Annotated in this window: 113 protein-coding genes and 9 pseudogenes (2 of these 122 cut by a window edge); 55 read left to right on the top strand and 67 right to left on the bottom strand. The window is 70.5% G+C overall.

Translation table 11 applies throughout. From position 1 onward, the window contains the following. From AD017_RS31910 to AD017_RS34080, 5 genes are all read left to right on the top strand, one after another. Positions 1 to 113 carry the 3' portion of a cytochrome C oxidase subunit IV family protein gene (locus AD017_RS31910; RefSeq protein WP_060577385.1) on the top strand. 163 nt of this gene lie to the left of the window's left edge, so the window shows 113 of its 276 coding nt (coding positions 164-276); the start codon falls outside the window, past its left edge; its stop codon occupies positions 111 to 113. 141 nt (positions 114 to 254) lie between these two features. Further along, positions 255 to 515: a transposase gene (locus AD017_RS36865; RefSeq protein ID WP_227012925.1), complete on the top strand. Its 261-nt coding sequence runs from the start codon at positions 255 to 257 to the stop codon at positions 513 to 515. Between the two features lie 94 nt (positions 516 to 609). Next, positions 610 to 861, top strand: a complete 252-nt coding sequence (locus AD017_RS36860; protein WP_227012926.1) for a hypothetical protein — start codon at positions 610 to 612, stop codon at positions 859 to 861. 114 nt (positions 862 to 975) lie between these two features. Beyond that, a complete protein-coding gene (locus AD017_RS36855) occupies positions 976 to 1254 on the top strand; it encodes a transposase (protein WP_060577383.1) in 279 nt (92 codons plus the stop codon). Between the two features lie 522 nt (positions 1255 to 1776). Then, a complete protein-coding gene (locus AD017_RS34080) occupies positions 1777 to 2199 on the top strand; it encodes a helix-turn-helix domain-containing protein (RefSeq protein WP_082538436.1) in 423 nt (140 codons plus the stop codon). A gap of 336 nt (positions 2200 to 2535) precedes the next feature. Here the strand turns inward: AD017_RS34080 and AD017_RS35715 are convergent, their stop codons facing one another. Beyond that, on the bottom strand, positions 2536 to 3156 hold the full coding sequence (locus tag AD017_RS35715) for a TetR/AcrR family transcriptional regulator (RefSeq protein ID WP_168172326.1): 621 nt from the start codon (positions 3154 to 3156) through the stop codon (positions 2536 to 2538). Between the two features lie 331 nt (positions 3157 to 3487). On the opposite strand from AD017_RS35715, the gene AD017_RS35710 reads away from it, so the two are divergent. From AD017_RS35710 to AD017_RS31875, 3 genes are all read left to right on the top strand, one after another. Continuing rightward, positions 3488 to 3637: a hypothetical protein gene (locus AD017_RS35710; RefSeq protein ID WP_168172327.1), complete on the top strand. Its 150-nt coding sequence runs from the start codon at positions 3488 to 3490 to the stop codon at positions 3635 to 3637. Between the two features lie 107 nt (positions 3638 to 3744). Next, entirely contained in the window at positions 3745 to 4254 is a 510-nt protein-coding gene (locus AD017_RS31880) for an ester cyclase (RefSeq protein WP_060577379.1), read from the top strand. 225 nt (positions 4255 to 4479) lie between these two features. Next, positions 4480 to 5571 (top strand): IS630 family transposase, encoded by a 1092-nt coding sequence (locus AD017_RS31875; RefSeq protein ID WP_060575005.1) that lies wholly within the window; start codon positions 4480 to 4482, stop codon positions 5569 to 5571. Here AD017_RS31875 and AD017_RS34070 read toward each other — a convergent pair. Together AD017_RS34070 and AD017_RS31865 are read right to left on the bottom strand one after the other, a co-directional pair. Continuing rightward, positions 5568 to 6465 (bottom strand): IS5 family transposase gene (locus AD017_RS34070; RefSeq protein ID WP_145984158.1). Its coding sequence is split into 2 segments (ribosomal slippage): positions 5568 to 6113 and positions 6115 to 6465, totalling 897 coding nucleotides; the frame shifts between segments, so codons are not numbered across the junction. The two genes, AD017_RS31875 and AD017_RS34070, sit on opposite strands and share 4 nt — an antisense overlap. A gap of 46 nt (positions 6466 to 6511) precedes the next feature. Then, the gene (locus tag AD017_RS31865) at positions 6512 to 7411 is read right to left on the bottom strand and encodes a CPBP family intramembrane glutamic endopeptidase (protein ID WP_227012927.1); all 900 of its coding nucleotides are present in this window, start codon (positions 7409 to 7411) and stop codon (positions 6512 to 6514) included. A 183-nt stretch (positions 7412 to 7594) separates the two neighbouring features. Here AD017_RS31865 and AD017_RS31860 point away from each other — a divergent pair, with 183 nt between their 5' ends. Both AD017_RS31860 and AD017_RS31855 read left to right on the top strand, forming a co-directional pair. Beyond that, complete coding sequence (locus AD017_RS31860) at positions 7595 to 8128, top strand: helix-turn-helix domain-containing protein (RefSeq protein ID WP_060577376.1); 534 nt, start codon at positions 7595 to 7597, stop codon at positions 8126 to 8128. A gap of 811 nt (positions 8129 to 8939) precedes the next feature. Beyond that, positions 8940 to 9227 (top strand): DUF1540 domain-containing protein, encoded by a 288-nt coding sequence (locus tag AD017_RS31855; RefSeq protein WP_029239296.1) that lies wholly within the window; start codon positions 8940 to 8942, stop codon positions 9225 to 9227. A gap of 389 nt (positions 9228 to 9616) precedes the next feature. On the opposite strand, the gene AD017_RS31850 is transcribed toward AD017_RS31855, so the two are convergent. Then, complete coding sequence (locus AD017_RS31850) at positions 9617 to 10213, bottom strand: hypothetical protein (protein WP_060577375.1); 597 nt, start codon at positions 10211 to 10213, stop codon at positions 9617 to 9619. A 2-nt stretch (positions 10214 to 10215) separates the two neighbouring features. Continuing rightward, positions 10216 to 10767 carry a hypothetical protein gene (locus tag AD017_RS37650; protein ID WP_369821711.1) on the bottom strand — a complete coding sequence of 184 codons (552 nt, stop codon included), beginning with the start codon at positions 10765 to 10767 and terminating at the stop codon, positions 10216 to 10218. Positions 10768 to 11065: 298 nt separating this feature from the next. On the opposite strand from AD017_RS37650, the gene AD017_RS31845 reads away from it, so the two are divergent. Continuing rightward, complete coding sequence (locus tag AD017_RS31845; protein WP_082538550.1) at positions 11066 to 12106, top strand: helix-turn-helix transcriptional regulator; 1041 nt, start codon at positions 11066 to 11068, stop codon at positions 12104 to 12106. Positions 12107 to 12757: 651 nt separating this feature from the next. Here the strand turns inward: AD017_RS31845 and AD017_RS34065 are convergent. From AD017_RS34065 to AD017_RS31805, 7 genes and pseudogenes are all read right to left on the bottom strand, one after another. Continuing rightward, complete coding sequence (locus AD017_RS34065; RefSeq protein ID WP_168172328.1) at positions 12758 to 13123, bottom strand: DUF3040 domain-containing protein; 366 nt, start codon at positions 13121 to 13123, stop codon at positions 12758 to 12760. A gap of 17 nt (positions 13124 to 13140) precedes the next feature. Beyond that, a complete protein-coding gene (locus AD017_RS31835; protein ID WP_060577372.1) occupies positions 13141 to 13413 on the bottom strand; it encodes a GlsB/YeaQ/YmgE family stress response membrane protein in 273 nt (90 codons plus the stop codon). 460 nt (positions 13414 to 13873) lie between these two features. Beyond that, entirely contained in the window at positions 13874 to 14209 is a 336-nt protein-coding gene (locus AD017_RS31830; RefSeq protein ID WP_145984159.1) for a PASTA domain-containing protein, read from the bottom strand. Between the two features lie 2662 nt (positions 14210 to 16871). After that, on the bottom strand, positions 16872 to 17441 hold the full coding sequence (locus tag AD017_RS35705; protein WP_060577496.1) for a GNAT family N-acetyltransferase: 570 nt from the start codon (positions 17439 to 17441) through the stop codon (positions 16872 to 16874). 42 nt (positions 17442 to 17483) lie between these two features. Further along, a pseudogene (locus AD017_RS35700) lies at positions 17484 to 17912 on the bottom strand (hypothetical protein); the annotation flags it as partial. A 15-nt stretch (positions 17913 to 17927) separates the two neighbouring features. After that, positions 17928 to 18214: pseudogene (locus tag AD017_RS36850) on the bottom strand (MmgE/PrpD family protein); the annotation flags it as partial. 600 nt (positions 18215 to 18814) lie between these two features. Beyond that, entirely contained in the window at positions 18815 to 19522 is a 708-nt protein-coding gene (locus AD017_RS31805; RefSeq protein WP_060577367.1) for a MerR family transcriptional regulator, read from the bottom strand. Between the two features lie 306 nt (positions 19523 to 19828). On the opposite strand from AD017_RS31805, the gene AD017_RS31800 reads away from it, so the two are divergent. Then, on the top strand, positions 19829 to 20947 hold the full coding sequence (locus AD017_RS31800) for a DUF418 domain-containing protein (protein ID WP_060577366.1): 1119 nt from the start codon (positions 19829 to 19831) through the stop codon (positions 20945 to 20947). A 185-nt stretch (positions 20948 to 21132) separates the two neighbouring features. Beyond that, positions 21133 to 22236 carry a serine hydrolase gene (locus tag AD017_RS31795; RefSeq protein WP_060633843.1) on the top strand — a complete coding sequence of 368 codons (1104 nt, stop codon included), beginning with the start codon at positions 21133 to 21135 and terminating at the stop codon, positions 22234 to 22236. On the opposite strand, the gene AD017_RS34050 is transcribed toward AD017_RS31795, so the two are convergent. Next, the gene (locus tag AD017_RS34050) at positions 22173 to 22865 is read right to left on the bottom strand and encodes a transposase (protein ID WP_255358512.1); all 693 of its coding nucleotides are present in this window, start codon (positions 22863 to 22865) and stop codon (positions 22173 to 22175) included. The two genes, AD017_RS31795 and AD017_RS34050, sit on opposite strands and share 64 nt — an antisense overlap. A gap of 110 nt (positions 22866 to 22975) precedes the next feature. On the opposite strand from AD017_RS34050, the gene AD017_RS36845 reads away from it, so the two are divergent. Together AD017_RS36845 and AD017_RS31785 are read left to right on the top strand one after the other, a co-directional pair. Next, positions 22976 to 23197: an AsnC family transcriptional regulator gene (locus tag AD017_RS36845; protein ID WP_227012930.1), complete on the top strand. Its 222-nt coding sequence runs from the start codon at positions 22976 to 22978 to the stop codon at positions 23195 to 23197. Positions 23198 to 23226: 29 nt separating this feature from the next. Then, positions 23227 to 23517, top strand: a complete 291-nt coding sequence (locus tag AD017_RS31785; RefSeq protein WP_145984160.1) for an Lrp/AsnC ligand binding domain-containing protein — start codon at positions 23227 to 23229, stop codon at positions 23515 to 23517. A gap of 230 nt (positions 23518 to 23747) precedes the next feature. Here the strand turns inward: AD017_RS31785 and AD017_RS31780 are convergent, their stop codons facing one another. After that, entirely contained in the window at positions 23748 to 24533 is a 786-nt protein-coding gene (locus AD017_RS31780) for a MerR family transcriptional regulator (RefSeq protein WP_082538444.1), read from the bottom strand. 57 nt (positions 24534 to 24590) lie between these two features. On the opposite strand from AD017_RS31780, the gene AD017_RS31775 reads away from it, so the two are divergent. Further along, complete coding sequence (locus AD017_RS31775; protein WP_227013389.1) at positions 24591 to 25637, top strand: CPBP family intramembrane glutamic endopeptidase; 1047 nt, start codon at positions 24591 to 24593, stop codon at positions 25635 to 25637. A 225-nt stretch (positions 25638 to 25862) separates the two neighbouring features. Here the strand turns inward: AD017_RS31775 and AD017_RS31770 are convergent, their stop codons facing one another. Both AD017_RS31770 and AD017_RS31765 read right to left on the bottom strand, forming a co-directional pair. Beyond that, the gene (locus tag AD017_RS31770) at positions 25863 to 26327 is read right to left on the bottom strand and encodes a hypothetical protein (RefSeq protein WP_060577362.1); all 465 of its coding nucleotides are present in this window, start codon (positions 26325 to 26327) and stop codon (positions 25863 to 25865) included. Between the two features lie 699 nt (positions 26328 to 27026). After that, complete coding sequence (locus tag AD017_RS31765) at positions 27027 to 27401, bottom strand: YciI family protein (RefSeq protein ID WP_060577361.1); 375 nt, start codon at positions 27399 to 27401, stop codon at positions 27027 to 27029. 324 nt (positions 27402 to 27725) lie between these two features. Between AD017_RS31765 and AD017_RS31760 the strand changes: the two genes are divergently transcribed. Continuing rightward, positions 27726 to 28613: an AfsR/SARP family transcriptional regulator gene (locus tag AD017_RS31760; protein ID WP_060577360.1), complete on the top strand. Its 888-nt coding sequence runs from the start codon at positions 27726 to 27728 to the stop codon at positions 28611 to 28613. Next, a complete protein-coding gene (locus AD017_RS31755; RefSeq protein WP_060577359.1) occupies positions 28547 to 30859 on the top strand; it encodes a tetratricopeptide repeat protein in 2313 nt (770 codons plus the stop codon). The genes AD017_RS31760 and AD017_RS31755 overlap by 67 nt, the downstream gene beginning before the upstream one ends. Positions 30860 to 31216: 357 nt before the next feature. On the opposite strand, the gene AD017_RS34965 is transcribed toward AD017_RS31755, so the two are convergent. The 3 genes from AD017_RS34965 to AD017_RS31735 form a co-directional block, all read right to left on the bottom strand. Further along, positions 31217 to 31711, bottom strand: a complete 495-nt coding sequence (locus AD017_RS34965) for a hypothetical protein (protein ID WP_145984161.1) — start codon at positions 31709 to 31711, stop codon at positions 31217 to 31219. Between the two features lie 180 nt (positions 31712 to 31891). Beyond that, positions 31892 to 32881, bottom strand: coding sequence for an ABC transporter substrate-binding protein (locus AD017_RS31745; RefSeq protein ID WP_082538447.1), 990 nt, complete (start codon positions 32879 to 32881; stop codon positions 31892 to 31894). 1307 nt (positions 32882 to 34188) lie between these two features. After that, positions 34189 to 34929: a VOC family protein gene (locus tag AD017_RS31735; RefSeq protein ID WP_060577355.1), complete on the bottom strand. Its 741-nt coding sequence runs from the start codon at positions 34927 to 34929 to the stop codon at positions 34189 to 34191. Positions 34930 to 36186: 1257 nt separating this feature from the next. On the opposite strand from AD017_RS31735, the gene AD017_RS34040 reads away from it, so the two are divergent. Further along, a complete protein-coding gene (locus tag AD017_RS34040; protein ID WP_082538448.1) occupies positions 36187 to 36672 on the top strand; it encodes a CBS domain-containing protein in 486 nt (161 codons plus the stop codon). Positions 36673 to 36860: 188 nt separating this feature from the next. Here AD017_RS34040 and AD017_RS31730 read toward each other — a convergent pair whose 3' ends face one another. The 3 genes and pseudogenes from AD017_RS31730 to AD017_RS34030 form a co-directional block, all read right to left on the bottom strand. Beyond that, entirely contained in the window at positions 36861 to 37235 is a 375-nt protein-coding gene (locus AD017_RS31730) for an anti-sigma regulatory factor (protein ID WP_168172330.1), read from the bottom strand. A 154-nt stretch (positions 37236 to 37389) separates the two neighbouring features. Continuing rightward, positions 37390 to 37731: pseudogene (locus AD017_RS36840) on the bottom strand (hypothetical protein). A 1657-nt stretch (positions 37732 to 39388) separates the two neighbouring features. Further along, the gene (locus tag AD017_RS34030) at positions 39389 to 39844 is read right to left on the bottom strand and encodes an Lsr2 family protein (protein WP_082538449.1); all 456 of its coding nucleotides are present in this window, start codon (positions 39842 to 39844) and stop codon (positions 39389 to 39391) included. A gap of 510 nt (positions 39845 to 40354) precedes the next feature. Here AD017_RS34030 and AD017_RS36835 point away from each other — a divergent pair. From AD017_RS36835 to mihF, 4 genes are all read left to right on the top strand, one after another. Beyond that, the gene (locus tag AD017_RS36835; protein WP_060577351.1) at positions 40355 to 40726 is read left to right on the top strand and encodes a MarR family winged helix-turn-helix transcriptional regulator; all 372 of its coding nucleotides are present in this window, start codon (positions 40355 to 40357) and stop codon (positions 40724 to 40726) included. Between the two features lie 436 nt (positions 40727 to 41162). Beyond that, positions 41163 to 41396 carry a hypothetical protein gene (locus tag AD017_RS37645; RefSeq protein ID WP_145984162.1) on the top strand — a complete coding sequence of 78 codons (234 nt, stop codon included), beginning with the start codon at positions 41163 to 41165 and terminating at the stop codon, positions 41394 to 41396. A gap of 102 nt (positions 41397 to 41498) precedes the next feature. Beyond that, positions 41499 to 42281 (top strand): ATP-binding protein, encoded by a 783-nt coding sequence (locus AD017_RS31710; RefSeq protein ID WP_227012933.1) that lies wholly within the window; start codon positions 41499 to 41501, stop codon positions 42279 to 42281. 613 nt (positions 42282 to 42894) lie between these two features. Next, positions 42895 to 43212: an integration host factor, actinobacterial type gene (gene mihF, locus AD017_RS34025; protein ID WP_060633845.1), complete on the top strand. Its 318-nt coding sequence runs from the start codon at positions 42895 to 42897 to the stop codon at positions 43210 to 43212. Positions 43213 to 43252: 40 nt separating this feature from the next. Here the strand turns inward: mihF and AD017_RS35690 are convergent, their stop codons facing one another. The 5 genes from AD017_RS35690 to AD017_RS31690 all read right to left on the bottom strand — a co-directional run bounded on the left by AD017_RS35690 (position 43253) and on the right by AD017_RS31690 (position 47450). Then, positions 43253 to 43417, bottom strand: coding sequence for a hypothetical protein (locus tag AD017_RS35690; RefSeq protein WP_168172331.1), 165 nt, complete (start codon positions 43415 to 43417; stop codon positions 43253 to 43255). A gap of 666 nt (positions 43418 to 44083) precedes the next feature. Further along, positions 44084 to 45421: an NADP-specific glutamate dehydrogenase gene (gene gdhA / locus AD017_RS31705; RefSeq protein ID WP_060577494.1), complete on the bottom strand. Its 1338-nt coding sequence runs from the start codon at positions 45419 to 45421 to the stop codon at positions 44084 to 44086. A gap of 341 nt (positions 45422 to 45762) precedes the next feature. Then, positions 45763 to 46056 (bottom strand): STAS domain-containing protein, encoded by a 294-nt coding sequence (locus AD017_RS34020; protein ID WP_168172332.1) that lies wholly within the window; start codon positions 46054 to 46056, stop codon positions 45763 to 45765. Between the two features lie 240 nt (positions 46057 to 46296). Continuing rightward, a complete protein-coding gene (locus AD017_RS31695; protein ID WP_060577349.1) occupies positions 46297 to 46899 on the bottom strand; it encodes an Asp23/Gls24 family envelope stress response protein in 603 nt (200 codons plus the stop codon). Then, on the bottom strand, positions 46896 to 47450 hold the full coding sequence (locus AD017_RS31690) for an RNA polymerase sigma factor (protein WP_060577348.1): 555 nt from the start codon (positions 47448 to 47450) through the stop codon (positions 46896 to 46898). The genes AD017_RS31695 and AD017_RS31690 overlap by 4 nt, the downstream gene beginning before the upstream one ends. Before the next feature lie 1112 nt (positions 47451 to 48562). Between AD017_RS31690 and AD017_RS36825 the strand changes: the two are divergent. Further along, a pseudogene (locus AD017_RS36825) lies at positions 48563 to 48705 on the top strand (leucine zipper domain-containing protein); the annotation flags it as partial. Here AD017_RS36825 and AD017_RS35685 read toward each other — a convergent pair. From AD017_RS35685 to AD017_RS31670, 3 genes and pseudogenes are all read right to left on the bottom strand, one after another. Beyond that, positions 48681 to 49064 carry a hypothetical protein gene (locus AD017_RS35685; RefSeq protein WP_060577346.1) on the bottom strand — a complete coding sequence of 128 codons (384 nt, stop codon included), beginning with the start codon at positions 49062 to 49064 and terminating at the stop codon, positions 48681 to 48683. The pseudogene AD017_RS36825 and the gene AD017_RS35685 overlap by 25 nt on opposite strands. Before the next feature lie 116 nt (positions 49065 to 49180). Beyond that, positions 49181 to 50583, bottom strand: a pseudogene (locus tag AD017_RS37640) (NAD(P)/FAD-dependent oxidoreductase). Positions 50584 to 50614: 31 nt separating this feature from the next. Then, a complete protein-coding gene (locus AD017_RS31670) occupies positions 50615 to 51247 on the bottom strand; it encodes a GPP34 family phosphoprotein (protein ID WP_168172333.1) in 633 nt (210 codons plus the stop codon). A 242-nt stretch (positions 51248 to 51489) separates the two neighbouring features. On the opposite strand from AD017_RS31670, the pseudogene AD017_RS36805 reads away from it, so the two are divergent. From AD017_RS36805 to AD017_RS36795, 5 genes and pseudogenes are all read left to right on the top strand, one after another. Then, positions 51490 to 51645: pseudogene (locus AD017_RS36805) on the top strand (GntR family transcriptional regulator); the annotation flags it as partial. Continuing rightward, positions 51635 to 51856, top strand: coding sequence for a DUF1345 domain-containing protein (locus tag AD017_RS37635; protein WP_369821712.1), 222 nt, complete (start codon positions 51635 to 51637; stop codon positions 51854 to 51856). The pseudogene AD017_RS36805 and the gene AD017_RS37635, both read left to right, overlap by 11 nt. A gap of 108 nt (positions 51857 to 51964) precedes the next feature. Further along, positions 51965 to 52192, top strand: coding sequence for a hypothetical protein (locus AD017_RS34940; RefSeq protein WP_060577344.1), 228 nt, complete (start codon positions 51965 to 51967; stop codon positions 52190 to 52192). A gap of 195 nt (positions 52193 to 52387) precedes the next feature. Next, positions 52388 to 52810 (top strand): annotated as a pseudogene (locus tag AD017_RS37630) (DUF418 domain-containing protein); the annotation flags it as partial. A gap of 14 nt (positions 52811 to 52824) precedes the next feature. Beyond that, a complete protein-coding gene (locus AD017_RS36795; protein ID WP_227012983.1) occupies positions 52825 to 53001 on the top strand; it encodes a hypothetical protein in 177 nt (58 codons plus the stop codon). Between the two features lie 295 nt (positions 53002 to 53296). Here the strand turns inward: AD017_RS36795 and AD017_RS31655 are convergent, their stop codons facing one another. The 4 genes from AD017_RS31655 to AD017_RS31635 all read right to left on the bottom strand — a co-directional run bounded on the left by AD017_RS31655 (position 53297) and on the right by AD017_RS31635 (position 55356). Continuing rightward, the gene (locus AD017_RS31655) at positions 53297 to 53527 is read right to left on the bottom strand and encodes a hypothetical protein (RefSeq protein WP_060577342.1); all 231 of its coding nucleotides are present in this window, start codon (positions 53525 to 53527) and stop codon (positions 53297 to 53299) included. 461 nt (positions 53528 to 53988) lie between these two features. Continuing rightward, entirely contained in the window at positions 53989 to 54480 is a 492-nt protein-coding gene (locus AD017_RS31645; protein ID WP_060577340.1) for a hypothetical protein, read from the bottom strand. A 53-nt stretch (positions 54481 to 54533) separates the two neighbouring features. After that, positions 54534 to 54758 (bottom strand): hypothetical protein, encoded by a 225-nt coding sequence (locus AD017_RS36790; RefSeq protein WP_060577339.1) that lies wholly within the window; start codon positions 54756 to 54758, stop codon positions 54534 to 54536. After that, positions 54739 to 55356: a class I SAM-dependent methyltransferase gene (locus tag AD017_RS31635; RefSeq protein ID WP_060577338.1), complete on the bottom strand. Its 618-nt coding sequence runs from the start codon at positions 55354 to 55356 to the stop codon at positions 54739 to 54741. The genes AD017_RS36790 and AD017_RS31635 overlap by 20 nt, the downstream gene beginning before the upstream one ends. Before the next feature lie 447 nt (positions 55357 to 55803). Here AD017_RS31635 and AD017_RS35680 point away from each other — a divergent pair, with 447 nt between their 5' ends. Then, positions 55804 to 56190, top strand: coding sequence for a hypothetical protein (locus AD017_RS35680; RefSeq protein ID WP_168172843.1), 387 nt, complete (start codon positions 55804 to 55806; stop codon positions 56188 to 56190). Between the two features lie 503 nt (positions 56191 to 56693). Here AD017_RS35680 and AD017_RS31625 read toward each other — a convergent pair. Next, positions 56694 to 56876, bottom strand: coding sequence for a hypothetical protein (locus AD017_RS31625; protein WP_060577336.1), 183 nt, complete (start codon positions 56874 to 56876; stop codon positions 56694 to 56696). Positions 56877 to 57018: 142 nt separating this feature from the next. Further along, positions 57019 to 57408 (bottom strand): hypothetical protein, encoded by a 390-nt coding sequence (locus tag AD017_RS31620; protein ID WP_060577335.1) that lies wholly within the window; start codon positions 57406 to 57408, stop codon positions 57019 to 57021. Positions 57409 to 57755: 347 nt separating this feature from the next. On the opposite strand from AD017_RS31620, the gene AD017_RS34930 reads away from it, so the two are divergent. Both AD017_RS34930 and AD017_RS31610 read left to right on the top strand, forming a co-directional pair. Next, a complete protein-coding gene (locus AD017_RS34930; RefSeq protein WP_145984165.1) occupies positions 57756 to 58070 on the top strand; it encodes a hypothetical protein in 315 nt (104 codons plus the stop codon). Beyond that, complete coding sequence (locus AD017_RS31610; protein WP_145984166.1) at positions 58067 to 58273, top strand: hypothetical protein; 207 nt, start codon at positions 58067 to 58069, stop codon at positions 58271 to 58273. The genes AD017_RS34930 and AD017_RS31610 overlap by 4 nt, the downstream gene beginning before the upstream one ends. A gap of 33 nt (positions 58274 to 58306) precedes the next feature. On the opposite strand, the gene AD017_RS31605 is transcribed toward AD017_RS31610, so the two are convergent. Together AD017_RS31605 and AD017_RS31600 are read right to left on the bottom strand one after the other, a co-directional pair. Beyond that, complete coding sequence (locus tag AD017_RS31605) at positions 58307 to 58729, bottom strand: hypothetical protein (protein WP_145986111.1); 423 nt, start codon at positions 58727 to 58729, stop codon at positions 58307 to 58309. A 220-nt stretch (positions 58730 to 58949) separates the two neighbouring features. Further along, a complete protein-coding gene (locus AD017_RS31600; protein ID WP_060577331.1) occupies positions 58950 to 59294 on the bottom strand; it encodes a hypothetical protein in 345 nt (114 codons plus the stop codon). 325 nt (positions 59295 to 59619) lie between these two features. Between AD017_RS31600 and AD017_RS37625 the strand changes: the two are divergent. The 3 genes and pseudogenes from AD017_RS37625 to AD017_RS31590 all read left to right on the top strand — a co-directional run. After that, positions 59620 to 59925 (top strand): annotated as a pseudogene (locus tag AD017_RS37625) (transposase); the annotation flags it as partial. Between the two features lie 88 nt (positions 59926 to 60013). Then, positions 60014 to 60445, top strand: coding sequence for a transposase (locus AD017_RS37620; RefSeq protein ID WP_168172851.1), 432 nt, complete (start codon positions 60014 to 60016; stop codon positions 60443 to 60445). 661 nt (positions 60446 to 61106) lie between these two features. Further along, entirely contained in the window at positions 61107 to 62024 is a 918-nt protein-coding gene (locus AD017_RS31590; RefSeq protein ID WP_060577330.1) for a diiron oxygenase, read from the top strand. Positions 62025 to 62458: 434 nt separating this feature from the next. On the opposite strand, the gene AD017_RS31585 is transcribed toward AD017_RS31590, so the two are convergent. Beyond that, entirely contained in the window at positions 62459 to 63337 is an 879-nt protein-coding gene (locus tag AD017_RS31585) for a hypothetical protein (protein WP_060577329.1), read from the bottom strand. Between the two features lie 15 nt (positions 63338 to 63352). Continuing rightward, positions 63353 to 63682, bottom strand: coding sequence for a helix-turn-helix transcriptional regulator (locus tag AD017_RS31580; RefSeq protein WP_060577328.1), 330 nt, complete (start codon positions 63680 to 63682; stop codon positions 63353 to 63355). Between the two features lie 371 nt (positions 63683 to 64053). Here AD017_RS31580 and AD017_RS31575 point away from each other — a divergent pair, with 371 nt between their 5' ends. Together AD017_RS31575 and AD017_RS35670 are read left to right on the top strand one after the other, a co-directional pair. Further along, on the top strand, positions 64054 to 64572 hold the full coding sequence (locus tag AD017_RS31575; protein WP_082538455.1) for a carbonic anhydrase: 519 nt from the start codon (positions 64054 to 64056) through the stop codon (positions 64570 to 64572). A gap of 757 nt (positions 64573 to 65329) precedes the next feature. Next, positions 65330 to 65500: a hypothetical protein gene (locus AD017_RS35670; protein WP_168172336.1), complete on the top strand. Its 171-nt coding sequence runs from the start codon at positions 65330 to 65332 to the stop codon at positions 65498 to 65500. Between the two features lie 58 nt (positions 65501 to 65558). Here AD017_RS35670 and AD017_RS31570 read toward each other — a convergent pair whose 3' ends face one another. From AD017_RS31570 to AD017_RS31505, 14 genes are all read right to left on the bottom strand, one after another. Next, on the bottom strand, positions 65559 to 65912 hold the full coding sequence (locus tag AD017_RS31570) for a ferredoxin family protein (protein WP_060577327.1): 354 nt from the start codon (positions 65910 to 65912) through the stop codon (positions 65559 to 65561). After that, on the bottom strand, positions 65909 to 67528 hold the full coding sequence (locus AD017_RS31565) for an FAD-dependent oxidoreductase (RefSeq protein ID WP_060577326.1): 1620 nt from the start codon (positions 67526 to 67528) through the stop codon (positions 65909 to 65911). Before AD017_RS31565 ends, AD017_RS31570 begins: the two co-directional genes overlap by 4 nt. 16 nt (positions 67529 to 67544) lie before the next feature. Further along, a complete protein-coding gene (locus tag AD017_RS31560; protein ID WP_227012939.1) occupies positions 67545 to 68765 on the bottom strand; it encodes an MFS transporter in 1221 nt (406 codons plus the stop codon). Between the two features lie 58 nt (positions 68766 to 68823). Next, positions 68824 to 70176 (bottom strand): LLM class flavin-dependent oxidoreductase, encoded by a 1353-nt coding sequence (locus AD017_RS31555; RefSeq protein WP_060577325.1) that lies wholly within the window; start codon positions 70174 to 70176, stop codon positions 68824 to 68826. After that, on the bottom strand, positions 70176 to 71054 hold the full coding sequence (locus AD017_RS31550; RefSeq protein ID WP_060577324.1) for an ABC transporter permease: 879 nt from the start codon (positions 71052 to 71054) through the stop codon (positions 70176 to 70178). The genes AD017_RS31555 and AD017_RS31550 overlap by 1 nt, the downstream gene beginning before the upstream one ends. Continuing rightward, on the bottom strand, positions 71051 to 71860 hold the full coding sequence (locus tag AD017_RS31545) for an ABC transporter ATP-binding protein (RefSeq protein ID WP_060577323.1): 810 nt from the start codon (positions 71858 to 71860) through the stop codon (positions 71051 to 71053). The genes AD017_RS31550 and AD017_RS31545 overlap by 4 nt, the downstream gene beginning before the upstream one ends. Beyond that, entirely contained in the window at positions 71860 to 72954 is a 1095-nt protein-coding gene (locus AD017_RS31540; protein ID WP_060577322.1) for an ABC transporter substrate-binding protein, read from the bottom strand. Before AD017_RS31540 ends, AD017_RS31545 begins: the two co-directional genes overlap by 1 nt. 132 nt (positions 72955 to 73086) lie before the next feature. Continuing rightward, on the bottom strand, positions 73087 to 74046 hold the full coding sequence (locus tag AD017_RS31535; RefSeq protein ID WP_060577321.1) for a TauD/TfdA family dioxygenase: 960 nt from the start codon (positions 74044 to 74046) through the stop codon (positions 73087 to 73089). A 308-nt stretch (positions 74047 to 74354) separates the two neighbouring features. Beyond that, a complete protein-coding gene (locus AD017_RS31530) occupies positions 74355 to 75623 on the bottom strand; it encodes an ROK family protein (protein WP_060577320.1) in 1269 nt (422 codons plus the stop codon). Between the two features lie 267 nt (positions 75624 to 75890). Beyond that, positions 75891 to 76736: an ABC transporter permease gene (locus tag AD017_RS31525; protein WP_082538457.1), complete on the bottom strand. Its 846-nt coding sequence runs from the start codon at positions 76734 to 76736 to the stop codon at positions 75891 to 75893. After that, the gene (locus AD017_RS31520; RefSeq protein ID WP_060577319.1) at positions 76733 to 77755 is read right to left on the bottom strand and encodes an aliphatic sulfonate ABC transporter substrate-binding protein; all 1023 of its coding nucleotides are present in this window, start codon (positions 77753 to 77755) and stop codon (positions 76733 to 76735) included. The genes AD017_RS31525 and AD017_RS31520 overlap by 4 nt, the downstream gene beginning before the upstream one ends. 17 nt (positions 77756 to 77772) lie before the next feature. Further along, complete coding sequence (locus AD017_RS31515) at positions 77773 to 78552, bottom strand: ABC transporter ATP-binding protein (protein WP_060577490.1); 780 nt, start codon at positions 78550 to 78552, stop codon at positions 77773 to 77775. A 237-nt stretch (positions 78553 to 78789) separates the two neighbouring features. Further along, on the bottom strand, positions 78790 to 79989 hold the full coding sequence (locus AD017_RS31510) for an acyl-CoA dehydrogenase family protein (protein WP_060577318.1): 1200 nt from the start codon (positions 79987 to 79989) through the stop codon (positions 78790 to 78792). Between the two features lie 171 nt (positions 79990 to 80160). Continuing rightward, on the bottom strand, positions 80161 to 81528 hold the full coding sequence (locus AD017_RS31505) for an NtaA/DmoA family FMN-dependent monooxygenase (RefSeq protein ID WP_060577317.1): 1368 nt from the start codon (positions 81526 to 81528) through the stop codon (positions 80161 to 80163). 615 nt (positions 81529 to 82143) lie between these two features. On the opposite strand from AD017_RS31505, the gene AD017_RS31500 reads away from it, so the two are divergent. The 3 genes from AD017_RS31500 to AD017_RS31490 are packed head-to-tail and all read left to right on the top strand — an operon-like array spanning position 82144 to position 84816. Next, positions 82144 to 82989, top strand: coding sequence for an ABC transporter permease (locus tag AD017_RS31500; RefSeq protein ID WP_060577316.1), 846 nt, complete (start codon positions 82144 to 82146; stop codon positions 82987 to 82989). Beyond that, entirely contained in the window at positions 82986 to 84026 is a 1041-nt protein-coding gene (locus AD017_RS31495; protein ID WP_060577315.1) for an ABC transporter substrate-binding protein, read from the top strand. Before AD017_RS31500 ends, AD017_RS31495 begins: the two co-directional genes overlap by 4 nt. Next, positions 84007 to 84816 (top strand): ABC transporter ATP-binding protein, encoded by an 810-nt coding sequence (locus tag AD017_RS31490; RefSeq protein ID WP_060577314.1) that lies wholly within the window; start codon positions 84007 to 84009, stop codon positions 84814 to 84816. The genes AD017_RS31495 and AD017_RS31490 overlap by 20 nt, the downstream gene beginning before the upstream one ends. 56 nt (positions 84817 to 84872) lie before the next feature. On the opposite strand, the gene AD017_RS31485 is transcribed toward AD017_RS31490, so the two are convergent. Next, positions 84873 to 85442 carry a TetR/AcrR family transcriptional regulator gene (locus AD017_RS31485; protein ID WP_145984169.1) on the bottom strand — a complete coding sequence of 190 codons (570 nt, stop codon included), beginning with the start codon at positions 85440 to 85442 and terminating at the stop codon, positions 84873 to 84875. Positions 85443 to 85501: 59 nt separating this feature from the next. Between AD017_RS31485 and AD017_RS37615 the strand changes: the two genes are divergently transcribed. From AD017_RS37615 to AD017_RS31445, 9 genes are all read left to right on the top strand, one after another. Then, the gene (locus AD017_RS37615; RefSeq protein ID WP_369821713.1) at positions 85502 to 85591 is read left to right on the top strand and encodes a putative leader peptide; all 90 of its coding nucleotides are present in this window, start codon (positions 85502 to 85504) and stop codon (positions 85589 to 85591) included. A gap of 180 nt (positions 85592 to 85771) precedes the next feature. Further along, positions 85772 to 86308, top strand: a complete 537-nt coding sequence (locus AD017_RS31480; protein ID WP_060577312.1) for a DUF4242 domain-containing protein — start codon at positions 85772 to 85774, stop codon at positions 86306 to 86308. Between the two features lie 5 nt (positions 86309 to 86313). After that, a complete protein-coding gene (locus AD017_RS31475) occupies positions 86314 to 87330 on the top strand; it encodes an acyl-CoA dehydrogenase family protein (RefSeq protein WP_145984170.1) in 1017 nt (338 codons plus the stop codon). Next, the gene (locus AD017_RS31470) at positions 87306 to 88025 is read left to right on the top strand and encodes an ABC transporter ATP-binding protein (protein ID WP_060577310.1); all 720 of its coding nucleotides are present in this window, start codon (positions 87306 to 87308) and stop codon (positions 88023 to 88025) included. Before AD017_RS31475 ends, AD017_RS31470 begins: the two co-directional genes overlap by 25 nt. Further along, a complete protein-coding gene (locus AD017_RS31465; RefSeq protein ID WP_060577309.1) occupies positions 88022 to 89191 on the top strand; it encodes an ABC transporter substrate-binding protein in 1170 nt (389 codons plus the stop codon). The genes AD017_RS31470 and AD017_RS31465 overlap by 4 nt, the downstream gene beginning before the upstream one ends. Next, the gene (locus tag AD017_RS31460) at positions 89188 to 89991 is read left to right on the top strand and encodes an ABC transporter permease (RefSeq protein ID WP_060577308.1); all 804 of its coding nucleotides are present in this window, start codon (positions 89188 to 89190) and stop codon (positions 89989 to 89991) included. Before AD017_RS31465 ends, AD017_RS31460 begins: the two co-directional genes overlap by 4 nt. A gap of 101 nt (positions 89992 to 90092) precedes the next feature. Continuing rightward, complete coding sequence (locus tag AD017_RS31455) at positions 90093 to 90866, top strand: hydroxyethylthiazole kinase (RefSeq protein ID WP_060577307.1); 774 nt, start codon at positions 90093 to 90095, stop codon at positions 90864 to 90866. A 12-nt stretch (positions 90867 to 90878) separates the two neighbouring features. After that, complete coding sequence (locus AD017_RS31450; RefSeq protein WP_060577306.1) at positions 90879 to 92198, top strand: LLM class flavin-dependent oxidoreductase; 1320 nt, start codon at positions 90879 to 90881, stop codon at positions 92196 to 92198. Next, positions 92195 to 93019, top strand: coding sequence for a sulfurtransferase (locus AD017_RS31445; RefSeq protein ID WP_060577305.1), 825 nt, complete (start codon positions 92195 to 92197; stop codon positions 93017 to 93019). Before AD017_RS31450 ends, AD017_RS31445 begins: the two co-directional genes overlap by 4 nt. Positions 93020 to 93043: 24 nt before the next feature. On the opposite strand, the gene AD017_RS31440 is transcribed toward AD017_RS31445, so the two are convergent. Then, the gene (locus tag AD017_RS31440) at positions 93044 to 93706 is read right to left on the bottom strand and encodes a GntR family transcriptional regulator (RefSeq protein WP_060577489.1); all 663 of its coding nucleotides are present in this window, start codon (positions 93704 to 93706) and stop codon (positions 93044 to 93046) included. A gap of 171 nt (positions 93707 to 93877) precedes the next feature. Between AD017_RS31440 and AD017_RS31435 the strand changes: the two are divergent. Continuing rightward, positions 93878 to 96162: pseudogene (locus AD017_RS31435) on the top strand (molybdopterin-dependent oxidoreductase). A gap of 8 nt (positions 96163 to 96170) precedes the next feature. Here AD017_RS31435 and AD017_RS31430 read toward each other — a convergent pair. The 10 genes from AD017_RS31430 to AD017_RS35665 form a co-directional block, all read right to left on the bottom strand. Next, entirely contained in the window at positions 96171 to 97850 is a 1680-nt protein-coding gene (locus AD017_RS31430; RefSeq protein WP_060577304.1) for an ABC transporter ATP-binding protein, read from the bottom strand. Continuing rightward, positions 97829 to 98692: an ABC transporter permease gene (locus AD017_RS31425; RefSeq protein ID WP_060577303.1), complete on the bottom strand. Its 864-nt coding sequence runs from the start codon at positions 98690 to 98692 to the stop codon at positions 97829 to 97831. The genes AD017_RS31430 and AD017_RS31425 overlap by 22 nt, the downstream gene beginning before the upstream one ends. Next, entirely contained in the window at positions 98689 to 99678 is a 990-nt protein-coding gene (locus AD017_RS31420) for an ABC transporter permease (protein ID WP_060577302.1), read from the bottom strand. Before AD017_RS31420 ends, AD017_RS31425 begins: the two co-directional genes overlap by 4 nt. Further along, positions 99675 to 101315 (bottom strand): ABC transporter substrate-binding protein, encoded by a 1641-nt coding sequence (locus AD017_RS31415; protein WP_060577301.1) that lies wholly within the window; start codon positions 101313 to 101315, stop codon positions 99675 to 99677. Before AD017_RS31415 ends, AD017_RS31420 begins: the two co-directional genes overlap by 4 nt. Continuing rightward, complete coding sequence (locus AD017_RS31410; RefSeq protein ID WP_060577300.1) at positions 101312 to 102496, bottom strand: acyl-CoA dehydrogenase family protein; 1185 nt, start codon at positions 102494 to 102496, stop codon at positions 101312 to 101314. Before AD017_RS31410 ends, AD017_RS31415 begins: the two co-directional genes overlap by 4 nt. After that, positions 102493 to 103701, bottom strand: coding sequence for an LLM class flavin-dependent oxidoreductase (locus tag AD017_RS31405; protein WP_060577299.1), 1209 nt, complete (start codon positions 103699 to 103701; stop codon positions 102493 to 102495). Before AD017_RS31405 ends, AD017_RS31410 begins: the two co-directional genes overlap by 4 nt. Positions 103702 to 103829: 128 nt before the next feature. Next, positions 103830 to 105176 (bottom strand): FAD-binding oxidoreductase, encoded by a 1347-nt coding sequence (locus AD017_RS31400; protein WP_227012940.1) that lies wholly within the window; start codon positions 105174 to 105176, stop codon positions 103830 to 103832. 260 nt (positions 105177 to 105436) lie between these two features. Further along, complete coding sequence (locus AD017_RS31395; RefSeq protein ID WP_082538459.1) at positions 105437 to 106294, bottom strand: sulfurtransferase; 858 nt, start codon at positions 106292 to 106294, stop codon at positions 105437 to 105439. Further along, positions 106291 to 107055: an alpha/beta hydrolase gene (locus AD017_RS31390; protein WP_060577298.1), complete on the bottom strand. Its 765-nt coding sequence runs from the start codon at positions 107053 to 107055 to the stop codon at positions 106291 to 106293. Before AD017_RS31390 ends, AD017_RS31395 begins: the two co-directional genes overlap by 4 nt. A 113-nt stretch (positions 107056 to 107168) precedes the next feature. Then, on the bottom strand, positions 107169 to 107306 hold the full coding sequence (locus tag AD017_RS35665) for a hypothetical protein (protein ID WP_168172850.1): 138 nt from the start codon (positions 107304 to 107306) through the stop codon (positions 107169 to 107171). Between the two features lie 87 nt (positions 107307 to 107393). Here AD017_RS35665 and AD017_RS31385 point away from each other — a divergent pair, with 87 nt between their 5' ends. After that, positions 107394 to 108260, top strand: a complete 867-nt coding sequence (locus tag AD017_RS31385) for a LysR substrate-binding domain-containing protein (RefSeq protein WP_060577297.1) — start codon at positions 107394 to 107396, stop codon at positions 108258 to 108260. A 13-nt stretch (positions 108261 to 108273) separates the two neighbouring features. Here AD017_RS31385 and AD017_RS31380 read toward each other — a convergent pair whose 3' ends face one another. Beyond that, positions 108274 to 108732, bottom strand: a complete 459-nt coding sequence (locus AD017_RS31380) for a pyridoxamine 5'-phosphate oxidase family protein (RefSeq protein WP_060577486.1) — start codon at positions 108730 to 108732, stop codon at positions 108274 to 108276. A gap of 573 nt (positions 108733 to 109305) precedes the next feature. Here AD017_RS31380 and AD017_RS31375 point away from each other — a divergent pair. From AD017_RS31375 to AD017_RS31360, 4 genes are all read left to right on the top strand, one after another. After that, positions 109306 to 109980: a GntR family transcriptional regulator gene (locus AD017_RS31375; protein WP_060577296.1), complete on the top strand. Its 675-nt coding sequence runs from the start codon at positions 109306 to 109308 to the stop codon at positions 109978 to 109980. A gap of 168 nt (positions 109981 to 110148) precedes the next feature. Further along, complete coding sequence (locus AD017_RS31370) at positions 110149 to 111468, top strand: MFS transporter (RefSeq protein WP_060577295.1); 1320 nt, start codon at positions 110149 to 110151, stop codon at positions 111466 to 111468. Positions 111469 to 111517: 49 nt separating this feature from the next. Then, positions 111518 to 112444 carry a 4-hydroxy-tetrahydrodipicolinate synthase gene (gene dapA, locus AD017_RS31365; protein ID WP_060577294.1) on the top strand — a complete coding sequence of 309 codons (927 nt, stop codon included), beginning with the start codon at positions 111518 to 111520 and terminating at the stop codon, positions 112442 to 112444. Next, positions 112441 to 112774 carry the start of a proline racemase family protein gene (locus tag AD017_RS31360; RefSeq protein WP_060577293.1) on the top strand. 668 nt of this gene lie beyond the right edge of the window, so 334 of the gene's 1002 nt are visible here — the first part of the coding sequence; the start codon lies at positions 112441 to 112443; its stop codon lies off the right edge, out of view. Before dapA ends, AD017_RS31360 begins: the two co-directional genes overlap by 4 nt.

The following is a 112774-nucleotide window of genomic DNA, read 5'->3' as shown; positions in this document are numbered from 1 at the left end:
TGGTAGGCCTAGATTTTATGGAGCTGCGGACTGCGCCACGGCTTCTGCGGCTGGCATTCGAGGGCTGGGTCGGGCTGTTTGCTGCGATGACGATCGCACTCGTCATCTTCTAATGCCGCAGTGCGCAGACTGGGACACGAGGAACTCTGGTGCTGGCGCACCGCACCGCCTGCTCGCCCAGGTCGCGGCGGGATGAGCTCGGTCGCGAGAAGTGGTCTGGGCTGGGCCAACACGCGGAGGTCCGCGGTCGGACGATGTTCCCGCTGGCGATGGTGGCCGGTCGCGAGGTGGATGTACTGGTCATCGACCTGGACGCGACCATCGTGATCGCCCACAGCGAGAAGGAACACGAGGCGCCGACGTTCGAGAAGGCCTTCGGCCATCATTCGATGCTGGCGTTTTGCGACAGCATCGGTGAGTTCCTCGTCGCTCAGCTCCGGCGGGGGCAACGCCGGCGCGAACACCGCCGCCGACCACATCACCGTTCTCGACGCCGCGCTCGCACAGGTTCCTGACCAGCATCGCCACGGCTGTCCGGTCCTGGTCCGCACCGATACCGCCGGATGTAGCGCGTTCCTCGGTCACCTTCGCCGCCTTCGTTCTGAGGCGGTGAGCTCCGAGTTCTCCGTCGGCTGGTCGATCACCGACCGCGAACGCGCCGTCATCATCGCTGTCCCGAAACGGGTCTGGGCCGTCGCCATCGACGCCGACGGCGGACATCGCGACGGCGCCGGACTGGCTGAGATCACCGGCCTGCTCCTGGCCACAGCACTTGCGAGCTTTCCGGCCGCGACGCGTGTGATCGTCCGCCGCGAACGCCCACACCCGGGCCGCACAACTGGATCTCATGGAAAACCGTGACGGCTGGCGCTACACCTGCCTCGCCACCGACACCCGCGCCGGGCAGCTGGCGTTCTTCGACGCCAGGCATCGTGCCCACGCCCCGGGGCGAGGACCGCATCCGCTGCGGCAAAGATGCGACTTTCCCAGCCGGTCGTTCTGCTCAATGTCGCCTGGTTGAGCGTGGGCATGCACGCGGTCGACCTGATCACTTGGACCCCAAGGCTGTTGCTGGACGGCCATCTCGCGAACGCCGAGCCCAACACCTTGCGCTACCGGTTGCTGCACATCGCCGCTCGGATCACCCGCGGACAGCGCCGGACCTGGATCCGGATCCAGCAGTCCTGGCCCTGGGCAATCGACCTCGCGGTCGCGTTTACGCGCCTGCACGCACTTCCCATCCCTGACGGCTGACGCCGCCCCTCGACCCTGCGATCAGGTGGAGCACCCGACAGAACTGCAGGCCGGATAGATTCCCCTGCCCGCAGTGAAGGATGGGCGATGGCCCAACGGGCGCTTTACCTGCGCGGCAGTTCCGTGTTCGCGGCGCGCTCGCCACGCGGGTCGACCCTGCGATGGACGGTTCCCTGGGAGGCTGCGATCGTCGGCACCGCGCCTTAACGCTGGGTGTCCTCGGAGCGGGGACTCCCGTGCGAGAGCAGGTGAGGTGGCACGGCGAGCCGGGTCATCCAGCGTCGGTGCGGGTCACCAGTCAGGTCGTGTGTCGGGTGAGAGGTCATCTCAGACCACCTCCTGACCGTAGCTGCAGCATCCTCCAGCCCCCGGCGCTCGAGACAATAATCCGGTCACGGCTGTAGTATTGTCCTGTCGGAACGATCAACTTGCCTACTCGCGCGGCTATGGAATCCTGGCCGGAGCCGGGTGGGAGCGCATCCGCGAGCGATAGCAGGGGCTCAGCAGAGGGAGGGCGGTCGCATGAGCCTGGACCGGCTTGATGATCCCGACTATCCATCCGTTGCAATGGGCCAGGCGGCGCACGTGCTCGACGTCGAGCCGACCTTCCTCCGCAGCCTCGACAGCGCCGGTGTGGTGAATCCTGGACGGTCTGCCGGCGGGCACCGCCGCTACTCTCGCCACCAGCTCAAACACGCTGCGCGGCTCCGGGTGCTCCTCGATGACGGGCACCCTCTGGAAACGGCGTCGTGGATCGATCAGCTCCGCACCGCGCTGGCAGAAAGCGAGTCCCGGCTCACCGACGCCAATGCCGAGGTCGATCGCCTCAAACGTGAGCTTCTGGCCCACAACAGTCCGCCTGCGCTCGATCCGACTGGCGCCGCTCCGCCGTCGATTGGCGTCGCGACCCCCCATCCGAACCGACAACTCGGGTGCAACCCATGACGACTATAACGTCGCTCCCGCCCACTGCAGAGGGAGCAGAGGGTGACTGGGAAACGATTGGACCTCAAGAGGAGGCCATCCGCCGCCTCACAGAGGAGAACCTTCCGCGTATCTCGACGGGCCAACTCGCCCGAGACGACATCGTCGATGTTGTCGAGCAGAGCTGGGTCGATCTGCAGCGGGCGGGCGCCCCGCCGGCGACCCTTCCCGAACTCCTGGAGCGCCTGGCTCAGGCGCGATTGGACTACACCTGATCCGTGCTCGTTGCCGCGGGCTACGAGCGACTGTCTGGCTGTTGTGTCGAGAGCTCGGTCGTGCCGCCCGTCGCCCGGAACGTCAGCCGGGCACGTGAGCGGCTGACGGAGTGGGTCCGCTCAGCAGCTCCCGCACGGCGGCGGTGCAATCGTCCGGGGGGCGGTCGGGGCGTCCCCTGCCTCCGGCACCCTCGTTCATCGCTCCGAACAACAGGTCTCGCACGAGTCGAGGATCCGGTCCAGCGGCAATCGCGCCTGCCCGCTGCGCGTTCTCGACCAGCTCGGTCCAGCGCGCCCCATACTGCTGCTTGAGCGAGCGGTACACCGCGACCGAGCCGCCCAAGTCGTGCTCCGGCATCGCGAGCACGACGGCGGCGTAGTCGCTGAGCTCCACCAGCGCGTCGAGGTGCGCGCGGACGGCGGCCCACAAGCGGGGCCCGGGGTCCGCGTCGGCGAGCGGAGCGAGCGCATCCTCGAGGTGACGCAGCGACTCGCGCAAGCCTTCCTCCAGCACAGTCGCGATGAGCTCGTCCTTCGAGCCGAAATGGAAGTAGACGCTGCCGGTCTGCAGGCCGGCAGCCTTGGCGATCCCACTGAGGCTGACCCCGGCCGGCCCGTTGGTGGCCAGGTGCGCAGCCGCCGCGTCGAGCAACCGGCGGCGGGTGCGATCTCCCTTGGACGGACGGTCCGGTGCCGCTGACATGGGCCCATTCTCGCCTGGCCGCTGCGGAGCGGAAGCACCCGCGCCCAGGCGCCAACGGATGCACCGATTCCTGCCGCGCCAGTACGGTTCCCGCACAATGTCGAGGCCAGGCTGCCCATGTGAAACAGCGACATGGTGAGGAGGCCCACCTCGCCACCGGAGCCCCACCTCGGGCCGATGTCCTGGGGCATCCGCAGATTGGTGTGATCGACCACCATCACACGCCCTCGGGTGCCCGGTGGCGCCACTGGCGTATAGATCCAGGGCGGATGTCATCGGGGGACTCCGTGCCCGGGTCCTCGGCGGGCTTCCGCGAGCCCGAGGGGCGGCCGTGGCCGCCGCCGAGGTCTCCGGCCGTCGGCTTCTGGCCGGCATCCTGGTCGACCTGCCGTACGGCTCCTACCACGTCGTAGCGGCTCTCGCCTCGGCAAGGACGGCTCCGGTCGCTCCCGCGCCGTTCCTCGAGCACGGCTCGGGCTGAACAGCATCGCTCGGTCCTGTCGATGAGACGCCGACCCACCGGCTCCGGTGAGTCAATATTATGCTAGCTTAAAATCAGACGGTCGTTAGATTGTATGAAAGGACGTCATGTCGAACAACTCGCCCTCCGCCGACGACGCCCCCGTCATGGATGCTGGGCCGCTGGACCCAGACCGTGCCTTGCTCTGGTATCAGAGCTGGGTCGACGCCTGGAACAGCCATGACCCGGAACGGGTCCGGCCACTCGTCACCGACGACTTCCGGCTGGAGACCCCGACCACCCGGAACTCTGGCTGGGAGATCACCGGCCCCGGGTCGGCTGCTGACTACATGCGGTACGTGCTTACCGCCTACCCGGACCTGACCTGGGAGCGCACCGGGCCCCCGCTGCTCGCCCCCGACTCCGCGCGCGCCGCGTTCAGCTGGCGCGGAGCCGGCCACTTCTCCGGCACGCTCACGCCGCCGGGGATTCCGGGGACCGGGCTGCCGTTCGAGTTCACGGGGCTCGAGGTCTTCGACTTCCGCGGGGGACGAGCCTGCCACCTCTACGCCAGCTACGACCTGATGGGGCTGCTGCGCCAGACCGGCGTGCACCGGAGCCGGTCGGAACGACCGTGATGCATCTCCCATCGCACGTCCTACAACACGGACTTCGTGACCACGCAGGCGACGACTCTCACCCCCTCACTGCACGGGCCGCTCCGAGGCAACGACTCCGAACAGCTCAGGCATCACCGGTCGGCCCGCCGTCGACGGGCTCGGTCGCCCCGAACTTCGTGCTCCGCCGGCACCGCAACTAGTGTCATGAGTCGCGAGTTCGCGACATATTTGTAAGGTGGTCTGGTGGCACGGACCGGACGACCCAAGGCCGAGCTGATCCTGTCCGACGATGAGCGGTCAGCGTTGGAGGAATGGATTCGCCGCGGGTCGACTCCGCAGGCGTGGGCGCTGCGGTGTCGGATCATCCTGGCGTGCGCTTCGGGCGCGACGAACAAGGAAGTCGCGGCGCAGACGGGGTCGGCTGCGCACACGGTGGGCCGGTGGCGTGCCCGGTTCGTTGCTCACCGGATCGCCGGGCTGGGGGACCTGCCCCGTCCGGGCGGTCCGCGCACGGTCACCGACGCTCAGGTCGCCGAGGTGATCACCACGACGTTGGAGTCCAAACCGGCTGATGCGACGCACTGGTCGACCCGCGGGATGGCCGAGCATTCGGGGTTGTCCCAATCGACGATCTCGCGGATCTGGCGCACCTTCGGGTTGGCCCCGCACCGAGCCGAGACGTTCAAGCTGTCCACCGATCCGTACTTCATCGAGAAACTCCACGACGTCGTCGGTCTCTACCTTGACCCGCCCGAGCGGGCGCTGGTGTTCTGCGTGGACGAGAAATCCCAGATCCAGGCCTTGAACCGGTCCCAACCAGTGCTGCCGATGATGCCCGGCATCCCGCAGCGACTGACCCACGACTACGTGCGGGCAGGAACCACGACGTTGTTCGCCGCGCTCGAGGTCACGACCGGGAAGGTGATCGGGTCGCTGCATCGCCGCCATCGCGCGAGCGAGTTCCGCACGTTCTTGACCAGGCTCGACCGCGAGGTCCCCGCCGAGCTGGACGTGCACCTGGTGCTGGACAACTACGCCACCCACAAGACCCCGGCTATCAAGACCTGGCTGGTGGCTCACCCGAGGTTCCACCTGCATTTCACCCCGACCGGATCGTCGTGGCTCAACCTGGTCGAGCGTTGGTTCGCCGAGCTGACCACCAAGAAGATCCGCCGCGGCGTGCACACCTCGGTCCCCGCCCTCGAAGCCGACATCCGCGACTGGATCGCCGGCTGGAACAACAACCCCAAGCCCTTCGCGTGGACCAAGACCGCGGACGAGATTCTCGAACGACTCACCCGATATCTGAAGCGAATCCCTGACTCAGGACACTAGAGTGTGTCTCCTAAAGCGCGGAGCCAGGTGACGATCCCCTTCAGCACGGCCCCGCGGCGGAAGGTCAGGGCGAGCTTGTCGTATCTGGTGGCGAGTCCCCGCCACTGTTTGACGTGGCAGAAGCCGCGCTCGACGACATTGCGGTTGCGGTAGTCGCCACGGTCGAACGCGGGTGGGCGGCCACCGCGCGAACCACGCCGACGCCGGTGTCCTTGCTGGTCAGCGGGCTCGGGGATGACCGCGATGATCCGCCGCGCGCGCAGATGCCGGCGGATCGCGCGTGAGGAGTAGGCCTTGTCCGCGCGCAGCCGATCAGGTCGGGTTCGGGGACGCCCCAGACCCGGTCGGGCGACGCTCAGGTGCGCCATCAGGTGCGGGAACATCGGCGAGTCCCCGCCCTGGCCCGGTCCGAGCAGGACCACAAGGGGCCGGCCGTGTCCGTCGACGAGCTGGTGGATCTTGCTCGGCAGCCCGCCGCGGGACCGACCCAAGGCGTGATCGGGCGGCTCGACGCGCAGATTCGTGTAGTTCGATCCTGCCCCCTGTGTCGCGTTTGAGGGTGGCGGCGTGCTGGTGGGCCCGAACGATTGTGGAGTCGATGCTGACCGCCCAGTCCACGATCCCGGTCGAGTCCGCATCAGCCAGCAGAGCTGCGAGAACGTGGTCCCAGGTGCCGTCTCCGGCATAGCGGCGGTGCCGTTTCCACAACGTCTGCCACGGCCCAAATCCGGCCGGGACATCACGCCAGGCAAGCCCGCACCGATAGCGGTAGATGATCCCTTCCACGACCCGGCGCGAGTCGCGGAAGGGGCGCCCTCGCCGCCCGTCCGACGAGGGCAGAAGCGGAGCCAGACGGGCCCACTGGGCGTCAGTCAGGACAGCGGTGCGCGACACCGATCAAGCATCACGCACCCAGACCAAACCGTTTGGGAGGCACGCCCTAGATCGAGGCGGTGGTCTTCTTCGTCGGGATCGCGCCGGTGTTCATGGGGCGGATCCGGAACAGGGCGAGGCCGACCGCGGCGAGTAGTACCCATCCGACAAGGCCGGTGATGCCGACGATGGCGAGGTTCGGCGGTGCGGCGGCGTCGCCGAGTAGGACGATCAGGCCGGCCGTTGCGTTCAGCGTCGCGTGTGCCAGGACTGGTGGCCACACACTGCCCGAGTACAGCCGCAGCCATCCCACCAGTACGCCGAGTAGGAGGCACGCCCCTACGAACAGGGCTGCTGCTCCGGCGCCGAGCTCGGGGTAGTTGTAGCCCAGCAGGGTCAGCGGTGCGTGCCAGACACCCCAGATCAGGCCGGACCACAGAAGCGCGGGCCACAGGCCTCGCTGCAGGAGGCGAGGCAGTAGCCACCCGCGCCATCCCCATTCCTCGCCGAGAACGGGCACGATGTTGATCAACGGTGCGACCACGACGGCGAGCAACACCTGCGTCGTCACCGCTGCTGCGGCCTGCGAATCGGACATCTCTGCCCCGGCGCTACCGAGCTGCTCACGAAAGAGGGACAGTCCGGAGAGGTCAAGGCGTAGTGCGCCGAGGGCCACGCTCGCAGCGCCTGCGAGGGCAACGAGTAGCGCTGTCGCCCCCCATGCTCCGAGCGCGAGCGCGATGGTGCGGCCCGTGTGCGGTGTGGCGGACAGGCCGGTGCGGCGCACCCATTCCCGGACGCCGACGTCACGGTAGTGCACGAGCCAGACGAGCAGCACGGCCAGGGTCGGCGTGGTCATCACGGCTACTGCGGTCACCGTGAACTTTGGTGATGCGAGTCCGCCGTCGAACCAGAGGGGGATGGCGATGAGCCACGCGAGCCCGATGGCGCCGACGGTGAACGTCACGATGTCGCCGGTGCGTGCCTCGGGGTTTCCGGTCGTATGCGCGTCTCGGCGCACAGCGGGAGGGGAGCCGGTCATCGCCTGGCCGCCGTCGTCTGGCCGTGCACTATCGCAGTCATGGCAGATTCCTTCGCTAGCCGGTTATATTCTCACTATGAGAACGTGGCCGGATGCTAACAAGGGGGGATGGGAGTGTCCAGCGAGTCCGGCGTGGCAGAGGTCGTGTTGCATCCGGTCCGGCTGCGGGTCGTCCAGGCGGTCAGCGGCCGCGAGCTCACCACCGCACAGCTGAAGGAGCTCTTGCCCGACGTCGCTCAGGCGACGCTGTATCGACAGATCGCGGTGCTGGTGGAGGGGGGCTTCTTGGCCGTGGTGGGGCAGCGTCCGATACGCGGCACTGTCGAGCGCACCTACGGGCTCGGCGAGCGGATGTCGCACGTTGGCCGGGAGGAACTCAGCGCCATGGCCGACGCACAGCTGCGGGTCGCCTTTCTCACGTTCCTTGGCAGCCTCGGCGAGATCTTCGACCGCCTGCTCAGCTCTACCGATGCCGATCGGCGCGAGTTCCTCGGATTCGGGACTGGCCATATTTATCTCGACGAGGACGACCTTGCGCCGCTGCAACGTGGGTTCGACGAGCTGATCGCGCAGTACCGCAGGGACGCTCCCGGGAAGCGCAGGGTCGCTCTGTCGACGGTCCTGCTGTGGGACAACGAGTGATCGGGTCCTCCCAGCCGAAGTGAGCCGACAGCCGGCAGGGCGCGGCGGTCGACGAGCAGGGAGGCCACTCGCCGGACGGCTATCGCTGACCTGGTCTGCGGCGCCGAGGCTGGCGGCGGCCGCCTGACGGCCCGACTCCGCTGGTGGCCGTCGACAGTTCGTGCGCGATGCGCCGGAGTGCTCTGCAGACCCGCGGGTGTGGCCCGTCCCGACCCACCGCTCACAGAGTCCAGCCAACGTTCCTGCCGGACGGGCACCGGTCTGCTCACGTGGTAGGTGTCGCTACCGCGTCGACCAGCGTCTACCGGACGGCGCCCACCCCGTCGTAGATCAACGGGCTTGCGACGACGCAGCACGGCATCGGGGAGAGCGGATGCACCTACGGCCTCGAGAGCTTCTGCCAACTACCTGCGTGACCGGAACCTCGGTGTCCCCGCCGTCGTTGCCGATGTGATGGGTCCGCTCGGCGGCGGTCCATCGGCCGCGTCCCTGTCCTTCCCCCGCGGGGCGGGGGCGCGGCCACCTCGGCGCAACGTCTGCCACGCCGGCCTATATCGGCAAGCCGGGCAGATGAGCCACCGCGATCTTTAGATGCCGCAGCGCGGTCGGAGATCCCAGCCTGATGCGACCGTCCTCTCTTGAGCTGGGTGGATCGCACGACCAGTTATCGATCCTGTGATGCACGTCACAGTAGTGTCAGTGTCTGTCGGTGTTCGCCCTGCTCGGGCGGCTTGTGAGGTCTACCGCACCGCGGGTCAGGCGAGCCTGCGTTGGCTGGTGCGCCGCAGGCGACACCGCCACGCTGCGCCCCATGACCACCGCTCAGGACATGCCCCAGGTGCAGCAGTGTTCCGCGACCAGCTGTTCCTACAACTCCGACTCGCACTGCGGCGCGGGAGCGATCACGATCTCCGGCGACCACGCCCACTGCGGCACCTTCGTCGAGATCTCGTTCCGCGGCGGCAACGGCAACGGCCTCGTCGGCGCGTGCCACCGCTCGGACTGCCGCTACAACGAGAAGCTCGAGTGCACCGCCTCGTCGGTGAACATCGGCCAGGGCGCCGACGCCGCCGACTGCCTGACCTACGAGGCCAGGTAGGTCAGCTCCTCCGCACGCACCTCGCCACGCTTCGTCGACTCGCATGGGGTGAACAACTCGCTGCGGGGTATTGCATCAAGTGTTGATTCTTTGCTGCTCGGTGACTAGCTGTGTGCTACGACCGACAGGCTGGTCATGGGTGAGGTTCCGGTCGGTGATGTGGCCGCGGAGCTCGGGGTCAGCGAGCGCCAGCTTTTGTCCTTGGAGAAGCATCGCTGGCTTGATCAGGTGACCTCGAATAGGTCACCTGGGTGCCCCGAATTGCCGTCTCGGTTGGCGGGTTTCGTCGAGGTCGTCGAGGTCAGTTGGCGAGCACGTCGTGAGTCCCCGGACGGGCTGGGTGGGCGGTGAAAGTGCCCTTGGATCGGTCTCGACGAGCAGGCGTCTGGTCAGTCCGTACGGGCCCGGGTGCGCGAGTCGCGCGGAGCGGTTGCCTCGGTCAGCACGGCAAGCCCAAGGGTGGCGAGGATCAGGTTCCACAATCCCAGGACCGACCAGAGCCCCGTGTCAGTCGGGAATGCGATCGCCACCGGTAGGTAGACCACGAAGACGAAGGCCCCGACCGAGACCGGGATGAATCGCCGCCAGCCCGACCAGCGGTGCGTGCGTAGGACCGCCACGCCCGTCGCCAGCATGCCGGAGCCGATCACCACCGGGGCGATCGTGAAGAACGCCTCGCCTGATGCGGCGTCGAACGGCTCGACGAACTCGCCGCATATCAGCAGGAGCAAGCCCAGCATCGCAGCTCCGATCCCGGCGCGGCCCCACCAGGCGGGACCGGCGGCACCCAGCATGGCCATCCCGGCGAGGCCGACGAGCGCCGCCAGCTCGGTCAGGGCGCTTCGGGTGTTCGCCACGATGCTTACCTCGTAGGGCAGCGTCACGAGTTCGTATGCTGCGAAGAACGCGCCGAACAGGCCCCCGACGATGCCGACGATCCCGGCGACACGGGCTGGTTGGTTGTGGGACGTCGCGCTGTTGTCCATGACTACTCCGTCAGGTTGTGGATGTTCGCGCCGGTAGGCCCGGATCTGGGCTGAGGTTGACTCACTGTGGTGTGAGCGGCTTCTATGACGGGCCGAGCGACGGCCGTGGCTGCGCGATTGCGGTGGTCGTCGAGCCCGCTGGGCTCACCGAGTGATGGGAACCGAAGGGGCCATCGCCAGCTGGTGTGGTGACGAGCTCGCACAGCCGGGCTCCTGGAACGGCGCCCACGACGGCGGGCTGCGTTGATTTCGGCCCTGGCCGTCGTGACCCCTCTTATCATCGGGTGGCTGCCGGTCAACGCCCGGCGGTCACATCGACCGCGACAGCCACACCGGGAACGGCGAGGCGAGTGACACGAGCGTCGTGGGCGGGGGCGCCCCGGTTGCGGCCAGCCTTTCGCGGACGCGGCTCCGGCCCGGAGGGGCGCGTCGACCTCTACGGCGTAGACCGTCAGTCGCAGCACGTCGCGAAGGCGCATGCCCGCGTGGGCGAGGACGGTCTCTAGGTGGGAGGTCGCGAGTGCCACTTGAGCGATGACGTCGTCCTCGTGCATCGGTAGGCCGTGCTCGTCGACCGGGCCTCGCCCGGCGACGCTGAGGATCTGAGCGGGCGGTTAACTCTGTTCGGATTGCGGGGGTGAGGGTGCGCGTCATGAGCGCCACGGTCAGCCCGCGGTGACGCCCTGCCCACCCCCGGAAGCTGGGCGGCGGATATCCCAGATTCATGGGATACCGCCGGGGTACTTCTTGGCTGACACTGGTCGGGTGGAGGGCACCGCGGAGCGGGCGCGCGCCCAGATCGAGGCATTGGCCACCACCGGCCTCGACGTGGGCGTGTTCAGCACGGCCGTCATGGAGGCGCTGACCCGCGCAGTGCCGTTCTCGGCGGCCTGTTGGGCTCCTGTCGACCCGGCGAGCCGGTTAATCACCGGTGGGATGAAGTCGGACGGGATCGGTGACGATCACGACGAGGACTGGATCTTCCACGAGTACGAGGGCCCTGACCGGTTCAACTTCCAGACCCTGGCCGACCGGCCGGGTGGGGTCTCGACCGCCCTCACGGAGACCGGCGGAGACCTCGCACGGTCCGAACGCTTCACCGACCTCTACCAGCGGCACTGGGGTGACATCAGCGACGAGGTGCGGATCGAGCTGCGGGCAGGCGGCACGACCTGGGGGTACCTGGCGCTGTTCCGCGACGGTCGGTGCTCGGCGTTCACCCCGGCTGAGCAGGAGTACCTCAGCGGCGTACGCGCCACGCTCGCTGTCGGGCTGCGTGCAGGGATGCTGGTGTCCTCGGCGGTGGAGCTGCTGCCCGCGCGGGACGGACCTGTGGTGCTCGTGGTCGATGCCGCTGGGGAGATCGTCCAGGCCAGTATCGGTGCCGTGGAGGGGATGGCGGAGTTGGGTGGGGCACCGATCGGCCGCGGGCGGTTGCCGTTCGGGCTGCGCACGTTGGTCGCCGCCGCCCGCCAGTTCACGCTCGGTCGTTACCCGGTGCCGCCGAGGATGCGGATGCGTGACCGCAGCGGCCGCTGGATGGTGGCGCACGCATCGCCGCTGTTGTCCTGTGCCGGTATCGGGACCGATGTGGTGATCACGCTGGAGGAGGCCCGTCCGCCGGAGATCGTGCCGCTGGTCGTTGCTGCGTTCGGTCTGACCTCCCGGGAACAGGCGGTGCTGGCCCTCGTCTTGCGGGGTGTCGACACCGCCGAGATGACCCACACCCTGCATCTGTCGGGCTATACAGTGCAGGACCATCTCAAGTCGATCTTCACAAAGTCCGGGGTACGTAGCCGCCGCGAGCTGATCGCGAAGGTGTTCTATGACCAGTACGCGCCCCGGTTGGCTGCCGGGGCGGCGCTCGCACCCTCAGGCTGGTTCGCCGAGTAGCCCGGGCGCGCCCTGGTTGGTCGGTGCCGTGTACGGGTGCGGTCCGACAAGGTGACAGTCCGGGCCCGTGGGTTGTTCGGCCGTGTCGGGGTTGTCGGTAGGGCCCGACGAGCGGCCGGCGCTCGGCCGGGGCCTAGCGTCAGTTCTCCCGGTGTGCTGGTCACCGGGATGTTTGGCCGCGCCCGAACATGGATGGCTCCGACGGGGTAGCAGAACCTCCTATGCGCCATCCCGAGCCGGGATCGACAGACCACACTCAAGGCACCAGTGGCCAGTCGTAACGCGGGGTCAGACCATGCCCCGAGGCGGCACCGGTTCATCCTCACAGTCGCAACGTGAGGTGGGCGGTCACGGATGAGCCGATCGCCGACCTGCCACACGGGATTCGACTCGCCGCTACGAACCGCCGGGCCCGGCCTGGTGCACAACGTTGCCGGTCCGGCTCGGTCGGACCTTCGTGGCGGTGGTCTGTGGGTTCGGCTGGGGGTTGTGCGGATGCGAGTCGGTGGCTGGGGTCCGACCGTGTCCACGTCGTGGCCGATGGCTACTCCGGAGCTGCCGCCGCGGGCGTTGTTCTCCGCGGTCTGTTGATGGCAAGGGCGTGGCTGAGGTGGCGTCGCCACAGCTGGTCGGAGGTATGCGGCTCGGCGGTTAGGGGTTTCGTCTGGTGTCGTTCTCGGCGGCCATGGCGTTGTGCCAGGCGCAGGCCATCGCGAACGGGACGCTCAGCACCAGGGCGCACCAGAGCGCCACGGCGAGCCATGGCCAGGGGACGATCACGATCACGATCACACCGATCGCGATCGCCTGGAGCACCCGGTTCGTGACGTCCGGCGCGCGAGGGCTGCGCCCCGCGGTCGCAGCGGTCAGGGCCGCCATCGTCGTGTCCAGATCTGGATCCGAGCGGCGCAGCTCGCGTTCGAGCGCGGACAGGCTCCGTTCCTCGGAGTGGTTGAGCGGTACCGAGCGCGGGCGTGGTTCGGGATCCGGCTGAGACGGGGGCTGGGGTGTCACCATGGTTGCCCTGCTCTCGGTCAGGCGCGCGCTTTGACCCGGCGTCCGGCTACCAGCCGCCAGATGCTGAGCAGGACCAGCGCACCGACCAAGCCCAGGATCCATGTGCTCAGGTCGAAGAACGTGTTGAGTCCGGTGTTGAAGATGAGCCAGCCGACGTAGCCGCCGACCACGGCGCCGACGACTCCGATCAGAGTCGTGACGGTGATGCTGAGTGTCGTTCGTTCCGGCATGATCGTGCTGGCGAGGACGCCGACGACGAGTCCCAGCACAACCCAACCCAAGATGCCCATGACGTGCCCCCTTGTGGGTGCTGCGCCCTACGGGGCGCGTGGTCGAAGTCCCATGGTGGGTCGAGTGTGCCGTAGCAAGCGCCGAGGCGGAATCGGTAAAATCGTGTAAATCGGACAACAGCGTCTCTGTGGCGGGTCGATCCTCGCGGACGTGACGTGACGTGACGTGACAGCTGGCGGGCTTGGCTGCTCCCGCCTGCACGGGGGTACGGCGTCGGCCAGGGCGTCACTGGCCGAGCCGGCTCGCTTGCTGGCGAACGTGTCGGAGGGCGCGGCGTCGGTGTCGTCGCGGCGCGCAACGGCAGCCACCTTCGGCGCGGGTGCCTACTGGACTCGGCGCATGGCCGGAACCAGGTGCTTCGCCCTTGCTCGTCACCAAGGGCAGCTCTCGGTGACTGATGGTCCTCAGCCGAGGACCTCGCACTCCGCGGAGTCAACAGGCGAACTTGTCGCTGCTGGGCTACTTCGTTCCGCCGCCGAGCTGCGGTTCTGGCCCGGTCGGGACGAGATCGGGGCCACCGCCACCGCCGCTGTCGTCGTCAGGGCCGGGATCGTCAGGGCGACGAGCCCAGATTCCGATCCTGGTGCCGGTGGGCACCATGGCTCCGGCGGGTAGCTCCTGGCAGTACACGCGTTGCGGGGGAGCAGAGGCTCGATCCGCGGTCGTCGTCGTGGGCCCCGAGTCGCTGTGGTCCACGGCGAGCAGGCCAGCATCCAGGGCTACATCGTGGGCCTCGTCGACGCTCAGCTCCAGTAGCTCGGGAACCTGCACCACCGATCGTGTACTGCGGTCCATGCCGTATCAGGCTAGCGGTCGCTAGTTCGGCCTATAACACCGGCGGTTCCGACGAATGGTCATGCATCCTGCACCGGCGTGCCGAATCCGGCCGTCGCCGAGGCTGGCACTTCTGGCGGATCCAGGAGGTGGGCCGACTCATCCCGAACCTGGTGGGCGAGAGACGAGATCCTTGCTCGCCGATGATGTGCCTGTCTTGGCTGAGCGATCTTATGGGCTCTGCTCCCGGTGACCGTTGCCGCGACGGCCAGTCGTGCGCCGGCGGTGGCGAGAGGGGGCGCACGCAGAGTCCGCTGGATCTCGACTCATGTCTACCGGACTCCCGGATTCCAGAAAGCTACACTGGGGAATGTAGATATAGTTGGGGTTGCAGAAGTGCGCGGCCACACCGCGGGCTTCCGGCGGCAGGGTCCTGTGCGTGCCGGCTCGGGTCCGCCGACCGAGAGGGAGACGTTCCGAGGGGAGTAGACATGTTCGACCGCCTGCGACGACCGATGGGACGGGTACTGCAGGGGCTCTGGCTACGGCCGGGATGGTTGCAGCCGTGGTCGGCGCAGTGACGCTGCTCGGGTGGCTCGACGGCACTCACGACGTCGTCTGGACGGTGGCGGCGTTGCTTGCGCTGCCGCTAATGGCCGCCGGGACAGTGGTACACGATGACTGGTCTGCCCTCCGGACGAGGCGCTCCATCACCGGGTCGCGTCGCAGGGGGTCGACCTCTGAGGTGTCGGCGCCCGAGTCGGTTCAGCAGTCGGGGGTCACGGCAGAGCGATGACAGATGTGTCTGGTCGGCGGCCGACGCCATCGGTGGATGGCAGCGCGTAGGTTCCACCGGTACCGCTGTCCCGGTATACATCCCCGACCGGCGTGCCGCACAGCTCAGCGGGTCGTCCCGGGGCCGCGGCGCAGACGGTGGCCGGACGGCGTGCGCGTGTTGAGGGCTGGGTGAACCCCACTACAGGCCTTCTGGGTTGGGGCCGGCCGAACCACCGCTGCATACGAGGGCCTGTACGAGGGCGACCAGCGAAGGCACCCACCGGCCCCTGTCGACGGTTCAGCTACCCGAGCAGCCTCTCGTGCTCGACTGTGCTGAGACTGGGCCCGAGAGTCTGCGCCGGATGGTTCTATGCGATCGAGTCGACGTTCGATGCAGGAGTGCCGGTACCGTCATCCTCGGCAGGTTCCGGCTCCGTTGCAGTCGACGTTGAGCTCGTAGGCCTGGACACGTGACCAACTGGGACCGAGGCCGCGTTATGGACCCGCTTCCGGTGGTGCCCGGAGCGACACCACTCGGAAGGCGGGCTCCGACAACACTAGGCGCCCCCCAGCCGACCGGTCCACTCGAGGTCGGCGTGTCCGCGTCGCCCGTGACGGGCCCGCCACCGTGTCTCGTTTCTGTCAGCGCGAGGTCGCATCTAGGCTGGCCCACCGGGGCCGGTCACTCAACGCAGGCGGTCGTACTCCTTGGACGCCAGTGATGGACTATGGGAGTTGATCGAGCCGCTACTTCGGGTGACCAGGTGCGCGTGGCAGGCGTTGCCTGCGGAGTTTCCGCTGTGGCGGATGGTGTACCGGTCCCCGTCGGCCGGTGGCAGCGGCAGCGAGTCGCTGAGAACATCCTGCCGGCCGTTCCCGACCAGCTGTGCGCTGGCGAGGGCGGCTGTCCGGAGCCGAGTGCAGGGATCATCGATTCCTAGAGTGTGCGTGGTGCCGACACCATCGGCCAGGACTCGCGTGGCTACGACGCCAGAAGATCAGCGGCCGGAGAATGCTTTATCGTCACCGGACACCCTCGGACTGCTGCTCATCGAACGGACCGCGGCCTGACTGACCACGCAGCGTCGCCTGGCTCGCGACTATGGACGCCGTCCCACCACATCCGAGGCCGTGATCCGCTGGCCGTGATCAACACCGTCACCCGTCGACTTGCCCGAGGCGAACCGCCGGCGGACAGCAGAAGCGCACTTTCGCCCCGTCCTCCGATCTTCTCAAACCCGCTCTTAGGCCTTCCGCTCCGCAGGAGCGTGGTCGCGGGCTCCGCGGGTGTCTCAGGTGCCAACGCAGCGGGTCCGGCTGATGACCTGGCAGTGAGTCCGGTCCTGCGTGTCGGCCACGGGGCCGCTGCGCGGCAGCACCGGTTGAGCGCTGCCCAGCAGAACAAGTCGATGTCGATGCGTCGATGTCGCCAGCCAGTTCGTCGTTTTCGGCACGCTGGGCCGCATCATCGATTGGCGTCGCGGAGGCGTTGAGTCGTACTCAGGCGACACGGCCAGTGCCTCGTCCGATCAGGGTCATGGCCGGAGCGCGCGTCGCCTTCCGCGAGCCGGGGTCGTTTGCCTCGGCGCGCGTCGCGCACAGCCTCGAGATGAGGTCGACCCGGATATTGCCGGCATTGGGGGAGCTTCACCGGTGTCGGTTGAAGCCTGTCTCGCTCCGCAGGGGAAGCACCGACGAGGACCGCAGCCTTCGACGGGCACACCACCGTAATTCGCGTGCTTAACGGCGAAACGTGTACCGCGGTGCGCTCGGTGCTTGGATGTTCACGTCTCAAGGAAGCGCGTTGGCGGCCGCTGATCTCGTCGAGCTGCTTGTCGATATGGCTGCCGGGCAACCACGAGGCGGCCCGATGGTGTCACTGGCGAGTCGCGCAGCTGTGCCTTGCTCAGGTTTCGTCGGGGAGCACGACCATCGGGTCCACGGCCAGATCCCCGGGCCGTACCCGGTATACCTGCAGAGTGCGGTCGTAGTACTTGTCGGTCTCGCCGACCCAGTGCATACCCAGCCTGTGCGCAGTGGCGATCGCGGGGGAGTTGTCCGGACGCACCACTGCGAAGAGCTCGTCGACATCGTCGTGGGTGAACGCCCAGTCGATCAGCGCTGAGGTCGCTTCGGTGGCGTAGCCGTGACCCCACATATCGGGCCGCAGCTGGAATGCGACCTCCAGGTCGTCCTCGTAGTAGGGAGGCAACACTCGGATCGCCAGCCCTCCGACCACCGAGTCGAGGGCGTGGTGCTCGATCGCCCATCGGCCCCGCGGAGGGGTCGCGTTGACCTGCGCCTCAGCCCAGGCAGCCAACACCGACCGCATCGCGGCCGCATCGGTGATCCGCTCGGTCTCTGGGGTCAGCCAGCCCGTGACCTCGGCGACCCCATAGGTCAGCAACGCGGCATCGGCGTCGGAAGACGTCCACGGTCGGATCGACAGACGATCGGTCACCAGCGGAAAGGCCATCGGATCACCGTAGTACGGAGCCACCTGGTGCCCCGCGAACTTGGCGCGAATCGCTTCGGTCGGCAGTGGCCGCTGCGGTCCACCACGCGCACCGAGCACGGTGACGGCCACGTCCAGGTTCGCCGTACCGACATGCACAGCCATCGGCGCGGCAGCGCCGTGTCGGGATCGATCGGTGCGTAGCTCGACCCGCCCCATCAGGTCACGGGTCCGGGAGCACGTGCGCAGAGTGGTCACAGGCTGGAGGGTGACGCCTCCGGTCAGCGCGGCCGCAGCGAGGGCGAAGGGGATGCTCACCTGCGCAGCAACCGCCGAGCCGAGGTCGCGACCGCCGCACATGTCTGTGATCAACGCGCTGGTCTCGACCGTGACGGTTCGCAAGTCGTCGGCCCGCCAGTGGTGGGTCGCCATCAGGTCGAGCAGGCCGTCGACGGCTGCGTGTGCGGAGCGGCAGACGGCGTAGGGCTTGATGCCGGCGTTCTCGGCCTACCAGGTCTCGCCGAGATCGGCGGTCAGCGCCGCGACGTCGGCACCCGGCCCGCCGTAGAGCCCGACGTAGCCACCCCAGGCGGCTTCGAGGACGTCCGGAGCGCCGGTGAACCCCTGCTCGGCCAGCAGGGCGGCGCCGAGGCCGAGCTCGGCGGCCCGTCCGACGTTGAGTCTCTTGCTCATCGCTCGCTTCCCAGAAACGACCACGAGCCTCCGGCGTACCCGGCGGCCAGCCCGAGCGCGTGGGCGGCCCGATCGGCGTCCAGCCCGAGCATCGCTGCGGCGCCGGCTGCGGCGCCGAGCGGGCCGCAGACCCTGGTGGAGTGCCAACCCCGGCCGTTGACGGCGTCGTAGCGCCGAGCGTGGTCTGCGTGCGGCGTGCGACCTCGTAGCCGACGGTCACGGCATCGACGAGGTCGTCGGCAGTGGCTGCTGCCGGTCGCAGGCCGATGACGGCCGACACGAACACGGCGCCGGAATGGTCACGTCCACCGGTGTCGTCGAGCTCCTAGGCGTGGGCGGAGATGCCCGTTCACCCGGGTCGTGTCGAGGGCGGGCAGCGACGAGGCAGTTCCCCATACCGGCAGGCACTCCGACGCCCTCGGTGCCGGCCGGGTAGCCGAGCCCCCGGGCTGCCGCAGCGAGGGCTCGTTCGGTCTCCGGGGAAACGGCTCCGGCGATCCCCGCCTCGAGGGTGTCGAGCGGATGCAGCCGGATGTGCTGTCGGACCCGGTCCGGGACCCCTACCGCGCGCGGGCGGCCCGCGCACCCTGACGGCCCGCTGCGAGCGCACACCGATCGCGGCCCGGTTGATGACCCAGTTGTTGCGCGGCGGCCGCACGGCCACCACTGCGCTCGCCGAGCGCTGACCGTGCTGCGTCGATCTACTCGGTTTCGGCCTGCGCGAGTTCGTTCGCCCGGGCCAGAACCCTGATCTGGGCCGGGTGATAGTTCTCGGCGAAGGCCTGGGCGACCACCGCGTCCGCGGTGCGTTTCCCCCGCGGCGACACGGCACCCGGATCACGCAACCATGGGAACCTCGCTTGGTCCTCACGGACCGCCATAGCCACTCGCAGCGCCAGTGCCTCGATCCTTGCCTCGTCCGCGTCTTCCGGGAGCATCTCGAAATCCGCCTCGTACTCCTGGGGTTTCGCGGCGAGCGCACCCAGGTCGCCGAGTGGTTCGTCCTCCCACACCCGCGACATCACGGTGAGCAGAGCCCGGCCGCGTGGCCCCAGATCACCGGACACCGCTCCGAACACCGACGGGGTGTCCGGCGGCACCCGATGTTGCAGGATCACCGCCAGCTCGGCGCGGGCTCGTTGCAGTCGCTCGATCGTCGTGCTCAGCTCGTCGTGGACCGCATGGAGCTCCTCTTCCGGATGCGCCGCGGCGCGGATCGCCCTGACCGAGACCCCGAGCGCGCGCAGGCGCACGACCTGCACGAGCCGGACGAGGTGGGACGTCCGGTACTGCTTGTAGCCGTTCGGCTCGCGTTCGGGCTCGTCGAGTACCCCGGCCCGGTGGTAGTGGCGTACCGCCTGCACCGTCGTACCGGCGAGCTCCGCGAGCTCACGGGTGCTCCACGCCACGTCGTCGACTCCCCTCGGTCTCTATGGCGCGCCACCACGGGTGCGCGTCGAAACCAGTACAGACCATGCCGCCGGGGCACGGGCACGGTTCCGCCGATCGTGTCACCGGCGCCTTGACCCTGTCCCGACGGCATACCTTCCACTCCGGCCGCGGTCGACCACCAGCCACGGTCGCCGCGTGGCTCCCCGCCCGTTGGCGGGGAGCGCCCGCCGGACGCCACCGCGGCGACGGTCCGACGAGGAGGACGAGATGCCCGAGACACCGAACGGCGCAGGCGTGCCGGCGCGCCCCGTGGACAAGACGGCATGAGCACCGTCGCCGGTACACCGACCGCCCGGGCGGTCGCGCCCGACCTCGCCCGCGGCGCGATGCTGCTGATGATCGCGCTGGCGAACGTCCACCTTTACCTCTACGGCTCCGCCGGGCTGCGCGGATACCCGGCAGACCTGGGCCCGGTCGATCAGCTCGTGGCGGTGTTCCAACTGCTGTTCGTCGACGGGCGGGCCTACCCGCTGTTCGCGATGCTCGTCGGCTACGGCGCCGTCCAGTCCGCACGAGGGCGGGAACCGGGCCGTGGCGTGGGGATCCTGCGTCGCCGCGGGGCCTGGATGATCGCGATCGGTGCGCTGCACGGCGTGCTGCTGTTCTCCGCGGACATCGTCGGCGCCTACGGTCTGCTGCTGCTCTTGTCCGCCGGGATCCTGGTGCGCGGCTCCGAGCGCACCCTGCGAGCGATCGCGCTCGCCGGACTGCTGCTCACCGGTGCGGTCGGGGCCACCTCGGGCCTGTCTTCCGGCCCCGCCTGGCCCAGCATGACGGCGACCGACCCCGCGCTGGCGGTCGTACTGCACCTGGCCGAGTGGCTGGGAAGCACAGTCGTCTCGGTGCTCACCACGGTCGGGATGGTCGCCCTCGGTGCGCTCGCGGCCCGCCGCGGCATTCTCGACGAGCCCGGCCGGTACCGTCCGCTCCTGCGCCGGACCGCCGCCACCGGGATCGCCGTCGCGGCGGTGACCGGGCTGCCGCTCGCGCTCGCGGCCGCGGGATGGTGGCAGCCGGCGACCGGGTCCGCGCTGGTCGCCGGCGTGCTGCATCAGGCCGGCGGGCTCGCGGGTGGTATCGGGTTCGGGGCGCTGTTCGGGCTGCTCGCGACTCGTGTGGCCCCGCAGCCGTTGCTCGCCACCGGCCGTCGGTCGTTGTCGAACTACCTGGGCCAGTCCGTGGTCTTCTGTGGCCTGCTGCCCGCCTGGTCGCTCGGTCTGGGCACCGAGCTGACGGTCTGGCAGGCGTCGCTGCTCGGCGTCGCGACCTGGCTGCTCGGGATCGCTATCTCCACGGCCCTCGACCGGGCGGGGCGACGCGGACCCGCCGAGGTGGTGCTCCGCCGGCTTACCTACGGCGGGCGACCGGCGCGTACCGGCTGACCTCGACCGGGCCTCACTGGTGCACCGAACGAACGTCGTGCAGCCCGGACCACGGCACGGATCGGGCCAGGAGTGGCGAAAGTTCGACGACACGACCGGATTAATCTCAGCGATCTGTATGTGGCGGGCAGCCGCAATCATCCAGGAAGGAAAGGTAAATGATGGGGCGAGAAGATGATGCTGCTGTGCAGATCGAACTCGAGGAAGCGGGCCAGGCGTACGTCAGAGACCGGAAGGATCTGACACTCATGATCGGCTTGACCCGGAACGGACGCCGCTCGATCTTCGCTTTCCGTTCACCGGAGGCCCAGCACGTCGGGTTCCCGGACGAGCGGACGCTCTACGAGATCGGGTCGTTCTCGAAGATCTACACGACAGCACTGCTTTCGGTTCTCGTATCGTATGATGTGCTCTCGCTCACGGACACCATCGCCGATTACTTTCCGGACCTGCACCTCAGACCCGAGGTCGGCGAGATCACGGTGTTCGACCTCGCAACGCATACGTCCGGCCTGTCCGGGGACGGCGTGGTGCTCGCTCGCCTGATCAGCGACGCGGTGTCGACCGGGGATCCCGCGCGTTTCACGTACTACGCCGACTACACCAAGGCTCATCTCGACGAGGAGTTGGAGGCCGCGGAACTCGTCCGGCCTCGTGGTAGCGGTTGGGAGTATTCGCGTACCGGATTATCGGTGCTGGGTCACATCCTCGAAGTCGCATCGGGAGAGACCTTCGAATCGCTGCTGACGCGTCACCTCTGCGAACCTCTGGGGCTCGTCGACACCACGTACACACTCTCGCCAGACCAGGATTCCCGATTGGTTCGAGGCTACTACGACGACGGCACGCCGTCACCGAACTGGTATTGGGACATCATGCTTCCACAGGGGGGTATCCGGTCGACCATGGCCGACATGTTGACCTTCATCGAAGCCAATCTCGCACAAGACGCCGGCGAACTGACGGCGGCCCTGCGGTTCGCCCAGGAGACGGAGTTCGACTGGCCGGCGGGTTCTGCCCCGGAGAAGGCTCCGTACGGCAGCACGGCCGCGTTCCGGCAGGCCATCGGCTGGTGGAACCTGGACCAGGGCCACGGGCCGGTCAGTCAGCACGCTGGCGCGACGATGTCGTACCAATCCTTCGGGGCTCTGCATCGCGGGTCGGGGACCGGTCTGGTGGCGCTGACGTCGAGCGCGGAAAATCTTCAAGACGCTATGGAGTTCCCTCAGCTGGCACAACGACTCATCGATTCTGCCGTCGAGCAGGCCGGCGCCGATGGAACGGCCTGAATGGTAATGGAGATGCTCGTGACGAGTTCAGCCGGGAACCGACCTGTAGTGGTGGCAGGCGATACCCGGTGCGTAGCTGTCTCTAGTGCCTCGTCAGGCGACGTTCGGTGGGTAATCCGGCCTGCGGATCTTGGACTCGGGCGCGAAGTGTCGTTTCCGGGTGGCGTGTCGGTTGGCCCAGCGGACGTAGCCGGCGATCGCGGACTCCTGGGCGGCGTGGGAGGGTAGTCGCTGCCGTCGAGGGTGAAGTAGCGCAGCGCGGTGAACTCCGATTCGATCCAGTTCAGCCAGGACGCGTAGGTCGGTGTGAACACCAGCTCGACGTCGTGGTCGGCGCACCAGTCGGCGACGGTGACCTTGCGGTGCGGGGAGAAGTTGTCGCACACGACGTAGAGCCGTCCCCGGGGAAACCGGACCCGGAGCTGGCGCAGGAACGCGAGGAACTCCTGGCTGCGCTTGCAGTCCTTCAGCCGGTAGAACAGCTGGCCAGAGGCCAGGTCGAGTCCGGCGATCATGCGTCGGACCCCGCCGTAGCGGTTGTAGGTCGCCAGTAGCCGGGCCGGGTGGCCGCTGGGAAACCAGCCGCGGTCAGGTCGGGGTTGCAGGTTCAGCGGCCCGAACTCGTCCACCCACACGACGCGGCTGCCGTCGGGGGATCGTGCCGGCGGCGGAGCGGTCGTAGAGATCGAGGATCCGGTCCATCTTGGTCCGGAACTCGGGATCGCGGCTTCGGGTTGCCGTGTCATCGCCCTCCTCCGGCGACAGCCTCCCGAGCTCGTCCGCCTCGTCCCGGACGCCGACCATTGCGCAACGTCTTGACGACCTTGACCGGCGATTGTTGGACCTGTTGCAGCAGGACGGGCGCGCGTCGTTTCGCGCCATCGCCGATGACGTCGACGCAAGTGAGGGCATGGTGCGCCACCGGGTGAACCGGATGCTGGAATGCGATGTCGCCGGGTGACCGCGGTCCTACGCCGCAGCACTGACTCCGTGGGTATGGCGATGGGGCTCGCGCTCAGAATCTGTCGCGAGGCCACCACCGCGGCCGAGGGCCTGACCCGTATCGAGCGCGTCGACTTAGTCGCGATCGTCTCAGGACGCCACGATCTCCTGGTCACAACTTCGGCCGGATCGCTGGCCGAGCTCGCTGTGGTCGCCGATGCGATAGGGGCGGTACCGGGCGTCCGGCGAACCCGGGACTGGATCCACCTGCAAACCTTTCGCGAGGCCTACCGTCCCGGTGGCCTTGCCAGCCGATCTCTCGTAGACGGTAGCCGGTGAGCTGAACGCGTGATGCTCAGCCATCTCCGCACCTTGGTCCCAGGTCAGGGATCCGCGCAGCGACGTAAATGGGGGGCAGAGGGTGATGATCAGGCTGTCCCAAAAGCCGTCGGCAGTGCGCTCGCGAGGGTCGGGCATTTCGCGGCCCCTATCGTGGCTCCGAGGGCCAGCGTCATCAGAGGCTCACATTGATGAGACCTCACCCACCAGGACCACTCGTCGACAGCCCGTCACCTCGGAGGCGGCGCGGCGTCGGAGGGGGGCGCGGCGTTGGCCGGGGCGGCGTCGGATGGTGTTGTGTGATCCTTGCCCATCCAGAACAGTGCCGTCATCCGGCGCAGCACGTCGAGTTGTGCCGGGTTGTAGATCTCCTGCGAGACCTGCTCCACGGTGCGGTTGAAGCCTCGGGGATCGGACGAACCCAGCTCGAAGACCCCAGGGTGATGCGCACGCAGCGTCTCCAGGTGCGTGGCCATGCGCACGGCGAGGTCGTGCCGGGCAACTTCTCCGGCGTCGGCCGCAAGGCATTCGAAATCGTCGTCGACACGACTGCGCATATCCGACGCGACCAGGTCCGCGTAGACCCGACGTTCGTCGCGGTCGAGCAGCCTACCGAGAACCGATGTCAGAAGCCGGTCTGCGTCGGACATCGGCACGGCCGCGGTCACTGCGAACTCCGTCGGCAGATCCGTGGCGAGCTGTTGCTCCAGCATCGTCGTGACCTCGGCGCGTGCGCTGCTCAACCGGTCCATCTGGTCGACGAGCTCTGCGTCCAGGGCTCGCAACGCCTCCACAGGATGTGCGTCATCGCCCAGCTTCGCGATGGTGTGCAGACCGACACCGAGCTCGGCGAGCCGCTTGATCCGCAGCAGACGGATCAGGTGGGCCACGCCGTACTGCTTGTAGCCGTTGCTGCGGCGTTCCGGCTCGGGCAACAGCCCGATCTGGTGATAGTGGCGGACCGTGCGCGCGGTCGTACCCGCCAGCTCGGCGAGTTCCCTGGTACTCCACGCCATCCGGGCCCTCCTGCCGCTCCGCGCTTCCTGTGTCCCGTCTCTCCGCCGGCCGCGCCGGTGATCACCTCGCGGCCGCCAGGTCTTGAGTGTGACGCCACGTCAAGGTGTGCACTCGGTCGCGGCGAAGATGTTCGCGTCACCGACACCGGAGGAGTGGAGAGCAGCATGGTAGGTAACACCGCTGCATCGTGTGCGGTCAATCCCGCAGAGACCGGCACTGACCGCGCGGGCGATGCCCCGTACCACCGGGCCCTGGCCCACGACCGTCGGCGGGTGGGACGCGGCGTCGCCGCCATCGTGCTGGTGGTCGTCGGGCTGTTCGGGTTCGGATCGGTGATCACCTGGCTGGCGGCCCGGATCGACCTGTCGATGGGGCGGGTCAACCCGACTCTCGGCGGTGACGACGTCACGGTCCTGTTTCAGGCCGCCGGCGCGGCCTCGGTCGCGTTGCTCATCCCGTGGAGCATGCTCGTGCAGCGCTGGCTCTACGGGGTGCGGGGGCGGTCCCTGATCTCGGTCGTCTGCCGGTTCCGGTTCGACGAGTTCGGACGGGCGCTTCTGTTCGCCGGCCCGCTGTCGGTTCTCTGCATTGCCGTCGTCTCGCTCGTGACCCCGATCGAGCCCGCGCAGTTCAGCGCCGTGGATCTGGTCGGCCTCCTCGCCGTCACCCTGCTGCTGACCCCGCTGCAGGCAGCGGGGGAGGAATTCGGGTTCCGCGGTCTAGTCCTGCGTGTCGCGAGCAGCTGGAACCGGGACCCGCGCACCGCGTTGGTCGTTGGGGTGGTGGTGTCGGCGGCGTTGTTCGCCGCGATCCACTTCCAGGGCAACCCGTGGCTGAACATCCACTACCTGACCCTCGGTGTCGGCGCGGCGCTCATCACCTGGCGTACGGGCGGGCTCGAGACGGCTGTGGTCCTCCATGCTCTGAACAACACCATCAGCTTCACCTTCGCGCTGGTGCTGCACACCGATCTGCTCGGCGGTACGGGTGACCCGGTGCTGCTGCTTCTCGCCGTGCCCACAGTCGCCACGACGGCCGCGGTCTTCGTATCCACCCGTCAACACGGCCCCACGACCACGCCGGTTCGTTCGACCACGCCGTGAGGACGCTGGGACTCGGCCCGGCATCAGCCCCACGCCCGTCGTGTGCTGGCCGGAAGCGGCACAGCGTGACGTTCCAGGAGGAGGCACCGGAAAAGAGCAGGTCGACGTTGGTGTGGAACTGCGACGAGATCCCGCGTGCCTATGCCGTGCAGCTCGGTGGCGGCCCTGCCCGACCGGAGACTTCCCCGGGGTAGTGAGGTCTCGGCGTCGGGACGACCAGCTCGCTCAGGTCGAGTTGCGCTGGAGCCCGTCCACGACCGCGGCGGTGTTCACCGGTAGCTCGAACACCGACACCCGCATCGTCGTTCGACGCAGAAGCCGATGTATCCGCGCGGCCACTCCGGACGCGACATCGGTGAGATCCGAGGTGTGCAGGACTTCGAAACACACACTCGGCCAGCTCTCCACGATTCCACCGACGTGGGCTCTGTCGATGACCACCGTTCCGAAAGCCGTCCCCACGAACAAGCATGTCGACGTCGTCGCGATCCCGTGGAGACCGAGCACGAGTCGTAGGCAGAGGACCAGCGCGAGGGCGGTGAAGGTGAGCGTGGTGACGGCACCGACAAGAGCCAGCCCCGATATCGCACCCGGTGCCTCGTGCGCGAGCACATGTTCTTGCGTGGAGTGGGCGATGAGCACGACGCCGATCGCCGCGGCTGCGAGGTGTACCGCCGCCCAGGCGATCACGCGAGACCATGAGGCTCGGTGCACCAGCGCCCCCGACGGTACCGCTCCCCGTCGGCGTCGGCGTCGACGCTGAAGGCGGAAGGGAACCGATCGTCGGTCCGGCACCCTGCGCAGCATCACGACACCCAGCGCCAACGCCGCGAACGCGGCAGCACCAGCAGCAAATGCAGAGCACCGGATGCCACCAACAGCACTGCCGCACAGAGCACCGGGGGACTGATGATCGTCAACAGTGCCAGAGCGGTCGATTCAGACCACGGGTAGAACACGGACGCCTCCCACACCCGGTCCGCTCGTCGGTCCCGGTGGTGTCCTGGTCCATGCCGGGGTGGTAGAGCACCAGTCCGTACCAGCGACCAGACCCATGCCGACCCGACCGCCGGGAGGCACCTGGCCCGGTGCCGTTCTGCCCGCCGGTGAACGCCGTTCGACACCAACGGCCTTTGGTCGAGGGCGGTCCCCGGGCCGCCACGTCCTTTACCGCTGCGTCGCTTGTGTCGTCCACTGCTGTGTCGGTCACCGTTGCGACAGCCTGTCGCGGACGATCTCGGCGGGGCGGCGAGCAGTGCGGGCGCGTCTATGAAGCCGAGTCACCCGGAGATTCCAGCACTGCTCCGACGGCAATCGGTACGACGAGTAGCGGTCGACGGGGAGATGCCGTCGACGATGTGGATACGGTTGCGGGCGTGGTCCTTTGGGCTACTCGGGGTTGTCCTGGAGCGCACGGACCTCGATGCGGGAGCCAAGCGCGGTGGAGATCTGCTCGGCCCATCTCAGCGCCTTTTCCTCATCCGGTGCCTCGATGATCCAGAACCCGCCGACGTACTCGGCCGCGTCCACGAACGGCCCGCGCGTGCGCTTGGGCTCCGCACCGGTCGCGTCGACGGTGGTCGCAGTCGATGGGGGCTGCAACCCACCTGCGGTCACGAACGCCTGCGCCGCGTTCAAGTCGGCGTTGAAGCGGTCGACGGCGGCCATCATCGCCTCCATCTCGGCGGCGTCGAACTCCTGCATCGACTCCATCGTCGGCTCCTCGGCTGTGTTGTGCGGGATGGTGAGGAAGTACTGAGTCATGACACTGCTCGCTCTCTTGGCGACTGACGTTGGTGACTGACGTTGGTGACTGCTACTGGCGACGACAGCAGCCCCGGCCACGCGGGGCGGCGCTGCGAAGCGATCGCCCCTCCTGGCTGACGAGGGCGTCCCCACACCGGTCGCGGCCGCCCCCTCCTCGGCCGCGACCGGCTGGCCGCTCCTCAGAGCCGCTCCTCAGAGCCACTCGGGTGGGCCGGACACGATGGCGATCATCCGGCCCGAATGCTGCGTCGACCCTGCGCACACCTTGAATCTGCAGCTCAGGTTGGGTAGCAACGGTGCTGCTGCGACGAGCGAGAGGGCATGGACGTGGTGGAGTTCCGCGTGCTCGGTGACATCGAGGCCCGGTCCGGAACACAGCTGGTGGGCCTGGGGCACGCGCGCCAGCAACTGGTGCTGGTCGCGATGCTGGTCGAGGCCAACCGGACGGTCTCGACCGACCAGCTGATCAACAGAATCTGGGGGGCGCACCCGCCGAGGCGCAGCCGGGAGACCGTGTACAGCTACCTGTCCCGCATACGCCGGGTGTTCGCCGACTTTCCCGACGTCGCGATCCTTCGCAGACCCGGTGGTTACTCACTCGCCGTTGACCCGATGACTGTCGACCTGCACCAGTTCCGCGACCTGTCCGCCCGGGCCCGCGCGGACCACGACCAGCAACGCGCTCTGCAACACTTCGAACAGGCAGTGGGGCTGTGGCGTTCCGACGCGTTCACGGGCCTGGAATCAGAGTGGGTCGACGCACTGCGCGACGAGGTGGGACGTGAACGATTCTCCGTCGAGCTCGACCGTAACGACCTACTGCTGCGATGCGGCAGACATTCCGAGCTACTGCCCGAGCTGACCACTCGCACCGCTGCGCATCCGCTCGATGAGCGGCTCGCCGGCCAGCTCATGTTGACGCTCTACCGCTGCGGCAGGCAGGCAGAGGCACTACGCCACTTCCATGCGGTCCGGCAGAACCTGGTCGACGAACTCGGCGTCGAGCCGGGTCGGCGCCTGCAACAGCACTACCAGGACATTTCGCCGGAACCGCGGTCAGCCACGGCGAGCCCACACCACAACAACCAGCCCCGAGGGTGCCCCACCAGCTTCCGTCCGACGTCCCCGGATTCACTGGTCGGGTGGCCGAGCTCGCCCAGCTCGACCACCTTCTGTCGGAGACACCGACCAGCCCCCGGATCTCGGTGATCTCAGGGACCGCCGGTGTCGGCAAGACGGCATTGGCGCTGCACTGGGCCCACCGACACCGCGATCGCTTCCCCCACGGCCAGCTCCACATCAATCTGCGTGGCTACGACCCGGACGAACCGCTGGACGCCTCCGAGGCCCTCGGCGCGGTTCTCCGCGCCCTCGGCACGCCCGGCACGCAGATACCGGCCGAACTCGACGAGCTCGCGGCCACCTACCGGAGCCTGGTGGCCGGACGCCGACTCCTCGTGCTGCTGGACAACGCGATGTCGGCCGAACAGGTCCGCCCGCTACTTCCCGGCACACCCTCGACCGCGGTCTTGGTGACCAGCCGTGACTCGCTCGCCGGGCTGGTCGCTCGCAACGGCGCCCGCCGGCTCACAGTCGATCGCCTCCCGGTCGCCGACGCCGTCGTGTTGGTGCAGTCGCTGGTCGGTGTCCGGGCCGAGCAGAACCCCAGCTGGGCCACGGTCGTGGCCCAGCGCTGCGCCCGCTTGCCGCTGGCAGTGCGAGTCGCAGCGGAGCTGACAGCGGCCCGCCCCGCGACCCCTTTGGAGACACTCGTCGCCGAGCTGAACGACGAGCACCGTCGGCTGGAGGTCCTCGATGCTGCTGGCGACCCCCGCACCGCGGTGCGGGCGGTCTTCTCCTGGTCTTACCACCAGCTTCCCGGTGAGGCCGCACGAGCGTTTCGCCTGCTCGGTCTCCACCCCGGACCCGACCTAGAGCTCTACGGCACCGCCGCACTCGTCGACACCGACCTCGGCCCGGCCGACGCGGTGTTGGCGACCCTCGCCCGTGCGAACCTGATCCGCGAGATCGCGCCGAACAGATTCGAGATGCACGACCTGCTGCGGGCATACGCGATCGAGCGCTGCACCGACACCGACACCGAGAACGACCGGCGGCAGGCACAGACGAGGCTGCTCGACCACTACCTGCACAGCGCTGCGAGCGCGATGAACGTCCTGGCCCCGGCCCAGGCGCGACGGCGCCCGGGCGTGAACACAGCCACCACCCCCACCCCGCCGATGCATGACGCGACCACCGCGCGTACCTGGCTCGACGTTCAACGCGCCACCCTGGTCACCGTGTGCGCCCACGCCGCGACCCATGACTGGCCGGCCCACGCGACAGACCTGGCGGCTGTACTCGGCCGGTACTTCCAGCTCGGTGGGCACCACGCGGACGCTCTCGCCGTGCACACTCACGCGCGCCGCGCCGCAGCGCACAACGACGACCGACTCGGCGAGGCCCGCGCACTCGACAACCTGGGCCTGGCCCACCGAGCGCAGGACCGCTACCTGCAGGCGGCCGAACACCACCAACAAGCTGCCTCGTTGTTCCGCGCCGCCAAGAACCACAGCGGCGAAGCCGACGCGTTGATCAACCTGGGAGCGATCGCCTGGCAACGAGGCCAGTATGCCGATGCCGCCGCCGACCAAGTTCGGGCAGTGCAGCTGTTCCGGGACTGCGGGGACCGCAGCGGAGAGGCATGGGCGGTCTCGGCTCTCGGATTCCTGCGGCGTCGACAAGGGCGCTACCGGGAAGCCGTGGAGCACCATCGGCGGGGGCTCGCCCTGTTCGAAGGTCTCGATGACGGGGTAGGGGAGGCTTACACGCATGCCAGCCTGGGCCTGGCGCTGGCCCGCCTGGGACGACACGAACAGTCGATGGCACACCACCGTCGAAGCCTCGTTCTGTTCCGTGACAACCACGACCGAAGCGGTGAGGCCTACGGGCTGGGCAACCTGGGCCTGCTCCGGTGCGTGCAGGGCCACCTCACCGAGGCCGCCGGACACCATCGGCAGGCACTCGACCTTGCGCGCGAGATCGGCGACCGGGCAGCTGAGGCCTACAATCTCGATGACCTTGCGGTCGTCTACCGGAGGCAAGGGCACCTCGCTCTGGCCCTTGATTACCACCAGGACTCACTTGCGCTCTGCCGAGCCATCGGCGAGAGCCCAGGAGAGGCGAAGGTGCTCAACGGCCTGGGGGAGACCTACCACGCAAGTGGCCAACCCGCGTCCGCCCGGGAGAGGCACAGCGGTGCCCTGGAGCTCGCCGCCCGGATCGGGGACCGCTACGAACAGGCGCGCGCCTATCACGGTCTCGCCCGCTGCCTACGCGCCGTCCACGACGACGTCGCCGCCGAGCGCCACGCCCGCGACGCCCGCGCCCTGTCCGCCCAGTTCGATATCGCGTCCGACCTCGCCGCCCCCGGGACGGGGTCGGTCGGTGGGTAGCGGCCGGTCGTGTTCCTGGCGATGGTGCTGGCGCCCTCGCGGGTGCGGTCGTCCACGTCCCAGAATCACTGGTCGCTGCCGGGCGAGCTTCCCGGCTGTGTCGAAACGATCCGTTCGCACACAGATCAGGCGCCAGGCAGCCGTCCCGGCGCGACGGGGCACCGTCGCGATGACGACGCCGGGCAAGCGGCGGCGGCAGTAGCCACGCAAGTCAGGCACGAAGCGTACACGCCACAGCCGTGGCTGGCCGCGTGCGGCCGACTACGCTAGCTTGTCGCGGTCCTGCAGACGCCAGGGCAGGCCTGCTGCGGGCATCGTGGACCTTTCCGTGGCCCGATCGCGCAGCCGGAGGGTATTTCAGCCGATCGAAGCACGACACACCAGATCCTCGCTGTTTCGTGCACCCGGGACAGAACGGGCCTGCGCCACCTGAACTCCGGCGTCGTCGAGCAGCCTGCATCCGAGCTCGGTGGGCCAGTCGTCGGCATCGACAGTCGTATCGACCCGAACGGTGAGGGTGGTGCCCACAGGGCAGGCCACCACGTGCTGGACCGTCTCCCCGATCTGGACAACGACGGTCCGCCAGGACGACAGTTGTCCAGACATGACGGACGACAGCGGGGCGTCGGCCGCCGGTAAACATGCCCACCGCGTCGCCGGCTGCTCGCTCCTGCCAGTGATCGAACTGCTCGGTGAGGTCACCACCACGGTGTAGGTCGAGAAACCGCACCATGCTGCTCCGACGACGACAACAACTCCTGCCGCCAGAAGCGCAACACCAATCCTGACTTCCCTCACGCTCCCGTGAGCGACATATAGCGCCTCCGTGTTACTCCATCCAGCCCTGTTCACTCGAACGAGTCGTACGCGCGTGGTCCGGGTGCCCGTCTGTGCGTGCGGGGGCATGTCCATGCTGTGAGGCCGGTCGAGATACCGAGACACCGAGCGAAGCCGTTGACGGGCCAAGGTGGCCTGTATCGCCCGGGCGCGGCGCACGGGCTCAGATCGGTCCCGGCCCGGTCGTCGCCGCGCTCATCGGGTGCCCACCCCCGACATCAATGGTTCCAGCAAGCCCAGGACGGCCTCGGTGTTGGCAGGGTTCGGCTGGAACAGCAGCCCTGCCTGATCGAAAGTCAGAAAGTGCAGACGACCTGCGCGAGCCGGCGCTGATGCCGCGACGAGCGGCTGGCTGAGGAACGCAGTGCGATCGGAATCCGCGCCGACGCCGAGGAACACTATGTCGGCGCTGTCGAGTACCCCGAGATTCTCGGCGGCCACCTGCGTGGTGGCGGCCTGCTGCACCGGCAGTCCGGCGATCGGCGCAGGCAGCTCCAACCCGATGTCACCGAACAGTGCTGTCACCGGGCTGCCCGGAGAGACGACGAGGTAGGTCCCGCCCTGGACGTACTGACCGAACGCATACCGGGCGCCGTCGAGCTCCGGGTGTCGTGTGCGGAACTCCGCGAGCGTGGCCGACGAGCGGTCGATGAGCTGCTGTGCCTCGTCGTCGCGCCCGAGGGCGTGCCCGATGATTCGTACAAGCTCCTCGCCGGGGTCCTGCAACAGCTCCGTTCGATAGGAGACAGTCGGTGCGATCGCTGAGATCTCGGCATAGGCCGCGGAGAACGACGGCTGCGCAGTCGTCATCAGGATCAGATCGGGGCGCAGCCCCGCGATCGCCTCGAGGTTCGGGGTGATCGAGTCAAGTGTGCGGAGCTCGGGCCGGACCTGGGGTGACACTCCGGGCCAGGCGCCGTCCGGGCTGGACGGGTTGATCGTGGCGCCGACGATCGTGGCGCCGAGCGCGGTGGCGATCTGAGTGTCGGCAAGTCCGAGCACGACGACCCGCTGCGGCGCTGCCGGGATCGTCACGGTGCCCTGGCCGTGAGTCAGGGTCACCGGGAACGCACCGAGCTCTCCGGTCGGATCGGCAGGCATCTGCTGGGCGCCGGAACCACAGCCGGCCATCAGCCCGGCCGCTAGTGCGCCCAGAAGGCCGACAACAGCCTGTCGTCGTCGCATGGCCCCTCCTACTCATCGAGTAAGGTGAACCTTAGTCAACTATGAAGGGGGTTCACAATTGGCTGGGTGTACTGGCTGCGGTACCGATCGAGAACTCCCCAGAGGTAGAAACCGCGCGCTGTCCCCGCCCAGGCCATGACCGGTCAGCTGCGTCGGGGGAGTGGTGGCAGGTGGGCCACGCTGGCACGAGCCAGTGTTCGTCAGCATAGCCGTGGAGCCGTCTCGATCTTGCTTCCTCGGCGCCGATCCGGCCAACCCCGGACCGGAACCTGTCGACTGCGCGGGCCGATCCCATGCCGCCTCGGTGTCGATCCGGCCTCCCGTTACCTGCTCGAGTCCTGAGGCCCAGACGAACCCGTGCCTCCCGATCTGTTCGGCGCTCCGCGTCATCAACGGTGGGTCCCCGTGCACGAGAAGCAGATCTGCATGGTGTTCCGGGACGATACGGCCACGTCGGTCGAGATCGAAACGACCGGCCGGGGCTCGGCGGTTGCGGCTCCGATGTACAGGTTTCCGGACGGTGTCGATCTCGTCGACGGGCGTGGCAGACCCGGCTGCCTGGCTTCATCGACTGCCATGTGCATTCCTTCGCCCCAGACGGAGAGGCCCCTGTTTCGGTGTGACTACTGAACTGGACATGTTCACCTTCACTGAGCTACCGGGGCGGTATCGCGAACAACGGTCGTCGACCGCGCCGACACCGTTTGCCGACGTCTAGACCGCCAGCATCCTCGCGGCCGTGCCCGGTGGGAGCGGACTCAGTACGGCCCGGTACCCACGTTCGCCCGCGACGCCGATGCGCTGGAGGGTGGACGTCTTCGTCGCCGAGTGCCTGGAGCAGAACTCGGACTATCTGAAGATCATCGTCGAGATGGCGGCCTGTTCGGGGGCCCGGTGCCCACCCTGGGACCGGTGCAGGTCGCCACCTGGTCGCGGCGGCGCGACGCCGCCGAACCACCCACGTCGTCCACGCGGGATCCCGACGCGAAACCGAGACCGCCCTGGCGGCCGCCGGGGGCTGACTGGTCCATGTCCCGGGCGAGCCGATGCCGCCCGACCTGGCAGCGCGGGCAGGGGAAATGAGTCGTTCGTCGTCACCATCCTGCCGGGCTACGACATGGGCCGACGTGGGCCGACGTGGGCATGGTGTGTGTCGGCACGGGTACGGCGGACTGGTCTCGCGGCCCGAGTCGGACAGTGCCGGCCGACAGGGACGACGACGTCCCGCCGGGAAGTAGTGCCCCAGCGGGCGCCCCAGGCGGTTCGCTGGTCCGGCCCGGGCTCGGGGTTCTCTCCTGAGTCCCCGTCTACGTCTCTGGCACCACGGTCATGCCTGCGACCTCGATCGAACCGCTCGCGTGGTCGAGTCCGCGGACCTCGATCCCGTACAGGCCGGCGGGGGCGCCCTGCTCGAAGCGGACCTCGGCACCGGACAGGGCGACGGTCGAGCCATCCACCTCACTTCCGACGAGCTCCGCCAGATCACGTGCGTCCGTCTCCGGGGCGCCGCTGCGAACCAGGAGGGCGACAAGATCCGGGCGGTCCTCGGAGGTGATTACCTCGGCGGCGCGGTGCGCGGCACGCATCCTGGCGATCTCGGCGCGCGGAGGCTGGTAGCTGATGAAGAACGGGAAGTATGACGGCGCATCGCGGACGAAGGCCTCGACGAACCCGGCGTTGTGTTCCTCGAACCGCACCTCGATCTCGACCACGTCGCGGCCGGCCTCGCGAAGCCGGGCCGCCGTCGCCCGCACGTCCGGAACGTCGACGGCGAAGGTCACCAGACCTGAAGGGGGACGCGCCTCGATTGCTGCCTTGAGGATGTCGAGGCTCCCGGCGTACTTGGAGGCGGCGACAGCTTCCCAGTCATCGACCGTGGCCAGCTCGACATACCGCTCATCATCGACACTCCAGGCCGCGTTGCGGAACCCGGGCATTGTCAGCGCAGCTTGGGTCGGCAGGCCAGACTCGTCATACGAGGACCTCGCTGCATCCAGGTCGTGCACCCAATGGATGAGGTGATCGAACGCGGCTGACTGCTCCGGCATTGGTCCTCCACGGTGGCAAATGTCGTCTTAGGGTAACCTAACTCAACGACGTGGTTATCCCAAGGGCTCTGCTCCGCGGCGTCCTTGCCTACCCCACCCGTGGGGCAAATTCGATGGCTCGGTCGCGCATCTCGAGGGGGTGCCGGTGAAGGTGGTACGCCTTGCCCAGGGGGCTGCCCAGAGTCTGGTTGCTGGTGTCGGTGGGGAGTTGAGGGGGCGTGGGCGATCAACGGGACGTCTGGACCTCGACCGGGCTCAGCTGCCCGAGGCCCCAGACTGACCCATGGAGCCGAGCTGTCAGGGCTCCGCGGGTTCGGCGAGTTCTTGGCGCTGGTGGCAGTGCGCTCGGCGCTGCGGCGTGGGGCGATCAGGTTGTTGCGCATCAGCGTCCGTTGGGTTGCCGATCGTGACGGCGGGGCAGGCGGGTTCGGGGGAGTTCGTGGCCCAGTCGGAGTGGTTCCACCGGGGATGGTTACGGCGCGCCTCCCGCAGTCTCGGGCCCCAGCTTGCTCGTCGAGCTGCCACGATGGCGGCGCGGATGATGGGAACGGTCGGCCAGTCCGGCCAGGCCTTCAGTGCGGTAGCGGCGCCCAGGCAGGCTCTGTCTTGCGCGAGGCCCGTAGCGACGGCGAGTTCGACCGCCGGTGCTCCAGTCGAGACGGTTTCCATTATCGCCTGAAAAGCTGCTCCACGACGCTCAACTCCACGTGCGTCAGGCCCGGCTTCTCCGTACGCAGAAGTCTGCCAGGCCATGGCGAGGTCAGGACTGGGTTGATCAGAGATCACCTACAGTTTCTGCCGCACTGCACTAATCCTTTGCTGGGGAGCCCAGGACTCAGAACCCCCTGCAGCGGGCAGGACCTGCCCACAATCTAAATCTCTCGATCTGTGTGCGGAGATTGACCGACGTTTTACGATCCATTTCGACCCGCATGTGGCGAACCGGAGCCCTGCACTGCCGGTGCAATCTCCAGTGGAGGCCAGTGAGATGTCAGGTGCAATTGCGGCACTGGGCTTCGGGGCGCAGGTGAGTATCGGAGATGTCTGGCGAACCCGGGATGCCGCCAAACTGCGCAGAGACGCCTTCGGCGCCACCTGGTCGGCCACGCCTATAGGAGAAAGCAGGTCGAACGGCCTCGCCCTGAACGGGACCTCTGACGCCACACGACCTGGCTTTGGCCTCCACCTCGAACCCTCCGAACAGACCAAGCTCCGTTGTCGGCCGCTGCCAGTCGTTCGAAGGAGACGCCGGGACGGATGGAACCAGACGACCTCGACCCCACGCCGGAAGAACAACTTGCAACCGGCCAACGCAGCATCACCGACTCTTGCCGGCCCGACGCGCCGCCCGAGACGCTCGACCCTCGTCTCCGGCAACTCATGTCGACCCGGCTGGTTGCGATCACTCCGAACACGCCGATTCGAACTGCTCTGGATTTGATGCTCGTCCAGGGGACTCACCACCTGCCAGTGTTCGACGGCGTCAGATGCGTGGGTGTGGTAACAGAGTCTGATGTGCTGCGCGGGATCGCTGCACAGCATAGTCCGATCGGGCACGTGACCTTGACCGCCGAATCACCTCTGGTGCGAGCAATCGTGCTTCCCGAGTCAACACGACTAGTCGAGGCTGCAGCGGCGATGTCTGCAAAACGGCAGGACATGGTGTTGGTCGAGTCTGGCGGACGAGTACGCGGGATCGTCACCGCCACCGACATCGTACGCCACTACGCTACGAGGCATTAGATGTTGGTGGCCATTGGATCCGGTCCGGACAGACCTACCGATATCGGCGCGCTCTGGATCGACCTCGGCCAGGTTGGGGGCAAGCCATATGTCCGCCTGACAAGTCGGCTGTGGACCACATTCGTTCCACGAGCACTGAGTTTGTCGCTGCGAGGCAACAATTCGGAGAGCTGCTATCGAGTGTCGGATCATAAGCAGGCCCAGACCGTTTTGTCGGCATCCGAGTACCGAACTCCCCACGACGCCACGTGGTCGACTACGACCATCCCGTAGCCGTGCGAACCTGAGAAGCGAGAACGGTCGATGGTCGGGGCCGTCCCCGGGGCCCAGTCGTCGACCTCGACTCGGACCCGGCTGGTCGGAGCAACACTCATCCGTACCGCACGTACACCCCCTGCATGCTCGATCGCATTGGTCACGAGCTCGGTGACGACCAGCGCAGCATCAATGGCCAGATCCGGGTTCCGCACGCGCTGACGCAACCAGTGGCGGAGCCGCCGCAGAGCGGTCTGGTCGCAGCGGCCGAGGCACAACGATTCGGCAGTGAAGTCCAGATCGGTCACCATGGTCCTCCGTCTGAGTCGCCGACACCTTCAGCCAACTCCCTGACTGGATGTACCCACTGCATTTGTCGTTCACTCGTGGACACGCCGTGTGCGGGGGTCTGGTCGTGTGCGGTCCCGCGCCGACGCTGACGCTGCATCACGTGGATGGGGCTTACGGCCGAGTATCGTGGCTGGCAGCTCTGGCCCGCACGGCAAGGGGGGCTCCGGCCAGATCTTCTTCGTTACACAGCAACTTGAGCTCGTAGTACACCGCCTGCGGTGCGTCGTCATAGTCGAGATGGACCGCAAGCACGTTCACCGGTTCACCGAGCTACTCCTGAGTCTCACGCAGCCAGCGCGCAGCCCGTTCCAAGGCAGTCGCCAGGTCGTTGTCGCTGAACTGGACCGGGCGGAAAGGGATCTCCCCGACCCCATCGCGATGATCGCCGGGGCGGGGCAGCCCGCGAGCCAGTCCCGCCTCATCGAGGTCCAGGGCTTCCGGGTTTTCAGTCATCGCCCCAGCATCGCGTCTCCGCGGCCCGAGGTCGAACCGCCCCGGCCGAGGTCGAACCGTCCCGGTAGCACCGCCCGGCTGGCCGGTGCAGGCAGGTCTTGACACGGGATCGCGTGGTTAGCTAGTAGTAAATCTGCCGATGAGATGACGGTCGAGGCACGCCACAGGGACGGCGATCGGATCGAGACGAACGGGAGGGTGATCTATCAGAACAGCCCCCGAACTTCTGGATCAGTAAGTAAGCGACAGTCGCGAGATGCGGGGTCCGTCCGTCCGTACGGACCCCGCATCTCCCTCCAGCTCGAACGCTGCGCGGGTCGGCAGCAGCCGATGTTCAGCGGGTGTTCAGCGGGTTTCGTTTAGGCCCGTTCGCGACCGCCCGGTGTAGGCCACGTCGCCACCGGTCTGCGGGTGATACCCGGACGGTCCTTCCTGGTAGGCCGAGTCACTTGGGGCTCGCCGGGAGAAGGAGTTGGCGGTCGGGCGTCTCAAGTGCGGGTCAACCCGCCCGACGCCTGGTCGATGGAATGGATCAGGGAGATCCCTGATGTGTCCGGTTGTGGGAGCGGGGCATGCTCAACCTCGTGCCGACCTCGCCCTTCAGCCACTTCGACAACACTCGACACACCAACTGGAAGATCATCGGAGTTGCCGGCCCCGACGACCCCCAGACCGTCCTCGAAGTGGAGATCTACCAAGCAACCCAACGGAGAGCCCGGCGCTGGTACTCGCCCCTGCAGAGGTACCCCAGTTCATCGCAGGGCTGGTTGCCACGGTGATGCCCGGGGATCTCACCGCCGAAGAAACGCCGGAACACTGACGCGCGTCGATTGACTTCCCGCCGGTAGGCGATGGCAGCGCGCAACGGGTCATCGACGTCTGAGCGGGCCGGCTGTATCGATCCCTCATCGATCACCAGCTGCGCGTCATCGACGTGAGATGCGTGCTTCGTGTGGCGCCAGAGACCGTGTCCCGTCGTGCGATATGAGCCCGAAGGGAGGATACTGACAGGGCAGCCTTGTCCCCCCCGGGCTGCACGGCGGTCGGGGCGACCCGGTAACCCCCTGCCCCGGCCGCCCCGGGAATCGGCGGTTGATCGGATTTCTTCGCGGTCCTCGCTCGACGTGGCCCAAGGCGATCGACGGTGTCCGCGGTACACCTGTGCACGGTGGGCTAGCTGGCGTTCCGGCCGAGCTAAATGCGCCATCGCTCGCCATCGAGAGGCCGCTACGCACGACGACGGCCAATCGCAACTGATCGCCGGCCCGCACGTCAGAGGGGACTCATGAGTCGGCGTTTTCCGATTCAACAGCAGTCGAAGGTCAACGTCGAGCTCGACCTACGCGAAAGATTCGCGATGCCCTTCAGCTGGACGAGTCACCTCGAGCACCGCGGACCTGCCCACCAGGTACGTCATAGACGTAGAGGGGTCAGCCACACTGCCGCACACCCTGCTGTCTCTCTCCAACATGATCCGCCGACCGAAGCCACGGGCAGACCGGGACAGCTCCCCGACGGCCGGACGCCGCCGACTCCGCGATAGCAGCCCTGTGGCGGAGTCTTTGGTCTGTCCGGACGGGTCGGCTTCCAGCCCAAACCCCGAGCTTGGCTCACATCGACCGAGCTAGTCCGACGCGCGTCGTGACGGGCACCCGGCTCAGCCGCTGAACTGCACCGAGTTCGTCTTTGCTGTCTCCGCCGTGCGCGGGGCCGCACCGTTCGACGCCGCCCTGCGAGACTTGGCCGGGGCGGCAGTTGCCGTCTTGGAGTTCGAAGCACTCGCCTCATAGGCCGATACCACATCGGCAGGGATCCGCCCACGCTGGGAAACAGCATAGCCGTTCTCCCGTGCCCACACTCGTATCGCCTGGCTGCGTCCGCGTGCCTCCACGCTGCTACTCGCGGCGGTACCGCGTCTACGCTGACGTGCCTGACGGCCCCCGGATCTGCGGGCGACGGCGACGAACGGGCCGAGCGCTTCGCGAAGGGTGTTCGCGTTGTCGCCACTCAGGTCGATCTCGAACTGTTTGCCGTCGAGGCCGAACGCAACAGTTTCGGTGGCCTCGACACCGGAAAGGTCGTCGACCAATCGTACAGTGTGGATTTGTGTCACGATAGCCCTCTCTCTGTGGTGTCGCGGAATCCGATTTTACCGGAAGGAGTGAGCCGTGCTTCACGGTGCCGTATCGGTTCAATGCGACGAGCCCGCGGCAACACTCGGGCCGAGCCGCCGAGCCGAATGCCACCTTTCGACCTACCTGCAGAGCGAGCTCCAGCTCCGTGAGCCCGGTCAGGTCCAGCTGATGCCGGCCCTGCACCTCGAGATGCACTGCCTGCGAGCCAACGCAGCGTGGAGCGGAACCTGACGGTCGTATCCATCCGTGTGTCCTCGCCTGGCACGGACGGCGCCACCGACATGACCGGTGCACAGATGCGCCATCCGGCACGGTGGATCGAAAGCTGGACAGCTCGACGACCTCGCCGACGGACGGCCCGCGCCAACCCCGAGAGAGCATCACCGTGTCAGATCTGACCGTCGCGTCGTTTCGCTGCGACACAGCAGCTGTCTATGTCGAACGCGACCAGACGAACCCAGGAGACTGGCGCCAGCCCCACCACACGAGTGCTGCGGTCAGGACCGCAGCCAGGGCACCACCAGGCGAGCCGAGTAGTACCAGGAGGAGCCCGGCGCTACCTACGATTCAGCGAGGAGACCGTACGGCTGCACGGCTTCGCCCCTCAGCAGTATCAGTTGATGCTCGCAGTCAAAGGACTGCAGCTACGACACCACAGCACGGTCGAGTTGGTGAACCGGGCACAGGGCCAGAACTTGGTGCAGCGGGGCTCTGATCCCGACGACGCTCGTACCGTCCGGGTCGCGCTCACAGCCGGAGGCGAGCAGGCACTCGCCCAGCTCGGTGCCCTGCACCGCGCTGAGCTCAAGCGCATGGGCGCGATTCTGACCCCGCCCACCGTGCAACCGCTACGGCATTAGCTCGGCATCGACACGACCAGCAGCGCGGTCGTTCTTCCGCATGCGTCTCCAGCCTGTCGGCGGCTTCGAGGGCGTCGCGGGCGCGCCTCGAGCAGCCACCAACGAGAGTGTCGGGCCATGAGAAGCCTGATACCACGGTCTAGGATCCCGAGGTGGTCTTGCCGGGACGCCCCGCTCGCCTCGGCCGGGCCGGGTGCCGACGGATCTTGAGGAATTCCGGTGTGCGGGCGTGTAGGTCCCCGGTCGGCGGACAACAGAAATCCTTGTGCGGTCAGCAGTGATCTCCAGGCTGGCCGTGTCGCGACACAGGTGATCCCTCCGGACGAGGTCGGGTGCTGGTGCTCATGCAGCGCCCGATGTCCGTCCCGAGGATCGGGTCCAAGTCCGGCAGGGAGATCATGGAGACTCTCGAAGCGTTTCATCTGACCTGCTGTGCGTGGTCGGCGGCGATCTGCCGGGACCTCGGCGGCGGTCGCGGGCGATCGACGCGTTCCTGCCCAAGATCGAGGAGCTGGTGGAGAAGTCCGAGGGCAAAGTCCGAGCCGATGTGGTGCACCGCTGGCTGGCCGCGTGGGTTCACCGGGGTGAATCGCACCCGCTGTGCGGTGGCGGAGGTCGAAGCGGCGTGGAAGCCGCGGCGTCGGCGGGTGTATCGGCCGTGGGTGCCTGAGCCGGGCATGTGGCTGCAGTTCGGACTGGGCCGAGGGCCCGCGCGTGGACGGACGGCGCACTCAGCTGTTCTGCGCATGGCTGGCCTGGTCCCTGGTTCCGGGTGGTGATTCTGACCTGGCAGGTCCTGTCGGGCGAACTCGATCGGCTCCTGCGCCGGATGCGGCTGCCCTACCTGCGCTGGCCGCCCCGGATGTCCTCGCAACTGCGCGGGCGCAGCGCTGGGACACCGGCCCAACTGCTCGAGGTTTTGCTGCACGAAGAGATCGTCGGACGCGACGCGGCCACCCGACGCCTGCACCGCAAGAAACGCGAATCTCCCGACCGGGAAGTCGTTCGCCTCCTGACACCCGGAGGACACCCTCGGGCCCACCCAGGCGCATTGAGCGCCCTGGAGTGGATCGGGCGGGCCGAGGACCTGGGCGTCGTCGGCCCGTCGCGGATCGGGAAGTCACATTTCGTCGATGCGTTGGCGCACGCCGCGACCGAGGTCGACCTGCGTGTCGCCTGGTTCACCCTCGAATCACTGACCGCCACCCTGGGGTGGGCCGAGGTCGGCGCCTCGTTCGCCCGCACCGTGTCGAGGATCCTGCGCGCCGACCTGATCGTCGTCGACGACATCGGCATGCTGCCCGCCGGACAAGACGCGGCCGAGGCGTTGTACCGCAGCGTCGACGGCGCCTTCGAGCACCGTTCGCTCGCGGTCACCAGCAACATCCCCTCCGGCTTCGACACCCCGATGTCCAAGACGGTGGCCACGGCGACGGTCGACCTGCTACTCCACCACGCCCACCTGGTCCAGACCATCGGCGACTCACATCGCCCCGCCGAGGCCCTGGCCGGCAAAAGGGGGCCCCTTGGCCTGACCGGTCCGAGCCGACTCTGAGAGCACTTTGGCGCGAGTGACAAAGTGTCAGTCCCGCCAGAGTCGCCCCAACAGGCCCGGCCACGCGGGACGACGACCGTCCGCTCACCTGGACATCTCCTGTTCGCCAGCCGGGACACGGCGCGTCCGCCGGGACTCGCGACGTCCGTTGACGCCCGGGGAAGTGCCGCGACTGCGGCGCCTATGGTATTGCCGAGTTTGCCGATGGCCTGTGACTCAGGAAGGCCGGACACGCCCGGACTGCGCCAGCATGAGCCTGCCTGAGCCCGAGCGCGGCAGCCGTCTATAGCCCGTGTGCAATTGATCTTGATGTGACGCTAGCGAGCGCACTCCTGCGGCCTGCTCTGGACCTACCAGCCTGGCGCGAGGCTTCCGCCCTCGATGCCGAAGCATGTGTGTCGCCGGCATGCACCGCTGCCGGCGCAGTGCCCGCCTCGGGAACCTGCCACGATGAGGTCCGCCGAGCTACACAGGCCGGTGACCGCCGGAGGTGAGCTCGCGACACGCAGTTAAGTACGAGCTGCAAGGCCGCAGGGTGGCCGCGGGTGTCGTGGCGCCTGCCGAAGCATCTGCGTACCTGTCGGGACAGCGGTGTGACGTCGTAGGAGGAGACATGGTCGTTCCGCACTTGACCGCTCACGAGCGCGCCGCGGCACTGGATAAGGCGCTTGCAGCACGCCGGGTCCGGGCTCAGGTCAAAGCGCGGCTACAGTGTGCTGAGATCAGCATCGAAGAAGTGCTCCAGCAATCGGAGACCAGCGATGCCCTGAAGCAGATGAAAGTCAGCGACCTGATCGAGGCACTTCCCAACTTCGGTGCAGGTAGGACACAGGCCCTCATGGCGCGGCTCGGAATAGCCCCCAACCGCCGTATCCGTGGGCTCGGGGAACGTCAGCGCACCGCACTGAGTATCGAATACCCTAAAGTCTGAGCAGTCCGCGTACGGATACGCAGCCGGCCGGATCAGCCGCTCAGCCGCGCATTGCCCGTTCCCACCCGTCACCGTCCCGCTCGTCGAGCATGGGTCGCACGCTGATCGTCTCCACCCCACCGTCGAGCAGCCGCTCGGTCATCCGATCGGCCTCGGCGAGGCTCCCCACGATCCACTCGGCAACCACCCTGTAGTGCTGTGCCATGGCCATCCCCCTCGAGATTGGTGCGTCGTTAACCATGAAACACGTTGGGGCCGGGCCGACGTGGTCCGGCTCGCCGGGCCATCCGGCGGCCGACCACACGGCCGGACGACACGGGGCGACGACCACGTCAGCTGTCCGTTCGCCACGACCGGTGGGCCATGATCCGGCCAGGTCCAAGAGCCATCACCTTGTCAGAGCGGGCGAACATCGCCCCGGCCCCCGACCGACGCTGTGTACCCTCCGGGGTCTACGAGCGGTGGCCCTGGACAGGTGCGGACCATGCCGGTAGTGGTCGTGGCGCAGGGCTAATCGCGTTGTCTGCCAGCGATGGCGCTGTCGTCGCCGGCAGACCGGCGCTCTGCTTAGAGAATGTGGCAGCTGATCGAGGGGTCGGCACTCTGGTACCCGGACGCTGGTCCGGGTCCGCGAGGCCAAGGTCGCGATCAAGGGCAGGGCCCCGCACTGATCTCGGCGTTCTCCGGCGCTTTGGCCGTCCGGGTTCGACTCGCGCGGCCGTGGGCCCGGAGTTCACGGCATCGTCGATGCGCCAACGGCTACCTGGAGACCTCGGTCCTGGCCGGGGGCGCGACCTTGTGACGGATGGACACCGATGCCGGTCCAGCGACGGGGAGCAGGAGCCCCGGCGGCGACGGGTTTGGGTCTGCTTCAGATCAGTCCCAACGACAGCATGGCCTCAGCCACCCGGGCATAGCCGGCAATGTTGGCTCCTGCAACATAGTCGCCGGGAACCCCGTACTCCTCGGCGGTGGTATGACACCGATCGTGGATACCCACCATGATTTGTCGTAGCCGCTCCTCGGAGTGTTCGAAGCTCCACGAGTCACGGGAGGCGTTCTGCTGCATCTCCAGTGCGGACGCCGCAACTCCGCCCGCATTCGCGGCTTTACCCGGGGCGAAGGCAACCCCGGCCTCGCGCAGCACCCGCACCGCGCGCGGGGTCGTAGGCATGTTCGCGCCCTCGCCGACCGCAAGGCAGCCGTTACCGACCAGGAAGCGGGCGTCGGACTCGTCGAGCTCGTTCTGAGTCGCCGAGGGGAGCGCGACCTCACAGGGAACCTCCCACACCGAACGCTCAGCCACGAACTCGGCGTGCAATGCTCGGTCGGCGTAAGCAGAGATGCGCTCACGTCGGACCTCTTTGACCTCTTTCAGTAGGTCGAGGTCGATGCCCTTCGGGTCGTGCACGAATCCGCTCGAGTCCGAACAGGCAACGACCTGCCCGCCGAGCTGTCGCACCTTCTCGATCGTGTAAAGAGCGACATTTCCTGATCCGGAGACAACAACGTCTTTGCCTTCGAGGGAATCACCTCGGGTCCGCAACATCTGCTCGACGAAGAACACGCAGCCATATCCTGTCGCCTCGCGACGAACCTGGGCCCCGCCGTAGAGCAGTCCCTTGCCGGTGAGGACGCCGGACTCGTAGCGGTTGGTAATGCGCTTGTACTGGCCGAACAGATAGCCCAACTCGCGAGCCCCGACGCCTATGTCGCCGGCGGGGACATCGGTGTGCTGGCCGAGGTGGCGGTAGAGCTCGAGCATGAAACTCTGGCAGAATCGCATCACTTCGCGGTCGGATCGGCCGCGTGGATCGAAGTCCGAACCACCTTTGCCTCCGCCGATGGGCAAGCCCGTCAGTGCGTTTTTGAAGACCTGTTCGAACCCGAGAAACTTCACAGTCCCCAGGAGGACCGACGGGTGGAACCGTAGTCCGCCCTTGTACGGGCCGAGTGCACTGTTGAACTCCACTCGAAATCCGCGATTGATGTGGATGCGACCCTGGTCGTCCTCCCACGGAACCCGGAAGATTACCTGGCGTTCCGGCTCGCAGATTCGGTCTACGATCTTTGCGTCTGCGAACTCCGGATGCTTGTCCACCGCAGGGCCGATGCTGTCGAAGACCTCGCGGGCCGCCTGGTGGAATTCTACCTCGCCCGGGTTCCGGGCCAACAGTCGTTCGTAGGTCGGTGCCAGCGCTTCGTGCATGTCGGTGCTCTGCGTCCTCTCCACGGCGATGCCGCGGGGGCGCGGCCCACACGCATTGTCACCTATGCCAAACCCGACTCGCTGGGGCCCTCCGATGGCTACGGGCACGGGTCGGGAGCGCTGCACCTGCCACGCCGCCGGACAGCAGGGGGTGAGGAACGTCGGCGGTGGCGTGGCAGTCGGGCACGGGGCGCGCTGGACCGCGACCTCCAGTACCCGACCCGCGACCGGCGACCGGGGTCTGGTGTACGCCGACACAGCGTGCCCGGCAGCTTCCTGCGCGAGCATGCCCGTAGTGGAGGTGGTCACCGGTCCGGGCCACGAATGGTCGTTGCGAGATATCAACCACGGTCGAACTCCTCGAGCACACCACTGGCGGCCAATGCACGATGGACCGGTCGAGACCGGTGACGCCCCAACCGCAGGAAGAGTCCGCGCTGGGTGGCCTCGTGGCGCAGCGTCAGCAGTGCCGTGAAGCCGGCTGCGCCCAGGTAGTCGACTCCGGACAGGTCGAGTGTGACATGGCGACACTGGTCGAGCAGGTCATTGACGACTGCGGTGAGCTGGGGCGCGGTGGCAGTGTCGATCTCTCCGAGACAGCAGACCAGGTGGTGCTGTCCAGAACGAGGGAACACAGTGGCTCGAAACGCCTCTGACGCAGGGTGCTCTCGTCCCGACGCCTTGTCGGGAGCCGAACGCGGTGGAAGCACGACCTTGCCCCCCAACTGTCGCCGCCACAGTCTCGATGCTTGGGACCAGGTGACGGCGGGCCCGCATGGCGGTGCGGTCCCCGCCGCCGATCGTGTGACACTGAAACAGCGACATCGTCACAACCCGCAGCTATGAGCTGGAGCACAAGTGCAAGTCAGTCCGCCCTACTCGAGAACGTCATCGATCGACACGGTGACCTCGGCGGCGTGTAGCCCAGTGAGTTCGTGGATGCGGTCGATGACGGCCTGGCGGACCTGCTCCCCAAGAACGCGCAGGTCGTGGCCGTAGTCGGCAGCGAGGGTGATCTCCACGGCGGTGCTTTCACCGGTGACGCCGACGGCGACGTGCTCGTCTGCCGCTCCGCTGATGGTGCGGCCCAGAGCGACCCGTACACCGGTCACTGACTGGGCCGACCGGCGTGCGATCACCACGATGACTCGTGTTGAGATCCGCAGGACGCCGTCGGGTCCGGGCATCACAGCATGCTCGGGCTCTGACAACGCTCCACGTACGCGCTGCAGGATCCGGTCGAACCGGCCTTCTGGAGCTGAGATCTTCTCGGCGGCGAGGTCGCGTACTGGGGACCACAGACGCTCGTACTCGGCCAACGCCGCCTGACAGTGCACACACCCGCTCTGGTGCTCGTCTCGGCGCTCGCCTTGGCCCCCCGCGACCTGCCCGAGCAGCGCGTCCGCCGACCGTCCGCAGGCCAGCATCTGCTCGTCCATCTGCTCGTGGTGGTCGTGTCCCCCGTCGTGGATATTCATGTCCACTCCCGGAGGGTGACGAGAAGTTGGCGTCGCGCGCGGTGCAGCCGTCCACGGACGGTCGCCTCCGACACGTTCAGGATGGTGGCAACTTCCTGGTAGCGCATGTTCTCGATGTCGGCCAGCACCACTACAGCTCGTAGCTCGGTGGGCAGGCCGGTCACTGCGTCGAGCGCTGCCCGGGCGTGGCCCTTGGCCACGGCGTGCGCATCGGCGCCGGGGGAGGAGGCGACGTTCGAGTCGTCGAGCGGTTCATGATGGCGTCGCCTGTCGATCAGATTGATGCAGCGGTTGACCACTACCCGGTAGAGCCAGGTGGTGAATCGGCTACCACCCGAGAAGCCGGTCAACGCGGTCCACAACGTCAAGACGACGTCCTGGGCGACGTCTTCGGCATCGTGGGGGTTTCCTACCATCCGTAGCGCGATCCGATAGATCCGGTCACGGTGGCGACGCACCAGCTCCTCGTAGGCATCGACCTGCCCCTGTTTGACCTTGCTGATCAGCCAGTCGTCGGCGGCTGCGTCGAGTCCGTCCGGGGCGGTACTCATCGCGGGACCCACAGACCCGGCGAGAGGCACGTCCGTGCAAGTGTGCCGGCTTCCCGACACGCTGCTGCGCGGTGTGTCGGGTCGTGCAGTGCGCCCCCTGTCACTGCGAGGGCTTGCTCGCCCTGCTGCACCCTCGTTCCCCCCTGCGGTCACGACGCCGGGCTGGGCCCCACCCCGCGGGACCTAGCCGCCAAGGCTCGTGATCGTCCCCCGACAACCACGTGGCGTCATTCCCCCGATGCCCTGACATTCGGTTGGACCCGTCGTGGCGGCAATCCTCACGCCACCGTGACGTGACCTCGCCCACCTATCGTGTCGTCGGAGCCAGACTCGACGGGGTCGGCGACACGTCGTCCCGTGGTGAGTCCAACCGCCAGAGTGCGCGCCTGAACGCGATTTGGACCGTAGCGGCGCGCACGAACCTCGACGCCTGGTGTTCTGGCACTGACCTTGTCGGCGCAGCGCTGTCGTCGACCATGGCCGCAGGTAGGCCCGTCACCGGGTGGGCCGTCTCATCGCCGCTGACTCCATCACGGAGGCGGTGGGAGAGCACGCTGCCGGCGGTTGTCGGCGGGCGTTGGAGGCACCTGACGGAGCAGTCTCACGGTCGTAGCGGGCCTCGTACGGCGTACGTGTACGCGTCGGTCGCGACGTGGGCGCTGGACATCACGGTTCTCATGAGCGGGCGCGGTCGGAAGGGGCGCTTGTCCCGGAGAGGTGACCCTGGGTAATGCGTGGCGGGGTTGCCCGAGGAACGGCCCACGATCGAGGGGAGCTCCGCGACCGCATGCGATTCCAGACGTTGAACCAGACATGCAGGCGGACCCGGACGATCTCACCGCACCCATCCTCGACCGACCGCTGACAGTTGAGCCCACGGGCGGGGGCCGGCACCACCTCCGCGAGGAACCCTCTGCGGCCCTCGAACAAAGCCCTACCGGTCACGTCGCGTGGACGGTGCTGGTGGGGTTTGGGTGTTTCCTGGTCGTGGCGATGCTCCTGATCACTGTGCTCTGGAACTGAGACGATCGACCAGGCTGCTAGCGGTAATGCCCATGAGCGTTGTTGACGGCATGGCGGCTTGAGACCGGGAAGACCTCCGTACTGCCCGTCTGACCGTGCACGGCCGCACACGTTCGTCGAGCGCGTCATCAACGACCGACGCCCGGTCGCTCACGTCGCAACTGAACTTGGGATCTCTCGCGTTACCGGCTACAAGTGGATCGCGCGCTACCGCGCCGAAGGCGCACCCGGGCGGCCGGCGTGTTGGGCGCCGACGTTGAGGTGGGTCCCGGCGACCGAGACTCCGCCGGTGTAGTTCGCGGTGCGGTGGATCTGCAGCGGGCCGGGATGTGCGCGGTCGGCGGCGGGCAGGACCGGGGCCGGTCCGGCAGGGCGGGCGCCCTCGGTGCGCAGGCGGGCCAGGTGGGTGGTGGTCATTCGCGAGGGCACGGTCTTGTGGTGGACGCCGTCGAAGCTGAGATGGACGGTGGTGGTGTCGATCCAGAGGGTGGCGATCCGCCCGGTCAGGGCGGTGCCCAGCCAGAACTGTTGACCGCAGACTCCGAGGTTGCCCGAGGCGGGGACGACGCGTTCGATCAGTTTGTCGGACACCTCGGCCTCGGCCGATCGGCCCAACGCGGCCGGCGGCCCGCGATCAAGTCGGACTGATGGTGTTCATCGGTCCGGTTCGTCCTATACAGGTGCGGCGTCGGCGGATCGCGGCGAGATCAGCGGGCGTCATGTGCATCCAGGAGCTCCTCGAGTTTCGCGTTCTGAGCGTGCGCCATGCCCAGGACCTGCTGCTCGAGGTTCGCGCACTCGGTCGGGTCGTCGGGCATCGGCGGAGCGATGTTCGGGTGCAGCCGTGCGGTGTCCAACCAGGCGCCGATCTCCGGGTTGTCCGCCCAGCGCAGCTGTTCAAAGTTCGCCGACACGGCGAACCGGAGCCAGTCCAGGTCGGTCCGTGGGTTGGGCGTGACCGGGCAGAGCCCGTTCTTCGCGATGTCATCGAGACCACTCGCCTCCACGTGCGCGACGAGAGCTGCGCTGAAGACCGGCTGGCACACACGCACCGACTGCAGAGTGATCAAGCCCGTCCTGGAAGATCGGCACGACGGGCAGCTGTCTCACGGCGTCGGCGGTGCAGTCCACGTGCAGGACGCCGGGTCCGGTCGGGAGCGTCCCGCCGTCGAGCTCGATGTCGGTGTCGCTGATCCGCTTCACCCGGCCGAGGCGCACGACGTCGCCGATCGTGCGGAGCTGTTCCAGCTCCGCACGCGAGACGGTGGCGCAGCGGAACGCCGTCGGCCGCTCGTCCGGGAAGATCCTCAGCAGTGCCCCCACCGCGTCGAGCCGGTCGAACAGGTCGGGTACGGAGTGCGCACCCAGACCCATGACCGCGTCGTGCTTGGCGGTGAACTCCGTCGCGACGTCCTCGGGTCGACGGAGGGGGAGCGGTTGCACCGTGGCCCGGTCGATGGGCCACGGCGCGCGGGGCATGATCCACGTCAGGTCCGCGGCATCGGCGCCTGTTCCAGCAGCCAGAGGCAGGCATCGATCCCGGTCTTGCCGGCGCCCACGACGACGTAGTCGTCGTAGGCCTCGCGCGGCGGGCAGCTCGTTGGGCGGCACGACGGCGATGCCGGTGGCGACCGGGAACTCGGGCGGTCGCATGGCGGGCACCGTGACGCCCTGATGTGTGGTGTCGACGACCCTGCGCCGCACGGTCACCCGGTACTCTTCGCCGGAGGTCGTCAGGTGGAACCGGCTGGCGCCCCGGTACTCGGCCGCGGGGAAGTAGGAGACCCCCCGCTCGGCAGGAACGTCTCGCGCATCACCTGGTCGAAGTAGCTGCAGATCTCGGCGGCGCCGGCCAGCTCGTAGAGCCCGGCGTTCCAGCCGGTCCGGTCGATCCGGTCGTCGCCAAGCGGGCGGGAGTTCACGCCGTACATGGCGGAGGGCTGGTGCAGCCGCACATAGGGGTAGGCGAGGGTCCAGTGCCCGCCCGGCCGGTGATAGCGGTCGACCATGGTCACGGTGCGTGCGTCTCGCTCAGCAGCGTGTCCACGAAGGCCATCGCCGTCGCACCCGCGCCGATCACGAGGTAGTCGGTGTCGATGTCGGTCACCATCACGTCGTTCCTGTCTTGTCGGTCAACTGGTTCAACTCGAGGCGCCCATCGCGGCGATGGCACCGCGTGTGCGCGCGATGGCTTTTCCCACCGCGGGACTGATGAGCTGGCCCTCTGCGATCTCACCCATCCGCCGCCGGACCTGCGTGCGAGCGCCGGTGGGAACCGCGCGACGGCCCAGCTTCGCGGCGTGCAGTACGCCGATCAGCGCGGCGGTGCGCTCACTCGGCTCGTGTCCGTGCAGAACCGTCTCGGCGAGCCTGGCGCGGATCTCGGCCTCGACCGAGGCGTCGACCGTCGGGTACCGGTGTGCCGGGACGACACCGAGCAGCCGGGTACGTCGGCGCAGGAGCACACCGCGTCCGACGAGCGCGGTGATGGCGTGGCCGGGTGCTGCGATGCGGGTGCGGCGCAGCAGCGTCGAGACCTTCGCCCCACCGGACGCCCCGACGAGCACGGTGTCGAGGTGCCCGGCTCCGGTCGGAGTCGGATCCGCCACGGTGACGACGTCGCTGTCGCCCACGATGATCTGCTGGGTCATCGCGAGTTCGGCGATGGCCGCCCCGCCCACCGCCCAATCCAGGCCCAGACGCGTTCTACCCCCGCCGGTGTCAGCGTCGAGAGCGATCAGGACGACCTCTTCGGCAATCGTCAGTTCGGGCATCGTGCCCCCATCCGGCTCAGTCCGGTCAGCGATGTGAACCGGTTCGGCTCGGCAGCGACGCCGCCGCAAGCACCGAATCGGTCCCATATGCGCACGGCGTATCGATCATCCGCGTACAGCGTATCGGCTCTGGTAGGCTCGGCGAGCTGATTCGACAGAGAACGTCGATACTGGTGCACTAGTCCGGCCAAATCGAACTAGTGCACTCTGGTCGATCAGGTCGCGTGCTTCAGGAGGTCTGTATGACGTCGCATGCCCAACCGCAGCCGCTCTACCGGCGGATCGCCGGGGAGTTCGAAACCAGGATCCGGTCCGGTGAGCTGCAGCCGGGAGACCGGGTGCCCTCGATCCGCCAGATCGCGGACCGCTGGGGGATCGCGATCGCGATTGCAACCAGAGTGCTCGCCGCGTTGCGCGACGACGGGCTGGTCGAGGCGAAGGTCGGCTCGGGAACGGTGGCAGGTCGGGACCGCCTACAACGGAGCCGACGTCATCGTGACCAGCCGAACCATGCGTCAGACCATCACCGCCCACGCGGTCGTCGCGTTCGTCTACAACACCGTGCTCATCGCGCTGCTCGTATCCCTCCTCATCGCCGTCACCCCCTGATGGCTCGCGACCCGCGACTACGATGCCGGGCACCGCAGCTCACGCCCTGCGGCCACTGGTCGACGCGGCGCAGTCCCACCGCCCGACCCACCGGACAGGAGGTCGCCCATGAGCTTCTGGGACTACCTGCTCATCGTCGATGACGGCAGGACACCGCCGGACGACGAGCGGGCCACTGTCGAAGCCGCCGAACCGTTTCCGGCCAGGACACTCGACCACCGGGATGAGCACACCGAGACGCTCCCGGTCGATCCGGGTCCCGTCGGCGACGAGAGCACCCCCGTTCCAGCTCGTGAGCTCCTGCGACGTCTTGCAGCCGGGGAGTACGACACCTGACGCGGCTCGTCGCGCGCAGACGGAGACCGTCACGATGAGAGCACAGCGGACAGTCTCCAGGTCATCCACGAGACAGGGCGCTGACGCTCAGGATCACATGGGGATCACCCCGGCGGTCGCCCCGCGTCGACATCACGTCAATGATTCCTTGACACACGCGGCTCGTCAATCAAACGACGACCTCGCACCCCAGCCATGGATGATCTGGCCGGTCCAGGTCCTCGCGATCCAGGGCCCGGCCGGGATCGTCGTGCCGGTCTCGATCCTGCTCGGCTTTTGGGCCGTTGGGCCATGCTACGTCGCATCCTGGAGCAGCCGGCCCAGCATCGGCGGCTGCTGTGGGCCGTCGCCGTCGCCGTCGTCGGGATCGGCTGGGCGGGTGGGCTGCCACACGCGCTGACCCACATCGGCGTCCTCGAAGCTCTGGCCCCGGCGATGAGCTCGTTCTCCGCACCCCAGATGGTCACCGGATTGGGGTGCGGGCTCGGTTACGTCGCGGAGTTCGGTCTGATCGGGGACCGGCTCACCGGGAGGACATCAGGATGGCCGGGCAGCGCGTTGACCGCGGTCGGGGAGCGGTCGATGAGCTGCTGCCTCGCCCAGTCGCTGCTATGTGTGCCACCGCTCGCCGCATGGGGGGGCAGGACCTGGGCGCGCATCTCGGCAGCGCGGGGGTGGCCGCATTCGCCGTCGCCCTGGAGCAGCGCGACCTGCCCGGGCCCGCCGAGTCGCTGCTGCGCCACCTGACCCACAGCATCGCCAACGCGGGCGGTGATCGACAGCCCCCACCGGTAACCGGCACCCGGTGACCGGCGAGGTCTCGACGGCACCGGCGATCGCGTCGCCATCCACCGCGGTCGCGGGAGGGCACTCACCGGTACAGCGAAACCCCCGGACCGGGCCCCGACATTGCCGGAGACTCCAAGGTAACGCGACGAAACGTACTGCCACCGCCGCCGCCCACGGACGCGCGCGTGAGGCCTCCGGTCGATCACCGGCGGACGCGCGAAACGTCGCGGACCTCTGCCATCCATCCGAAGGAATCCGAGGGCCGGTCGCGCAGCTCGGGCGCCGTGAGGATGCCACCCCGTCATGACAACAGCGCTACAGGTGGCGACTCACCGCGATGGTGATGAGGACGAGTTGGGCCTGGGTGATCTCGGATGTGTCGTGCTGTGAGGTCGTGTCCGATGTAGTGGTGAAGTGGGCGAAAACGATGCTGGAGATCAGTAGGTCGGCGGCCGCGGCGGCGGGATGCTCAGGGGCGCCGACTGTGGTGAGGCGCTCGATGAGTGTGTCGCGCAGGGCGCGGGCTGGCGCCTGGCCGACATCCATGCGGTGTGCTCTCGCCGGGCCGTATACGCCGTCTGACGCCGTCCGGGTGGCCGACTGCCGGTCGGGGACTTCCCAGACTGCGTTTGCCCCTTTGGGCAGCGATCGCCTCCGGTCCGACCTCGCGGCGCTGGCCCGCACCGAGGAGCCCTTGTGTGCCACCGACGAGACAGCCACCCGGATCGACGAGCGGCAGTTCACACTGGATGACTGACCGTGTGTGGACGCGTTCCGGTCCGGGCAGCCGGTGCTCGTCGCCGACACCTGTGTCCGAGGGGGCGCGGGCCCCGACCTGCCTCACAGGATGCTGCTGCTCACTACTCTGGCTCACGTGCCGTGGTTCCTCTGGACCTCGTACCCGCGTCGCCCAGGCTCTGAGGATCGTGGTCGTCGGCCGGCGCCTGGACCATGTGCGGCTCCTGTGGCCTATGGCATCGGTCAGACACATCCCCGCCAACGCGCGATCAGCAGCTCCCGGAGCCGCGGGCGGCGAAGTACCGGACCAGGCGACGGTGACGGTGACCGAAGAAGGCGCTGAGCAGGGTGCGCAGCATCGGCCCGGCGTGGACCAGTGGGCCCCGTGGTACCAGCGTGACCTGGTCGGTGAGCAAGGTCCCGCCGTCCGGGGCGGGCTCGAGGGTGCGCTCGTGCACCCATGTGCGCATGCTGAGCATCGTCGACTGCTCGCGGAACCGGCGCCCGGGCTCGACAGCGGTGATCGTGAGCAGGTCGTAGTCGAACGGGAGCGCACCGAACAACAGCAGCCACGCCCGCCCGAGCGGCTCGCCGAGCGGCACGGCGTCGATGCCGACCTCACCGGCGCCGCAGGGGACCGTCATACGTATCCACGGCCACATCTCGTCGTTGATGCCCGCGGGGGAGACCACGCGCCGCCAGACCTCGTCGGTCGCCGCGGGAACGAGCGACGACCGCGCGAAACACCACTCTGCTGCCACCGGCGTCCTCCGGTTCACGAGACGGCGTACCCCTCAGTTCCCTCCGACGATGATCACCGCTCGGGCAGCCGGTCGAGGGAGCCGGTCGCGACCAGACACGGCGCCTGCAGCGTAGCGGTGTCCCGTGCGACGATCGTGTCGTCGAAGGATCGTCGGATCTCGTCGACGACATCCTGCTCGACACCCTCCAGCACCGACCGGACCGGGCCACTGTGCAGGAAGTCCCAGCCCCGGGCGGCGTCGATCGGGATGTCGAGCTCACTGCGCCGGACCTCCACGCCCGCGAGACCGCGGGCGGTGAGCCAGGCGCGTAGTGCCTCCTCGGTCTGCAGACGTTCGGAGTTCGCCGCGAACTGCGGCGCCGGGACGTCGAGGAGGTCCGGGCGGTGTCGCCCGACCGCCGGCGAAGAACGGCCCGAACACCGCCTCCAGGCTCCCGGTCGGCCAGCAGGTCATCACGAACCGTCCACCGTCGCGGAGCAGCCCGACCAGGAGATCGGTGCCGGCGTCCATGTCGGGCAGGAAGAACACCCCGAAGCCGCACAGGACGACGTCGTAGCCGCTCCGAGGCCACCCGGCGACGTCGGCGCAGGCGAACTCGACGTTGCCCAGTCCTGCATCGGTGGCCCGGGCCCGAGCAGTGGCCAGCAGGCGTTCGGCGAGGTCGACACCGTGGACGCGCCCCGAGGGACCGACGGCGCGGGCGGCCGGCAGTGCCGACGAGCCACCGCCGCAGCAGGCGTCGAGGACCCGCTCACCGGGCCGTGGCGCGGCCGCCTGGACCAGGGCTGCGCCGTGCACGTCCCACAATGCCGACGTCCAACCGGCGAACCGATCGCTGCCCTCGTCGAAGTAGCTCGACATGTCGACGGTCACCGGAGTCCTCCATCGCGCACGGTCAGACAGTGATCACTGCGCTGGGCCGTTCCCAGTGACGCGCCCGTGAGGCAGCGAAGCTTGCGAAGGAGCTGACCCGCGAGAAGCAACCAGTCTCAGTCGGTGAGGCATGACCCGGCCGGGACCTGAACCTGTCGCAGAACCTCACGGGCGACTGGACCCAGCTCCCGATCCGGCCCTCGCCGCCCGAGTCCCGGCCGTCCTCAACGACCTGACCCCGGACGGCCGTGCCGCGATGGCTGCCGCTGGCCGCCGGATCTGCGACCAGCTCGCCGCTGGCATCCTGCACCGCCGCGACCTACGCGACGCCTCACCCCAGATCAGCGTTGCCATGACCGGCCGCGCGGAGGACCACATGACCTATCACCAGCTCGCGCTGCGGCGGTCCACGCCGAGCGTGCTCCGGGCCGAGCTCGGAACCGGTTGGTGTCCGAACGCGCCGTTGCCGTCGACGACCGACTTCTCGCCTGCGAGCTTGCCCGCGACCGGCTCGAGCGGATGCTCCGGGTCCTCGACACCGACACCGACACCGACACCGACACCGACACCGACACCGACACCGACACCCACACCGACACCCACACCGACACCCACACCGACACCGACACCGCCTCGCGAGCAGCACGACGACCACACCCACGATCACGTGCAGGAGATGTACTGATGGGCCGCTACCTCGGATACTTCCTGCACGTCGCCTGGCCCGTCGGGGTCCTGTGGCGCGGCGGTGTCATCCACGGCACGTGGATCGCCATCGACTATGCCGGTGACCAGCCCATGGCCGTCGCCTGGGCGCCCGACACCGCCAGCTGACCTGGCCGTCGCGCCCGTCCAGCTCTGCGTGTTCCTGACCAGGTCTGGGTGCTCCGTGTCCCGCCCCACGCGTCGACGACGCCCGCCGCACCTTCCGGCCACCGCTCCGCGTCCGCCCGCACTGCCGGAGACATGGGCACCAACAGCCGCCGAGAGCAAGGGCCTCGCCTCCGGCCGCGACATCACGAATGTCGGCGGCCGGCACGCCGTCCGCTCGAAGCTCCCTGTCGTCCGGCCCGGTCTCGCCGAGCTGCCGCTACACGGCCGGCTCCGCGTCCCGAAGTCGGAGTCGAGCTATGCCGCGTCAGCCGACGCCTCACCTACGCCTCGGTCAAGGACTTCGTCGTCGTGGTCGGCGGCCCGCTCACCGGGAAGACCGGCTGGCTCGCCAGGCGCGTGATCGACGCCCCGGGCTCGATCAGGTCGCGAATGAGGTTCCGGCGAGAGGGCAGCGTGCTCCGATAGCCAGCGGCCCACTGACGATCAGCCGGAGGAATGGGCGGTCACCGGTCGTCGGGATCCGATGACAGCGCCGGCCACTGTTCAGCGCAGTTCGGCGACTCGTCGAGGGTGGTGATGCTGATGGTGTCGACTTCGCCGGTGTCGAGGAGCCGCTCGGCGCGGCGGTCGGCTTCGGCGAGGCTGCCCACGATCCACTCGGCCACGATCTTGTAGCGCTGCGCCATCCCGCTCTCCTCTACACAGACGGGTATGCGGCGAGTTCGGTCGCCGATGAGTGAGACGTCGAGCGCTCGCGGCGCGGGGACATAGGACGGGCCCCGCGCCGACGTGGGAGGCGCGGGGCCCGAGACTTGCAGGTGAGACAGGTCAGTCGACGCTGTCGCCGGCGCCGCCGGCCTGGGCGCAGTTGTCGGACTGGTCGGTGACCGAGTCGCCCGACTTCGACTTGGCGTCGCCGAGGATGCCCAGGGCGCCGGTGAGGCCGTTGCCCGCGGCGGCGTCCTCGACCGGGACCTGCACGCCCAGCACGTTGACCGGGACGTTGTTGTTGCAGGCCTGGATCGGGACGTCGACGTTGTTGCCGTTGAGCCCGGCGATCAGCCCGTCGGCGCTCTTGCCGATGCCCTCGGTGTGGTGGTGGCCGCCCTTGCCGTGGTGGTCGCCGTCGTGGTCGCCGTCGGCGGCGAACGCCATCGGGCTCAGCGCCATCAGCGACGCCGCGGACGCGGCCACGACGATTCCAGCCTTCTTCAGCACAGTGGACCTCCTGTTGTGTCCCGGCCGCACCCAGAAGGTGGCGACCCGTCGGATGCCGGCACATTGATCAGGTGGGAGCCCGTACCGACTACGCAACAATTTAGAGGAGAAACGATGCGATTTCCAATCACCGACCACCATCGTGTAGTGGAATTACGGACAGTTGTAGATGCGCCTTCTTTCGGCTCTCCTTCGAAGCTACCGCGGCCGCGTCGCACGGAGGGTGGCGTAGCTGAGTGTGACGCTTTGGTGTGGCACGCGCAGATGCATGTGCATGTCCGTGCAGCTGATGGCCAGGGCGACCGTCGGCGGTTACGAGGATAGCCAGTCAGCGTCATGCACGGTCCGTGAGCGACCAGAAGGCCGGCGGAGGGCCGCTCACGGACCGCGGACGGCGCTCCCCGGCCGACAGCGCAGACGTTAACAGCAGGCCTGACGGTCCGGCGAAAAATTGTCGCGCGGTGCACTCGACAGGGTGGCCCGACACTTTCTTGATCGTCTCTTCATGCAGTGCCGAGTGCGCACAGCTCAATTTTCCGCAGTTCGTGTTCCGCTGCTACGTTGCGGCGCTGTGGCAGGAACAGCTTCTCGACGGGTCGCGCTGCTGCGGCCTGGCCGCGCCCATGGCGGCCGTGTCGGCACCGCTGCTGTGGGCGTCGTGAGCGACCCCAGCGAGGCTGACCTCGACTACGCCCGAGAGGTCTACACCCCGCACGGCCTCGGCCCCGACAACGGGCAGGTCCTCGTCCGCTGGGAAGCTGATCAACCGGAGAAGGGAACGTGGCACTGGCCCGACGAACTCCAGGACCTCGAGCTGGGGCAGCCCGACGAGCGTTCCGGCGGTAGCGCTGCCGCGGGCAGATAGCCCCTGCGTCGCTGCGAACTCCAGTGGCGGACGCTACTGGCCACTCTGACAGGCCTCGCGGAAACCGTAACGGGCGGTCACAGCAGCGAACTCCTGCGCGTTCACCCGCTCCGCATGACGGATCGGCGCCCCGCCGAGGCCGACGGCCTGCGTCGCCGCTCCCGCCATCGCGCTGCCGATGCCACTCAGCGCGCCACCAACGCTGGACAGCGCGCCTGACACACCGCGGAACCCGGTTCGAAGGTCAGTGGCCACCCCACGACCGACCGACCGCACCCGCGCGAAGCTGCGTTCGATCCGCCCGTTCGAGGTGTCGATGTCGTTTCCGAACCCGCGGACCGCGTTCCGCACCGCAGCGAAACCCTGTCCGACGCTGCGGGCACCACCAACGACCCGGCGCAGCGTCCGCTCGTAGCGGCCGGCCGCCTTCTCCCCGTCGTCCAGGGAGACCCGCACCCCGGTCGTCGCCTCCCGCAGGCCACGGCTGGTGGCCGTGAACAGCCGAGTCGACGTCACCGCCCGATCCACCGCCGACGACACCCGGTCGATCAGTCCCCGGTGGCGCTCGATGGCCTGCTCTGCCTTCTGGACCTCCAGGGTGTGGATCCGTTCAGCGCGGGTGTGGTCCTCGGTCGCACGCGTGTGTCGCTCAGTCGCCGAGAATGGCCGGGCCGGGTTACGGCACGGGTGCCAGGAGCGCGTCGTCGACGGCGCGGAAGAGCCCGACGAGCTCAGCGTGGGGGAGAGTCCCGGCAGTGGGGTCCCCGGCGACGGCGGCCTGCACGACCGCGCGCGTCGCCAGCGGCGGGAAGTCGCTGGCCCGGACCAGCGGCGCGCAGTGGCCGCACGCGGCCCGGTGCCCCGCCGTCTCGGCCACCCGGTACCGGCGCTTCTGCGGTCCGATCGGGCCCGTCCGGTACCGGACAGGCCCGACACCCCAGATCTCCATCGGGCTGTTCCCGGCCAGTGCGCCGTGACACCAGGCGCAGACGGTGAAGACAGGTGGTGGGACGTCGGTCATGACCTGATCGTGCCGCTGGGACATCACCTGGGGCTTGGCATCTCGGGTCGCCACCCCCAGGCGGCTGTGGTGTGGTGTCCTCGCCCGCTTCCCCAGCTGGCGAGGACACCACCATCACGGTCTTGGACGGCTCTGAATCCCCCGACGCAGAGCCACCCCCGTGACGGCGCAGTCGCTCGACCGCGACAGAACAGCGCCGCGAAGGCATTGAAACCCGGCAAGTGCGGCAAGGTCACGCTGGAACGGGCGTCGTGCTGCAACTGTCACATTTGTTGACCCATGCGAATGAACTGGTTGCGGAGGCGAGGCCGCAGGCAGAGAGGCGATCGGTGACACCCCGCGGCGACACCGACACGGTCAGCACTCCGGAAGTAGCGGCGGGCAACCGGAGCCCTGCCTGGTCTCGGCCCTACGAAGTACGCACCGCGACCCACGCCTCCACGTCAAGATCCGTGACGGACAGGTCGCCAACCGCCCGATCTATGTCGTACTCGGCATCAACTGCGAGGGCGAACGAGACGTGCTCGGGCTCTGGGTCGGCACCGGTGGAGAGGGTGCCAAGCACTGGATGGGGGTGCTCTCCGAACTCCGTAACCGCGGTGTCGCTGACGTGTGCATCGTGGCCTGCGACGGGCTCAAGGGGCTGCCGGAGGCGATCGCCGAGGTCTGGCCGCGGGCCACCGTGCAGCGTCTGGCCGCGGGCCACCGTGCAGCACTGCGTGGTGCACCTGGTCCGGGCCACTGTGCGCTACGCCTCCACAGCGCACTGGTCGTCGATCACCACCCAGCTCCGCACGATCTACACCGCCCCGACCGTCGACGCCGCCGAGGCCCGCTTCGCCGAGTTCGAGACGGACTGGGGCGAGCGCTACCCAGCAATCATCCGGCTCCGGCGAGGAGCCTGGGAGGAGTTCACGCCGTTCCTCGCCTTCCCGCCCGAAGTCCGCCGGGTCATCTACACGACCAACGCGGTGGAGTCGTTGAACTCACGATTCCGTCAGGCCACCCGCCGGCGGGGGCATTTCCCGAACGACCAGGCCGCGCTGAAGATGCTCTACCTGGTCATCCGCAGCCCGATCGCGAACCGGACCAACGCGACCGGCCGGACCACCGACTGGAAGGCTGCACTGAACGCGTTGACACTGTTCTAACCGCGACCGGATCGCCCTGAACTGACACAGAGGATCACCGCTCACACACGATCTTCCGGACAGTCCCGGCTTGCCCGCGCGGTGTGGATCTTCTCGGCCGGGGAATCCTCTTGTTCACGGTGGCGGGCGACTAGCGTGCAATTGGCATCGGCTAACCACGGTCGCGGAGTTCAGCAGGGCCGTGTCATGGCGCTCGTCGGCTGGTTGAGTCCTCGGCGTAGGGCAACCTTGGCCGTCGGGGGAACGTGGACCGCGCGTGGAGTGGATCTTGTGCGCATGGTCGAGATCAGCTCACTGGGGACGCTCAGGAGGTTGCCGACCGGAGATCAGGACCAGAGAGTCGGTCTGGCCAGGTCCCGCCCGGTAGCGCATGCGGGCGCCGCACCGTGGGGGGCTGTCGGGGCCGGTCCCTGTCGCGGTCCACCTCCACGCTGCCGCATCGACAACGTCTCGGGACGGGCCGCTTCCGTGAGGGTCTGAGCTGGGCATGGCCGGCCCCGAACTGCCCGCATCCCCTACCGCAGTCGCCTGCCATGGGTCCGGCGTCAGTCCGTCCGGGTGCGAGGCGCTGGCGATGACCCCTCCCGCCGCGGTGTAACCGGTGGTAACGTTACCGACGGTTACAGAGAAGTTGTCGCAGTGTGATGTGAGTGAGGTGGGTATGTCGTCGAGGCCGTCGCTACGTGATGCCAACGAGATGGCAGCCGAGCGGACCGAAACCGCCGAACGGTTGCTTCGTTCCTCCGAGGAGCTGTCGTTCGATCCGTCGACCCAGATCGACTGGGGTGCGCCGCTGGATCACGATCGGTACGGCATGAGCCCGGAATGGTGCAGTCTTCACGGCACTGCCTACTGGGCCGAGATGACCGAGGTCCAGCGGGTCGCGCTCACCAGGCACGAGACCGCGACTGTCGCCTCGACGGGGATCTGGTTCGAGATGATCCTCCAGCAGATGATCCTGCGGGATTTCTACGCCAAGGATCCTGCTGATCCGGCGTTCCGATGGGCCCTGACCGAGATCGCAGACGAATGTCGTCATTCGAACATGTTCGCGCGCGGCATCGAGAAGCTCGGTGTCCCGCTGTATCTGCCCAACCGGCTGGTCCTGGCCCTGGGGCGGCTCTACAAGTCCACTGCGAGTGGCGAAGGTGCCTACGCGGCGGTTCTGGTGGCTGAGGAGGTTCTCGACGTGATGCAGCGCGACTGGATGCGCGATGAGCGTGTCCTGCCCCTGCTGCGCACCATCTCCAACATCCATGTCGTCGAAGAGTCACGGCATATGAAGTTCGCTCGTGACGAGACCCGGGAAGCGCTCAAGCACGCAGGACCGTTGCGTCGCCACCTCAGCGCCGTCTACGTCGCTCTCGTCGCCTATTTCGTCGTCGCCAGCATGTGGAACTCCCAGGTCTACGACAACGTGGGGCTCGACCGCGCACGTGCGCAGCGTGAGGCCGCGGCCAATGAACAACACAAGGCGTTGCTGCGTTCGTCCTGCGCGGGGCTGATGAGCTTTCTCGCCTCCTGCGGCCTGCTGACCAGACCTGCTATGCGGATCTACCGCGCGGCGAGCCTGCTCTGAGAAGGGTGGGCTCGCCGATGATTCCGTATGTGGGCGGGCTGCGCCGGCAGCTCGTCCGACCCGCCGTCGGTTGAACCGCCTGCGCAGAGGGCGCCGTATCTTCGCCCATGCGGGTTCGGCTTCGGCGGGGGTCGTATCGAGTGCCGACTCGGGGCAGCGAGCTCGGCACCACGCCGCCGGCCCTTAGGTGGTGGCTGGCCGTCGATGACGCAAGGGGTGCTGGTGCCAACCGGCTCACCACCGGTTGGGCAGGTGCCCCCACCGTCGCTTCCGGGGTAGCACGGTGTCGCGGCGGTGGTGCACTGTGTGATTGCTGCAGCGAGGCTGCCCGGGGTGCTCGAGCACACACAGTGGCGACTACGTGCCTGTCGACGGTGTGGAGGCGAACCCGTCGTCCACGCCGACGCGTCCGTGTCGTGGCGAGCACGAGCTGGTCACGAGCTGGCCAGGCGTGGGTCGATGCCGCGTCTCACTGCCTCGGACACGAGATCTGTGACAGCTCCGGCGGCGCCGCCTGCAGCGTCGGACTTCGAGAGTCCCGGCCACGGCATCGTCGGCGGAATGACCTGTGCGAGGGCCTCGGCGCATCGACGAAGCATCGGTAGACCCACGTGGATCGATGCCGGGGGAGATTCGAGGGCCACACGCAGGATTCCGGGAGCGACCAGTGCCCGCGCGTCGAGTCCTGTCGGTCGGATGACAGCTCCAGCGGGAAAGTTCTGCGCGATCAGCGCCGTCTGTACGGCCGGTGCCGATCCCCGCCGGACATCGATCACGATGTCGGCGCCGTCGCTCGCCTGCTCGAGCGAAACCGTTTCGCGGTCCCGATCACTCCAGTAGGTCTGGTCGTAGAACCCCGCGAGCATCAACAACGGGCCCAGCTCTGGTAGGTGATGACCGCCAGCGATGACGACGCGGCTCTGCATCGGCGCCCGCTTGACCCGGTGTAGCTGAGCCAGGGCAGAGGCACACAAGACCGTGGTGGTCGCCGCCTGCTCCGTCAGGACCAACGGCATGTGATGACGTGTAGTGACCTCGGTGATCAAGGTCGGACGCGCGTCGGTACGGGTGAGGAACACCGCGCGAAACCGCCTCGGTAGCTGCTCGATCGCATCGACAACGTCGTCGGTGGCGGTGATGACGAGTGGCTCTGCTGCGAAACCGCCGACCCCACCTACGATCTCAGCGTCGCGGGCCAGGGCGTCGGACAACGAACGCCTGCTGGCCTGGTGACTGTGGCGACTACCGTCGCTGGCCACCGCAACCGCGACCTCTCGCTCGTCCTCGTCGGCAACAGGCTTGCTGGGTTCCACTTCGCTCCGAGCTGGTCATCGAGAGGTCCGCAGTTCCTCGAGTAGCTCCGCCTGATCGGAGTACATCCCGGTCAGGATCGACCGAGCAACCGCCAACAGCCGGGCGATCTCCGGGCTGGCGATGGAGTAGTAGACAGCAGACCCCTGCTTGCGGGATCGGACGACGCCGGCACGTCTGAGCACGGCGAGCTGCTGGGACAGGTTCGCGGACTCGATCGCGACGTCGGAGAGAAGCTCGGACACCGCGTGCTCGCGTCGGCTGAGCAACTCCAGCACCCGAATTCTCACCGGATGCCCCAACGTCTTGAAGAATTCCGCTTTGACCTGGTAGAGGGGCCTGCTCATCTTGTCGCCCCTCGAACCGGTAGCGCCGTCGCCTCGTGCGCACGTGAACCCTCGATCCTCGCGCGCACCAGCACTCCACCGCCCTCGCCGTCACAGCAGTTGCAAACTTTAGCAACTCTATAAGTCGGCACATGGTGGTCCGTCACCGGGTTACCCGGGGGCCTCAGAGGTCATCCACCGCACTCGTGCAGCGGAGGTAGGCGCCGGCCCTGCCCACGGCCACGATTATGTCGGCGAACCTGGGGCATCGGTCTCTTAGACGCGCAGGCCTCGCCGTGCTGCAGGCTTCGGTGTGCAGTGAGGGCGTGGCCCTCTCGGTGGTCGCTGAGCGACACCGACACGACCACCGCGGGGGCGACTAGGTTCGCCCGATGAGCAACGAAGAGCTACTGCGCCGTTATCGGGACGGCGGCGGCCGAATGGCAGCCGCGAACGCGCGCGGTGTCGCGGTCCCTCCGTCTCTCGGAACCGCTGTCGTGACGTGCATGGACTCCCGCATCGACGTCTTCGCCCTGTTCGGGCTGGCGTTGGGCGAGGTCCACGTGCTGCGCAACGCCGGTGGAGTGGTCACCGACGACGTCGTCCGGTCCCTGACCATCAGCCAACGCAAGCTCCGGACCCGCGACATCATCGTGGTCCAGCACTCCGGGTGCGGACTGGCCACCTTCACCGACCATCAGTTCACCGAGGAACTCGCCGAGGAGACCGGGCGTCGCCCGCAGTGGCGCACCCATGCCTTCGACAGCCCAGAGACCAGTGTCCGCCGCGACATCGTCCAGCTGCGCCACGAGACCTTCCTGCACCCCGACACGGTTGTTCGAGGCTTCGTACTCGACATCGACAACTTCCGATTGCAAGAAGTGTTTGTCGCCGGAGACGACGCCCGATGACTCGACGATGTCCCTGGTCAGCGGCGGGTGCCGCTCCAGTCGTGCCCGGCTATGTGGTCGCCGTCGACGTTGGCGACCTCGGTTGACGTCCGGGTCGAGAGGTAGCTTCTCCCCGCGCGGGCTGAGCTCGGGCGGTGCCGCCCCAGGTGTCGGCGGCGCTCGCGACGGTGGCCGTGCCCCGTGTCTCGCCCGGGGGTGGGGGTGTGGCGGTCACCCGGCGACTCTCGGTGGTGCCCAGGTCTGCCGGGCGGAAGCGGCGGTTGCGGATCCGGCGGTGTTGGCGGCGGCGGAGGGTCGGGTTCTGGATCAGGGATCGGCGGTGGCGGCGGATCGGGTACCGGCTCGGGCGGTACCGGTGGTGGGACGGGAAGGCAGCGGGGGCTCCGATCGGTAGATGGCCTCGATGAGACACGTATTGATCGTGGGCATCGGTTACGGCACCTCACCGCGAGTTGGCGACACAGCGTTGTGACACGCCATCTCCATGTACCCGCTAGCCCTCGTATCGATGCGTAGCTACTCATAGACGATGAAGTTCAGCCAGGCCGCCCGACGAGGCTGGCGCCGATGTGGCACGAGGTATCGCCGCGTCCTGTCGGGGGTGAAGCGTCGATCTGCACACATGCTGCGCGGCAGGCCTGGTGGGTCCGAGTCCGAGTGGTGTTCCGGTCCGCTACGGCCCGAGCGTGGGCACCGTTGACGAGCTGCCGGAGGTCGTCGGACGCGGGAACGCGATCGCCATCACGGGAGCGTCCGTGTGGACAGCTACCGGCATCCGGACGTCGTGTTCGTCCCGGCCATCGACATCGAGCACGGTCCGATCTCGCTGTGCACCCGGGACGGCGACGTGTCGGGACCGGTCCGGGCACTGCGCCGCGCCACCCGGGCCGCGGGCCACACCCTGGACGGCGGCGCCGGCGCGACGTGATCCGGTGCGTTGGGGGATCGGCCGCGTCGCACGCTCACGGCGATGCGCAGGTCGGGGATCATCGACCGGGCTCTCCCCGCCGCGGTGGTGTGGCGGCGGGCAGCGGCGGGCCGATCGCCGTCCGCGCGCCGAGCCGGCGGCCGGCGCCCCAGCCGAGTGCCGACCGGTATCCACCGAGGAGCCCCGCGGAGGCGAGGGCGTCCGGCGGCACGGGAGCGCACGGGTGGGTCACCGGGCTGACGTAGAGCGCGTCGGCCGGGCAGTAGGCCTCGCACAGGTAGCAGGTCTGGCAGTCGTGGAGCCTGGCCAGGACCGGGACGCCGTCGTCGCCGGTGTCGAAGACGTTGGTCGGGCACACCTCGACGCATCGGTCGCAGGTGATGCAGCGGGCGGCGTCGACGATCTCGATCACCGGACCACCGCCGTGGTGGGCTCGCGGTCGCCGACCGGCGAGGGGGTGAGGGTGATCCGGTCGAGTCCGTGCACGCGGAGGCGGTGGTGCTGGGCCGGATCGAGGTCCGGGTGGTCGGTGCGCCTGTGCATGCCACGGGACTCCGTGCGGGCCAGGGCCGCGGAGTACATCCAGCGGGCGTGTGCGGTCATCGCCGCGGCCTCCCGGGCTCGCAGCACGTCACGAGCGGAGTGGGAGGCGGGTCGCAGCGCGGTACGCACCTGCGTCCAGACGTCGTCGAGCCCCGCCAGCGCCGCCGCGAGCCCGATACCCGTGCGGAACAGGTTGGTCTCGTAGGGCAGGACCCGGCGCTGCACCTCCGCCACCACCTCGGACTCGTGGGGCCCGGGGCCGGGGCGGGCGCCGCCCGGGCGTAGGCCCGCGTCGCCGCCGGGACGCAGGACCGGGCGGACGCCGGTCCGGCAGCGGGCGTGGCGGGCCGCGCCGTCGCCCGCCCAGCTGCCCGACGACATCGCCCAGGCCGCGTTGTGGCTCCCGCCGCCGGTGAACCCGCCGCAGACCAGCTCGCGGGTCGCGGTGTCGCCGGCGACGTAGAGGCCGGGGACACCGGTGGAGCAGTCGTCGCCGGTCACGTGCACGCCGCCGGTGCCGCGGACGGTGCCCTCCAGCAGCAGGGTCACCGGGAACGGCTCGGTGAACGGGTCGATCCCGAGCCGGTCGAACGGGAGGAAGAAGTTCGGCTGGCCGAGCCGCATCGCGGTGCGGACGTCGTCGTCGGCCCGGTCGAGCACGCAGTACACCGGCTCGTCGAGCAGCGCGCGGGCGATCGTCGACCGGCCGCGGGTGCTGCCCGCTCCGTCGAGCACGGTGCCGTCGGCGTGCAGGAACGTCGCGTAGGTGTAGTACGCGGTCTTGGTCAGCGACGTGCCTGCCGGAGCGATCGCGTAGGCGTTGGAGAACTCCATCCCGGACAGCCCGGCTCCGGCCTCGACGGCGAGCAGCGCGCCGTCTCCGGTGTTCGGGTGGCAGCCCAGCGTGCCGGACCGGAACGCGCACCCACCGGTGGCGAGCACGACGGCGCCGGCCTCCACCCGGTAGGTCCCGCCTCGGCGTAGCCGGACCCCGGCGGCGCCCGAGACCGAACCCTCGGCGTCGACGAGCAGCTCGGTGACCGGGCTGTGGTCCAGCACCCGGACCCCAGCCCGCAGCACCCGGGTGCGCATCCGGCGCATGTACTCGGGCCCCTGGACGCCAGTCCGGATCTCGCGGCCGTCGCCGTCGCGCGGGAACGGGTAGCGGCCGCGGGTGGCCAGGTCACCGACCAGCTCGTAGGTCCGGTCGAGGACCCGGTCCATCCAGTGGTGCTCGGCCAGGTGACCGCCCAGCGCCTCGCGCGACGCCTTGGCCCGTGCACGGTCCTCCGGGTCGGGGCCGACGTACCAGATGCCGGTTCCGGCGGCGGCCGTCGCGCCGCTGGACCCGCAGTGACCCTTGTCGGCGAGCACGACGGTCGCGCCGGTGGCGGCCGCGGCGAGCGCGGCCCAGGTGCCGGCTGGTCCGCCGCCGACGACGAGCACGTCGGCGCGCAGCGTGTCGGGGTCCGGTGTCGTGGTCATGGGGTCCTCCCGGTCATCAGGTGGGGGTGGGCCAGGGTGCGTACACGGGGATGAAGCGGCCGAGGACGGCCGCGCCGAGCGCGCAGACGCCGCCGAGGGCGCCCACAGCGACCACCAGCGGCCCGGCCGCCGCGACCATCCCGACGAACAACGGTCCGGCGAACATCCCGGCGTCGTGGGTGAGCCGCCAGGCGCCGAGGAACTCGGCCCGGGTGTCTGCGGGGGCGACGTCGGCGCCCAGGGTCATGATCACGCCGTTGCCGAGGCCGTTGCCGATCCCCATGACGACAGCGACCACGGCCAGCGACGTGACCCCGGCCGCGAGTGGGAGCACGGTGTAGGACACCGCCATGACCAGCAACGACGGCACCGCGACGATGCGCCGGCCGAATCGGTCCATCACCCGGCCGGCCGGGTAGGAGCAGGCGACGTCGACGGCCGCGCCGATCCCGAAGACGACGCTGGCGGTGGCCGCGTCGAGCCCGAGGTGGTCGGCCCACAGCGGCAGCACGGCCTCCCGGGAGGCGCGGGCCGCGCCCATGAGCAGTGCACCGGCGCCGAGTGTGCCGAGCAGCCGCCGGTGCCGGTGCACCACCTGCGGGATCGTCGGGGCGGGTCCGGCGGCGGTGCGGCGCGGCGGGTCGGGCAGCCGGGCCATCAGCACCCCGGCGACGACGACGGCGACGAGCTGCACGACGAACCCGCCGCGGACCCCGACCAGCAGGATCGTCGCGGCGCCGAGGAACGGGCCGGCGAAGAACCCGAGCCGCATCATCGCGGTGAGTCCGGCCATCGCCCGGGCCCGGCGTGCGAACGGCACCGCCTCGGCGAGGTAGCCCTGCCGGGCCAGCCCCCACACGGCGTTGGCCAGCCCGGTCAGCACGATCCCGGCGACGAGCACCGGGACCGTCGGCGCGAGCAGGCACAGCAGCACGCCCAGCGCCCCGGCGGTGCTGCCGCCGACGATCGCGGCCCGCTCGCCGAAGCGGGACACGATCCGGCCGGCCGGCAGGTCGCCCAGCAGCAGCCCGAGGCCGACCGCGGCGACCGCCAGCCCGGCGACCCCGACCGAGGCGCCCAGGTCCCGCGCCGTCAGCGCGATCACCGGGGCGGCGGCGCCCTGCCCGACCCCGTAGATCGCGGCGGGCAGGTACACCGTCCACAGCAACGGGCGCAGCGAGTGGTCGAGCCCGGTCGGTGTGGCACGGCCGCCGGGAGGCGCCCCGCCGACGCTCACCCGGCGGCCCGCCGCCGCGGTCGCGCCGCCGCGGCGTCCCGGGCGCCCGGTCGGGGGCTCACGCCCCGACCGCGCCGTCCTGCTCGGCGGCTGCGTAGCGGCCGGGCGGCCGTCGCAGTCCGAGATGCTCGCGCAGGGTGGTGCCGGTGTAGCCGGTGCGGAACAGGCCGCGTTCGCGCAGCAGCGGCACGACCCGGGACGTGAACAGCTCCAGCCCGCCCGGGTAGAAGGGCGGCATCACGTTGAACCCGTCGGCAGCGCCGTGGGTGAACCACTCCTCGATGGTGTCGGCGACCTGCTCGGCGGTGCCGGTGACGACCCGGTGCCCGCGGGCGCCGGCGAGGCGGTGCAGCAGCCCGCGCACGGTCGGCCGTTCGCGCTCGACGATCCCGGCGATCACCTGCAGCCGGCTGCGGGCGTTGTCGGTGACGTCCCCGGCACCGGTGAACAGCTCGTCGGGCACCGGCCGGTCGAGGGCCGCCTCGGTGAGCCGCACCCCGGTGAGCCCCTCCAGCTGGCGCAGGCCGTACTCGGGCACGGTGAGCTCGTCGAACTCGCGTTCCAGTGCGCGTGCGGCCTCCTCGGTGTCGCCGATGAACGGGCTGATGCCGGGCAGGACCGCGACGTCGGAGGGGACGCGCCCGTAGCCGGCGGCCCGGTCCTTGACGTCGCGGTAGAAGGCCTGGCCGTCGACCAGCCGCTGGTGCGCTGTGAAGATCGCCTCGGCGTGGCGGGCGGCGAAGGCGCGGCCGTCGTTGGACGACCCGGCCTGTACCAGCACCGGGTGGCCTTGCGGGGAGCGCGGCACGGTCAGCGGGCCGCGCACCCGGAACCGGGGGCCGACGTGGTCGGCGGGGTGGATGCGGTCGAGGTCGGCGTAGCGGCCGCCTGCCCGGTCCAGGAGGACCGCCCCGTCCTCCCAGCCGTCCCACAGCTTGGTGACCACCTCGAGGAACTCGGTCGCCCGGGCGTAGCGCTCGGCCGGGTCCGGGTGGGCGTCGAGGCCGTAGTTGGCTGCGGCGGCGTCGAGTGCGGTGGTCACGATGTTCCAGCCGGCGCGGCCCTTGCTGAGGTGGTCCACGGAGGCGAACAGCCGCGCCAGGTTGTAGGGGTCGTAGTAGGTGGTCGACGCGGTCGCGATCAGCCCGATCCGGGAGGTGGCCGCGGCGATCGAGGCGAGCAGGGTGATCGGGTCGAGCCCGCCGACGGTGTTGTGCGCGACGTTCGGCGTGACGGCCGGGATGTCGGCGAAGAAGATCGCGTCGAACGCCGCGTCCTCCGCGGTGCGGGCGATCGCGTGGTAGTAGTCGGCGTCGAGGACGCGGTCGGGGGTGGTCGCCGGGTGCCGCCAGGCGGCCTCGTGGTGACCGGCGGGGTGGATGAACGCGTTGAGGTGCAGTTCGGGGGCCATCAGATCCTCCAGCGGGACAACCGGCGCTCGACGCGCACGAGTACGTAGTTGAAGCCGACGCCGATCGCCGAGACGGTCACGATCCCGGCGTACATCTCGGGGATCAGGAAGTTCACCTGGGCCGAGTTGATCAGGTAGCCGAGCCCGGCCTTGGCGCCGACCATCTCGGCGGCGAGGAGCACGAGGATCGATACCGCGCCGGCCAGCCGGATCCCGGTGAAGATCGTCGGTATCGACGCGGGGAGGATCACTTTCTGGAACAGCCGCGGACTCGACAGTCCCACCGAGCGCGCCGACTTGACCAGCAGCGGGTCGACGTCGCGGACCGCGCTGATGGTGTTGAGCAGGATCGGCCAGACGCAGGCGAACACGATCAGCGAGACCTTGGACAGCTCGCCGATGCCCAGGATCAGGGTGAACACCGGCAGCAGCGCCAGCGCGGCGGTGTTGCGGAAGATCTCCAGCAGCGGGTCGAGGATGTCGGCCAGCGGGCGGTACCAGGCGATGATCAGTCCGAGTGGTACCGCGATCGCGATCGCGATCATGAAGCCCGACAGCGAGCGCTGCAGGCTGACCCCGATGTGCTCGATCAGGGAGCCGTCGGCGAGCAGCGAGCCGATCGCGCCGGCCACGGTGCTGAACGGCGGCAGCCAGATCTGTTCGACCAGGCCGATCCGGGGTGCGGTCTCCCAGACTGCGAGGAAGGCCAGCACGGCGACGCTGCGGGTGGCGATCCGGCGCAGCACGCCGAGCGTGCGTCGTGCCCGTGTGGTGGAGCCGCCGGTCCCGGCCGCGGGGCCGGGGGCGGTGGCGGGGGTGTCCGGGCCGGTCGCGTTCCCGGCGGTCGTGGACGTCGTGGCGGTGGTCGCGGTGCTCATCGTGTGCCCGCCCCCTCCAGCCGGCCCGCGGCGCGGACCTCGTCGTGCAGCAGTTCCCAGACCTCGCGGCGGTAGCGAGCGAACTCCGGTTCTGACCGCAGGTCGGTGTCGGTGTCGGCCGGTCGTTCGAGGTCGATGTCGAGGACCTGCTTGATGCGCCCCGGCCGGGAGGTCATGACGGCGACGCGCTGTCCGAGGTGGACGGCCTCGTCGATGCCGTGGGTGATGAAGACGACCGTGGTGCCGGTGCGCCGCCAGATCCGCAGGAGCTCGTCCTGCAGGTTCTCCCGGGTCTGGGCGTCGAGTGCCGCGAAGGGCTCGTCCATCAGCAGCACCTCGGGTTCGTAGGCGAGGCTGCGGGCGATCGCGACTCGCTGCTTCATGCCCCCGGACAGCTCGTGCGGGTAGCGCTGCTCGAAGCCGTGGAGCCCGACGAGGTCGAGCGCGTCCCGGGCGACGCGGGTGCGGTCGCGGCGGTTGAGGCCCTTGGCCTCGAGGGTGAACTCGACGTTGGCCAGTGCGGTGCGCCAGGGGAACAACGCGTACTGCTGGAACACGACGCCGCGGTCCAGGCCGGGGCCGGTGACGGGGCGGCCGTCGAGCAGCACCTCGCCCCGGGTGACGGGCGAGAGGCCGGCGATCAGGTCGAGCAGGGTGGACTTGCCGCAGCCGCTGGGTCCGACGAGGACGACGAACTCGCCGGCGGCCACGTCGAGGGACACGTCCGCCAGGGCGGTGAACGGTCGGCCGCCGTCGCGGGCGGGGAAGGTGTGGCCGACACCGCGCAGGCTGATCGAGGTGCTCATCAGGTCGTACCTCCGGGTGCGCCCGCGGGGGTCTGCCCGTCGCGGTAGCCGTTGAACCGGTTGTCATACAGCGACGGGATGTCGAGGTCGCCCGGGATCGCGCCGCTCTCCTTGAGCCAGGGCTCCCACTGCTCGAAGTCGCGGTCGCTGATCACGCCACCGCGGGCGGGGACCCCGTAGCTCTTCCAGTACTGGAGGTTCTCGGTGCTCTCGTTGCGCCCGCGCTGCTGGATGATCTCGGTGAAGCGGGCGATCACCTGCTCGCGCGGGGTGGTCTTCGTCCACTCGATCGCCTTGCCGATCCCGGTCACCAGGATCTCGGCGCTTCGCGGGTTCTCCTCGAGGAAGTCGTCGCGGATGACGATCTGGCCGCTGTTGGATTCGCCGAGCAGGTCGAGGTCGCGGAACACCGGTCGCAGACCGCCGGCCGCGACGGCTCGGTCCTGGAGCACACCGCCGAGTGAGCCGACGTCGATCTGTCCGCGGCGCAGGCTCTCCTCGGTGTTGATCGGTGGCACCACGACGAGCTCGACCTGGTCGATCTCCTCGGGAGTCAGGCCGTTCTGCTTCAGCCAGGTGTCGAGGACGGCCTCGGCGTGCGCCCCGGCGGTGTTCACGCCGACCTTCTTGCCGATGAAGTCCCGCGCGGTGCGGATCGGGCTGTCCTCCGGGGTGTAGTAGCCGTTGAAGTTCTGCTGGTCGACCCCGTAGTAGTTGATCACCGCGGTGACCGGGGCGCCGGACTGGATCAGCTTGGCGACGGCGCCGCCGTGGGCGCCGCCGAAGTCGACCTGACCGGTGGCCGCGGACTGGATGTCCTGCGGGCCGCTGGTGGTGTTGCCGACCCACTCGAGCGTGAGGGGTTCGAGGTAGCCGAGGTCCTCGGCGAGCTCGGCGAGCGTCACCGCGTTCGGGCTCCCCTGGTAGCGCAGGGTGGCGGTCTCGGGGGCGCCGTCGGCGGCGGGTGCGGTGTCGGCGCCCGTGCCACAACCGGCGAGGACGAGCGCGGCGGCGGTGACGAGTGCGGCGAGGACCCGCGGGCGGCGGGCCCACGGGACGGCGGGACGGGGGCGGGGACGCTGGTGCGTGGGCACGGTGCTTCCTTGTCCGGGACGACGTGGGTGGCGCCCACCCGTGGCGCGACGGGTGCGGCGTGGGGACCGGTAGGGATCAGCCGGTGGCGGCGCGGGCGTGGCACGGGCCCGGCCCGGCCGGGACGCGCGTGCTCACGTCCTCGATCCCGCCGCGCGGAACGCTTCGCCCGAGATCGACCGCGACGCGACGCCGTCGACGCCGACCGGGACGTCGCCCTCGATGGTCGTGCGGTAGAGCACCCGGGTGACGTCGAGGTGGTCGAGATCGGTCGGGGCCAGGTGTGCGGTGACCCGGTTGTCCCAGAAGCCGACACTGTCCGGCCGCCAGCCGAACCGCACCGTGTACGCGGGGTTCGTGATCTCGTCGAAGAGCAGGTCCAGCAGCCGGTCGCTCTGCGCGGCGGCGAACCCCACGATCCGGCTGGTGAAGCCGGGGGAGACGAACAGCGCCCGCTCGCCGGTCTCGGGGTGTACCCGCACCACGGGGTGCTCGGAGACGATCGGGGCCTCGGCGACGAGCCGCTCGGACTCGCTGCCGTTCTCCCAGCGCGGTGCGCGACCACCGAACCGGTGCTCGGCACGCAGACCCTCGACGAAGCGCTGCAGCGGTTCGGGTAGCCCCTCGTAGGCGGCGACCAGATTCGTCCAGGTGGTGTCCCCGCCGTAGGGCGGGACGATCTCGGAGCGCAGTACGGTCGCGGCGGGCGGGTTGACCAGGGCGGCCACGTCGGTGTGCCAGAAGCTCGCGTAGCTGTAGCGCCGGGCCCCGGCCCGGGCCGCGTAGAGCCTGCTGTCGACGGCGAGGATCTCCGGGTGGGTGCGGCCGGCGTCGCCGTTGTCGTAGCGGTAGGGGTGGGCCGGGGTCACCTTCCCGAAGCGGGCGGTGAAGGCGATCTGCTGGTCGTGGTCGAGCGGCTGGTCGCGGAAGAAGACGACCTTGTGGCGCAGCAGCGCCGCCCGGATCGCGGCGACGGTGGCGTCGTCGAGTGCGTGCCGCAGGTCGACGCCGTGGATCTCGGCCCCGATGTGCCCGGCGACGGGCCGGACATCGAGTGCGGAGCCTGTCTGGGGGTGCTCGGCGGTGGCGGTCATGATGCTCCCTCGAAACAGGAGGAGAGGGCAGCGCGACAGGCGCTGGAAAGGGTTGGCGGAAAGGCGACGGTGCGGCCGGAATCATCCGGGGGCGGCGTCGTGCGACGAGGTCCGGGAGCGGGACGACGGCGTCCGTGCTGCGGAGGTGTGAGTCGTGGTCAACCGGCGACGTGCGTCGGAATCAACGGGGAGGACACGGGCGGCGACAATCGGATACCGGTGCGGTCCGGTTGTCGCCGTGGCCTGCGATCCTCACCATTCGATCGTGCGGTCCCGTTGTCCTGGTGTCAATTTTGCGATGATGGAAATTAAGCCGGTGCCGAATGCGGTACCGCTTCCTCGGGGAGCTCGAGGGGGTGGGTGTACACGGCGTCGAGGACGCTCGCCGTCCCGGCGACGGCGAGCGCATCGGCGCCGAAGCTCCCCGGGACGACGACCCGGTCCGGCTCGGTGCAGGTGAAGGAGCCACCGGCGACCTCGGTGTGCAGGTCGGCCAGCAGTAGCGGTGCGATCTCGGGCAGCAGCCCGATCCCGCCCTCGACGACGACCAGCACGTCCGGGTTGACCAGGTCCAGCAGGACCGCCGCGGCCCGCCCGACCAGGCGTAGCCGCTCCCGGAACAGCGCCACGGCGGGTGGCTCCCCGGCTCGGGCCGCGGCGACCAGGCCGTCGAAGGACGGTTCCGCCACGATGCCGGCGGCTGCCGCGCGTTCCCCCATCGCCCGGTCCGACACGGTGGCCTGCAGGCAGCCGGAGCGGCCGCACGCGCAGCGGACCGTGGGATCGCCGAGCGGGAGGTGGGCGATCTCGCCGGCGGTCGTGCCCGGACCGTGGTGGACGACGCCACCGGTCGAGAGGGCGGCGTCGATCATGTTCCCGACGAACAGGGTGACCGCGCTGCGTCCGGCGCGGTCACGGGCGGCGCCGAACAGCAGCTCGGCCCGGGTGAGGGCGTGGGCGTGGTTCTCGGCCCGGACCGGGAGACCGAGGCGGTCGGCGACGAGCCGCGCGGCCGGCACGTCGCGCCAGCCGAGCAGGTCGTGCACGACGATGTCCCCGCTGACGTTGTCGACCCGGCCCCCGCTGGTCAGCCCGGCCCCGAGCGGCGCCCGGTCGTCGGAACCGGATGGCAGGAGCGCCGCGAGCCGGTCGGCCGCCCGCCGGAGGACGGCCGAGGGCGTCGTGCCCTGGTGCGGGACCACCTCGCGTGCCAGGACCCTGCCCCGCAGGTCGGTGACGGAGACGGTGCTGTGCGGCACGGCGACGTGCAGGCCGGCCGCGACCCAGTACCGGTCGTCGACGTCCACCGGTTCGTGCGGCCGTCCCAGACCGGGCCGTGGTGAGCGGAGGGGGAGGTCACGGACCAGCCGGCGGGCCGCGAGGTCCTGGTAGAGCCGGGTGACGGCCGCTGCGCTCATCCCGGTGCTGCGGGCGACGGTGCTGCGGGCGACCGGGCCGTCGGCGAGAATGCACCGCAGCACCGCGGCGGCGCTGGCACTGCGGCGGCCGAGCGGGACGGCGGGAGCCGCGGCACGGGGGGACGGGACCGGGGTCGTGCGGGGCCGCAACGCGGGCATGGCGGGTTCTCCGGGGCGCGAGGTGGTGGATGTGCGGTCGCGCGCACGGCCGGGCCGGCCACCGTCCCGGGGGAGTGGGGCGTCGGCCCTAGCCGTGCCACCCACAGATCGCGCTCGCCTGCCGACGCAGGTCGACATGGCGGCGCTCACGCAGAGTCGCTGACTGGGCCATCGCGCCACATCGTGACAAACCCCGACGAGGTGCACCAGTGGCTGCCGTCACACCGGGTGTCCCGAAGTCCGGGGACGCCGTGACCGGTTCGCGGGTCATGTCCACCGACGGAGCAGTGCGCGCTCGGCCACGCCGAGCACGGCGTCGGTCGCCTTGCCCAGCAGTGCCAGCAGCACGATCGCGAGCAGCAGCACGTCGGTCCGGCCGGTGTTCTGGCTGTCGATCAGCAGGAACCCGAGCCCGATCGAGGAGGCGATGAGCTCGGCGGCGACGAGGAACAGCCAGCCCTGGGCCAGGCCCAGCCGCAGGCCCGACAGCGCCGGGGGTGCGATCGCCGGGAGCTGGACCTGTAGGAACAGTCGCAGCCCGGAACGGCCGTAGGCACGTCCGACCTCGACGAGCCGGCTGTCGACGTGCTCCAGCGCGGCTGCGACGGTGGTGTAGACGGGGAAGAACGCGCCGATCGCGACCAGCGTGACCTTCGGCGTCTCTCCGATGCCGAGCCAGAGCAGGAGCAGCGGGACCCAGGCCAGCGACGGGACCGCCCGCAGGGCCTGGACGGTGGGTCCCAGGACGGTGCGCACGCGGGCCGAGAGCCCGACGAGCCCGCCGAGCACGAGTCCGATCCCGGCGCCGGCGGCGAACCCGAGCAGCACCCGTTGCACGCTGATCGCGATGTGCTGCCACAGCTCGCCGCGCCCGGCCAGCTCGCCGAGCGCCGCGACAACTTCCAGCGGGGTGGGGAGCTGCGCGGGGGAGAACCGGCCCGACGTGGCGAGCAGGTGCCAGCCGACCAGCAGCAGCAACGGCACGACGAGCCCGGCCGCGAGGGTGGACAGCAGGCGGCGTCGCCGGCCGGTCCGCGGTGCGGGGCCGGGCCCGCCGGGGCCGGTCGGTGCCCCGGTCGTCCCCGTCGTCCCGGGCGTGCTGGTGATCGTCATGGTCCGGCCGTCCCGTCGGCGCGGGTACCGGCCGCCTCCTGGGCGAAGCGTGGTTCGAAGAGCGTGTCGAGCGCGGTGCGGGTGTCCTGCTCGGAGCGGACGAGGCCCTCGGAGACCAGGACCGGCACCAGCCGTTCCAGCACGGCGCGCTGCGCGTCGCCGGGGACCGGGTCGATGTCGACGCGGGTGCGTTCGAGCAGCTGCGTGCGCGCGACGTCCGGGCTGATGCTCGCGGCCTCGGCCAAGGTTGCGACGGCGTCGTCGGGGTTCTCCAGGATCCACGCGCGGGCCCGCTCGTAGGCGCGGACCACCGCGGCGGCGGTGTCGGGATCGCGTTCGAGGAACGCCTCGTCGGCGTTGAGCAGGCCGTAGGAGTTGAAGTCCAGGTTGCGGTAGATCAGCGTCGATCCGGCGTCGAGTTCGCTCTGGGCCATGAACGGGTCGAGGCCGGCCCATGCGTCGACGTCGCCCCGCTCCAGGGCGGTCCGGCCGTCGGAGTGCTGCAGGTTGACGATCTCGACGTCGTCGCGGTCCAGACCGGCCTGTTGCAGGGCCTGGACGAGGAAGAAGTACGGGTCCGTGCCCTGGGTGACGGCGACCTTGCGGCCCCGCAGGTCCGCCGGGCCGGTGATCGGGGAGCCCCGGCCGACCACGATCGCCGACCACTCGGGTCGGCTGTAGACGTCGATGGAGCGGATCGGGGAGCCGTTGGCCCGGGCGAGCAGGGCCGGTGTCCCCGCGGTCGACCCGATGTCGACGACCCCGGCGCGCAGGTTCTCGTTGGCCTTGTTGCTGCCCTGGGACAGGACCCACTCGACCGAGCCGGGTCCCAGCTCCTGCTCCAGCCAGCCCTGCTTCCTGATCACCAGGCTCTCGGGGTTGTAGTACGCGTAGTCCAGGCGCACCTTCGTGCCGCCGCCGCCGCCGGGGGAGACGGTGCCGTCGGCGTTCTCGCCGGCGGCACAGCCCCCCAGGACGGCCAGCGCGACGAGCAGGACGAGCGTTCGGGCGAGGCGCATGGGACGGCTCCGGTGGTTCATCGCTGCTCGGGGACGCGGGGATGGTGGGTCGGGACGCCGAGGCGGGTCAGCAGGTCGGCACGCAGCGCCGACGCCCCCGTGTCGGCGCGGTCGCGGGGCCGGGCCTGCGGCGGGGTCAGCGAGTGCACGATCTGCGCACCCTCGCCCGACTCCGACGAGCCGATGACGACGATCCGGTCGGCGAGGTACAGGGCCTCGTCGACGTCGTGGGTCACCAGCAGGATCGTCGCGCCGGAGACCCGCTGCAGGTCCTCGACGAGGTCCTGCATCTGCAGCCGGGTCAGCGCGTCCAGGGCGGCGAAGGGTTCGTCGAGCAGCAGCACACCGGGGGCACGGACCAGGGCACGCGCCAGGGCTGCCCGCTGGGCCATGCCGCCCGACACGGCGCGCGGCCGGTAGCCGGCGAAGTCCGCGAGACCGACCGAGGCCAGCGCGCGCTCCACGGCCGTGGTCCGGTCGGCGCGCGGTGTGCGGTCGGGCAGGCCGAACGCGACGTTCTCGGCGAGGGTGCGCCAGGGCAGCAGGCGGGGCTCCTGGAACACGACCGCCGCGCGGTCCTGGACGCCGGAGACCGGCTCGCCGTCGACGAGGATCTTCCCGCTGGTGGGCAGGTCGAGCCCGGACACGAGGCGCAGCAGCGTGGACTTGCCGGATCCGGACGCGCCGAGCAGCGCGACGACCTCTCCGGCGGAGATGTCGAGGTCGATGTCCCGCAGCACGGTGCGGGAGCCGCCGGCGGTGGTGTCGAAGCGGCGTCCGGCGGACCTGAGCTGCACGGAGGCAGGTTCGGCCCAGGTGGTGGTCTGCACAGGCGTGTCCTGTCCACGGGAGGGAACGGGCGGGTCGGTGTCACGCCGGACAGGTGGCGCTCGCGGTGTGCCCGAGGTCGAGCCACGCGCGGCCGACCAGAAGGACGCCGCTCCCCATGTGCACCACGTCACGGAGTCTACGTTCGAGTGACGTTGGCGTGAACCGGAACGTGATGTTCGTCCGGTTCGCGGGCACGCTCCGTGTCAGAGAGTGGCCTGTCCTGTCGCCCAGAAGTAGGTCAGCTCCGTGCCGTTCAACAGGTGGTCGCCGATCGCCCGCTCCTGGTAGACGACCGGGTTGTGCGAGGAGAGGGTGCGGGCGTTGCGCCAGTGCCGGTCCAGGCCGCGCCCGAGCGAGGTCGCCGACGCGCCGCCGACGTCGAACAGGCGGGTCGTGACCCGCTGGACGAGCTCGGTGACGGTCACCTGGGCCTGCACCGCTCGCAGCTCCGCGGCCTGGATCGCGTCGTTGTCCGGGAGGCCGGCCAGGATCGGGCCGCGTGCCCGGTCGATGGCCCGGGCGACGTCGAGGACGACCGCCTCCGCGGTGGTGACGTCGGCGGAGAGCCGGCCGAGGACGGCCTGGACCAGCGGGTCGGTCGCCGCGGTGGCACCGGCGCCCTGGCTGTAGGTGCGGGTGCGTGAGCGGACGAACCCGGTGGCGTCGCGCACCGCCGCCTGAGCGACGCCGGCCAGGGAGGCGAGCAGTACGTTCTGCAGGAACGCGGTGTGCAGGGTGCGGGTCCCGGTGCCGGTGAACACGTGCACGGCGGCCGGGTCGACGGTGACGTCGCGGAACACGGTGGCGCCGCTGCCGGTCAGGCGCTGGCCGAACCCGTCCCAGTCGTCGCGGAGTTCGACGCCCTCGGCGGTGGTGGGCAGCACGACCCGGGCGAAGCGGTCGTCCTCGTCCTGGGCGGTGACGACGATCCAGTCCGCGAACAGGGCCCCGGTGCTGTAGTACTTCTCGCCGTCGAGCCGGTAGCGGCCGCCGTCGTGGCGCAGGCGGGTGGCCAGGGACCCGGTGGTCGCGGCGCCGCGTTCGTGGCTGGCGTTGCCGACGACGTCGCCCGTGGCGACCCGGCGGAGCCATTCGTCGCGGTCGGGGTAGTGCGGGTCCTGCAGCACCGTCTCGACGAACAGGAAGTGCGCGCGCAGCAGCTGGGGCAGGTTCGAGTCCGCCGCTGCCAGCTCGACGAGCAGTGCGAACAGCTCGGTGGCCGACGCGCCGGAACCACCGAGCTCGCGGGGCACGGTGAGTGCGGTGAACCCGGCCGCTGCGAGCGCGCGGACCTCGTCGTGGGGGAGGTCGCGCCGGGCCTCCCGGGTGAGTGCGCCGTCGGCGATGCGGGCGAACACCTCGGTGAACCGTGCGGAGTCGGTGGGCAGGGCGGTGCTGGTCACGGTGGGCTCCTCGGGGTCGCGGCGCGCGACGACGGGACCGTCAGCGCGGGGTGCGGGGACTGTGGGGTGCGGTCGCCGAGTCGGACCCGCACCGTCGGTTCGGGTCCGACGCCGGCCGCCGACATCGCGCACCCGCCGCCGGCAGTCGGACGGGGGTCGTCCCGTACCGGGTCACCGGCCGGTCACGGCGTCGCGGCGGAACCCCGCGCCGGGATGGTGCGGGGACAGCCGTGGACCGGCTCCGAGCAGGCGCTCGCGCAGCGTCTCGCCCTCTTCGTAGGAGGTGCGGTAGCGGCCTCTGCGCTGCAGCTCGGGCACGACCAGCTCGACGAAGTCGGCGAAGGTGCCCGGGGACAGGTACTGGATCAGGTTGAACCCGTCGAGACCGATCGAGTCCGCGAGTTCCTCGATGCGGTCGGCCACCCGGGTCGGTGAGCCGACGACCAGGAACGGGTCCGCGGTCGGGTCGTCGTAGAAGTCGACTACCTCGCGAGCCCGCTTGTCGGCGAACGAGCGCTCGTTGGACTCGATGTGTCCGCGCGCCCGGAAGCCGAGGAGCTGTTCGGCGCCGTGCGCGGCCAGGTCGACGCCCGTCCCGCCACCGAAGTGGACCAGGTAGCCGACGGTGTCGCGGTAGCGCAGGAAGTCTTCGAGCTTCGCCCGTGCCGCGGCGTCGGTCTCGGCGACGATCACGTTCAGCCCGGTCAGGAACCGGATGTCGTCCGGCGTACGACCGTGGGCGACGGCGAGCTCGCGGGTCGACGCGACCACCGAGTGGGCCTCGTCCTCGGTACGGGCCCCGACGAACATCGCCTCGGCGTGCCGGGCGGCGAAGTCGCGGCCCCGGTCCGAGGACCCCGCCTGGTAGATCACCGGGGTCCGCTGGGGGGACGGCTCGGACAGGTGCGGGCCGTCGACGGTGAAGTGGGCGCCGCGGTGGCCCACCTCGTGCACCTTCGCCGGATCGCTGTAGCGGCGCCGTGCCCGGTCCCGCACCACCGCGTCGTCGTCCCAGGAGCCCTCCCAGAGCTTGTAGGAGACCTCCAGGAACTCCTCGGCGCGCTCGTAGCGGTCATCGTGGCCGACGGCGGCATCGAGACCGTAGTTCCGTGCGGCGTCCGGGAGGTAGCCGGTCACGACGTTCCAGGCGACCCGGCCGCGGGTGAGGTGGTCGAGGGTGGAGAAGCGCCGGGCGTTGCCGAACGGCGGCTCGTAGGTGGTCGTGAAGGTGACCGCGAAACCCAGGTCGCGGGTCACCGCCGCCATCGCCGGTACGAGCAGGAACGGATCGTTGTTGGGGGACTGGACGCCCCGTTCGAGGGCGGCGTCGCGGCTGCTGCCGTAGACGTCGTAGGTGCCGACGACGTCGGCGAGGAACAGCGCGTCGAACAGGCCGCGTTCCAGCAGTCGTGCGGTCCCGGTCCAGTAGTCGATATCGGTGTAACGGTGCCGGTTGTTGTCCGGGTGGACCCACATGCCGTGATTCATGTGGCTCGGCGTGTTCATCTCGAAGCCGTTGAAGTGGAGTATTCCGGGCACGATGTCCTAGGCGCAGATCGTCGGGATGGTTATGGGCGCCGGTCGGTTTCCGTACCGGCGACACTAGGAATGTGCCGGTTCCGGTGTCAATGAGAGCGAAGCCTCGCGCGTCCCACTGTCCGGGTATTCCGGACAATGGCGGTGGTGCTGTCCGTACGATTCCGCGGACACGCTCCCGCGATGTGGGAAGGAATGGTGTCCGGTGCATGGTTGCCGAACGTCGTCGCCCGCCCTGGCCCGTACCCGCCCGGGGCGTTACGGGTCCGGCGCGTAAGGATCACGACAGTCCGGGACCTTGTCAGGACGGGAGGTCCCGGCCATTCTTCATCCGTGCCACACACGTGCCTGACCCGGCGGATCACGCTGGATCTGTGCCGTCTGTGCACGGTCGGCTGTCGCTGATCCTCCGCCTCCCACCCGACGGGTGCCGGGCCCCCGCCGTCGTCGCGGGCCCCCGGCCGTGAGGCCAGCCCCGGTGTGACCGGCGAGCCCTCCTGTGCGAGCCCTCGACCGCGCGACCCGGCGTGTCCGCACGCCGTCCCCGCCGAACCCGTCGGCGCCGGTCCGCACCGGTGCCGACGCGGCCCGCCCGTGCCGTCGAGAGGCCCTCCACCCATGTCCGTACCCGCCGACGCGGCACGTGCCGCACCACCGGGCCGGCGCCGCGCGCGTCCCCGGTCCGATCCCCGCACGGCGTTGCTGCCCGTGCTGTCCCTGCTCGTCTTCCTCGTCGTCTGGCAGGTCGCCGCCGCGAGCGGGATCTGGAACGAGACCTTCGTGCCGTACCCGTCGACCGTGTGGCGGTCGCTGGTGGAGGTCTCGACCGTCCACGACGGCGTCCGCGGCTACCAGGGCTACCTGCTCTGGGAGCACCTCTACATGACGCTGCGCCGGGTGCTCGGCGGCGTCGTCCTCGGTGTGGTCGCGGGGGTGCTGGTCGGGTTGCTCATGGGCACGGTCGGCTGGGTCCGGCGGGTGCTGGAGCCGTGGCTGACGTTCCTGCGGGCGCTGCCGCCGCTCGCGTACTTCTTCCTGCTCGTGATCTGGCTGGGCATCGACGAGGCCCCGAAGGTCACGCTGCTGGCGCTGGCCGCGTTCCCGCCCGCCGCCGTCGCCACGACGGCCGCGGTCGCCGCCGCCCCGCTGGGGCTGATCGAGGCCGCCCGCGCACTCGGGGCCACCCGCGGCCAGGTCGTGCGGGACGTGATCGTCCCGGCCGCGCTGCCGGAGACCTTCACCGGCATCCGGCTCGCGGTCGGCATCGCCTACTCCTCGGTCGTCGCGGCCGAGTTGTTCAACGGCATCCCCGGGATCGGCGGGATGGTCAAGGACGCCAGCAACTACAACAACACCCCGGTCGTGCTCGTGGGCATCTTCGCGATCGGCATCTCCGGCCTGGTGATCGACGCGCTGCTGCGCGCCGTCGAGCGCCGCACCGTTCCGTGGAGGGGACGAGCATGAGGATCCGTCCGACCGTGGCGGCGATCGCCACCGCGCTGGTCGCGTTGCTGTCCCTGTCCGCGTGCGCCATCGGCCCCGCCGGGCAGGAGGCGGGGAAGCCGACCATCCGTATCGCCTACCAGAGCTTCCCCAGCGGTGACCTCGTCGCGAAGCACAACCGCTGGCTGGAGGAGGCACTCCCGGACTGGAACGTGCAGTGGACGAAGTTCGACTCCGGGGCGGACATCAACACCGCCTTCGTCGCCGGGGAGCTCGACTTCGGCGCGATCGGCTCCAGCCCGGTCGCGCGCGGCCTGTCCGCACCGCTGGACATCCCGTACCAGGTCGCGTTCGTGCTCGACGTCGCCGGCGACAACGAGGCCCTCGTGGCCCGCAACGGCACCGGCGTCACCGACGTCGCGGGACTGCGCGGCAAGCGGGTCGCCACCGCGTTCGCCTCCACCTCGCACTACAGCCTGCTCGCCGCTCTGGAGCGGGGCGGTCTGACGCCCTCCGACGTGGGGCTGGTCGATCTGCAGCCGCAGGCCGCGCTGGCCGCGTGGGAGCGCGGCGACGTCGACGCCGTCTACACCTGGCTGCCGACCCTCGACGAGCTGCGGAAGACGGGCACGACACTGGTCACCAGCCGCGAGCTCGCCACCGCGGGCAAGCCGACGCTCGACCTCGGCGTGGTGTCCCGGCCGTTCGCCGAGCAGCACCCGGACGTCGTCGACGCCTGGCGCCAGGTCGAGGCCCGGGCGCTGGAGACCGTCCGCGCCGACCCGCAGGCCGCCGCGCAGGCGGTCGCGGCCGAGATCGGCACCACCCCGCAGGACGCCGCGTCCCAGCTGGAGCAGGGGGTGTTCCTGTCCGAGCAGGAGCTCACCTCCGCCGAGTGGCTGGGCGTCGACGGGCAGCCGGGGAACCTCGCCCAGAACCTGCAGAGCGCGGCGCAGTTCCTCGCCGAGCAGAAGCAGATCCCGGCCGCACCGGATCTGGCGACGTTCCAGGACGCGATCTACACGAAGGGGCTCCCGGATGTCCTCGCCGCAGGCTGACACCACGACCGGGGCGGTCGCCGGGACGCCCGCCATCGCGGCGCGCGGGCTGGGGCACTCCTATCCGGGCCGCCGGGAGCGGGTGCAGGCGCTGGGCCCGCTCGACCTCACCGTCGTGCCGGGGGAGTTCCTCGTGCTGGTCGGGGCGTCCGGCTGCGGCAAGTCCACCCTGCTGCGTCTGGTCGCCGGGTTCGAGCGGCCCGCCGAGGGCGGCTTGAGCGTCGCCGGTCGGGATCCCGAGCCGGGTGTCGGGGCCGGCGTGGTGTTCCAGCAGCCGCGGCTGTTCCCGTGGCGCACGGTCGGGGGCAACATCGACCTGGCCCTTCGCTACGCGGGCGTCGGTCCCGCCGACCGGGCCGTCGCCCGGGACGGGTTGCTGGAGCGGGTCGGGCTCTCCGGTGTCGCCGACCGGCGGATCTGGGAGATCTCCGGCGGCCAGCAGCAGCGGGTCGCGATCGCCAGGGCGCTGGCCGCGGACCGGGACCTGCTGCTCCTCGACGAGCCGTTCGGGGCGCTCGACGCGCTCACCCGCGAGCGGTTGCAGGACGACCTGCGCCGGGTCAGCCACGAGACCGGCCGGACCAGCGTGTTCGTCACGCACTCCGCGGACGAGGCGGTGTTCCTCGGCTCCCGCGTGGTCGTGCTGACCGCCCGTCCGGGGACGGTCGCGCTGGACCTTCGGATCGACCTGCCCCGCTCCGGCGTCGACGCCGAGGGCCTCCGCGGGTCCCCGGAGTTCGCCGAGCTGCGGGCGCGGGTCGGCGCGGCGGTGAAGGAGGCGGCGGCCTGATCCCGTCCGCCGTGCCCGGTGTCGCTGCGGCACCGGGCACGGTGCGGCCGCCGGGGTCAGGACGGGTCGGCCAGTGCTGCGGCGAGCGCGGCGGCGCGCCGGATCGGGTCGACACCGCGCTCCGCCTTGGACCCGGCGAGGCCCCCGTCGTAGACGAGCTGGATCCGGGCCGCCGTCTCGTCCGGGTCCGGATGTCCGAGCTGGACGAGCGCCTCACGGAAGGCGGCGCGCTGGCGTGCCCGGTGACCGGCGACCACGCCGGCGACCGGCGAGCCGGGTTCCGGGAACTCGGTGGCGGCGTTGAGGTAGCGGCAGCCGCGGTAGTCCCGCCGGCGCGCGGTCGAGGCGGCGACGTCGAACGCGGCGCCGATGCGGGCCGCCGGGTCGTCGGCGAGGCCGCGCACGGCCCGCCGGTAGCGCTCGGCGTCGGCGTGGTCGGCGCGCCCGAGGTAGGCGGTGACCAGGGCGTCCTTCGACCCGAAATGCTGGTAGAGGCTGGCCCGCGCGACACCGGCCTCGGCGATGACCCGGTCGATGCCCACGGCGCGGATGCCCTCGCGGTCGAAGAGCCGCCCGGCCGCGTCGAGCAGGCGTTCGGCGGGCCCGGCTGCGGTGGAGATCGGCACGGACCCAGCATAGACCGACCGTAGACAGATAGACCGGTCGGTCTGTTATGGTGCGTCGTGTGAGGACGTTCCGGCTGGTGAAGCGCCGCCACGTCGACCTGCTCAGGGTCATCGCGGCCGCCTGTCCCGGCTCCTCGCCGCAGGCCTGACCGGCCTGCCTCGCGCCGGTCCGAACGGCGCGTGCCCGCCCCTGCCGCCGCGTCCGACGTCGGCCCCGTCCGCGGCGCTCGCTCCCGCAGCCGTCCTGCCGCCGGTTCCCGGCCGCACGCCACGGCGGGATCCGCGGGCGCCGTCGTCCACGCGCGTGTCCTGCCGATCCGGAGGTCGTCATGTCGCTGTTCCTGCTCGAGTTCGTCCCCGCCACCGCCGGTCGTCCCGCGGTCGACGCGCTGCTCCCGGCCGTCGACCGGGCCGCCACGGCCGCCGGCGGCACCCTGATCGAGTCCCAGGTGACGGGTGCGCACGACCGCGTGTTCGCCGTCGTCGAGGCACCGGACGCCGGGGTGCTGGCGGGCCGGTTCGACGGCCTCCCCGGCGTCGCCGGCTCCGCGGGGCCGGACGAGGTCCGCCTGGTCGGCGCCGACCTCGGGGCCCTGAAGGCCGCCCGCCCGCGTGCGGGCTACCTCGTCGAGTGGGACCTGCCCGACGGCCTCGACATGGACACCTACCTCGCCCGGAAGGAGGCGAAGGCGCCGCGCTACGCCGACGTCCCCGAGGTCAGCTTCCTGCGCACCTACGTCCGCGAGGACATGGCGAAGTGTCTGTGCTTCTACGACGCCCCCGGCGAGGAGGACGTCGTGCGGGGCCGCAAGGCCGTCGACACCCCGATCGACCGGCTGCACACCCTGGCTGGGGAGGACCGGTGACGGCCGTGGCAGACACCGGAGTCGACACCTGGTTCCGGGAGGCGGCGGGGCCGGTCGACCGCGGCGAGGACGACGTCCGCACCGGCCTGCGCCGGCTCGGCGACGCCGACCTCCTCGCGCCACCCGGGTCCGGCGCCGCGCACGCGGTGACACTGGTGGAACGGATCGCGGGGGAGTGCATGAGCTCCGCGTTCGCGACCTGGGCCCAGCGGATGGCGTTCGAGTACCTGACACGGGCGGCCCGCCCCGACGGGACGCTCCTCGACGGGGTGCGGCGGGGCACCACGATCGGGGCCACCGCGATGGCCCCGGCGCTGCGGGACCTCGCCGGCCTCGAACCGGTCCCCGTGGTCGCGACCCCGGCGCCGGACGGCGGGCTCGTCCTCGACGGACCGATCCGGTGGGCGTCGAACCTGTTCGACGACGCCGTGGTCGTCCTCCCGGTCCGGCTCGGCCCCGGCGACGACCGGGCCGTCGTGCGGATCTCCACGGCCGACGCAGGGGTGCACCGCGCGCCGCGGCCCGTCCTGCTCGCCCTGAACGGCACCGGATCCACCTCGGTCCGGCTCGACGGCGTACGGGTCCCTCCCGAGGCGGTGCTCGCCACCGACCTCCCGGCCTTCGTCGGGGCGATCCGGCCGACGTTCCTGCTGGTCCAGAGCGCGTTCTGCAGCGGGCTGGCGACCCGGTCGGCCGGTGCGGCCGTCGAGGCGGCGACCGGGGTGTCCGCGCCCCTGGCCCCGGACGCAGCGGCCGTCGCGGACCGTGCGGCCGACGTCCACGGGCGCCTGCACACCCTGGCCGCCGATCCCTCGGCGGCCGGCCCGGCCGAGTTGCTGCGCCTGCGCCTGGACGCGGCGACGACGGCCACCGACGCCACCCGGATCGAGTCCGTCGTCCGCGGCGGCGCGGGCTACGTGGCCGGGAGCGACGTGGCCCGCCGGCTGCGCGAGGGCGCCTTCCTCCCTGTCCAGGCACCGACGGAAGGACACCTGCGGTGGGAACTGTCGCGCTTGCGCTGAACGGCGGCGTCCGCCGCTACGGACCACGGACCGTCCTGGACGGCGTCGACCTGGAGGTCGGCCGGGGCGCCCGGCAGATCGTGCTGGGCCCGACCGGGAGCGGGAAGTCGACGCTGCTGCGGCTGCTCGCCGGGCTGGAGGAACCGGACGCGGGGACGGTCGAGCGGCCGGGCGACCCCGTCACCGCGACGGTGTTCCAGGAACCGCTGCTGCTGCCGTGGCTGACCGTGCGGGACAACGTCGGGCTCGGTGGCCGCTACCGCGCCAACCGGGGCCGCTACGACTCCGGGCACGCCGGCGCGCTGCTGGAGCGGCTCGGCATGTCCGCGCACGCCGACGACCTGCCCGCGGCGCTCTCGGGTGGTCAGGCCCAGCGGGTGGCGATCGCCCGGGGGATGGCGATCCGCCCCGACGTGCTGCTGCTCGACGAGCCGTTCGGCGCGCTGGACCCGGCGACCCGGGCGGAGCTGCAGGTATGGCTGCGCGAGCTCGCCGAGTCCGAGGGGCTCACCCTGGTCCTGGTCACCCACGACGTCGACGAGGCCCTCTACCTCGGCACGCACGTCGCGGCCCTCGACGGTGCCGGCGGCATCGGCGGGCGCTGGACCCCGGAACCCTCCGCCGCGCCCGGCGGGCACCCGCTGCGCGACGAGGTGCTCGCCGGGTACCGGTCCCAGGCGGTGGGCGCCCGGTGAGCCCGGTCGACCGGCGCACGCTGCTGCGCGCCGCCGCGGGAGCGGGTGCGGTCGCCGCGGTCGGCGGCGGGGTCGCCGGGATCGCCGACCTCGCCACGGCGGGCCGCAGCACCGCCCGCACCGGCACCGGTCTGCGCATCGGGTACCTGCCGATCACCGACGCGTCGCCCCTGCTGGTCGCGCACGCCCAGGGCCGGTTCGCCGCGGCGGGCCTGGAGGCACAGCGGCCCGTGCTGTTCCGCGGCTGGGAGTCGCTCGCCCAGGCTTTCCTCGCCGACGAGGTCGACGTGGTGCACCTGCTCATGCCGTTCGCGGTGCAGCTGCGCTACGCGCTCGGTGCGCGGATCCGGATGATCGCCTGGGGCCACACCAACGGCTCGGCGCTCACGGTCGCTCCCCGGGTCGGCGAGCTCGCCGAGCTCGCGGGGCAGCAGGTCGCGATCCCGTTCTGGTGGTCGATCCACAACGTGATGCTGCAGCGGATGCTGCGCGGCGCCGGGCTGCGGCCCGTGGTGCGTGAGCAGCCCTCGGCCCGCGACGGGACGGTCGGGCTGGTCGTTCTCAGCCCCGCCGACATGCTCCCCGCGCTCGACACCGGGCGGGTCGCCGGGTACATCGTCGCCGACCCGTTCAACGCGGCCGCCGAGATCCGGAAGGTCGGCCGGATCGCCCGGTTCGTCGGCGACAGCTGGCGCCGGCACGCCTGCTGCGTGGTCGTCGTCCGGCAGGGGCTCGTCGACACCGATCCCGCTGCGGTGCAGGGCATCACCGACGCGGTCACCGGGGCCCAGCGGTGGATCGACGGCGCCCGCGCCGAGGCCGCGTCGGTGCTGTCGACCGGCCGCTACCTGCCCCAGCCCCTCCCCGCGATCACCCGCGCACTGGACCAGCCCGCCCGGTCGCCGCTGCGGCCGGACTGGCACGGCGAGCGGATCGGCTTCGAGCCGTTCCCGTTCCCCGGCTACACGCAGAAGCTGGTCGAGACGATGCGCGAGACCGTCGTCGACGGCGACACCTCGTTCCTGGACGGGCTCGACCCTGCCGCGGTCCACGCGGACCTGACCGACGACCGCTTCGTCCGCCGCAGCATCGACGCCCACGGTGGGCCGGCCGCGTTCGGCCTGCCCGCCTCGCTCACCCGCACCGAGGACGTGACCGCCGTATGAGCACCGTCGCAGCATCCCGCCCGGCCCGGTCCGACGTGCCCGCCAGGTCCGCGGCCCTGTTCGCCCCGGTTGCCGGGACCCTGGTGGCCGTCGGGATCTGGTGGCTGGTCACCACGGTGCCGTCCGGCCCGGACAGCCTGGTGCGCGCGTTCGCGCCGCAGAACGCGATCCCGGCGATCGGGGTCCTGGCCGCCGAGGGTGTGCTCGCCGGAGACATCGCCACCAGCCTCTGGCGGCTGCTGCTCGGGCTGCTCGTCGCCGGGGTGCTCGGTGTCGCCGTCGGGCTCGCCGTCGGCTCATCGGTGCTCCTGGAACAGGGGACCCGGCCGGTGTTCCAGTTCCTGCGGATGATCTCACCGCTGGCGTGGGCACCGGTGGCGATCGGGGTGTTCGGGATCGGTCACCGCCCGGTGGTGTTCCTGGTCGCCGCGGCCGCCGTCTGGCCGATCGTGCTCAACGTCGTCGCTGGGGTCCGTGCCGTCGACCCGCAGCTCACCCTCGTCGCGCGCTCGCTGGGCGCGAGCCGTCGCGAGATCCTGACGACGATCGTGCTGCCGACCGTCCGCCCGCACCTGCTCACCGGGGTGCGGCTCGCCCTGGGCATCGGCTGGGTCGTGCTGGTCCCCGCCGAGATGCTCGGCGTCACCTCCGGGCTCGGCTACGAGATCCTCAACTCCCGCGACCAGCTGGCCTACGACAAGGTGATGGCGGTGATCCTGGTGATCGGCGCGCTGGGGTACGCCCTCGACACCCTCGCACGACGGCTGCTGGGTGCGGGGGCGTCCTCGCCCCGGGCGTGAGGTGGGCCCGGGCACAGGTGGGCGACAGGAACGGGTGCTGTCGGCAGACTGAGATCAACGATCTGTATGCAGATCGTCGTTCCGGTGTTGGAGGTGCCGCGTTGCGTGAATTGAGCTGGTCGGATCCCGAGGTGTCCGAGGGACTGCGAGCGATCGGTGCGGCTACCCCGTTCTGTTACGGCCTGACCAACTACGTCGCGGCGAACCTGAGCGCGAACGTGCTGCTCGCGGTCGGCGCGAGCCCGGCGATCGGCGCGATGCCGGGAGCTCCGGCCGCGTTCGGCGCCGGGGCTTCGGCGGTGTGGATCAACACCGCGGCGCTGATGAGCAGTGGTCCGGACACGCTGACCGACGCCGCCGGATCCGCGCACTCGGCGGGCACGCCGTGGGTGCTCGACCCGGTCGCGTTCGGTGCCGGTGCGGCCGCCTACGACGAGATCGTCCGATCCCTGCTGGCCTACCGGCCCACTGCGATCCGGGGCAACGCCTCCGAGCTCATCGCGCTCGGCGGCGGCGCGGGTGGCCGCGGGGTGGACAGCACCGCCGACTCCGCGGAGGCGGTACCGGTGATCACCGAGCTCGCGAAGCGGGCCGGCGCGGTCGTCGCCGTCTCCGGGCCGATCGACTACGTCACCGACGGGGACACCACGATCGCCGTGCCCGGGGGTGACCCGCGGCTGACCCGGGTCACCGGCGCGGGTTGCGCACTGGGCGCGCTGACTGCCGCCGCGCTGGCTGCGATCGACGACCGGCTGACCGCGGTCGCTGTCGCGCACGCGCTGTATGCCGAGGCGGCGAACCGGGCCCGTCCGGTGCGGGGGTCCGGCTCTTTCGCGGTCGCCCTGGTCGACGAGCTCTCCCTGCTGGCGGAGTAGAGGGCGCGGGAAATGCATCTCGCAGCGTTCCTCAATGCCGGTCCGCAGGGCACCGTCGGCTGGCGGCACCCGGACAGCACCACCTCGTTTCTGCGGGCTGAGCACTACCTGCGCGTCGCCCGGCTGCTCGAGGAGGCGCGTTTCGACTTCGCGTTCGTCCCGGACTCTCTGGCGGTCCCGCGCAGCCTGGGCGGCTCGTTCGATCCGGCGGTCCGGTACGGCACCGGGACCCCGCGGCTCTCACCGGTTCCGGTGCTGGCGATGATGGCGGCGGTCACCGAGCATCTGGGGCTGGCTGCGACCGGCTCCACCGGGTGGTCGCAGCCTTATCCGGTGGCCCGGGAGTTCGCCACGCTGGACCACCTCACCGGTGGTCGTGCGGCGTGGAACGTGGTCACCAGCTTCCAGGACGCCGAGGCGCGCAACCACGGCGCGGACGCTCTGCCGCCCCGGGCCGAGCGCTATGCCCGCGCCGAGGAGTTCCTGCAGGTCGTCACCGGTCTGTGGGACGGCTGGGCCGACGACGCCGTCCTGGAACCGTTGGGCGACAAGGAGTCCGGGATCTTCGGCCGCCCCGATCGGGTGCGGGCGCTGGATCACGACGGCGAGTGGTTCCAGGTGCAGGGGCCGCTGGGTGTGCCGCGCAGCCCGCAGGGCCGTCCGCTGATCATCCAGGCGGGGGCGTCGCCGGCAGGGCGGGACTTCGCCGCCCGCTGGGCCGATGTGATCTTCTGCAGCCACGAGTCGCTGGACTCGGCCGTCGGCTTCTACGGCGACCTCAAGAAGCGCGTCGCCGCCCAGCACCGCGACCCGGACCAGGTGCGGATCCTGCCGGCCGCCACGACGGTCGTGGGCCGCACCGACGCGGGGGCGCGGGCCGCGCACGAGGCGTTCACCGGTCTCGTCCATCCCGAGGCGGGCCTGTCCCGGCTGGCGTATCACGTGAACGTCGACCTGACCCGCTACGACCTGGACGGTCCGCTGCCCCCGCTCTCGGAGGTCGGCGTCGAGGGCCACTACCGCGAGGTCGTCGAGTTCGCCGAACGGGAGGGACTGTCGATCCGCGAGATCGGCCGCTGGTACGGCGCCCGCACCGAGGGGGACATGGTCGGTTCCGCGGCGACGATCGCCGACACCATGGAGCAGTGGCTCGAGGCGGGCGCCGCGGACGGGTTCATGATCCAGGCGACGCACGTGCCGGGCGCGTTCACCGAGTTCGCATCATCGGTGGTTCCCGAGTTGCGACGCCGCGGACTCCTCCGATCCGAGTACAGCGGCGCCACGCTGCGCGAGAACCTGGGCCTTCATCGGCCGGAGCGGCGGCCCGCGTGAGTGAGTTCGTCAGCGTCGCTCGACTGGCCGCCGACCGTGCGGGGACCCTCGTGCTCGACGCGAGTGTGTCCCGCGAGACCGGCGCGGACGGCCGCGTCGCCTACCGGCCCGGACACACGGTGTTCGCCGAGGGACACCTGCCGGGCGCGGTGTTCGCCGACGTGGTGGGGGCGTTCTCCGCGCCGGACGCGGCCCTCCCCCTGACCCGCCCGTCGGCGTCCGAGCTGGGGCACGCAGCCCGTGAGCTGGGGATCGACCCGGACACTCGCGTCGTGGTCTACGACTCGCTGAGCGGGGCCTGGGCCGCGCGGGTGTGGTGGCTGCTGCGCGCCGCCGGGCACCGGGATGTCCGCGTGCTCGACGGTGGCCGCACTGCCTGGGGCGCCGGTGGTGGAGAGATCGAGACCGGCGCGGTGGCCCCGCCGGGCGGCGGCACCTGGGAACCGGGGCCGGACGCGAACCGGTGGGTCGACCTCGACGGCGTCCGGGCCGTGGCTGAGGGCTCGCGCCGGGGGACGCTGGTGTGCGCGTTGCGGACGCCCGACTTCGCCGCAGGTCACATCCCCGGCTCGCACCACGCCGCCTACAACGACCTCCTCGACGAGGGCGGGCTGCTGCGCCCGGACCGTGCCGACGCGGTCGCGGCGTCGCTGTCGGGTGCACCCGGGCCGCTGGTGCTCTACTGCGGCGGGGGGATCAATGCGGCCGGGCTGGCGCTCGCGCTGGCCGGGCGGGGACGCGACGACGTCGCCCTCTACGACGGATCGCTCACCGAGTGGCGGGCCGCTGGTCTGCAGCTGCAGACCGCGCCGCGCGCGTGACGGCGGCGGTGCCCGCCGGCCGCGTCAGCCGTGTGCTGTGGCGATCAGCTGGCGGATCCGCACGTCGTGGTCCTCGGCCAGGTGGGCGAGCATCCGGGCCCGCGCGGTCGCGGCGTCGCCGTCGCGGACTGCGGCGGTGATCGCGTCGTGCTGGTCGAGTGCGTCGGTGAACGCCGCGGCGGAGGGCTCGGCGCGCCAGGGCGCGTGCATCTTGATCTGGGCCTCGAGACGACCGATCAGTGCGGCGAGCGTGTCGTTGCGCCCCGCCGACCGCAGGACCTCGTGCCACGCGTTGAGCGCGCGACGCACCGCGGCGGGGTCGGTGGCGCCGCGGGCGCGTGCGGTGGCCTCGTCGAGGCGGGCCAGGTCGAGCGGTGTCCGCCGGTGCGTGGCGGCCTCGGCCGCGCCGGCGTCGAGCAGCGCGCGCGTCTCGAAAATCTCCAGCAGCTCCTCGGGGCTGCGCCGGTGCGGCAGGAAGCCGTGGTGGGTGGCGACCAGCAGCCCGTCCTGGGCGAGCAGGCCCAGCGCCTCCCGGACCGGGGTGCGGGAGACGGAGAACTCCGTGCTGAGCGTTCCGGGCACGAGCGCGCTGTCGGCGCCGTAGTGCCCGCGCAGCAGGCGGTGGCGCAACTCGCCGTACACGCGGTCCCGCGCGTTGCCCTGCCGTGCTCGGTCCTCGGCGCCCACACCGGAACGGTAGTCCGCCCCGGCGCCGTCGCGGCCCGGCAGCCCGGCCCCCGACTGATGACGTCCGGTGATCGGTTCCGATGACGAACGGGCGTTGGACACCGCGGACCGCGGGGGATGGGCTGAAGCGATGATCTCGCGCGATGACGTGGTCCGGATCGGCTGCGGCCGGTGAGCCGCCCGCACAGCTCGCACTGGGGATCGTTCCGTGCCGAACCGCGGCCGGACGGGCTGCGCGTCCGGCCCCGCCCGGAGGACCCTGACCCGTCCCCGCTGCTCGGCAACGTCGCCGCCGCGGTCGGGCATCCGGCCCGCGTGCGGCGGCCCGCGGTCCGGCGTGGCTGGTGGGAGGACGGACCGGGACCGACCACGCGCCGGGGCAGGCAGGAGTTCGTCGAGGTGGGCTGGGACGACGTACTGGACAGGGTCTCCGCCGAGCTGGCCCGGGTGCGGGGCCGGTTCGGCCCGGAGGGCGTCTACGGCGGCAGCTACGGCTGGGCCAGCGCCGGGCGTTTCCACCACGCGCAGAGCCAGGTCCATCGCTTTCTCAATGCTGCGGTCGGCGGCTACGTCGGTTCGGTCGGCACCTACAGCGCCGCCGCCGCCGAGACGGTGCTGCGCCACGTCCTCGGCCCGGCCGACGTCGTCTCCAAGGGCACCGTGACCTGGGACCAGGTCGCCGCGTCCACCGACACCGTCCTGGCCTTCGGCGGGATGAACCTGAAGAACAGCACCGTCGACGCCGGCGGAATCAGCCGGCACGTCGAGCGGTCCGTCATGGCCTCGGCTGCCGCGCGCGGGACACGGTTCGTCACCATCGGCCCGCTGCGCTCGGACCTGCCGGCCGAAGCCCGCGCCCGGTGGCTGCCGGTGCCACCCGGCACCGACACCGCACTGATGCTCGGGCTGCTGCACACCCTGGTCGTCACCGACGCCTGTGACACCGCGTTCCTGGACCGGTACTGCGTCGGCTGGGAGGAGCTGGCCCGCTACCTGCTCGGCGAGCGCGACGGTGTGCCGAAGGACACGGGCTGGGCCGAGCGCCTCACCGACGTGCCGTCGAGGCAGATCAGGGACCTAGCGGCCCGCGCCGCCGCGGGCCGCACCCTGATCACCGTCGCCCAATCGCTGCAGCGCGCCGAGCACGGCGAGCAGCCGGTGTGGGCCGGGATCGCGCTCGCTGCGGCCCTGGGGCAGATCGGGCTGCCCGGTGGCGGCTTCTGCTACGGCCTCGGCTCGATCGGGCATTACGGGCGAGCGCGGGTCGACGTCCCGATCGGCGCGCTGCCCCAGGGGCGCAACGGCGTCGACGCGGCGATCCCGGTCGCCCGCGTCGCCGATATGCTGCTGCACCCCGGCGAGGCCTACGACCACGACGGACGCCGGGCGACCTACCCACACGTGCGGCTCGCGTACTGGGCCGGCGGCAACCCGTTCCACCACCACCAGGACCTCGGCAGGCTGCGGCGTGCGATCGGCCGACTCGACACGTTCATCGTCCACGAGCCTGCCTGGACGGCCACCGCCCGGCACGCCGACATCGTGCTGCCCACGAGCTGGACGATCGAACGCGACGACATCGGCGCCGGACCGTTCGACCCGGTGATGACCGCGATGCACCGGCTCGTCGATCCGCCCGGCGAGGCCCGCGACGACCACGCGATCCTCGCCGCGCTCGCCGCGAGGCTGGGCGCGGAGGAGGCGTTCACCGAGGGTCTGGACACCGAGGGGTGGCTGCGGCGGCTCTACGAGCCGACACGGGCCGCCCTGGCACAGCGCGGGCTCCCGGCCCCCTCCTACGAGGCGTTCCGGGACAGCGGTGAGCTGGCACTGCCCACCCGCCCCGACGACGGCGGTGTGCTCGGCGCCTTCCGTGCCGATCCCGTTGGCGCACCGCTCCCGACGCCGTCCGGCCGGATCGAGATCACCTCCGCCACGGTGCGGGCGTTCGGCTATGACAACGCGCCTGGTCACCCGCCTGGATCGAGCCCGTCGATGTCCCGGACACGGCGCACCCGCTGTGGCTGGTCGCCAACCAGCCCGCGACCCGGCTGCACTCGCAGCTCGACTTCGGGGCATACAGCGCCGCGCACAAGGTGCACGGGCGTGAGGTCGCCCGGATGAACCCGGCCGACGCCGGGCCGCGCGGTATCGCCGACGGCGACGTGGTGCGGCTCGTCAACGAGCGCGGCGCCTGCCTCGCTGCGGCCGCGGTCACCGACGGCGTGCTGGCGGGCGTGGTGCAGCTGCCCACCGGTGCCTGGTTCGACCCCTACGACCCGGAGGCCGACCGGCCGTTCTGCGTGCACGGCAACCCGAACGTCCTCACCCGTGACGCCGGCACCTCGGCGCTGGCGCAGGGATGCACCGGCCAGCACACGACCGTGCAGGTCGAGCGCTTCGAGGGACCGGTCTCGCCGGTGCGGGCGTTCGCCCCACCCGTTCTGTGTCCCTGACCCGGGACTCAGCCGGTGCGGGCGGTACCGACCGGCAGGCTGTCGATCAGGGTGCGCGTGTACTCCTCGCGTGGTGCGCCGAGGACCTCCCGCACCGGGCCCTGCTCCACCACCCTGCCGCGCTGCAGCACCGACACCGTGTGCGCGAGCTGGCGGACCAGCGACAGGTCGTGCGAGACGAACACGTAGGTCAGGCCGAGCTCGGCCTGCAGCTCGAGCAGCACCTCCACGATTCCGGCCTGCACGGTGACGTCCAGCGCCGACGTCGGCTCGTCGAGCACAATGACCTCGGGGCGCGCCACCAGGGCCCGGGCGATCGCCACCCGCTGGCGCTGCCCGCCGGACAGCGCCGCGGGGGTGCGAGAGAGCAGGTGCTCGCCCAGGCCCACCGACGCCAGCGCCGTCCGCACGGCATCACCGCGACCGACCCGGTCGCCGATGCCGAAGCGGTCCAGCGGCTCGCGGACCAGCCGCTCCACCCGCCAGGTCGGGTCCAGCGAGGTGAACGGGTTCTGGTAAACGAGCTGCAGGTGCCGCCGCAGCGACCGCAGTCCGTCGCGGGTGCGGTCGTGCACCGGTTCACCGGCGACGGTGATCCCGCCGCCGTCGGGGGTCTCGAGCCCGAGCAGCAGCCGGATCGCGGTCGTCTTGCCGGATCCGGACTCCCCGACCAGGGCGTGCGTTCTGCCCGCCGGGACCGCGAACGACACCTGATCGACAGCGGTGACACCACCGAAGCGCTTGCTCACCCCGGTGAATTCGATCCGGGCGGGAGTGCCCGGGTCGGCGGCACGGTCGGCGCCCGCGTCGCGCAGGTGCGCCCACCGGTCGGGGTGCAGCGCCGGGACGTCGGCGTGCAGGCGCCGCGCGTACTCCGACGACGGGCGGGTGAACACCTCGGAGGTGGGACCGGCCTCGGCCACGATGCCGTCGCGGAGCACGACCAGCGAGTCCGCGCGTTCGGCGGCGACCGCGAGGTCGTGGGTGATCAGCAGCAGCCCGATCCCGAGGTCGGCCCGCAGGCCTGAGAGCAGGTCGAGGACCCGCTTCTGGATGGTGACGTCGAGCGCCGAAGTCGGCTCGTCGGCGACGAGCAGGGCTGGCCGGGGCAGCACCGCGAGGCCGATCAGGACCCGCTGCAGCATCCCGCCGGACAGTTCGTGCGGGTAGGCGTCGAATACCCGGCGCGGGTCGGTGAGCCCGACCTCGGCGAAGGTGTCCAGGACGCGGCCGGGGCGGTCGCGCCGCGCGAGGCCGTCGACGAGCGCGGCGGCCTCCAGTGCCTGCCTGCCGATGGTGCGGACCGGGTTGAGGGCGCTGCCCGGGTCCTGGGGGACGAAGCCCACCGTGCGCCCGCGTAACGACCGGAACCGCCGCTCCGGGAGCCGGAGCACCTCGCGGCCATCGATCTCGACCCGACCGGTCGCCGCCCCGGTCTCGGGCAGCAGGCGGAGCAGTGCCCGGGCGATGGTCGATTTGCCGGAGCCGGATTCCCCGATCACGGCGAGGGCGTCGCCGCGGGCCAGCGCGAGGTCGACGCCGGAGACCACCTGGTGTCCGCCGTAGGACACCGAGAGGTCCTCGACGCGCAGCAGCGGACCCGCCCCGGGCGGGTCGCTGTGGCCGGCGGTGGGGGCGGGGCCGGCATCGCGGTCGAGGGTGCGGGTCAGTCGGTCGTGCGGAGCCATCGGCTGATCCTGTTCACGGAGAGGACGGTGACGATTGTGACGAGGGCGGGGGCGACGACGAGCCACGGCGCGAGCGGGTAGTCCCGCCCGGCGGAGACGAGCAGGCCCCAGTCCGACGCCGGCGGCGGGTCGCCGTAGCCGAGGAAGGCCAGCCCGGCGATCACGAGGATCGACAGGCCGAACTGGAGCACGGCCAGCGGCAGGACCGACCGCACGGCGTTGGGCAGGATGTGCCCGGTCAGCACCTGCCGGCGGGAACCGCCGAGGACGTACGCGGCCTCGACGAACACCGCGCTGCGGGTCGCGAGGACCTCCGAGCGGGCGACGCGGGCGAACACCGCGACCGCGGACACCCCGGTCGCGACCGCCGCGTTGATCGTCTGGAACCCGAGCGCGCTGACTACGACGACGGCGAGCAGGAAGCTCGGGATCGCCAGCAGGCCGTCGACGAACCGGGCGAGCAGCACGTCGACGACCCCGCCGAGGAACCCGGCGAGCAGCCCGATCGTGCCTCCGACGAGCAGCCCGATGCCGACCGCGACCAGCGCGCTCGACACCGACGAGGCGGTGCCGTGCACGACCCGGGCGAACACGTCGCGCCCGAGGTGGTCGGTCCCGAACCAGTGCTGGGCCGACGGCGGCCGGAACAGCTCTGCCGGGATCCCGTCGACCGGGCTGCGGGAGGTGAACAGGCCCGGGGCCAGTGACCACGCGACGACCAGGGCGACCGCCGCCAGGGAGACCCAGACCGTGGCCGGGACGGTGTGGAGGCGGCCGCGCGGCCGGCGTGCCGGGGTTCCGGTGGCGTCCGCCTGAGCCGGGGGTGACGACGACAGGCTCATGGGACGGCCACTCCTCGGTCGGGTCGGTTCTCGGGGCTGGGCCTGGATCGGTCCTGCAGCGCGACGCGCGGGTCCAGGAGGGGGTAGACGAGGTCGGCGACGAGGTTGACCACGATGTAGACGAGCGCCGCGAGCACGACGACCGCCTGCAGGACCGGGAGGTCCTGGGACGCGACCGAGCGCTCGACCAGGCTGCCCACCCCGGTGCGGGTGAACACCGCCTCGGTGATGACCGCGCCGCCGAGGACCTCGCCCACGGTCAGGGCGAGCACCGTGACGACCGGCAGCGCCGAGGGTTTGAGCAGATGGTGGGTGAGCAATCGGGTCCGGCCGAGGCCGCGCGAGCGGGCCAGGGCCGCGTAGTCCTGCCGGGACGCATGGTCCAGGCCGGCGATCAGGACCTCGGCCAGCTGGGCCGAGACGGGGATGCCGAGCGTGATCGCGGCGAACAGCGTCGCCGTCGTCGTCTCCGAGTCGATCACCCGGAACAGGCCGAGCTGGAACGAGGCCAGTTGGATCAGCAGCAGCCCGATCAGGAAGTTCGGCACGGACAGGAACAGCGACGGGACTGCACGCAGCGCGGGACCGAACGGCGCGGGCAGGTGGTGGACACCGACGGCCGTCGCGACGGCCAGCAGTACTGCGACGCCGAGGGCCGTCGCCGCCAGCGCCAGCGTCGACTGGAGCACCTCGGCGAGCATCTGCGCCACCGGCAGGTCCGAGCGCATCGAGACGCCGAGGTCACCGGTCAGGAACCGGGTCAGCGACTCCCACAGCTGGACCGGGACCGGCCGGTCGAGGCCGTAGTAGGCGATGATCGCCGCGATCTGTTCCTCGGTGAACCCGTTCTCCGGGTTGCGCAGAGTGGTGCTGACCGGGTCCCCGGGCAGCACGCTGATCACCACGAAGGTGACGACGTAGGTCAGCAGCACCACGACGACGGCCTGCCCGGCCCGGCGCAGTGCGTAGGACAGGTGAGGGGTCATCGCGGATCGTCCTCGAGCCAGGCCGTGGCGTAGTTGGCGTAGGCGACGCCGTTGTAGGTGACGCCCCGTACCCGGGGGGACTGCAGGTAGATCCGCTGGACCTGCTGGTTCAGCGGGACGAAGTAGCCCTGGTCGAGCACGTGGCGTTGCAGCTCGTCGAGCAGGCGCTCGCGCGCGGCCGGATCGCTGGCCCCGGCGATCCCGCTCGCCAGCGACACCATGCGGGCGTCGCTGGTGCCCAGGTTGAACCAGTCCTCGCCCTTGTCCTGGTCGGTGAGGACGCTCGCGACGGTGCCCGCGTCGATGATGCTGCGGGTGAGCTCGTAGGCGGGGACGGTGTCCTCGCCGAAGTCGACGCGCTGGGTGTAGGTGACCACGTCGTAGGTCCGGACGGTGACCTCGAACCCGAGGCGGCGCAGCTGCTGGGAGACGAGCTCGTCGACGGCCTCGGAGGTGGCCAGGTATGGGTTCGGGTGCAGGGTCAGCGCTAGCCGATCCGTCCCGCGGGTGCGGACGCCGTCCGGTCCGGGCACGAACCCGGCCTCGTCGAGCAGCTGGGCCGCCAGCGCCGGGTCGAAGCGGAACGAGCTCCGGTGGTCGGTGGCGCCGGGCGTGTTGCTCTGGAACATCGACTCGGCCGGCAGCCAGTCCGGGGTGTAGATCGTCGCGAGGATCTCGTCGCGGTCGATCCCGTGCTGCAGTGCCCGGCGGACGCGGACGTCGTCGAACGGGGCGACGTCGGTGTTGATCGCCATGCCGGCGACGAAGCCGAGATAGCGGGGTGCTGCGGCGACGAACCCGAGCGCGGTGACGGACTCGAGCTCCTTGGGGGAGGGGTTGTACGCGACGTCGGCCTGGCCGGCCTGCACCGAGGCGCTGCGTAGCCGCTGCTCGGCGACGACCTCGTAGGTGATCGTCTCGATCCGGGCTGGTCCGGTGTGGCCGAGCGCGTCGGGGCCCCAGGCGTAGTCGGCCCGGCGGCGCAGGACGACGTGGTCGTCGTCGCGCCAGGACTCGACGACGTAGGGGCCGCTGCCGATGTCGTTGTACAGGTCGGCCTGCTGCTCGGCGGGCAGGTCCAGGGAACGCGGCGAGATCAGGATCGACCCGTGGTAGCCCAGTGTCGGGACGAACCCGAGCGTCGGCGTGTCGAAGCGCACCCGCACCGTGGTCGGGTCGAGGGCCTGGGCGCTCCGGTAGCTCTTCGGGAACAGGCCGATCGGCTTGATGCCGCGGTCGGAGTCGCCACGGGCCCAGATGTCGAGGTTGGCGACGACGGCGGCAGCGTCCAGCGGTGTCCCGTCGGAGAACGTGACTCCCCGGCGCAGGTGCAGCACGAACTCGGTGGCGCGCTCGTCCTGCTCCCAGCTGCGTGCGATCCACGGCGAGACCGCGCCGGTGTCGTCGACGTGGACGAGCTTGTCGGTGACGTGCCCCCACACGTGGCCCTGGAAGCTGGAGATCGCCGAGTTGTTCGGGATCCAGGTGTCGCCGAGGGAGTCGATGAGGAAGGTGAGGCCGCCGGCACGGTCCGGTGTCGCGGCACGGCCGGTCGCGCAGCTGGTCCCGGCGAGCGCGGTGGCTGCGGTGATGCCTGCGGCGCGTAGCAGGGTGCGCCGGGTGAACGGGACGCTCATGTGGTTCCGGCCAGCAGGCGTCGGCCGGCGGTGAGCAGGGCGGCGTCCTCCTGTGGTGGGTGCACGCGGACGCAGAGCACGTCGCGCAGGTGCCGTTCGAGCGGATGGTGACGGGTCAGGGCGGCGTTGCCGAGCGCTGCGACGGCCGTCTGCACCGCGGCGATCGCCGAGCGGGCGATCTGCACCTTGAGAAGTGACAGCTGCGCCGAGGCGGCGATGTCGCCGGTTCCGGTGCGTAGCAGCGCGCCGTACAGCAGCGTCTCGGCCTGGGCGACCTGGGCGTCGATCTCCCCGGCCACCGTCGCGATGCGGTCGGTCTCGGCGATGGGCCGGCCCAGGGCGGCTGGGACCCGTCCGCGGGCGTAGCCGACGAACGCGGCCCGGGCCGCGCGGGCGACGCCGACGTAGAGCGCGCCGTGGCCGAGCCCGGCGGGCCCGGTCGCGGCGGCCGGGTCGCGGTAGACACCGCCGACCCTCGGGATCTCCACGAACGCGTCCGGCCCCAGCGTGACGCCGTCGTAGACGACGTCGTGGGTGTTGGAGGCGCGCAGCCCCAGGTGGTCCCAGCTGTCGAGCCAGGTGATGCCGGGCGTGTCGGCCGGGACGACCACGTGCCCTACGCGCGGTGCGTCCGGGGCGCCGCCGGGTTCGTCGGCCCTGGCCCACACCAGGTGGTAGGCCAGTGCGGTGCCGCCGGTGGCGTAGGCCTTGTGCCCGGACAGCGACCATCCGTCGGCGGTGCGGCGGGCGACGGTGGCGGGCAGCCCGCCCCGGGCCGGCGCGCCGAGCTCGGACTCCGCGCGGACCGCGTTGGCGGGTGCGGGACCCTGTGCGCTGCGGCGCAGCAGGTCGGCGTAGGCCGCCGGCGGCCAGTGCGCGTTCGCGGCCTGGGCCCGGTGCACGTTCAGCGTGTTCGCGACGATCAGCGCCACCGACGGGTCACCCTCGCCGAGCGCGACGAGGATCCGGGCCGTGTCGAGGTCACCCGCCCCGGGGCCACCGTGGCGCGCGGCGACCGTCGCGGTCAGCAGCCCGGCACGGTGGACGACGTCGAGTCCGGCGCGCGGAACCGCACCGGTGCGGTCGTGGTGCTCCGCGGTCGCCGAGAGCTGCGCGGTGACTGCGGCGAGCGTGCCGTCGGACAGGTCGGGGACCGGGAGGGTAAGCGGCGGCGCGGTCACCGGACGCCGGCCAGCGCGTCGGCGTCGAACCCGGGGGCCAGGGCTCCGGGGTGCTCGGCCTGCAGGGTGCCCCGCCGGCCGGTGGTCTCGCGGTGCGCGAGCTCCTGGCGCACCAGCGGCAGGATGTGGCGGCCGTAGTCGGCGGCGTCGGCGAGGGTGTCGTAGCCGCGGATCGACACCAGGTCCGCGCCCACGTCGACGTAGTCGACGATGGCGGCGGCGACCGTTTCCGGGGTGCCGACCAGCGCGGTCGAGGCGCCGCCCGCGTTGGTGGCGGCCGCAGTGCGAGTCCACAGTGCACGGTCGTATACCTCGGAGCGGGCGGCGAAGGCCAGTGCCCGCTGCGAGCCGACGTTCTGCGGGGTGCCGGGGCCGTGGTGCAGCCGGCGGTGCTCGCCCGCCCGGAACGTCGCCCCGATCCGCTCGGCGTAGTCGTAGGCCTTGCGCCACGCCAGCTCGTCGGTGCGGTCGATGATCGGCCGGAACGTCACCCAGATCCGGGGGCGCCGGCGGCCGGCGGCGTCGGCGATGCCGTGCACCCGCTCGATCTGGGCGCGGATCTCGGCGAGCGGCTCGCCCCAGAAGCTGAAGACGTCGGCTTGGCGCCCGCCGATCTCGAACGCCTCGTCGGACTGGCCGCCGACGGAGATCGGGATGGTGTCGCCGAACGGGCGGAAACCGGGCCCGAACCCGTCGAACCGGTAGAACTCGCCGTGGTGGTCGAACGGGCTCGTCTCGGTCCAGGCGCGGCGCAGCAGGTCGACGAACTCCGAGGTGCGGGCGTAGCGCTGCTGCTTGGTCAGGTAGTCGCCCTGGCGGGCCTGCTCGGCGTCGTTGCCCCCGGAGATGAGGTGTACCACGGCGCGGCCCTCGGTGAGCTGGTCCAGCGTCGCCAGCTGTTGTGCGACGACCAGCGGGAACGCCGTGTTGGGCCGGACCGCGACGATCGGGCGCAGACGTTCGGTCAGCTGGCCGACCGCGGAGGCGACGACGAACGAGTCCGCCGTGGACGAGCCGTAGGGCAGCAGGGTGTAGTCGTAGCCGGACTTCTCGAGCGTGCGCACGTAGCGCCGGAAGTAGCCGAGGTCGATGCCGCGGCCGGGGTCCGGCGCCAGCTCGGTCGACGGGTTGAGGTGGGACAGGCTGATGAACTCGACGGTCCGGGCGGCGGTGGCCGGGACGGTGGTGGTGTCCGGTGTGGACATGGGGGCCTCCAGGGGAGGGGGTGCCGGGACGGCGCGGGCTGGTCGTCGGCGTCGTCGAGGCCTCGCGCAGGGTGGTCGGGGTCGTGCGGGGCGGTCGGGCCGTGGGCGTGAGGTACCGGTCAGAGAGGTCAGAGGGCCTTGCCGGGGTTGAGCACGCCGCGCGGGTCGAACACGGTGCGCAGCTGCTGTTGCAGGTCCAGGGCGTCGGGTCCGAGCTCGTCGCGCAGCCAGCGACGCTTGAGCAGCCCGACGCCGTGCTCGCCGGTGAGGGTGCCGCCGAGCTGCAGCGCGGTCGTGAACACCGCCCCGGCCGTGTCCCAGACGTGGTCGTCGAGGTCGCGGCCGGGTTCCAGGACGAGGACGGGATGCAGGTTGCCGTCACCGGCGTGGGCCATCGTGGCGATGCGGATCCCGCTGCGGTCGGCGATCGCACCGATTTCCGCCACGGCCTCGGGCAGCCTGGACCGCGGGACGGCGACGTCCTCGACCAGCACCCGGCCCAGCCGTTCCAGCGCGGGCAGCGCCGCACGACGGGTGGCGAGCAGCGTGTCGGCGCGGTGCGGGTCGGTCTCCAGCTCGACCCGGCCGGTGAGCGGGGCGACGACGTCACGAACGGCAGCGATCTCCTCGTCGGCGCCGTAGCCGTCGGTCTGGACCAGCAGGAACGCCCGCCCGTGCGGCTCCGTCGCGCCGGGCACCGCGGCAATCGCTGCCAGGCAGGACGCGTCGAGCAGCTCGGCGACGGCGGGCTGCAGCCGGGCTGCGGTGATCGCGGCGGCCGCCTCGGCCGCGGCATCGAACCCGTCGAACCATGCGGCGAGAGTGGCGGTGCGCACCGGGGCTGGGCGGAGCCGCACGGTGGCACCCACGACGACGCCCAGCGTGCCCTCCGACCCGACGAGCAGGCCGGTGAGGTCGTACCCGGCGACACCCTTCACAGTCCGGCGACCGGTGGAGATGCGGCGGCCGTCGGCCAGGACGACGTCGAGCCCGAGCACCGAGTCCCGGGTGACGCCGTACTTGGCACACCGCAGACCGCCGGCGTTGGTGGCGATGTTGCCGCCGATCGTCGACCACGCCAGGCTCGCCGGGTCGGGGGCGTAGCGCAGGCCGTGCCGTGCCGCGGCGGCGTCGAGGTCGGCGGTCACCACACCGGCCTCGACGACGGCGAGCTCGTCGGTGGGTGAGATCTCCCGGATGCGGTCCAGGTGGGTCAGGTCCAGCACGGTGCTCCCCGGCCCCGCCACCGCCCCGCCCGACAGGCCGGTACCCGCGCCGCGCACTACGACCGACCCTCCGGTGGAGTGCGCGTGCGCGAGCACGGCGACAACGTCGTCGACGGACACGGCGAACACGACGGCGTCCGGGCCGTCCCCGAGGTCGAAGCCCGACCGGTCGGTGCGGTGCGTGGCACGGACCTCGGGTGCGGTCGTCCAGCCGGGCAGCAGGGATGGGGTGGGCAGCGTGGTGGTCACGGGCGGGGTCCTCCGGTGTGACTCGGGACGGCGGCACGGACGGTCCCCGGTGGGGCGCGGTGTGCACGGCCGGGATCACCGCCGCGGTCGCGGTGGGTCGGGCGGCTGCGGACCGGGACGCGCCGGGGCGGCTCGGCGGGGTCAGCGGGCTGCCCGACAGCCTGCGGAGTGGACGACGCCGTGATCGATCACCCGACGCCGCGTCAGCCGCGGGCGCCGGCCGGCTGCCGGTCGGGGGGCGGGGTGGCCCGGTAGGGGGCTCATCGCTGGCCCGGACCGGCGCCGCTGGCGACCGGGCGCGCGGGGTCCGCCGACCAGGCCGACCAGGACCCGGGGAACAGCGCCGCGGTGAATCCGGCTACCGCGAGTGCGGCGATCTCGTGCGCGGCGGTGACGCCCGATCCGCAGTAGACGCCGACCGGCTCCCGGCCGGCACCAAGTGCCACGAACCGGTCCCGGAGCTCGGCGGTCGGGCGGAACCGGTGCTTGTCGTCGAGGTTGTCGACGGTCGGCGCGCTGATCGCGCCCGGGACGTGCCCGGCCCGCGGGTCGACCGGCTCCGTCTCACCGCGGTAGCGCTGCCCGGCGCGGGCGTCGAGCAGGATCCCGGTGCGGGCGAGCCGGGCGGCGTCGTCGGCGTCGAGCACCGGCAGTCCGCCGCCGGTCAGCTCCACGTCGCCGGCGTCGGGCACGGTGCCGGGACCGGTCTCCAGCGGCCCGCCGGCGGCCCGCCAGGCGCCCAGACCTCCGTCGAGCAGGCGGACGTCCTGGTGGCCGCCCCAGCGCAGGAGCCACCATGCCCGGGCCGCGGCCAGTCCGCCCGAGTCGTCGTGGACGACGACGGCGCGGTCCGACCGGACCCCCCAGCGCCGTGCGGCGGCCTGCAGGTCGCCGGGGGTCGGGAGGGGGTGACGCCCGTCGGCGGGGTCGCCGGTGTGCCCGGCGAGCTCGGTGTCGAGATCGACGTACACCGCTCCGGGCAGGTGCCCCGCGGCGTGGTGCGCGCGGCCGTGCGGATCCCCGAGGGCCCACCGCACGTCGAGCAGTACCGGGGGCCGCGGCCCGGCCAGCAGGTCCGCGAGCCCGTGGGCGGTGACGAGCACGTCGTCCCGGCTCACGAAGCGGTCGTCTCGATGCGGGTGACCGGTGTGCCGCCGTCGCGCACCCGCTCCAGGAACAGCACGGTCGTGGCCGCCGCGGTGCGGTGGGCCCGGTCGTTGAGCGCGTCGTGGACCCCGTCGGTGACGACCGCGAGCTCGCCGTCACCGACGCCGGAGAACCAGCCGCGGACGCCGGCGAGCGGGCTGACGGTGTCGGCGTCGCCGTGGAGGCCGAGCACCGGCACGGTGATTGAGCCGGGCCGTGCCCGAGCTGCCCACCCCGCGGGCAGCGGTCCGGCGAGCGCACCGCGCCGCACGGAGGGGTCGTGGTCGAGCAGGCCGCGGTGCGTCGGGCACCCGGTACGCAGGGCCAGCTCGTCGTCCCAGCCCGGTGCGCCGAACCGACCATCGGCCGTCGTCAGCCCGGCCAGCACGAGCCCGTCGATACCTGCCGGGTCCTCGGCGGCGAGCACGGCCGCGAAGAGCGCTCCGGTGTCGGAACCGACCAGCACCCGCGGTGGCGGTCCGGCCTCGCCGGGATCTTCGGACGGCGTGCGGTCGAGCAGTGAGCGGATCTGGGAACGGGTGCGGTCCTCGTCGACGGTCGGGTCGGACACCGCCCACACGCGGTAGCCGTCCGAGGCGATACGCCGGGCGAAGCGCTCATAGACGCGGGCGTGTTCACCCCGCCCCGGTACGACTAGAACGGTGCCGCGCGGGCGGATGCCCTCGGGCTCGGACCAGGACGCGACGACCGGGACGGCAGCCGTGACGGACATGCGGGGTCCACCTCTCGAAGAGGGCAGTGGGCGCGGCGGCAGGTTCGGGGCGCGGGGGAGAGGGCGGCGACGGGGCGGGCCGGGGGTGCGGGGCGGCGCGTCGGGCCTGAGGATCAGCGGAGCGGACAGCCGGCGGAGTGCACGGTGCCGTGGTCGATCACCCGGCGCCGGGTCAGCGGGCCCGCGCCGGCGTCCGGCGCGGGCACGAGGCCGGGCCGGGCGACGGTCGTCAGGAGGTCCACGTCCTCCATCTCATCCGTTCGGCGCCCCGGTGTCCAACGACGAAGGTGCATCACCATCGATCACGGGACGCGATCGGTCGGTGTAGCGTCGCCGGTGTGCCCGCCGTCCTCGACATCGTCGCCTTGCGCAGCGTCGTCGCCGTTGCCGAGTTCGGCGGCTTCCACCGCGCCGCCGAGGCCTTGACGCTGTCGCAGTCGGCGGTGAGCCAGCACGTGCGTCGGCTGGAGAGGACGGTCGGCCGCCCGCTCGTACGTAAGGAGGGCCGGATCAGCCGGTTCACCCCCGAGGGCGAGGCGCTCGTCGGCGAGGCGCGGCGGATTTTGGCCGCGCACGACGCTGCCCTGGAACGCCTCGGTGTCGGTGATCCGCGCGAGTCGATTGTGCTGGGCTCGACCGACCACGCCGCGGACGAGCTGCTGCCGCGCGTGATGGGCGCCCTCGGCGAGCTGTTCCCGGGCACGGCGGTCCGGTTCCGGCTCGACCGCTCCAGCCGGCTCAACGACGCGGTGGATCGCGGGGCGCTCGACCTCGCGATGTACATCGGCGACATCGTGGACGGCGAGAGCGTCTCGGTCGGTGCCCTGCCGCTGACCTGGTATGCGGCGCCGGGCTGGCGCCGCCCGGCCGACGGTCCGATCCCGCTGGTGGTGATCGACAGCCCGTGCACGATCCGCCGGCGCGCCCTGCAGACGCTCGCCGACCACGACCTGCCGGCCACCGTGGTCGGTGAGGCCGCCTACCTCGCGGGTGTCCTCAACGCGGTGCGGGGCGGGCTCGGCGTCGCGCTCGTCGCCGGTGTGGGGGACGCTCCGCCCGAGGGGCTGGCGCCGTGCCCGGACCTGCCGCCGGTCACACCGGAACCGCTTCACCTGCGTGTCCGCGCGGGGTCGGACCGCCGGCTGCTGTCTGCGGCCGTGGGCGCGCTGGAGCCGGTCCTCGGCCCGCTGTCCCGGCTGTCCTGACGGCTCTGGGCCCTCAGCCATTGCGCAGTACGAGCCCGTACAGGCGCGAGGCCCGAAGGGTGATCACGAGCCGCTGCTCGGCGACCATGTTCTCGTCGAAGGCTTGTTCCTCGGCCGGGGTGGCACCGGGCGGGCTGAGCAGCGCGCGCAGTTGTCGGCCGACCGCGTCGCCGGCAACGGTGGTGGGCGCGGACAGCTCGGCGTCGCCCTCGACCACCGCGAACGAGGAGATGTCCTCGCCTGGGACGTGCAGCGCGGCCCGGGGGTCACGTCGCAGCTGGGTCACCTTGGCCCGGTCGGTGGTGGTAGCCATGGACGCGGTCCTCGTCGCCGGGTCCCACCGGTAGAGCATGGTCGTGAGATGCGGGTGACCGCTGCGTCGCAGGGAAGCCAGCGTGCCGAACCGGTGCCGTCCCAGCAGTTCGGACAGGGCGCCGTCGTCGAGCGGGCGGGGCGCGGGACCGGGGCTCATGGCGACCACAACCGCGTCGGTGCCAGGCCCATTCCGGGCCGTTTGCGCTCGGCACCGGACGGGGCAACGACGCTCACATCCGGCCGGACTGCTTGCGTCGATCACCGGGAGGTGTTGCGCTCATGGCATGTCGCGCACCGTGATCACCTGCCGCCGGTGGGTGGGCCCGGGCAGGACCTGCTCAGCGGGTCGTCGCGCGGTGCACTCCTGACCCATCCGGTTCCGCGCGGCCGCGCAGCGGTCCGCGGTCCGATCCGTCCTGGACACCCTTCCTCCCGCGTCTGACGCCGCCACGGCCCCGTCCACCGGGAGACCGACCGTGTCGCACCGCGTGCGAGGCGCCGTACGATCCTGCGCGCGGTGCTCGGGTTCGACTCGGCGCGATGGCCGGTGCCCTCCTTTGTCCCGGAGCCGGCGGGCAGTTCGGCCAGGCCCTCCAGGGCAAGGAACGACGGCGGGGGCTGCGGGCTCTCGCGAGCCCAGGACGGCTCACCCGTCACGCCTCACGCGTCGACCGCGATGAACGCGGAGCACTAGGATGGTGGTCGTCACCGAGCCACGGAGGGCGGCTGCATGGCGTCGAGTCTGGTGCAGGTCGAGAAAGTGAGCCTGCGCGAGCGCGTCGCCCACGCGCTGCGTGAGGCGATCCTCGCCGGCGAGATGGAGGCGGGCACCGTGTACTCGGCCCCGTCGCTAGGAAGCCGGTTCGGGGTCTCGGCCACGCCCGTCCGCGAGGCGATGTTGGACCTCGTGCGCGAGGAGCTCGTCGAGATTGTGCCGAACAAGGGTTTCCGGGTCACGGTCATGGACGACTTGGACCTGGACCAGATCACTGAGCTGCGGATGCTGGTCGAGCCCTCCATCTGCGCGAAGGCCACCCCGCTGGTGCCGGAGGAGGACTTCCCGGAGCTGCGGGCGTTGGCTGGCCGGACCGTCGATGCCGCGCTGGCCGGCGACCTGCTGGGCTACGGCGAGACCGACCGCACCTTCCACGTGCGCCTGGTGTCCTACGCGGGAAACCGTCGGATCACCGAGCTCATCGCCGACCTGCGCACCCGCACCCGGATCTACGGGCTGGCTGCCCTGCAGGAACGCGGCGAGCTGGTGGAGTCTGCCCGGGAGCACCTCACGATCGTCGACGCGCTGACCGGCCGCGACCCGGCCGCGGTCATGGGTTTGTTGCGCCGCCACATCGGACGGACCCGCGGGCTCCGCTCGGTCCCCCGTGGGGCCGACTCCCCGCACTGACCCGGCGTCGCGGGCTGCCGCGAGTCGCCCGGGCAGCCGTCCGTTGACCAGTGCTGTGTGACATACTACTCTTCGTTGTCGCCGCGGCTGCCGTACCTGCGCAACGAGATCGGCACATTGCGCCCGGGTGTCCGCGGACGTCACAACGCGATCACAAGGGAGTGGCGCATGTCCGTCGACACCGGAACCCGTCACCCACATGCCCGGCGGGCCTCGCTCGCCGCCTTCGTGGGAACCGTCCTCGAGTGGTACGACTTCATCATCTACGGCATCGCGGCGGCGATCGTCTTCAACGTCCTGTTCTTCCCGACCGGTGCCCCGATCCTCGGGACCCTGGGCGCGCTCGGCACCTTCGCCGTTGGCTTCTTGGCTCGGCCGCTCGGTGGGATCGTGCTGGGTCGGTTCGGCGACCGGCACGGTCGCCGGTCCGTTCTTGTGATCACCCTCGTCCTGATGGGGCTCTCGACGACGGCGATCGGGCTGCTCCCGACCTACGAACAGGCCGGGATCATCGCCCCGATCCTGCTGGTCCTGATGCGACTGGTGCAGGGTTTCGGCGCAGGTGCCGAGTACGCCGGTGCGGTCGTCCTGTCTGTCGAGCACGCCGATCCGCGTCGACGCGGGCTCGCCGGGACGGCGGCGCCGCTCGGCTTCGCCGTCGCCACCATCCTCGGCAACGCGGTCTTCGGGCTTTTCCTGCTGCTGCCCCGCGAGGAGTTCCTGGCATGGGGTTGGCGGGTCCCGTTCCTGCTGGGTGCGGTTTGTCTGCTGGTGGGCTATCTCGTGCGGAGGGGAGTCGAGGAGCCGGCGGAGTTCGAGCAGGTCCGGGGTTCCGCACCGTGCCGGGCCGGCGTGCTGGCCTCGTTCCGCGCGCAGCCGCGCAGCTTCCTCACCGTGGTGATGGCCCGGATCGGGGAGAGTGCGTTCGCCTACCTGCTGCCCGTCTTCGGCGTCGCCTACGTTGCGACGACGCTGGGTCTCGGCTCGTCAGTGGCGTTGACCGCCATGCTGGTCGCCTCGGCGGTGCAGGCACTGATGCTGCCGTTGTGCGGACTCGCTGCCGACCGGTACGGCCGCAAAACGGTATACCTCACCGGAACGTTGCTGTCGATTGCGTGGATGGCACCGTTCTTCCTGCTGACCGAGACCGGGGCGTTCGGTGCGGTGATTGCAGCGTTCGTGGTGGGGGTGGGGGTTGTCTACCCGATGATGCAGTCCGCACAGGCGACCTGGTTCGCCGAGCTGTTCGACGCCGAGTTCCGGATGTCCGGGTTCGCCATCGCCCGTGAGGCCGGGACAATCGTCGGCGGTGGGCTCGCGCCCCTGGCCGCGACCGCGCTGTTTGCCTGGTCCGGGCAGTGGTGGTTGGTCGTGGTGCTGATGGTGGTGCTCCTCAGTGTCACAGTCTGCGGGCTGCTCCTCGGCCGCGAGACTCTCGTGAACACGGGACGGGATCGCGACGCGGTCGACGTCCCGGCGACGCCGTGACCGGTGTGAGCCGAGTGGGCCCGCGCCGACCGACCGAACGGAGACATCGATGACCATCGAGCTGCGCGGCGTGCTGACCGCGCTGGCCACCCCCTTCACTGCCGATGAGCGCGTCGACGTCGACCGGCTCCGATTCCTGGTCGACCGCTCGATCGAGGGGGGAGTCGACGGGGTGGTGGCCTGTGGCTCCACCGGCGAGTTCGCTGCGTTGAGCACCGACGAGCGCAGGCTCGTGGTGGACACCGTCGTCGAGCACACCGCGGGCCGGGTGCCGGTCGTCGCACAGACAGGGGCGACCAGCACCGCGGAGGCCGTTCGGCTCTCCCACCAGGCCAAGGCCTCCGGTGCCGACGTCGCCATGCTCGTGACGCCCTACTACGAGCCGCTCTCTCTCGAGGAGACGACCGCCTACCTGCGCGAGGTCGCCGGTGCCGTCGAACTGCCGGTGATGCTCTACAACATCCCGCCGGCGACCGGGGTCAACCTCGGCCCGGACACCGTGGGCACGCTCTCCCGCGAGCTCGACAACGTCCGTTACGTCAAGGACTCGAGTGCGAACATGGAACAGGCGCTCCAGCTGATCCACCACCACGGTGACCACGTCGCGACGTTCGTCGGCTGGGACAGCCTCATTCACGCCTCGCTGGTCGAGGGCGCCGCTGGGGTGCTGGCCGGGGCGGCGAACGTCGTGCCGGCCGAGATCGTCGCCGTCTACCGTGCGGTGCGGTCGGGCGATGCCGCCGCGGCGTTGGCCGAGTGGAACCGGATCTACCCCGTGATCGACGCGTTGATCTCGGTCCCGTTCCTGCCGGCGATCAAGAGTGCGCTGGCCTCGCTGGGGCATCCGATCGGGGCGCCGCGGCGCCCGACCGCCGAGCTCACCTCGGAGCACGCGGAGCGGATCGCGCGGTTGCTGGCGGCGCTGGAACCTGCGTCCGTCACGGGCGGGACGGAATTCGGGACCGCAGACCGATGAGGACGGGCCGCGTACTGCACACCGTCGAGTCGCACGCCGAGGGGCTGGCCGTACGTGTCGTGACCGGGGGAGTGGGTGCGCTGCCCGGTGCGACCATGGCAGAGCGTCGACGATGGTTCGTCGAGAATTCTGACGACCTGCGCACCCTGCTCATGTGCGAGCCGCGGGGACACGGGGCGATGTCCGGGGTCATCCTGCAACCGTCCACCCGCCCCGACGCTGACTGGGGGGTGTTGTTCATCGAGGTCACCGGCGCGCTGCCGATGTGTGGTGCCGGCACGATCGCGACGGCGACCGTCCTGGTGGAGACGGGTATGGTGCCCGTGACCG

Origin of the sequence: Pseudonocardia sp. EC080619-01, assembly GCF_001420995.1 — a bacterium.
Taxonomy (GTDB): domain Bacteria; phylum Actinomycetota; class Actinomycetes; order Mycobacteriales; family Pseudonocardiaceae; genus Pseudonocardia.
Note: the sequence above shows the minus strand (reverse complement) of the source record. Positions and strands in the feature narration are given on the sequence as shown.

What these genes read in the sequence shown, in the direction of transcription:
- AD017_RS36865 (WP_227012925.1), top strand. Translation starts at nt 255, where the DNA reads ATGTTCCCGCTGGCGATGGTGGCCGGTCGCGAGGTGGATGTACTGGTC.
- AD017_RS36855 (WP_060577383.1), top strand. Translation starts at nt 976, where the DNA reads ATGCGACTTTCCCAGCCGGTCGTTCTGCTCAATGTCGCCTGGTTGAGC.
- AD017_RS34080 (WP_082538436.1), top strand. Translation starts at nt 1,777, where the DNA reads ATGAGCCTGGACCGGCTTGATGATCCCGACTATCCATCCGTTGCAATG.
- AD017_RS35715 (WP_168172326.1), bottom strand. Translation starts at nt 3,156, where the DNA reads ATGTCAGCGGCACCGGACCGTCCGTCCAAGGGAGATCGCACCCGCCGC.
- AD017_RS31880 (WP_060577379.1), top strand. Translation starts at nt 3,745, where the DNA reads ATGTCGAACAACTCGCCCTCCGCCGACGACGCCCCCGTCATGGATGCT.
- AD017_RS31860 (WP_060577376.1), top strand. Translation starts at nt 7,595, where the DNA reads ATGGGAGTGTCCAGCGAGTCCGGCGTGGCAGAGGTCGTGTTGCATCCG.
- AD017_RS31855 (WP_029239296.1), top strand. Translation starts at nt 8,940, where the DNA reads ATGACCACCGCTCAGGACATGCCCCAGGTGCAGCAGTGTTCCGCGACC.
- AD017_RS31850 (WP_060577375.1), bottom strand. Translation starts at nt 10,213, where the DNA reads ATGGACAACAGCGCGACGTCCCACAACCAACCAGCCCGTGTCGCCGGG.
- AD017_RS37650 (WP_369821711.1), bottom strand. Translation starts at nt 10,767, where the DNA reads ATGCACGAGGACGACGTCATCGCTCAAGTGGCACTCGCGACCTCCCAC.
- AD017_RS31845 (WP_082538550.1), top strand. Translation starts at nt 11,066, where the DNA reads ATGGAGGCGCTGACCCGCGCAGTGCCGTTCTCGGCGGCCTGTTGGGCT.
- AD017_RS34065 (WP_168172328.1), bottom strand. Translation starts at nt 13,123, where the DNA reads ATGGTGACACCCCAGCCCCCGTCTCAGCCGGATCCCGAACCACGCCCG.
- AD017_RS31835 (WP_060577372.1), bottom strand. Translation starts at nt 13,413, where the DNA reads ATGGGCATCTTGGGTTGGGTTGTGCTGGGACTCGTCGTCGGCGTCCTC.
- AD017_RS31830 (WP_145984159.1), bottom strand. Translation starts at nt 14,209, where the DNA reads ATGGACCGCAGTACACGATCGGTGGTGCAGGTTCCCGAGCTACTGGAG.
- AD017_RS35705 (WP_060577496.1), bottom strand. Translation starts at nt 17,441, where the DNA reads ATGGCCTTTCCGCTGGTGACCGATCGTCTGTCGATCCGACCGTGGACG.
- AD017_RS31800 (WP_060577366.1), top strand. Translation starts at nt 19,829, where the DNA reads ATGAGCACCGTCGCCGGTACACCGACCGCCCGGGCGGTCGCGCCCGAC.
- AD017_RS31780 (WP_082538444.1), bottom strand. Translation starts at nt 24,533, where the DNA reads ATGGCGTGGAGTACCAGGGAACTCGCCGAGCTGGCGGGTACGACCGCG.
- AD017_RS31765 (WP_060577361.1), bottom strand. Translation starts at nt 27,401, where the DNA reads ATGACTCAGTACTTCCTCACCATCCCGCACAACACAGCCGAGGAGCCG.
- AD017_RS31760 (WP_060577360.1), top strand. Translation starts at nt 27,726, where the DNA reads ATGGACGTGGTGGAGTTCCGCGTGCTCGGTGACATCGAGGCCCGGTCC.
- AD017_RS31745 (WP_082538447.1), bottom strand. Translation starts at nt 32,881, where the DNA reads ATGCGACGACGACAGGCTGTTGTCGGCCTTCTGGGCGCACTAGCGGCC.
- AD017_RS31735 (WP_060577355.1), bottom strand. Translation starts at nt 34,929, where the DNA reads ATGCCGGAGCAGTCAGCCGCGTTCGATCACCTCATCCATTGGGTGCAC.
- AD017_RS34040 (WP_082538448.1), top strand. Translation starts at nt 36,187, where the DNA reads ATGGAACCAGACGACCTCGACCCCACGCCGGAAGAACAACTTGCAACC.
- mihF (WP_060633845.1), top strand. Translation starts at nt 42,895, where the DNA reads ATGGTCGTTCCGCACTTGACCGCTCACGAGCGCGCCGCGGCACTGGAT.
- AD017_RS35690 (WP_168172331.1), bottom strand. Translation starts at nt 43,417, where the DNA reads ATGGCACAGCACTACAGGGTGGTTGCCGAGTGGATCGTGGGGAGCCTC.
- gdhA (WP_060577494.1), bottom strand. Translation starts at nt 45,421, where the DNA reads ATGCACGAAGCGCTGGCACCGACCTACGAACGACTGTTGGCCCGGAAC.
- AD017_RS31695 (WP_060577349.1), bottom strand. Translation starts at nt 46,899, where the DNA reads ATGAATATCCACGACGGGGGACACGACCACCACGAGCAGATGGACGAG.
- AD017_RS31690 (WP_060577348.1), bottom strand. Translation starts at nt 47,450, where the DNA reads ATGAGTACCGCCCCGGACGGACTCGACGCAGCCGCCGACGACTGGCTG.
- AD017_RS31670 (WP_168172333.1), bottom strand. Translation starts at nt 51,247, where the DNA reads ATGCCCGAACTGACGATTGCCGAAGAGGTCGTCCTGATCGCTCTCGAC.
- AD017_RS34940 (WP_060577344.1), top strand. Translation starts at nt 51,965, where the DNA reads ATGAGCTTCTGGGACTACCTGCTCATCGTCGATGACGGCAGGACACCG.
- AD017_RS36795 (WP_227012983.1), top strand. Translation starts at nt 52,825, where the DNA reads ATGGGGGGGCAGGACCTGGGCGCGCATCTCGGCAGCGCGGGGGTGGCC.
- AD017_RS31655 (WP_060577342.1), bottom strand. Translation starts at nt 53,527, where the DNA reads ATGGATGTCGGCCAGGCGCCAGCCCGCGCCCTGCGCGACACACTCATC.
- AD017_RS31625 (WP_060577336.1), bottom strand. Translation starts at nt 56,876, where the DNA reads ATGGCGCAGCGCTACAAGATCGTGGCCGAGTGGATCGTGGGCAGCCTC.
- AD017_RS31600 (WP_060577331.1), bottom strand. Translation starts at nt 59,294, where the DNA reads ATGACCGACGTCCCACCACCTGTCTTCACCGTCTGCGCCTGGTGTCAC.
- AD017_RS31590 (WP_060577330.1), top strand. Translation starts at nt 61,107, where the DNA reads ATGTCGTCGAGGCCGTCGCTACGTGATGCCAACGAGATGGCAGCCGAG.
- AD017_RS31580 (WP_060577328.1), bottom strand. Translation starts at nt 63,682, where the DNA reads ATGAGCAGGCCCCTCTACCAGGTCAAAGCGGAATTCTTCAAGACGTTG.
- AD017_RS31575 (WP_082538455.1), top strand. Translation starts at nt 64,054, where the DNA reads ATGAGCAACGAAGAGCTACTGCGCCGTTATCGGGACGGCGGCGGCCGA.
- AD017_RS31565 (WP_060577326.1), bottom strand. Translation starts at nt 67,528, where the DNA reads ATGACCACGACACCGGACCCCGACACGCTGCGCGCCGACGTGCTCGTC.
- AD017_RS31555 (WP_060577325.1), bottom strand. Translation starts at nt 70,176, where the DNA reads ATGGCCCCCGAACTGCACCTCAACGCGTTCATCCACCCCGCCGGTCAC.
- AD017_RS31550 (WP_060577324.1), bottom strand. Translation starts at nt 71,054, where the DNA reads ATGAGCACCGCGACCACCGCCACGACGTCCACGACCGCCGGGAACGCG.
- AD017_RS31545 (WP_060577323.1), bottom strand. Translation starts at nt 71,860, where the DNA reads ATGAGCACCTCGATCAGCCTGCGCGGTGTCGGCCACACCTTCCCCGCC.
- AD017_RS31535 (WP_060577321.1), bottom strand. Translation starts at nt 74,046, where the DNA reads ATGACCGCCACCGCCGAGCACCCCCAGACAGGCTCCGCACTCGATGTC.
- AD017_RS31530 (WP_060577320.1), bottom strand. Translation starts at nt 75,623, where the DNA reads ATGCCCGCGTTGCGGCCCCGCACGACCCCGGTCCCGTCCCCCCGTGCC.
- AD017_RS31525 (WP_082538457.1), bottom strand. Translation starts at nt 76,736, where the DNA reads ATGACGATCACCAGCACGCCCGGGACGACGGGGACGACCGGGGCACCG.
- AD017_RS31520 (WP_060577319.1), bottom strand. Translation starts at nt 77,755, where the DNA reads ATGCGCCTCGCCCGAACGCTCGTCCTGCTCGTCGCGCTGGCCGTCCTG.
- AD017_RS31500 (WP_060577316.1), top strand. Translation starts at nt 82,144, where the DNA reads ATGTCCGTACCCGCCGACGCGGCACGTGCCGCACCACCGGGCCGGCGC.
- AD017_RS31495 (WP_060577315.1), top strand. Translation starts at nt 82,986, where the DNA reads ATGAGGATCCGTCCGACCGTGGCGGCGATCGCCACCGCGCTGGTCGCG.
- AD017_RS31490 (WP_060577314.1), top strand. Translation starts at nt 84,007, where the DNA reads ATGTCCTCGCCGCAGGCTGACACCACGACCGGGGCGGTCGCCGGGACG.
- AD017_RS31480 (WP_060577312.1), top strand. Translation starts at nt 85,772, where the DNA reads ATGTCGCTGTTCCTGCTCGAGTTCGTCCCCGCCACCGCCGGTCGTCCC.
- AD017_RS31460 (WP_060577308.1), top strand. Translation starts at nt 89,188, where the DNA reads ATGAGCACCGTCGCAGCATCCCGCCCGGCCCGGTCCGACGTGCCCGCC.
- AD017_RS31450 (WP_060577306.1), top strand. Translation starts at nt 90,879, where the DNA reads ATGCATCTCGCAGCGTTCCTCAATGCCGGTCCGCAGGGCACCGTCGGC.
- AD017_RS31430 (WP_060577304.1), bottom strand. Translation starts at nt 97,850, where the DNA reads ATGGCTCCGCACGACCGACTGACCCGCACCCTCGACCGCGATGCCGGC.
- AD017_RS31425 (WP_060577303.1), bottom strand. Translation starts at nt 98,692, where the DNA reads ATGAGCCTGTCGTCGTCACCCCCGGCTCAGGCGGACGCCACCGGAACC.
- AD017_RS31420 (WP_060577302.1), bottom strand. Translation starts at nt 99,678, where the DNA reads ATGACCCCTCACCTGTCCTACGCACTGCGCCGGGCCGGGCAGGCCGTC.
- AD017_RS31415 (WP_060577301.1), bottom strand. Translation starts at nt 101,315, where the DNA reads ATGAGCGTCCCGTTCACCCGGCGCACCCTGCTACGCGCCGCAGGCATC.
- AD017_RS31405 (WP_060577299.1), bottom strand. Translation starts at nt 103,701, where the DNA reads ATGTCCACACCGGACACCACCACCGTCCCGGCCACCGCCGCCCGGACC.
- AD017_RS31390 (WP_060577298.1), bottom strand. Translation starts at nt 107,055, where the DNA reads ATGTCCGTCACGGCTGCCGTCCCGGTCGTCGCGTCCTGGTCCGAGCCC.
- AD017_RS35665 (WP_168172850.1), bottom strand. Translation starts at nt 107,306, where the DNA reads ATGGAGGACGTGGACCTCCTGACGACCGTCGCCCGGCCCGGCCTCGTG.
- AD017_RS31380 (WP_060577486.1), bottom strand. Translation starts at nt 108,732, where the DNA reads ATGAGCCCCGGTCCCGCGCCCCGCCCGCTCGACGACGGCGCCCTGTCC.
- AD017_RS31375 (WP_060577296.1), top strand. Translation starts at nt 109,306, where the DNA reads ATGGCGTCGAGTCTGGTGCAGGTCGAGAAAGTGAGCCTGCGCGAGCGC.
- AD017_RS31370 (WP_060577295.1), top strand. Translation starts at nt 110,149, where the DNA reads ATGTCCGTCGACACCGGAACCCGTCACCCACATGCCCGGCGGGCCTCG.
- dapA (WP_060577294.1), top strand. Translation starts at nt 111,518, where the DNA reads ATGACCATCGAGCTGCGCGGCGTGCTGACCGCGCTGGCCACCCCCTTC.